The 115,343-nt window shown below is 34.2% G+C and carries 109 protein-coding genes, 2 tRNA genes and 1 other RNA gene (1 of these 112 running past the window's edge); 74 read left to right on the top strand and 38 right to left on the bottom strand.

The annotated features are described in order from the left end of the window. The 6 genes from KWG70_RS06215 to KWG70_RS06190 all read right to left on the bottom strand — a co-directional run. Positions 1–74: the beginning of a hypothetical protein gene (locus KWG70_RS06215; RefSeq protein WP_230935129.1), read on the bottom strand. It extends 124 nt beyond the left edge of the window; the window shows 74 of its 198 coding nt (coding positions 1–74); the start codon lies at positions 72–74; its stop codon lies beyond the left edge, outside the window. A gap of 3 nt (positions 75–77) precedes the next feature. Next, positions 78–869, bottom strand: coding sequence for a (Fe-S)-binding protein (locus KWG70_RS06210; protein ID WP_230935128.1), 792 nt, complete (start codon positions 867–869; stop codon positions 78–80). Between the two features lie 82 nt (positions 870–951). Further along, a complete protein-coding gene (locus KWG70_RS06205; protein ID WP_230935127.1) occupies positions 952–1,290 on the bottom strand; it encodes a hypothetical protein in 339 nt (112 codons plus the stop codon). A gap of 2 nt (positions 1,291–1,292) precedes the next feature. Then, the gene (locus tag KWG70_RS06200) at positions 1,293–2,600 is read right to left on the bottom strand and encodes a 4Fe-4S dicluster domain-containing protein (RefSeq protein ID WP_230935126.1); all 1,308 of its coding nucleotides are present in this window, start codon (positions 2,598–2,600) and stop codon (positions 1,293–1,295) included. 7 nt (positions 2,601–2,607) lie between these two features. Next, positions 2,608–3,549, bottom strand: coding sequence for an MlaD family protein (locus KWG70_RS06195; RefSeq protein ID WP_230935125.1), 942 nt, complete (start codon positions 3,547–3,549; stop codon positions 2,608–2,610). 71 nt (positions 3,550–3,620) lie between these two features. Further along, on the bottom strand, positions 3,621–4,739 hold the full coding sequence (locus tag KWG70_RS06190) for an N-acetylmuramoyl-L-alanine amidase family protein (RefSeq protein ID WP_230935124.1): 1,119 nt from the start codon (positions 4,737–4,739) through the stop codon (positions 3,621–3,623). A 123-nt stretch (positions 4,740–4,862) separates the two neighbouring features. On the opposite strand from KWG70_RS06190, the gene KWG70_RS06185 reads away from it, so the two are divergent. From KWG70_RS06185 to KWG70_RS06170, 4 genes are all read left to right on the top strand, one after another. Continuing rightward, a complete protein-coding gene (locus KWG70_RS06185) occupies positions 4,863–7,634 on the top strand; it encodes a putative LPS assembly protein LptD (protein ID WP_230935123.1) in 2,772 nt (923 codons plus the stop codon). Positions 7,635–7,651: 17 nt separating this feature from the next. Then, on the top strand, positions 7,652–8,032 hold the full coding sequence (locus tag KWG70_RS06180; protein ID WP_230935122.1) for a Rid family detoxifying hydrolase: 381 nt from the start codon (positions 7,652–7,654) through the stop codon (positions 8,030–8,032). A gap of 110 nt (positions 8,033–8,142) precedes the next feature. Beyond that, positions 8,143–8,781: a peptidylprolyl isomerase gene (locus KWG70_RS06175; protein WP_230935121.1), complete on the top strand. Its 639-nt coding sequence runs from the start codon at positions 8,143–8,145 to the stop codon at positions 8,779–8,781. Next, positions 8,781–9,488: a 16S rRNA (uracil(1498)-N(3))-methyltransferase gene (locus KWG70_RS06170; RefSeq protein WP_230935120.1), complete on the top strand. Its 708-nt coding sequence runs from the start codon at positions 8,781–8,783 to the stop codon at positions 9,486–9,488. Before KWG70_RS06175 ends, KWG70_RS06170 begins: the two co-directional genes overlap by 1 nt. On the opposite strand, the gene KWG70_RS06165 is transcribed toward KWG70_RS06170, so the two are convergent. Then, positions 9,483–10,211, bottom strand: coding sequence for a DUF1223 domain-containing protein (locus KWG70_RS06165; RefSeq protein ID WP_230935119.1), 729 nt, complete (start codon positions 10,209–10,211; stop codon positions 9,483–9,485). The two genes, KWG70_RS06170 and KWG70_RS06165, sit on opposite strands and share 6 nt — an antisense overlap. A 25-nt stretch (positions 10,212–10,236) precedes the next feature. Between KWG70_RS06165 and KWG70_RS06160 the strand changes: the two genes are divergently transcribed. The 5 genes from KWG70_RS06160 to KWG70_RS06140 are packed head-to-tail and all read left to right on the top strand — an operon-like array spanning position 10,237 to position 13,939. After that, positions 10,237–10,908: a DUF4159 domain-containing protein gene (locus tag KWG70_RS06160; protein WP_230935118.1), complete on the top strand. Its 672-nt coding sequence runs from the start codon at positions 10,237–10,239 to the stop codon at positions 10,906–10,908. Between the two features lie 6 nt (positions 10,909–10,914). Then, positions 10,915–11,109: a hypothetical protein gene (locus KWG70_RS06155; RefSeq protein WP_230935117.1), complete on the top strand. Its 195-nt coding sequence runs from the start codon at positions 10,915–10,917 to the stop codon at positions 11,107–11,109. 17 nt (positions 11,110–11,126) lie between these two features. Continuing rightward, positions 11,127–11,627: a TrmH family RNA methyltransferase gene (locus KWG70_RS06150; RefSeq protein WP_230935116.1), complete on the top strand. Its 501-nt coding sequence runs from the start codon at positions 11,127–11,129 to the stop codon at positions 11,625–11,627. A 34-nt stretch (positions 11,628–11,661) separates the two neighbouring features. Next, positions 11,662–12,750: an AI-2E family transporter gene (locus KWG70_RS06145; RefSeq protein ID WP_230935115.1), complete on the top strand. Its 1,089-nt coding sequence runs from the start codon at positions 11,662–11,664 to the stop codon at positions 12,748–12,750. A 7-nt stretch (positions 12,751–12,757) separates the two neighbouring features. Beyond that, positions 12,758–13,939, top strand: a complete 1,182-nt coding sequence (locus tag KWG70_RS06140) for a THUMP-like domain-containing protein (RefSeq protein WP_230935114.1) — start codon at positions 12,758–12,760, stop codon at positions 13,937–13,939. Here KWG70_RS06140 and KWG70_RS06135 read toward each other — a convergent pair. The 4 genes from KWG70_RS06135 to KWG70_RS06120 form a co-directional block, all read right to left on the bottom strand. Next, positions 13,936–14,358: a hypothetical protein gene (locus tag KWG70_RS06135; protein WP_230935113.1), complete on the bottom strand. Its 423-nt coding sequence runs from the start codon at positions 14,356–14,358 to the stop codon at positions 13,936–13,938. The two genes, KWG70_RS06140 and KWG70_RS06135, sit on opposite strands and share 4 nt — an antisense overlap. A gap of 270 nt (positions 14,359–14,628) precedes the next feature. Then, positions 14,629–14,880, bottom strand: a complete 252-nt coding sequence (locus tag KWG70_RS06130; protein WP_230935112.1) for a GIY-YIG nuclease family protein — start codon at positions 14,878–14,880, stop codon at positions 14,629–14,631. A gap of 54 nt (positions 14,881–14,934) precedes the next feature. Continuing rightward, positions 14,935–15,008: transfer RNA gene (locus KWG70_RS06125), tRNA-Arg, on the bottom strand. 9 nt (positions 15,009–15,017) lie between these two features. Beyond that, a tRNA-Pro gene (locus KWG70_RS06120) sits at positions 15,018–15,092 on the bottom strand. Between the two features lie 127 nt (positions 15,093–15,219). Between KWG70_RS06120 and KWG70_RS06115 the strand changes: the two genes are divergently transcribed. The 19 genes from KWG70_RS06115 to KWG70_RS06025 all read left to right on the top strand — a co-directional run bounded on the left by KWG70_RS06115 (position 15,220) and on the right by KWG70_RS06025 (position 33,128). Further along, a complete protein-coding gene (locus tag KWG70_RS06115) occupies positions 15,220–16,323 on the top strand; it encodes a PQQ-dependent sugar dehydrogenase (protein WP_230935111.1) in 1,104 nt (367 codons plus the stop codon). After that, positions 16,324–16,782 carry a c-type cytochrome gene (locus tag KWG70_RS06110; RefSeq protein WP_230935110.1) on the top strand — a complete coding sequence of 153 codons (459 nt, stop codon included), beginning with the start codon at positions 16,324–16,326 and terminating at the stop codon, positions 16,780–16,782. It abuts the gene before it with no gap. Positions 16,783–16,833: 51 nt separating this feature from the next. Continuing rightward, on the top strand, positions 16,834–17,442 hold the full coding sequence (udk, locus tag KWG70_RS06105; RefSeq protein ID WP_230935109.1) for a uridine kinase: 609 nt from the start codon (positions 16,834–16,836) through the stop codon (positions 17,440–17,442). Next, a complete protein-coding gene (locus tag KWG70_RS06100; RefSeq protein ID WP_230935108.1) occupies positions 17,442–17,747 on the top strand; it encodes an FtsB family cell division protein in 306 nt (101 codons plus the stop codon). Before udk ends, KWG70_RS06100 begins: the two co-directional genes overlap by 1 nt. Beyond that, positions 17,740–19,101 (top strand): methylmalonyl-CoA mutase subunit beta, encoded by a 1,362-nt coding sequence (locus tag KWG70_RS06095; protein WP_230935107.1) that lies wholly within the window; start codon positions 17,740–17,742, stop codon positions 19,099–19,101. The genes KWG70_RS06100 and KWG70_RS06095 overlap by 8 nt, the downstream gene beginning before the upstream one ends. Positions 19,102–19,112: 11 nt before the next feature. Further along, a complete protein-coding gene (locus KWG70_RS06090) occupies positions 19,113–19,760 on the top strand; it encodes a hypothetical protein (protein WP_230935106.1) in 648 nt (215 codons plus the stop codon). A 3-nt stretch (positions 19,761–19,763) separates the two neighbouring features. Beyond that, the gene (locus KWG70_RS06085; protein ID WP_230935105.1) at positions 19,764–20,366 is read left to right on the top strand and encodes a hypothetical protein; all 603 of its coding nucleotides are present in this window, start codon (positions 19,764–19,766) and stop codon (positions 20,364–20,366) included. After that, positions 20,363–22,483 carry a methylmalonyl-CoA mutase gene (scpA, locus tag KWG70_RS06080; protein WP_230935658.1) on the top strand — a complete coding sequence of 707 codons (2,121 nt, stop codon included), beginning with the start codon at positions 20,363–20,365 and terminating at the stop codon, positions 22,481–22,483. The genes KWG70_RS06085 and scpA overlap by 4 nt, the downstream gene beginning before the upstream one ends. 19 nt (positions 22,484–22,502) lie before the next feature. Beyond that, entirely contained in the window at positions 22,503–22,862 is a 360-nt protein-coding gene (locus KWG70_RS06075; protein WP_230935104.1) for an RDD family protein, read from the top strand. Beyond that, entirely contained in the window at positions 22,859–23,362 is a 504-nt protein-coding gene (locus tag KWG70_RS06070; protein ID WP_230935103.1) for a hypothetical protein, read from the top strand. Before KWG70_RS06075 ends, KWG70_RS06070 begins: the two co-directional genes overlap by 4 nt. A 26-nt stretch (positions 23,363–23,388) precedes the next feature. After that, positions 23,389–24,225 carry a hypothetical protein gene (locus KWG70_RS06065; RefSeq protein ID WP_230935102.1) on the top strand — a complete coding sequence of 279 codons (837 nt, stop codon included), beginning with the start codon at positions 23,389–23,391 and terminating at the stop codon, positions 24,223–24,225. 173 nt (positions 24,226–24,398) lie between these two features. Then, positions 24,399–27,248, top strand: coding sequence for a M16 family metallopeptidase (locus KWG70_RS06060; protein ID WP_230935101.1), 2,850 nt, complete (start codon positions 24,399–24,401; stop codon positions 27,246–27,248). Between the two features lie 200 nt (positions 27,249–27,448). Continuing rightward, complete coding sequence (locus tag KWG70_RS06055; RefSeq protein WP_230935100.1) at positions 27,449–28,213, top strand: ParA family protein; 765 nt, start codon at positions 27,449–27,451, stop codon at positions 28,211–28,213. Further along, positions 28,213–29,112, top strand: coding sequence for a ParB/RepB/Spo0J family partition protein (locus KWG70_RS06050; protein WP_230935099.1), 900 nt, complete (start codon positions 28,213–28,215; stop codon positions 29,110–29,112). Before KWG70_RS06055 ends, KWG70_RS06050 begins: the two co-directional genes overlap by 1 nt. After that, positions 29,102–29,698, top strand: coding sequence for a DUF5683 domain-containing protein (locus KWG70_RS06045; RefSeq protein ID WP_230935098.1), 597 nt, complete (start codon positions 29,102–29,104; stop codon positions 29,696–29,698). Before KWG70_RS06050 ends, KWG70_RS06045 begins: the two co-directional genes overlap by 11 nt. Before the next feature lie 3 nt (positions 29,699–29,701). Further along, on the top strand, positions 29,702–30,403 hold the full coding sequence (dapB, locus tag KWG70_RS06040; RefSeq protein WP_230935097.1) for a 4-hydroxy-tetrahydrodipicolinate reductase: 702 nt from the start codon (positions 29,702–29,704) through the stop codon (positions 30,401–30,403). Between the two features lie 60 nt (positions 30,404–30,463). Beyond that, positions 30,464–32,182 carry a signal peptidase I gene (lepB, locus tag KWG70_RS06035; RefSeq protein WP_230935096.1) on the top strand — a complete coding sequence of 573 codons (1,719 nt, stop codon included), beginning with the start codon at positions 30,464–30,466 and terminating at the stop codon, positions 32,180–32,182. A gap of 17 nt (positions 32,183–32,199) precedes the next feature. Next, complete coding sequence (locus tag KWG70_RS06030; protein WP_230935095.1) at positions 32,200–32,820, top strand: WbqC family protein; 621 nt, start codon at positions 32,200–32,202, stop codon at positions 32,818–32,820. Beyond that, a complete protein-coding gene (locus KWG70_RS06025; RefSeq protein ID WP_230935094.1) occupies positions 32,820–33,128 on the top strand; it encodes a DUF6122 family protein in 309 nt (102 codons plus the stop codon). Before KWG70_RS06030 ends, KWG70_RS06025 begins: the two co-directional genes overlap by 1 nt. On the opposite strand, the gene KWG70_RS06020 is transcribed toward KWG70_RS06025, so the two are convergent. The 8 genes from KWG70_RS06020 to KWG70_RS05985 all read right to left on the bottom strand — a co-directional run bounded on the left by KWG70_RS06020 (position 33,129) and on the right by KWG70_RS05985 (position 39,663). Further along, positions 33,129–34,148, bottom strand: a complete 1,020-nt coding sequence (locus tag KWG70_RS06020; protein WP_230935093.1) for an endonuclease/exonuclease/phosphatase family protein — start codon at positions 34,146–34,148, stop codon at positions 33,129–33,131. It lies immediately after the preceding gene. 5 nt (positions 34,149–34,153) lie between these two features. Next, a complete protein-coding gene (locus KWG70_RS06015; RefSeq protein WP_230935092.1) occupies positions 34,154–35,032 on the bottom strand; it encodes a rhomboid family intramembrane serine protease in 879 nt (292 codons plus the stop codon). Continuing rightward, positions 35,029–35,760: a rhomboid family intramembrane serine protease gene (locus KWG70_RS06010; RefSeq protein WP_230935091.1), complete on the bottom strand. Its 732-nt coding sequence runs from the start codon at positions 35,758–35,760 to the stop codon at positions 35,029–35,031. The genes KWG70_RS06015 and KWG70_RS06010 overlap by 4 nt, the downstream gene beginning before the upstream one ends. A 5-nt stretch (positions 35,761–35,765) precedes the next feature. Beyond that, positions 35,766–37,625 (bottom strand): DNA mismatch repair endonuclease MutL, encoded by a 1,860-nt coding sequence (mutL, locus tag KWG70_RS06005; protein ID WP_230935090.1) that lies wholly within the window; start codon positions 37,623–37,625, stop codon positions 35,766–35,768. Further along, entirely contained in the window at positions 37,625–37,930 is a 306-nt protein-coding gene (locus KWG70_RS06000) for a hypothetical protein (protein WP_230935089.1), read from the bottom strand. The genes mutL and KWG70_RS06000 overlap by 1 nt, the downstream gene beginning before the upstream one ends. 7 nt (positions 37,931–37,937) lie before the next feature. After that, positions 37,938–38,165: a hypothetical protein gene (locus tag KWG70_RS05995; RefSeq protein ID WP_230935088.1), complete on the bottom strand. Its 228-nt coding sequence runs from the start codon at positions 38,163–38,165 to the stop codon at positions 37,938–37,940. Positions 38,166–38,401: 236 nt separating this feature from the next. Further along, a complete protein-coding gene (gene ribH / locus KWG70_RS05990) occupies positions 38,402–38,884 on the bottom strand; it encodes a 6,7-dimethyl-8-ribityllumazine synthase (protein WP_230935087.1) in 483 nt (160 codons plus the stop codon). Between the two features lie 2 nt (positions 38,885–38,886). Further along, positions 38,887–39,663 carry a tetratricopeptide repeat protein gene (locus tag KWG70_RS05985; RefSeq protein WP_230935086.1) on the bottom strand — a complete coding sequence of 259 codons (777 nt, stop codon included), beginning with the start codon at positions 39,661–39,663 and terminating at the stop codon, positions 38,887–38,889. 121 nt (positions 39,664–39,784) lie between these two features. Here KWG70_RS05985 and recF point away from each other — a divergent pair, with 121 nt between their 5' ends. The 14 genes from recF (at position 39,785) to KWG70_RS05915 (ending at position 52,886) form a co-directional block, all read left to right on the top strand. Next, positions 39,785–40,864 (top strand): DNA replication/repair protein RecF, encoded by a 1,080-nt coding sequence (recF, locus tag KWG70_RS05980; protein WP_230935085.1) that lies wholly within the window; start codon positions 39,785–39,787, stop codon positions 40,862–40,864. Further along, positions 40,861–41,280, top strand: coding sequence for a hypothetical protein (locus KWG70_RS05975; RefSeq protein WP_230935084.1), 420 nt, complete (start codon positions 40,861–40,863; stop codon positions 41,278–41,280). The genes recF and KWG70_RS05975 overlap by 4 nt, the downstream gene beginning before the upstream one ends. Beyond that, entirely contained in the window at positions 41,280–41,576 is a 297-nt protein-coding gene (locus KWG70_RS05970) for a DUF721 domain-containing protein (protein ID WP_230935083.1), read from the top strand. The genes KWG70_RS05975 and KWG70_RS05970 overlap by 1 nt, the downstream gene beginning before the upstream one ends. Before the next feature lie 73 nt (positions 41,577–41,649). After that, positions 41,650–44,070, top strand: a complete 2,421-nt coding sequence (locus KWG70_RS05965; protein WP_230935082.1) for a penicillin acylase family protein — start codon at positions 41,650–41,652, stop codon at positions 44,068–44,070. Next, complete coding sequence (locus KWG70_RS05960; RefSeq protein ID WP_230935081.1) at positions 44,063–44,419, top strand: hypothetical protein; 357 nt, start codon at positions 44,063–44,065, stop codon at positions 44,417–44,419. The genes KWG70_RS05965 and KWG70_RS05960 overlap by 8 nt, the downstream gene beginning before the upstream one ends. A gap of 30 nt (positions 44,420–44,449) precedes the next feature. After that, positions 44,450–46,678: a SulP family inorganic anion transporter gene (locus tag KWG70_RS05955; protein WP_230935080.1), complete on the top strand. Its 2,229-nt coding sequence runs from the start codon at positions 44,450–44,452 to the stop codon at positions 46,676–46,678. 271 nt (positions 46,679–46,949) lie between these two features. Beyond that, positions 46,950–48,029, top strand: coding sequence for a hypothetical protein (locus tag KWG70_RS05950; protein ID WP_230935079.1), 1,080 nt, complete (start codon positions 46,950–46,952; stop codon positions 48,027–48,029). Between the two features lie 157 nt (positions 48,030–48,186). Continuing rightward, positions 48,187–48,615, top strand: a complete 429-nt coding sequence (locus tag KWG70_RS05945) for a hypothetical protein (RefSeq protein WP_230935078.1) — start codon at positions 48,187–48,189, stop codon at positions 48,613–48,615. Between the two features lie 105 nt (positions 48,616–48,720). Continuing rightward, on the top strand, positions 48,721–49,383 hold the full coding sequence (locus tag KWG70_RS05940; RefSeq protein WP_230935077.1) for a hypothetical protein: 663 nt from the start codon (positions 48,721–48,723) through the stop codon (positions 49,381–49,383). A gap of 24 nt (positions 49,384–49,407) precedes the next feature. Then, a complete protein-coding gene (locus tag KWG70_RS05935; protein ID WP_230935076.1) occupies positions 49,408–50,061 on the top strand; it encodes a hypothetical protein in 654 nt (217 codons plus the stop codon). Between the two features lie 67 nt (positions 50,062–50,128). Continuing rightward, a complete protein-coding gene (locus tag KWG70_RS05930) occupies positions 50,129–51,205 on the top strand; it encodes a DUF418 domain-containing protein (protein WP_230935075.1) in 1,077 nt (358 codons plus the stop codon). A gap of 281 nt (positions 51,206–51,486) precedes the next feature. Further along, on the top strand, positions 51,487–51,681 hold the full coding sequence (locus KWG70_RS05925) for a cold-shock protein (RefSeq protein ID WP_230935074.1): 195 nt from the start codon (positions 51,487–51,489) through the stop codon (positions 51,679–51,681). 106 nt (positions 51,682–51,787) lie between these two features. Further along, positions 51,788–52,327, top strand: a complete 540-nt coding sequence (locus tag KWG70_RS05920) for a YcxB family protein (protein ID WP_230935073.1) — start codon at positions 51,788–51,790, stop codon at positions 52,325–52,327. Beyond that, complete coding sequence (locus KWG70_RS05915) at positions 52,302–52,886, top strand: DUF4269 domain-containing protein (protein WP_230935072.1); 585 nt, start codon at positions 52,302–52,304, stop codon at positions 52,884–52,886. The genes KWG70_RS05920 and KWG70_RS05915 overlap by 26 nt, the downstream gene beginning before the upstream one ends. On the opposite strand, the gene KWG70_RS05910 is transcribed toward KWG70_RS05915, so the two are convergent. Both KWG70_RS05910 and KWG70_RS05905 read right to left on the bottom strand, forming a co-directional pair. Continuing rightward, on the bottom strand, positions 52,887–53,645 hold the full coding sequence (locus tag KWG70_RS05910) for a DUF481 domain-containing protein (protein WP_230935071.1): 759 nt from the start codon (positions 53,643–53,645) through the stop codon (positions 52,887–52,889). Positions 53,646–53,739: 94 nt separating this feature from the next. Beyond that, a complete protein-coding gene (locus KWG70_RS05905) occupies positions 53,740–54,159 on the bottom strand; it encodes a nucleoside-diphosphate kinase (protein ID WP_230935070.1) in 420 nt (139 codons plus the stop codon). Positions 54,160–54,248: 89 nt separating this feature from the next. Here KWG70_RS05905 and KWG70_RS05900 point away from each other — a divergent pair, with 89 nt between their 5' ends. From KWG70_RS05900 to KWG70_RS05890, 3 genes are read left to right on the top strand one after another with little or no spacing between them, the layout of a single operon-like run. After that, on the top strand, positions 54,249–55,265 hold the full coding sequence (locus KWG70_RS05900) for a DHH family phosphoesterase (protein ID WP_230935069.1): 1,017 nt from the start codon (positions 54,249–54,251) through the stop codon (positions 55,263–55,265). After that, positions 55,265–55,804, top strand: a complete 540-nt coding sequence (gene gldI, locus KWG70_RS05895; protein ID WP_230935068.1) for a gliding motility-associated peptidyl-prolyl isomerase GldI — start codon at positions 55,265–55,267, stop codon at positions 55,802–55,804. The genes KWG70_RS05900 and gldI overlap by 1 nt, the downstream gene beginning before the upstream one ends. Before the next feature lie 16 nt (positions 55,805–55,820). Beyond that, positions 55,821–57,047, top strand: coding sequence for a peptidylprolyl isomerase (locus KWG70_RS05890; RefSeq protein WP_230935067.1), 1,227 nt, complete (start codon positions 55,821–55,823; stop codon positions 57,045–57,047). Between the two features lie 74 nt (positions 57,048–57,121). On the opposite strand, the gene KWG70_RS05885 is transcribed toward KWG70_RS05890, so the two are convergent. After that, the gene (locus KWG70_RS05885) at positions 57,122–58,588 is read right to left on the bottom strand and encodes an aminoacyl-histidine dipeptidase (protein WP_230935066.1); all 1,467 of its coding nucleotides are present in this window, start codon (positions 58,586–58,588) and stop codon (positions 57,122–57,124) included. 52 nt (positions 58,589–58,640) lie between these two features. Between KWG70_RS05885 and KWG70_RS05880 the strand changes: the two genes are divergently transcribed. From KWG70_RS05880 to KWG70_RS05870, 3 genes are all read left to right on the top strand, one after another. Next, entirely contained in the window at positions 58,641–59,726 is a 1,086-nt protein-coding gene (locus KWG70_RS05880; protein ID WP_230935065.1) for a DUF3810 domain-containing protein, read from the top strand. A gap of 66 nt (positions 59,727–59,792) precedes the next feature. Next, positions 59,793–62,771 (top strand): amidohydrolase family protein, encoded by a 2,979-nt coding sequence (locus tag KWG70_RS05875; protein ID WP_230935064.1) that lies wholly within the window; start codon positions 59,793–59,795, stop codon positions 62,769–62,771. A gap of 10 nt (positions 62,772–62,781) precedes the next feature. Continuing rightward, positions 62,782–64,092 carry an amidohydrolase family protein gene (locus tag KWG70_RS05870; RefSeq protein WP_230935063.1) on the top strand — a complete coding sequence of 437 codons (1,311 nt, stop codon included), beginning with the start codon at positions 62,782–62,784 and terminating at the stop codon, positions 64,090–64,092. A gap of 71 nt (positions 64,093–64,163) precedes the next feature. Here the strand turns inward: KWG70_RS05870 and KWG70_RS05865 are convergent, their stop codons facing one another. Continuing rightward, a complete protein-coding gene (locus KWG70_RS05865) occupies positions 64,164–64,967 on the bottom strand; it encodes a DUF6503 family protein (protein ID WP_230935062.1) in 804 nt (267 codons plus the stop codon). A gap of 110 nt (positions 64,968–65,077) precedes the next feature. Further along, complete coding sequence (locus KWG70_RS05860) at positions 65,078–69,193, bottom strand: T9SS type A sorting domain-containing protein (RefSeq protein WP_230935061.1); 4,116 nt, start codon at positions 69,191–69,193, stop codon at positions 65,078–65,080. A 185-nt stretch (positions 69,194–69,378) separates the two neighbouring features. Between KWG70_RS05860 and KWG70_RS05855 the strand changes: the two genes are divergently transcribed. The 15 genes from KWG70_RS05855 to KWG70_RS05785 all read left to right on the top strand — a co-directional run bounded on the left by KWG70_RS05855 (position 69,379) and on the right by KWG70_RS05785 (position 86,887). Further along, positions 69,379–70,179: a TrmH family RNA methyltransferase gene (locus tag KWG70_RS05855; protein ID WP_230935060.1), complete on the top strand. Its 801-nt coding sequence runs from the start codon at positions 69,379–69,381 to the stop codon at positions 70,177–70,179. A 3-nt stretch (positions 70,180–70,182) separates the two neighbouring features. Beyond that, positions 70,183–71,421 (top strand): M48 family metallopeptidase, encoded by a 1,239-nt coding sequence (locus KWG70_RS05850; RefSeq protein ID WP_230935059.1) that lies wholly within the window; start codon positions 70,183–70,185, stop codon positions 71,419–71,421. Positions 71,422–71,545: 124 nt separating this feature from the next. Then, positions 71,546–73,750 (top strand): RelA/SpoT family protein, encoded by a 2,205-nt coding sequence (locus KWG70_RS05845; protein WP_230935058.1) that lies wholly within the window; start codon positions 71,546–71,548, stop codon positions 73,748–73,750. Positions 73,751–73,776: 26 nt separating this feature from the next. Beyond that, a complete protein-coding gene (locus KWG70_RS05840) occupies positions 73,777–74,232 on the top strand; it encodes a Fur family transcriptional regulator (RefSeq protein WP_230935057.1) in 456 nt (151 codons plus the stop codon). 7 nt (positions 74,233–74,239) lie between these two features. After that, the gene (locus KWG70_RS05835) at positions 74,240–75,511 is read left to right on the top strand and encodes an adenylosuccinate synthase (protein ID WP_230935056.1); all 1,272 of its coding nucleotides are present in this window, start codon (positions 74,240–74,242) and stop codon (positions 75,509–75,511) included. Positions 75,512–75,581: 70 nt separating this feature from the next. Further along, the gene (locus KWG70_RS05830) at positions 75,582–77,372 is read left to right on the top strand and encodes an OstA-like protein (RefSeq protein WP_262910612.1); all 1,791 of its coding nucleotides are present in this window, start codon (positions 75,582–75,584) and stop codon (positions 77,370–77,372) included. After that, positions 77,372–78,553 (top strand): aspartate aminotransferase family protein, encoded by a 1,182-nt coding sequence (locus KWG70_RS05825; RefSeq protein WP_230935055.1) that lies wholly within the window; start codon positions 77,372–77,374, stop codon positions 78,551–78,553. The genes KWG70_RS05830 and KWG70_RS05825 overlap by 1 nt, the downstream gene beginning before the upstream one ends. 168 nt (positions 78,554–78,721) lie before the next feature. Further along, positions 78,722–80,125, top strand: coding sequence for a tetratricopeptide repeat protein (locus KWG70_RS05820; protein WP_230935054.1), 1,404 nt, complete (start codon positions 78,722–78,724; stop codon positions 80,123–80,125). A gap of 98 nt (positions 80,126–80,223) precedes the next feature. Beyond that, positions 80,224–81,192 carry a DUF368 domain-containing protein gene (locus KWG70_RS05815; RefSeq protein ID WP_230935053.1) on the top strand — a complete coding sequence of 323 codons (969 nt, stop codon included), beginning with the start codon at positions 80,224–80,226 and terminating at the stop codon, positions 81,190–81,192. After that, the gene (locus tag KWG70_RS05810; RefSeq protein WP_230935052.1) at positions 81,192–82,211 is read left to right on the top strand and encodes a DUF368 domain-containing protein; all 1,020 of its coding nucleotides are present in this window, start codon (positions 81,192–81,194) and stop codon (positions 82,209–82,211) included. Before KWG70_RS05815 ends, KWG70_RS05810 begins: the two co-directional genes overlap by 1 nt. Next, the gene (locus KWG70_RS05805; protein ID WP_230935051.1) at positions 82,204–82,944 is read left to right on the top strand and encodes a shikimate dehydrogenase family protein; all 741 of its coding nucleotides are present in this window, start codon (positions 82,204–82,206) and stop codon (positions 82,942–82,944) included. Before KWG70_RS05810 ends, KWG70_RS05805 begins: the two co-directional genes overlap by 8 nt. 82 nt (positions 82,945–83,026) lie before the next feature. After that, positions 83,027–85,081 (top strand): DUF349 domain-containing protein, encoded by a 2,055-nt coding sequence (locus KWG70_RS05800; RefSeq protein ID WP_230935050.1) that lies wholly within the window; start codon positions 83,027–83,029, stop codon positions 85,079–85,081. Between the two features lie 146 nt (positions 85,082–85,227). Continuing rightward, complete coding sequence (locus KWG70_RS05795) at positions 85,228–85,692, top strand: nuclear transport factor 2 family protein (protein ID WP_230935049.1); 465 nt, start codon at positions 85,228–85,230, stop codon at positions 85,690–85,692. Positions 85,693–85,854: 162 nt separating this feature from the next. Then, the gene (locus KWG70_RS05790) at positions 85,855–86,268 is read left to right on the top strand and encodes a DUF3052 domain-containing protein (RefSeq protein ID WP_230935048.1); all 414 of its coding nucleotides are present in this window, start codon (positions 85,855–85,857) and stop codon (positions 86,266–86,268) included. Positions 86,269–86,281: 13 nt separating this feature from the next. Then, a complete protein-coding gene (locus KWG70_RS05785) occupies positions 86,282–86,887 on the top strand; it encodes a peroxidase-related enzyme (protein ID WP_230935047.1) in 606 nt (201 codons plus the stop codon). 4 nt (positions 86,888–86,891) lie between these two features. On the opposite strand, the gene KWG70_RS05780 is transcribed toward KWG70_RS05785, so the two are convergent. The 6 genes from KWG70_RS05780 to KWG70_RS05755 form a co-directional block, all read right to left on the bottom strand. Further along, positions 86,892–87,440 (bottom strand): 1-acyl-sn-glycerol-3-phosphate acyltransferase, encoded by a 549-nt coding sequence (locus KWG70_RS05780; protein WP_230935046.1) that lies wholly within the window; start codon positions 87,438–87,440, stop codon positions 86,892–86,894. A 1-nt stretch (position 87,441) separates the two neighbouring features. Then, positions 87,442–88,524, bottom strand: a complete 1,083-nt coding sequence (locus KWG70_RS05775) for an iron-containing alcohol dehydrogenase family protein (protein ID WP_230935045.1) — start codon at positions 88,522–88,524, stop codon at positions 87,442–87,444. A gap of 47 nt (positions 88,525–88,571) precedes the next feature. Next, on the bottom strand, positions 88,572–89,192 hold the full coding sequence (locus KWG70_RS05770; protein WP_230935044.1) for a CatA-like O-acetyltransferase: 621 nt from the start codon (positions 89,190–89,192) through the stop codon (positions 88,572–88,574). Further along, a complete protein-coding gene (locus tag KWG70_RS05765) occupies positions 89,192–89,896 on the bottom strand; it encodes an HAD family hydrolase (protein WP_230935043.1) in 705 nt (234 codons plus the stop codon). The genes KWG70_RS05770 and KWG70_RS05765 overlap by 1 nt, the downstream gene beginning before the upstream one ends. Next, positions 89,893–90,624, bottom strand: coding sequence for a 3-deoxy-manno-octulosonate cytidylyltransferase (gene kdsB / locus KWG70_RS05760; protein WP_230935042.1), 732 nt, complete (start codon positions 90,622–90,624; stop codon positions 89,893–89,895). Before kdsB ends, KWG70_RS05765 begins: the two co-directional genes overlap by 4 nt. A gap of 134 nt (positions 90,625–90,758) precedes the next feature. Further along, positions 90,759–92,186: an ATP-dependent DNA helicase gene (locus KWG70_RS05755; protein WP_230935041.1), complete on the bottom strand. Its 1,428-nt coding sequence runs from the start codon at positions 92,184–92,186 to the stop codon at positions 90,759–90,761. A gap of 204 nt (positions 92,187–92,390) precedes the next feature. Between KWG70_RS05755 and KWG70_RS05750 the strand changes: the two genes are divergently transcribed. The 5 genes from KWG70_RS05750 (at position 92,391) to KWG70_RS05730 (ending at position 96,009) form a co-directional block, all read left to right on the top strand. Next, entirely contained in the window at positions 92,391–93,134 is a 744-nt protein-coding gene (locus tag KWG70_RS05750; protein ID WP_230935040.1) for a hypothetical protein, read from the top strand. A 1-nt stretch (position 93,135) separates the two neighbouring features. After that, positions 93,136–93,942, top strand: a complete 807-nt coding sequence (locus KWG70_RS05745; protein WP_230935039.1) for a DUF3822 family protein — start codon at positions 93,136–93,138, stop codon at positions 93,940–93,942. Then, positions 93,942–94,475: a 16S rRNA (guanine(966)-N(2))-methyltransferase RsmD gene (gene rsmD / locus KWG70_RS05740; protein ID WP_230935038.1), complete on the top strand. Its 534-nt coding sequence runs from the start codon at positions 93,942–93,944 to the stop codon at positions 94,473–94,475. Before KWG70_RS05745 ends, rsmD begins: the two co-directional genes overlap by 1 nt. 233 nt (positions 94,476–94,708) lie before the next feature. Beyond that, complete coding sequence (locus KWG70_RS05735; protein WP_230935037.1) at positions 94,709–95,464, top strand: hypothetical protein; 756 nt, start codon at positions 94,709–94,711, stop codon at positions 95,462–95,464. Positions 95,465–95,481: 17 nt separating this feature from the next. After that, positions 95,482–96,009 carry a nuclear transport factor 2 family protein gene (locus tag KWG70_RS05730; RefSeq protein ID WP_230935036.1) on the top strand — a complete coding sequence of 176 codons (528 nt, stop codon included), beginning with the start codon at positions 95,482–95,484 and terminating at the stop codon, positions 96,007–96,009. 121 nt (positions 96,010–96,130) lie between these two features. Here KWG70_RS05730 and KWG70_RS05725 read toward each other — a convergent pair whose 3' ends face one another. From KWG70_RS05725 to rnpB, 4 genes are all read right to left on the bottom strand, one after another. Beyond that, positions 96,131–97,708, bottom strand: a complete 1,578-nt coding sequence (locus KWG70_RS05725; protein WP_230935035.1) for a T9SS type A sorting domain-containing protein — start codon at positions 97,706–97,708, stop codon at positions 96,131–96,133. A 34-nt stretch (positions 97,709–97,742) separates the two neighbouring features. Then, positions 97,743–98,747, bottom strand: coding sequence for a T9SS type A sorting domain-containing protein (locus KWG70_RS05720; RefSeq protein ID WP_230935034.1), 1,005 nt, complete (start codon positions 98,745–98,747; stop codon positions 97,743–97,745). Positions 98,748–98,833: 86 nt separating this feature from the next. Then, positions 98,834–100,462: a tetratricopeptide repeat protein gene (locus KWG70_RS05715; RefSeq protein WP_230935033.1), complete on the bottom strand. Its 1,629-nt coding sequence runs from the start codon at positions 100,460–100,462 to the stop codon at positions 98,834–98,836. A gap of 77 nt (positions 100,463–100,539) precedes the next feature. Beyond that, an RNA gene (rnpB, locus tag KWG70_RS05710) (RNase P RNA component class A) lies at positions 100,540–100,881 on the bottom strand. 102 nt (positions 100,882–100,983) lie between these two features. Here rnpB and dnaX point away from each other — a divergent pair. The 4 genes from dnaX to KWG70_RS05690 are packed head-to-tail and all read left to right on the top strand — an operon-like array spanning position 100,984 to position 105,424. Continuing rightward, the gene (dnaX, locus tag KWG70_RS05705; RefSeq protein WP_230935032.1) at positions 100,984–102,702 is read left to right on the top strand and encodes a DNA polymerase III subunit gamma/tau; all 1,719 of its coding nucleotides are present in this window, start codon (positions 100,984–100,986) and stop codon (positions 102,700–102,702) included. 10 nt (positions 102,703–102,712) lie between these two features. After that, positions 102,713–103,276: a hypothetical protein gene (locus KWG70_RS05700; RefSeq protein ID WP_230935031.1), complete on the top strand. Its 564-nt coding sequence runs from the start codon at positions 102,713–102,715 to the stop codon at positions 103,274–103,276. Between the two features lie 2 nt (positions 103,277–103,278). Then, positions 103,279–103,860 (top strand): tRNA-(ms[2]io[6]A)-hydroxylase, encoded by a 582-nt coding sequence (miaE, locus tag KWG70_RS05695; protein ID WP_230935030.1) that lies wholly within the window; start codon positions 103,279–103,281, stop codon positions 103,858–103,860. A gap of 37 nt (positions 103,861–103,897) precedes the next feature. After that, the gene (locus tag KWG70_RS05690) at positions 103,898–105,424 is read left to right on the top strand and encodes a T9SS type A sorting domain-containing protein (RefSeq protein ID WP_230935029.1); all 1,527 of its coding nucleotides are present in this window, start codon (positions 103,898–103,900) and stop codon (positions 105,422–105,424) included. Between the two features lie 73 nt (positions 105,425–105,497). On the opposite strand, the gene KWG70_RS05685 is transcribed toward KWG70_RS05690, so the two are convergent. From KWG70_RS05685 to KWG70_RS05670, 4 genes are all read right to left on the bottom strand, one after another. Continuing rightward, complete coding sequence (locus tag KWG70_RS05685; RefSeq protein WP_230935028.1) at positions 105,498–106,037, bottom strand: porin family protein; 540 nt, start codon at positions 106,035–106,037, stop codon at positions 105,498–105,500. A 154-nt stretch (positions 106,038–106,191) separates the two neighbouring features. Then, complete coding sequence (locus KWG70_RS05680) at positions 106,192–107,097, bottom strand: Ppx/GppA phosphatase family protein (protein ID WP_230935027.1); 906 nt, start codon at positions 107,095–107,097, stop codon at positions 106,192–106,194. A gap of 1 nt (position 107,098) precedes the next feature. Then, the gene (ppk1, locus tag KWG70_RS05675; RefSeq protein ID WP_230935026.1) at positions 107,099–109,150 is read right to left on the bottom strand and encodes a polyphosphate kinase 1; all 2,052 of its coding nucleotides are present in this window, start codon (positions 109,148–109,150) and stop codon (positions 107,099–107,101) included. After that, entirely contained in the window at positions 109,150–109,635 is a 486-nt protein-coding gene (locus tag KWG70_RS05670; RefSeq protein ID WP_230935025.1) for a SixA phosphatase family protein, read from the bottom strand. The genes ppk1 and KWG70_RS05670 overlap by 1 nt, the downstream gene beginning before the upstream one ends. 312 nt (positions 109,636–109,947) lie before the next feature. Here KWG70_RS05670 and KWG70_RS05665 point away from each other — a divergent pair, with 312 nt between their 5' ends. Both KWG70_RS05665 and KWG70_RS05660 read left to right on the top strand, forming a co-directional pair. Then, a complete protein-coding gene (locus tag KWG70_RS05665; RefSeq protein WP_230935024.1) occupies positions 109,948–110,400 on the top strand; it encodes a hypothetical protein in 453 nt (150 codons plus the stop codon). Between the two features lie 37 nt (positions 110,401–110,437). Then, positions 110,438–115,343 (top strand): beta strand repeat-containing protein (locus tag KWG70_RS05660; RefSeq protein WP_230935023.1); only part of this gene is annotated, 4,906 nt, incomplete at its 3' end.

Here is a 115,343-nt window from a genome sequence, read left to right as displayed (position 1 = left end):
GTTACAATTCCGCAAAATACGAGTCCGCCAATTAATGCAGCAACAACAACGCGTTTTTTATTTATTTCTGCCATAGGTTATAGGTCTTGAGCATTAGCGATAAGTTCTGCGATATCCATAACAGCAATATCATTTTCTTTTTCTTTATTCTTTACGCCATCGGTCATCATCGTATTACAAAATGGACAACCAGCAGCAATAATCTGAGGTTTTGTTTCTAAAGCTTGCTCAGTTCTTTCGATGTTCACGTCTTTATTTCCTTTTTCAGGCTCTTTAAACATCTGCGCACCTCCTGCTCCACAACATAAACCTCTTGATTTGCAACTTTTCATTTCTACAAGCTCCGCATCTAATTTACGTATTAAATCACGTGGCGCTTCATAAACTTGATTGGCACGACCTAAGTAACATGGATCATGAAATGTAATGCGCTTCCCTTTATATTGTCCGCCTTCTATCGTTAAACGACCTTCGGCGAGGAGCGATTTTAAAAACTGGGTATGATGCATTACTTCATAATTACCACCTAATTCTGGGTATTCATTTTTAATTGTATTAAAACAATGCGGACATGCAGTAACAATTTTCTTTATTTCATAAGCATTCATCACCTCAATATTGGTCACGGCCTGCATTTGAAACAAAAACTCATTACCAGAACGTTTAGCAGGATCTCCTGTACAACTTTCCTCTGTTCCTAAAACTGCAAATTCAACATTTGCTTTATTGAGTAGTTTTACAAATGCCTTTGTGATCTTTTTTGCTCTATCGTCAAAGCTCCCAGCGCATCCAACCCAAAATAATACTTCAGGTTGTTTTCCAGCTGCCATAAATTCTGCCATTGTTGGCACTTTGAGTAATTCGCTCATATACTTATATTTTTGAAAACTGATGACTATTATCTATATAAGCCTATAGTCACTTTTACTAAATCTGTAAAACCAGTTCTACTTAATGTTCTTTAATTTCAGCAAAATCTTTTTTTGCTATTCTTATATAAATGGCCAATTTTTTTTGACCTTCTTTTAATCTATTTTTCGGATCTAAACGTTCGAGATATGCTCTGCGTTTTGCTTCCTCTCCAATAATTTGCTTTTGATAATCTGTACAATAATCACACAATACTTTTAAAAGCTTAATTTCTTTAACTTCATTATTTCGGTATTCAATAAGTGTATACGATTTAATTTGTAATGAGTCTTTAGCATAAGATTGCGCACTAAGTAGTGCACTATAAAAACAAAGTATAGCTGTAAGAATGTATTTATATTTCCACAGAAAAACACTCATGTTTATTCATCTTTCCAGTTTAAACGATCCATTTGATTGTATGGCCAAGGCGCTCCGTTATTCTCTATATTGGTCATCATATTGTTGAGTTCCATTGGCGCAGCACTTTGCTCCATTACTAGATATTGACGCATTTGCATAATGATGTTCAAGGGGTCGATACTTACTGGACAAGCTTCAACACAAGCATTACAACTGGTACACGCCCAAAGCTCTTCGTTGGTAATATAATCACCGAGTAATTGCTTACCATCATCTTTAAATTCTCCTTTGTTTGCATCTATGTTTTTCCCTACTTCCTCAAGACGATCACGCGTATCCATCATAATTTTACGAGGTGATAATTTCTTACCTGTTTGGTTGGCAGGGCACTCACTAGTACAACGTCCGCATTCTGTACACGTATAAGCATTAAGTAAATTAACCCAGCTGAGATCCTTAACATCACTTGCTCCAAATTTAGCAGGAACAGCAGCTTCTGCGTCTTCAGGTGGTGCCGCAAATGGATCAACATTTGGATCCATCATCATTTTTACTTCTTTAGTCACAGCTTCATTATTCTCAAATTGTCCTTTTGGTGTTAATTTTCCGTAGTAGGTATTTGGGAATGCTAAAAGAATATGCAAATGCTTAGAAAAGTATAAGTAATTTAAAAATATAAGAATTCCTAGTATATGCAGCCACCAAGCAGTTCTTTCGATAAGATGAATGCTGTGTCCTGAAAAATTGCTAAACCAAGGTGTTATGTGCTGACTGATAATATTTCCAGAATCCATCGCTTGAAATTTCAAATCGGTGGCATTCATAACCAAAAATAAGGTCATTAATACCATTTCAAAATAAAGAATCATATTACCATCGCTCTTAGGCCAACCTTTCATTTCAGAACTTAAAAATCGCTTAAGTTTGATGACATTTCGGCGTAGCCAGAATACAATAACAGATACAAAAACCAATACAGCCAGAATCTCAAAAGTCCCAATAAGGAATCCATAAATAGCTCCAGCAGATGAAAATATACGGTGTTTACCTGTTAATCCGTCAATAATAATTTCTAGAACTTCAATATTGATTACTACAAAACCAACATAAACGATGACATGAAGTAATCCTGCAATTGGGCGTTTTACCATTTTACTTTGTCCAAGGGCGATCATGGTCATGTTCTTCCAGCGCTGTGACTTATTATCACTAACATCAACATCGCGACCAAGTTTTATGTTTCGCATCAGTTTTTTAACATTTCTTGCAAAATATCCTATGCCAGCGACAAGTGCTATAGCAAATAATATTTGTGGTAAGTAGTCCATATTATGGTTAGTTTTTTTGGTCTTCGCTAGGCGGTGTGTATGGTATTTCTTTTTTCGACAGAATACGTCTGTAACGTGCAGGATGCAATTTAATATCTCTTAAGAGTTCTTCCATTTCTTTAGATGCTGCCTCGAGATTATCATACAAGCCTTCATCTTTTAATAACTTGCCTATGGTGCCATCTCCATTTTGAATACTTGTCATTAGCGTATTAACCGAAGATAAAGTCTCATCCAATTTGGCAACAGTTTCTGAAAACTTGACGTTTTTTAAGTCGGACGTAATAACAGACAAACTTTTAGTTATAGAATCAAAATTTGTCAATACAGCAGCGATCTTATCATCATTTTTATCGACTAAGACACTTATAGAATAAGCTACCGATTTAAACGATTTCATGGTAGCATTAAGTTCTTTTATAGCATTTTTGATACCATCCTCAGATTCGTCTTCAACAAGATTATTTAGGCTTACTAGTAGTGTATCTGCCGATTTCAACGTAGAACCAAGGCTTCCGCTTACACCTTCAAAATTATCTGTTAGATTTTGAACCAAGCCTTCTTTAATTTCAGATTGAAGGAAATCTCCAGGTTTAGCAACTTCTCCTTCCTGGCTGATAATAACCGCTAGTGCATTACCTCCCATAATTCCGGTTTGATACAATCTAATTTTACTTTGCTTAGAGAATGTTAATTTATCGTCTACTGTAAATGCAACTCTGGTTTTACCTGTATCAAAATCATAAGAGATTTTTTTAATTTTACCTACAGTATTACCTCTCACAGTCACTGGAGATGATGTACTTAATGCATTATAGTCAAACTCTGTATAATAGGTGTTAGGAGATTCAAAAAGATTTTCACCTTTAAGATAATTGAATAAAAATATCAATAATATAATACCCGAAAGCACGAGTACAGCTGTTTTTACTTCTCTTGAAATTTTCAAAGTTTACAATTTTGGGTTAAAACAAAATTAGTGATAAATATATAAAGAATGTTTCTAATTAGATGCAGATTTTAATCCTTCGGATTAGATGCAGATTTTAATGCTTCGGTAACATCTATTTTATTTCCATCTTGGTAAGCGACAACAAAACAGTCGTCATATCCTTTTGCTTTGGCTTCAGATTGAAATTGCTTTATCTTACTATAATCTGAAGTATATCCATAAAAATACTTGTAAATATTACCTACTTTCTCTCTAGAGATTTCTGGCAATCCTTTAAAATTGTAAGACTTTGGTGCTAATTCTTTAGAGCTTGCTGCAATTTGAACTTTAAACACCACATTGTCGATAATTTGCGGCTCTACCTCTGTAATCGTTGTGCCAGTGTCTTGATATATATTTTCGCCTACATTAAGATCTAGTTGCTTTTTATAATCCAAAATAGCATCTGTAATAGACTTAGACATTTTTGACTGTCCGTTCTTAGAGTTCAAATACGATCCTTCTTTTTTATAAGTTAAAAACCCTGTCTCTACTAAAACACTTGGCATATACGTATTGTGCAATACCCAAAACCCAGCTTGCTTTACACCTCTACTCTTACGTTTTTGTTGCGATTTGAAATTGTCTTCGATATATCTAGCCAATCTAATACTTTGATCTAAATAGTCTTCTTGTAAAAGACTTAAGGTGATAAACGATTCTGGCGAATTAGGATCAAATCCTTCATAGTGCTGTTCATAATCTGCTTCTAAGAAAATTACTTCATTCTCCTTTTTTGCAATTTCAAAATTACGCTGATTCGCATGGAGTCCTAAAACAAATGTTTCGGTTCCATTGGCAGAAGAATTATGCGCATTACAATGCACTGATACAAATAAATCGGCATCTGCATCATTGGCTATCTTTGCGCGACCTCTCAAGGTCACGAAAACATCCTTCTTTCTTGTATAGATAACTTTAATGTCATCATTCTTTTCTAAAGCTTTACCTATTTGAAGAATAATCTTTAAGGCGATATCCTTTTCCTTGTAACCACTACCCAAGTTTCCAGAATCATGACCGCCGTGACCTGCATCTAAAACGACCACAAATTTATCTGGATCTTTCTGTAATGCATGAGCAGATGTTAAAATACTGGTAAATAAAAAGGCTACCAATACGAATATATAATGTGTTATCGTTTTCATACGTGTTTAACGTTTAATCAACTCGGTTTATTTTAAGTCTTCAAATACCTAGGTTTGATAAGCTTTGAATACTTTTGATAAATTAATTGAATTATAAATTAATCATAAAAAATATATGTAATTTTGGCAATTCAAAAACCGAGCCATACTTTAGCAAAAATACATTTAAAAGCATTGCGTACAAAAAGCTTACACATACTTTTTACCCTAAGTTTTACCATGTTTATTAACATGTTTTGCTTTGCACAAGAGTTGCCAAATACGAAGGACCCTATAAAACCAAAAACTGAAAAAGACACAGTTACGGTTTCTGTAGATACTTTATTGCCAAAACCACTTAATATTAAGGAACAGGATAGCGTAAAAAATGATTCGGTTCCAAAGAAAAAAGAAGTCCTTACTGGCATCGTAAATTATAAAGCCAAAGACTACGTAAGACTTAATCAAAGAGAAAATAGAACCACCCTTTATAACGAAGCCGAAGTAAACTACACAGACATGAATATCAAAGCTGGTATTATTGTCATTGATCATGGAAAAAATTTGGTTTATGCAGGACGATTAAAAGATTCTGCTGGTGTATATACCCAAGCGCCTGTGTTCACACAAGGTCAAAGTGTTGTAGAGCCCGATTCTATTATATTTCATACAGTCACGAAAAAGGCCATTATATTTAATTCTAAGACTGAATATGGCGAAGGCGTCATCATGGCCGAAAAAACGAAAAGGGAGAATGATTCAATACTCTTTATAAAAAATGGAAAATTTACGACCTCAGAAAATTTAGACGATCCAGAATACTATTTCTTGATGCGAACTGCAAAAGTTGTTCCTGGTGTAAAAGTAGTCACTGGTGTGACCAATTTATTTATCTATGATGTCCCTACTCCAATTGGATTGCCTTTTGCGTATTTCCCAATGACAAAAAAACAAACGTCTGGTGTCATCATGCCAACTCCTGGTCAAGACCTTGGTAATGACAGAGGTTATTTTTTGCAAAATGGTGGTTACTATTTTGCTATAAGTGATTATCTAGATCTAGCTGTTTTGGGAGATTATTATACTAATGGTAGTTATGGTTTGCGTTTAGAAAGCAATTACGCCTTGCGTTATAAATTTAGAGGAACTCTAAGTTTTAGATTTGAAAACCTAATCAATAGTGAACGTGGGTTTCCAGATTTTGCAAAATCTACCATTTATAACATCAGATGGTCTCACAATCAAGATGCAAAAGCAAATCCCAACTCGCGTTTTTCGGCATCGGTAAACCTAGGTAGTAGTCAGTATTACAGACAATCCATTAATCAGCTTAATTTATCAAACACTCAAAATAACACTTTAGCATCATCGATTTCATATTCAAAAACGTTTTCAGGAGAGCCTCAAGTGAACATGAACGTTACTGCAACACATTCTCAAAACACCAACACAGAGCAAATTAATATGACTTTGCCAACAATTCAGGCTAGTGTTGGTCGTGTGTTTCCTTTTGCACCAAAAGCAGGCACAAAAAAGGGAATTATCCAAAATATAAATTTGCAATATAATGTGCGAGGCGAAAACAGAATACAAACAACAGATTCATTATTCTTTAAATCTGAAATGTTCGATGATGCACGTGTAGGCGCTGTACATTCTATACCTGTATCGACCAACTTTAAAGTGTTTAAGTATTTCAGCATGAGTGCAAATGCTAATTTTGAAGAAAACTGGACACTTAATACGATTAATCGATTCTATGACCAAGAGAATGACGAGATTGTAACTGAAGATCTCAAGCAGTTTGATCGTTTTCTAACCTATAATTTTAGCGCGAGTATCGGAACTACTTTATATGGAATGTTTGGGAAAGAAGGCAGTACATCAAAAATTCAACAGGTTAGACATGTCATTCGCCCTTCGATTAGTTATAATATCAATCCGGCTTTTGACGAGTATTATGACACTTTCGAGATTGTAGATGCCGATGGCACTACAGCTGGAGAAGTACAAAGAGAACAATTCACAAGATTTGAAGGTGCTTTATTTGGTGTGCCTAACAGAACCTTTTCTAGTTCTATGGGAATTTCGATAGGTAATAACTTTGAAGCTAAAGTAAGAGATCGTGATAGCACAGCAACAGAACCTAAAAAGATCAAGTTGCTTAATAATCTTAATTTTTCTACATCTTATAATTTTGCAGGAGATTCGTTGCAATGGAGTCCATTAAGAGTTTCTGGTGGAACAACCATCTTAAAGGATAAGATGAATATTAACTTTGGAATGGTATTAGATCCATATGCTTTGGATAATAACAATCGAAAAATTGATAAATTCAATATTGATAATGGTGGGAGCTTATTCCGTTTAACATCAGCCAACCTTAACATTAGCTACTCGCTTTCTAGCAAACAATTTGAAGATGAAGGTAGCAGTGAAGATGATCGTGCTATTCAAGAATCTTTGCGTAGTGGTGGACGAGCAGATGATTTATTTGGTAAACCTCAAGATTTTGCCGATCAGCGCTTAACAGATGTAGATCGTTCAGACAAAAAGAAGGAACCTTCAGAATTTTACAATTATAAGATCCCTTGGAGTCTCCGCTTGGCTTACGCTGTTAATTATACCAATTCGGCTAGGCAAAATAGGATTTCAAACAACTCTCTGATGTTCTCAGGTGATATCGAACTATCTCCACGTTGGGCAGTTGGCGCATCCTCAGGTTATGATTTTGTAAACAAAGGGTTTACTCAAACACAATTACGCTTTGAGCGTGATCTATTAAGTTGGCGAATGAACTTCACTTGGGTTCCATTCGGACAATACAACTCATGGAATTTCTTTATAGGTATACGATCGAATCTGCTTAAAGATCTTAAATACGATAAACGTAGACAACGAGATCAACAATTATAACATAAAACCAACGTATTATGAAAACTATAATAAATACACCAAATGCTCCAGCGCCAATTGGGCCTTATAATCAAGCTGTTTTAACAGGGAACACCTTATATACTTCAGGTCAAATCGCTATTGATGTGACTACTGGTGAATTGGTTTTAGATTCTATCTCTGCAGAAACAGAACAAGTGATGCAAAATTTAAAAGCAGTGTTAGATGCAGCAGAAATGACTTTTGACAATGTCATAAAAACTTCAATATTTATAAGTGACATGCATAATTTTTCTCAAATCAATGAAGTCTACGCCAAATATTTTGATGCCAATACTGCACCTGCTCGTGAAACTGTAGAAGTGGCTAATTTGCCTAAGTTTGTTAATGTTGAAATTAGCATGATCGCAGTCAGATAAACTGTTTTAAGAGTTATAAACAATCATTTCTTAAAAACTTCAATACGAAAGTGTTTAACAATGTCTTCATCCTTTTAAATTTGAAGCATTAAATAATACATCCTATAACTATGTTTAAATTTTTACTATCTACTTTAATTTTCCTATCGGTTTCAATTGTCTTTGCTCAAGATAATTTCGAAAAATCTTTAGATTCTGTTCAAACATTAGATGATGTCACGATATTTTTTGAGAAGAATAAGAAAGCTAAAGGAAAAGTGATTGTTTTTAATAAAGTGAAGCACCATACACGTATGGCCGAAGCCATATTTGGAATGCGCGTTGGCGCTAAAAAATCGTTCTCAGATGCGCCTCAAAAAACATACTATAAAGTGATTGAGAAGTATAAAATACCCTATTACAAAGTAAGCGTGGTGTTTTTAGACGGAAACAAAAAATCTATTGATGAGATTAACGCGATACGAAAAAAAGTGATGGCTAAATATCGTGAAGGTTATATGTTTACTGACTTAGCGTCACAATATTCTATGGATGAAACTGCTAAACGCGGTGGTGACATGGGCTGGTTTAAGGAAGGGGATCTACATCCGGAATTTGAAAAGCCAATCGTTAATGGGAATTATGTAGCAGACGATATATTCACCATTGATATTCCAGAGATTAAGGCCTATTATGTTGTTGTTATGACGCAAGAGCAACAGCTTATCGATGAAGTAAAAGTCTTAAAAGTTACCGAACCAAGAAAATAATGCAGCTCTTTTACAATCAAGATTTATCTCATGACGATTCTGAAATACGTTTTTCTAAGGAAGAAAGTAGACATATTGTAAAAGTATTGCGCAAATCTGTAGGCGACACATTACATATTACCAATGGCAAAGGCTATTTGTTTACTGCAGAAATTAGTCTTTCCGATATTAAGAATTGTATTGCCCTGATTCGATCTTGTGAGTTGCAACCAAAAAAGAAATACACGCTACATCTTGCTGTTGCGCCTACCAAAATGAACGATCGTTACGAGTGGTTTTTAGAAAAAGCTACTGAAATTGGTATAGACAGCATCACTCCTGTTTTTTGTGATAATAGTGAACGTCGTGTTATAAAACCAGAGCGTTTTGAAAAAATAATACAGTCTGCAATGAAGCAATCTTTAAGTTGCTATGCACCAAAACTTCATGATGCTATTTCGTTTAAAGAGTTTATCGTTAAAGATTTTGAAGGACAACGGTTTATTGCGCATTGCGAGGATACAGATAGAACAGCTTTGAAACATGTGCTAAAAACTAATGAACATGTAACTATTTTAATTGGTCCTGAAGGTGATTTTAGCGCAAATGAAATTGAGCTTGCTTTTCAAAACAAATTCACCCCTGTTACACTTGGCTCTACAAGGCTACGTACAGAAACAGCAGCTATAGTTGCTTGTCATTCGGTTGCATTTTATAATGAACTATAAGTTGACCTGACTTGCTCCAAGAATATCTAAATCAGTATTTTGCATGATAAAAACAAGTTTTAAATTGTCGTTTTTATTCACAAGTTTTGGAATGGTTAATTGATGAGTTCCGGTTGCTCTTTTTAAATTTAATTTGTCCTCCAATATGACGATATTTGAATTTTTAAGTGTTCTATTTCTGTTTTCGCCACGAGCAATTTTTGTAATGCGTTCTTCAATAACCAAAGCCACACGTAATACCTTATTTTTAATACTTCCACCAATGCTATACTCAAAACTTATATTGCCTTGTGAGTTAACTACAGATGTAACATCTATTTTGTTTTTTGACGCAATTGAAGCATAGCCCTTTAATTTGTTTTTCATCACAACTTCATTAGAACCAACAAAATGCTCCTTGCCGTTCACCACGACTTGAGGCGTATAAATAGTGCTACTATTAAATTTCCGGCTATACGAACGCTGTTTATCACTAAAAGATGCTTTACTAAACGGATCTTTCCAACCTATATAATTCCAATAATCGACATGGTATGACAAGGCAATCACGCTATTCTTATCATCTCTATCTTGAATTGCTGTTAAGAGTTTATCTGCTGGCGGACAACTAGAACAGCCTTGAGATGTAAATAATTCTAATACAGTTATAGGTGGATAAGTTTCTACCTTTTCTGTAGAAAAAAGCAATGGTATCATAAATAACGTTAAAAGGATATGTTTCATAGCGCTTATTTTTTATTTTTGAGATATGAAGTTTAGTTCGCAACATTTAAGAAATCTTACAGTGCTATTGACACTTGTGATAAGTTTAACAGCTTTTACAGCTATTGCACAAGATTTAGCCATAGTTAAGTATAAAGGTGGAGGAGATTGGTATAGCAACCCTACAGCATTACCAAATTTAATCGAATTCTGTAATGATAATATCAAAACACAGATGAATGAAAAGCCGCAAGTTGTTGAGGTTGGAAGTGTTGATATTTTTCAGTTCCCACTATTACATATGACTGGTCATGGCAATATATTCTTTACAGATGAAGATGCTGAAAATTTGAATAAGTATTTGGTTTCTGGAGGTTTTCTTCATATTGATGATAATTACGGTATGGAACCTTATATCAAAAAAGAACTTAAAAAGGTGTTTCCAAATCAGGAACTTATCGAATTACCAAAAGATCATGAGATATTTAATATTGTCTATAAATTCCCTGAAGGCTTACCAAAAATCCATGAGCATGATGGCAAACGACCACAAGCTTTAGGACTTTTTCATAAAAGCAGACTAGTATTACTGTTTACATTTGAAAGTGATCTTGGTGATGGATGGGAAGATCCCGAAGTACACAACGATCCCGAAGATGTTAGAGAAAAAGCACTTAAAATGGGTGCCAACATTGTAAAATATGCTTTTGAAAACTAATCAATCATGAAAAGTATCATATTTAAAGGGTTTGCAGCATTACTAATTATAGTTCTTTTAAGAATACCTTTAGCTGAAATTAATAATCATACATATACCGTCGGAGTTTCAAACACATATGGATTTACTGGATGCATAAATTATGACGATCTAATTACTCCTGTCAATTTCAAAGAGATAAAGGATTCTAACCTAAATTAGATTTATTAAAAGCACAAATGCAACTCGACCACAACTCTACTCATTTTGTAAAACGCACATTTCCCATTACTCTAGTTTGCGAGCAGGTTACAAATGCACCAAATATTGGTAGCTTATTTAGAACAGCAGATGCCTTCGGTATTGAGCAGATAATTTTTTGTGGTGAACATATCCCATTAGGTCGAAAAATGATGAAAACGTCCAGAGCGACTGAGAAATCGGTTAAATATGAGATAGAAACAAATGCTTCAGATGTAGTTTCAGTATTAAAAAGTGATGGCTATTTTATCGTTGCGCTTGAGATTACTACAAACAGCAAAGCTTTGGTAGATTATATATTTCCGAAAGATACGCCTATTGCATTGGTTATAGGAGATGAAAACTTTGGCGTTTCGGACGCTATTTTGAATACTTGTGATGCGACAATTCACATAGATATGTATGGTCAAAATAGCAGTATGAATGTTGTACAAGCAACTAGCATCACTTTGTATGAAATTACAAGGCAACTTAAATAAAGTCTTTATATATTTATAAAGTAAAATCAATCAAATGAATTCTAGAACTATTGCAAATGGCATCCTAAGAGCAGTTGGCATCATAGTGGCTGTTGCGCTTGTACTTTACTTCCTGTACAAAATTCAATCAGTAATCGTATACATTCTCATTGCAGCCGTTATTTCACTTATAGGAAGACCAATCGTTATTTTTTTAAGACGACGATTAAAGTTTAGAAATACAATTGCTGTTATTGTAACTATGCTTTTTCTTGTTGGGATTTTTGTGGGTATTATCGGACTTTTAATTCCGCTTCTAGTTGAGCAAGGACAAAACTTGTCCTTACTTGATATTACTGCTTTACAAGAAAACATAGAAGAACTCTATAGATCTGGAATTGCATATTTAGAACTCAATCACATTGACGCCGAACAAGCTATAAAAGAATCCAAGGTGTTATCCAATTTAGATTATAGCGTCATTCCAAATTTTTTAAACAGTATTGTCTCTGGCTTAGGAAGTTTTAGCATTGGTTTGATGTCTGTTTTATTTATTGCATTTTTCTTTTTGAAGGATAGTAACTTATTTCAAAAAGGCATTTTAACATTTGTGCCCAATCAAAAGGAATCAAAAACTAAGCGTTCATTTACAAAAATCTCAGATTTATTGTCGCGTTATTTTGTTGGACTCTTTTTTCAAATTTTAATACTGTTTGTAATTTATACTATTGGACTATTAATTATAGGTGTTAAGAATGCTGTAGTCATTGCGTTTTTGTGCGCTCTCATCAACTTAATTCCATATCTGGGCCCTTTAATTGGAGCCATTTTAATGTTGTTTTTAGTAATGACCAATAACTTAGGTGACAGTTTTAATGATATCATTTTACCAAAGATTATTTACACAATGATTATTATTGCGATTGCTCAACTAGTAGATAATTTCTTCAGTCAGCCTTATATTTTTTCAAAAAGTGTAAAATCACACCCTCTAGAAATATTCTTGATTATCATTATTGCTGGTTTACTTTTTGGTGTTGTAGGCATGATTGTGGCAGTACCATCATACACAGCCATTAAGGTTATTTTAAAAGAGTTTTTATCAGATAATAAAATGGTAAAAAAATTAACTCAAGGTTTATAATTAACAGTTGAATATTGAAATTTTAAATACTGAAATTCAAGATTTTATCACCAAAAATCTAACAACCGAAACAACTAAGATTCTTTTAAAGGGTACTGATTTTGAACAGGTTACCACTCTTGAAATTATTGAGCAAATTCAAGCCAAGGTGAAGTGCAAAAAAAAACTACCCACTTGGTTTTCTAAGAAAGGAATTTATTTCCCCAACAAACTCAATATCGAACAAACATCTTCAGAAATTACTGCACTGCATAAGTCACAGTTGTTTTCTGGACAATCAATTATAGACATTACTGGCGGATTTGGTGTGGATTGTTATTACTTTTCGAAGCGGTTTAAGAACGTTGTGCACTGTGAGATAGATGAGTCATTGTCGAGTATTGTTGCGCATAACTATAGGCAATTAGGCGTTACGAATATAACTACAGTGGCATTAGATGGCTTGGAGTATTTGAAAGCTAACTCATTTGATTATGATTGGATATATGTTGATCCGTCACGCAGACATGACAGTAAAGGCAAAGTGTTTTTTCTGAAGGATTGCTTACCAAATGTTCCTGAGCATTTAGACACACTATTTGGATATAGCAATGCTATTGCGATTAAGACATCTCCTTTATTAGATATTTCAGTAGGGATAAATGAGCTTAAACATGTCAGAGATATTCATGTTGTGGCAGTAAAAAATGAAGTAAAAGAGTTAATATGGATACTAGAAAACGGTTTTAATAGTCCAATAACTATCAAAACCGTAAATATAATAGAAGGACATAAAGATACCTTTTCGTTTAAACTAAATAACGAATCACAAGCCAATATTGCTTATGAACTACCATTAAAGTATCTTTTTGAGCCTAATTCGTCAATTTTAAAATCTGGAGGTTTTAACAGTTTAGCAGAACGTCTAAAAGTTTCAAAGCTTCATCAGCATTCCCATTTGTATACCAGTAATGATTTGATTCAATTTCCTGGACGTTCCTTTAAAGTTGAAAGCGTAATCGATTACAGCAAAAAAAGACTAAAATCGTTAAAAATCTCGCAGGCAAATATTACTACTAGAAATTTCCCAGAAACAGTACAACAACTCCGTAAAAAATATCGCATCAAAGATGGTGGTAACACCTATCTGTTTTTTACTACGAATTATCTGAACGAAAAAATTGTAATTGTTTGCTCAAAAATATACTAAAGGTTTTGCGGTGTGCTACTTGTAAGATAATTATCCACATCAACTTCCATATCAAAGCTCATGCACTGATCCATAGTATACACAACTTTTTCATCACTAATTCCAGTAGTGTTTTTTGATACATTAAAAATAATATCGTCTGCAGAGAAAGTTAAATATCCAGAAGCATCACCTGGAGCTAGATTAGAAACTGTATGCAATAAAGTTCCATCTATATTAGCAATTTGTAAAGTAATAGAGACTGTACCGTTGTTAGTTATCCTCGCTTGAGGATCTTGATCTGAACAAGGATCTTGAGTATTTTGATTCTCTAGAATAGAGTTATCAAACTGGTCACTTTCAATTGATTCTACAGAACAATTAAAGCATGTGGTCATAACAATTGCACATGCAATTGCATTTTTAAGTAGGTTTTTCATCGATTTGGGGTTTAATGAAATATAAGACAAAGGTAATTTTAAAATCCACAAAACCAAACTATTTTATCGTTTAAATGATAAAAATAATCGACTAAGTGCGTTTTTAGAGATGAAATATCGACGAACGACATACCAAATTAAGCTATAATTGCACATAAAAAAGACATTATATAAATCTATAAAACAAGAAATCCCTTCCAAATTAATGAAAGGGATTCTGTTCCCGATGAATCGGGAGTACCTTCGACCGTTCCGCTTTAGCGGAATACTCTATCTATTTGCAATGAGATTTTCTATATAAGTTCTTGATTTTTTACTTTTAATAGCTCTTTCACGAGCATATGCCTCGCTCCTACTGCTATAATTTTCTAAGTAAACAATTTTCCAGTCATTCGTTCTTCCTGTAAAACCATTATGGTTTGTGTTATGCTTTCTCAATCGCTCTGACATGACATCACAAGTGTAGCCGATATAATAACGATCAATTAATTTTGAATATAAAATGTAGGTGCAACAACACATAACAATAACAATGTAAAACAAGAAATCCCTTCCAAACTAATGAAAGGGATTCTGTGAGCCCTGAAGGATTCGAACCTTCGACCGCCTCCTTAGAAGGGAGGTGCTCTATCCAGCTGAGCTAAGAGCCCTAATAAAAGTCGGGGTGGCAGGATTCGAACCTGCGACCTCCGCGTCCCAAACGCGGCGCGATAACCGGGCTACGCTACACCCCGAAAACGGTTATCAACTTTTTGAAGCTTTAAATTAATAATTTCTCCAAAAATTCGAGGTGCAAATATATATCTTTTCTTTAAAAATTGATAACTTTTATTATTAAATTTAAGCATAAAATTTAATTTAATGAAATTTGTAAGACAATCTCTATTCTTTATTAGTTTTCTAAGTCTTTATGCTTGTGCTCAAGACAAAAACCCTGTCAATACTGAACATTCTTATGAACTTGTTGTTTCTGAACTAAATAACCCTTGGGGATTCACTTTTTTACCAGATGGTTCAATGTTAATTAATGAAAAAGCTGGTCAAATTATTCATTTCAAAAATGGAAAGAAAACAACTATCAAAAATGTACCTCAAGTTTATAATCGAGGTCAAGGCGGTTTATTAGACATTAAATTACATCCTAAATATGAAAGCAATGGTTGGATTTATATTACATATGCTTCTTCCGAAGGTACTGATAGAGGTGGTAACACTGCACTTATGCGTGCGCAACTTAAAGACAATGCTTTAATAAACAAAGAGGTTCTCTACAAAGCATCTCCTAATACGACTAGAGGTCAGCATTTTGGATCCAGAATTGTTTTTGATGATAGTGGTTATATATATTTTACCATAGGTGAGCGTGGTAATAGAGATGTAAACCCACAGGATATTACTCGTGATGGAGGTAAAGTATATCGCTTGCATGATGATGGCTCTATACCAGATGACAATCCTTTTATTAACCATCAAAATGCGAAAACTGCTATTTATTCTTACGGACACCGAAATCCGCAAGGTATGGTGATTCATCCAGAAACAAGAGAAATCTGGACACATGAACATGGACCTAAAGGTGGTGATGAAATAAATATTGTGCATGCAGGTAAAAACTATGGTTGGCCAGTAATTACCTATGGTGTTAATTATTCAGGCACAAGAATTACGAAAGAAACAGAACGAAAAGGCATGGAACAGCCTTTACATTATTGGACACCATCTATTGCTCCAAGCGGTATGGAGTTTATCTCAAGTGATAAATATAAGGGCTGGAAAGGGAATCTATTGGTAGGCTCATTAAAGTTTCAGTATTTAGATAATTGCTATATCAAAGATGGTAAAGTTATTAAAGAAGAGCGCCTTTTAGATGGTTTAGGTAGAGTTCGTTCAATTAATCAAGGACCAGATGGTTATATATATGTAGGAATAGAAAACTTAGGAATTGTAAAACTTAAAAAAGAATAAATGAAAAGAATCTCGGCAATCACATTAATGCTTCTACTTGCTTTTGTTGCATGCAATTCTTCAGAAAAAAAAGAAGAAGTCACAAAGAAAAAAAGCGTAAAAGAAGTTAAGGAAAAGCAAAACCCTGAACTTGTAGCAAGTATGAAACGCGGAAAGGATGTATATACCAATTTTTGCGTTAGTTGTCATTTACCAAATGGCAAGGGCGTGATCAACACCTTCCCTCCTCTTGCTAAATCAGATTATTTAATGAATAATCGCATAGAGAGCATCAAATCTATTAAGTATGGACAATCAGGAGAGATTACTGTGAATGGCGTAAAATACAATGGTGTTATGACTCCCTTAGGACTTGAAGACAATGAAATAGCCGATGTTATGAATTATATTACTAACAGTTGGGGAAATACAAATGACGAGTTGATAACTGAAAAAGAAGTTTCAGAAATTGAGCAATGATTTTCTATCATAATTGTTAAATTTGTCCAACAAAAAAATCAGTTATTATTTATGCTCATTATAGGAATTGCAGGAGGAACAGGATGTGGAAAAACAACTGTTGTAAATCAAATACTTAACGAATTACCTGAAGGAGAAGTTGGTGTTATTTCTCAAGACTCTTATTATAAAGACACATCTCATTTGAGTTATGAGGAACGTGTGAAAATTAATTTTGATCACCCGCGTTCTATAGATTTCGAATTATTGGAAGTACATTTAAAACAATTGAGAGAGGGACAAGCTATAGACCAGCCTGTATATTCTTTTGTAAAGCATAACAGAACAGGAGATGTTATTAAAACTAATCCGCGTAAAGTAATGATTGTAGAAGGCATTTTAATTCTTACAAATCCCGAATTACGTGATATGTTTGACATTAAGATTTTTGTGCATGCCGATAGTGATGAGCGCCTAATACGACGATTAAAACGTGATATTTCAGAACGAGGTCGAGATATCGATGAAGTGCTTAGTAGATATCAAACAACACTTAAACCTATGCATCAACAGTTTATAGAACCAATGAAAGAATATGCAGATATTATCATACCAAACAACAAATACAATACAGTTGCAGTTGATATAGTGAAAACTATTATCAACGAAAAATTAAATTAATGCTAAAATATCTTAAAAATATATATGCCGTTGTCTTTATCGTTTTTGCGATATGGATGTTGTTTATTGATTCTAATTCTTTAATCATTCATAGAGAACTAAATAAAGACATGAATGATTTAAATGATGAAAAGGAATATTATAAAAGTGGAATAGAAAAAGACAATAAAGCCATTAAAGAGTTAAGTACAGAGGAAGGTGTAGAAAAACTAGCTCGTGAAAAATACTATATGAAGAAAGAAAATGAAGATATCTACATCATTGAATATGAAGACAGCCTAAAACTCGAGAAGAACGATGAGTAAAACATTATTTAGTAATTTTTCTGAAGTTTCTTCAAAACAGTGGAAACAAAAAATTCAAGCCGATTTAAAAGGAGCAGATTATAACGAGACTTTAATTTGGCACACCAACGAAGGTATAGATGTTAAACCCTTTTATCACGCAGATGAATTCGATAAGTTGCCTTTGCTGTCTGATGCTAAAGCCAGCGAATTTAAGATTGGGCAGTCTATTTTTGTTGCACATACTGAAAAATCAAACACTAAAGCGGTTGATGCTATTTCAAGAGGCGCAGAAGCTATTGAATTTGTCATTCCTTCCGAAGACACGTCTATTCCTAACCTTTTAAAAGATATTGATTCTTCTTCTACTCCAATAACGATTACACCTCAATTTTTATCCTCAGAATTTATAGCGAAAATACCTTCAGTAGAATATAGTGATATTCAAGTTGACATTATTGGTCATCTTGCGAAAACGGGAAATTGGTATCATAACCTGAAAGAAGATCACAACCATTTTGAAACGGTAGTAAAACAAACAAATACAATTAGCATTAATGTTGACCTCTACCAAAATGCTGGCGCTAATATGACTCAACAATTAGCTTATGCAATGGCTCATATAAATGAGTATTTTAATCATTTTGACAACAAATTAAATACAACTCAAAAGCAATCGTTAAAAGTAATTTTTAATGTATCTGTTGGTACAAATTATTTTTTTGAAATTGCAAAATTGAGAGCATTGCGTACATTATATAGTGCCTTAGCGCAAGAGTATACTATAAATCAAGACTGTGTGATTAAAGCAACACCTACAAAGCGGAATAAGACTATTTATGATTACAATACTAATATGCTACGCACGACAACTGAATGCATGAGTGCTGTTATAGGTGGCGCAAATATTATTACCAATTTACCATATGATGCAATTTATCACAAAAACAATGAATTTGGCGATCGTATCTCACGTAATCAATTATTGGTTTTAAAGCATGAAAGCTATTTTGACAAGGTCGATAATCCTGCTGATGGTACTTATTATATTGAAAGTTTAACTACTCAATTAAGTGACAAGGCTTTGGCGTTGTTCAAAGATATTGAGGCAAATGGCGGATTCCTAAACCAGCTCAAAGAAGGCACTATTCAAAAGAAAATTAAAGAAAGTGCCTCTAAAGAGCAAAACCTATTTGATGCTGGAGATCATGTGTTATTAGGAACTAATAAACATCCAAATCCGCATGATACAATGAAAAACGACTTAGAGTTATATCCATTTGTAAAAACCAACCCTGTGAAAACGTTGATCGAACCAATTATTGAGAAACGTCTCGCGGAAACCATAGAACAAGAACGACTTAAAACCGAATAAAAATCAAAAACATGAAGTTAAGATTAACACTATTGGCAATATGCTTTTGCCTGTTCAACTGTAAAGAAGAAACATCAAAAAAAGTAGACTTTGAATACAAATACCCAAGCGTTGAAAACATAATAGATTGTGACAATGTGGATACCGATTTATTAAGAGAAGCTTTTTATTCTTTTGAAAATGATTTGGTCAACTTTTACACACCTGGCAGCCCTGTCTACTCTCGTGCCTATAGTATGTTTGTGAGTCAAGCATCTAATAATAAAGTTGACTATCATAAAATGACATCTGAACACTCCAAGAAAGTATTAGAAGCCTTAAAACAACAAGAAAGTTTATGGCGACCAGCAGTAGATGCTTTTGGTAGCAGAGTCAATTATGATCATCCCTTTATTGCATGTGTTGGAGATAACATAAAAGATGAACCTTTACAAAAAACATTTAGTGCTTTACTTCAAACCAACAGTATGAGCTTACGTATGGTAGGTGAAGAATTGAAGCGTAAGACGTTTGGAATGAAGGATGATAAATATTTAGCAACATATATCGCTTTAGAGTTTTTCTACGGAAAAATATATGACATTGATTTTAGTAAAGCGCCTCAAAAAGTAGAGAGTAATGCACAAGAACATTCTTCTCACGATGGTCATAATCACTAGTTGATGAAAATTAGACTAGCTTTTGTTATATGTATTTTTACTGTTTTATCATGTAAAGATGAAACCAACAAAAGAGTTGATATTCCTGGTGAATATTTTGAGTTAGAACATGATAATATTGACATCTATTTACCATCTTATTTTCAGGAATTTTCAGAAGACGCTTATGGTAAATTAATCGAAAGCTTTCCGGATTCTGAAGAAAAGAGAATAGAAAAAAGACGATTTGATTTTTTAAAATATTCAAAAGGAAATATCTATTATTTTAGAGATATCGCATCGTCAACATTAATTAGTGTGAAAGTGTCAGATTTTTTGCCTTTCACAAGAGAACAATCAGCGCAGTTAGCATCAATACTATCAAGGTCATGTAGTGATTATGCTGAGGCAGTAGGCTTGAATTGTGAGCGACTAGATGCTGGTTATTCAGGAAATGTAAAGACAAAAGTATTTAAATCTAGTTTTAGAATGAATGACGGACATGGACGTAGTAGCTATAATACCATCTATATCATTTCATCAAATTATAAAACATTTGCAATGAATATATATTCAACTACGAACAAAAACTATAATGCTTATATTGAAAAAATAGTTGTGAAATAATGCGTAAAAATCTTCAACATATTACAATAGATCGTAAAACAATTCATAGATCGGCTGCCGAAAGCACTTTTCAAACTGCTGAGGATATCGAGGTTAAATCCTCTTACTCTAAAGATGATATTGAAAACCTTGAGCATTTAAACTTCGTTGCTGGTTTAGCACCTAACTTACGTGGACCTTATTCGACGATGTATGTGCGCAGACCTTGGACCATTCGTCAATATGCTGGTTTTTCAACAGCTGAGGATAGTAATGCGTTCTATAGAAGAAACCTTGCCGCTGGTCAAAAAGGGCTATCGGTTGCATTTGATCTTGCTACACATCGAGGATATGATTCTGACCATGAACGTGTTGTTGGTGATGTTGGTAAAGCTGGTGTCGCTATAGATTCGGTTGAGGATATGAAAATTCTATTCAATCAAATTCCGCTCGATAAAATGTCGGTATCCATGACCATGAATGGTGCTGTACTACCAATAATGGCGTTTTATATTGTAGCTGCAGAAGAGCAAGGTGTTTCTCCAGAACAATTGGCTGGAACAATTCAAAATGATATTCTCAAAGAGTTCATGGTGCGTAATACCTATATCTATCCGCCTACACCTTCAATGAAGATCATTTCGGATATTTTTGAATTCACAAGTCAAAACATGCCCAAATTTAATAGTATTAGTATTTCTGGATATCATATGCAAGAAGCTGGAGCAACATGTGATATTGAGTTGGCTTACACATTAGCCGACGGATTAGAATACATTAAGAAAGGACTTGAAGCTGGAATGGATATAGACACTTTTGCACCTCGCTTGTCCTTCTTTTGGGCTATAGGAATGAATCACTTTATGGAGATTGCAAAGATGCGTGCCGCACGAATGCTTTGGGCAAAACTAGTGAGTCAATTCAATCCTAAAAACCAAAAATCTTTGGCTTTGCGAACACATTGCCAAACCTCAGGATGGAGTTTAACAGAACAAGATCCTTTTAATAATGTGGCTCGAACTACTATTGAAGCTGCTGCTGCTGCTTTTGGTGGTACGCAAAGTTTACATACCAATGCCTTAGATGAAGCCATTGCACTACCAACCGATTTTTCGGCGCGTATTGCAAGAAACACACAAATTTTTTTACAAGAGGAAACGGGAATCACTAAAACTGTCGACCCATGGGCTGGAAGTTATTACGTTGAAAAACTCACTCATGATATCGCTCAAAAAGCGTGGTCTTTAATTGAAGAGGTCGAAGAGCTTGGTGGAATGACTAAAGCTATTGAAGCTGGTATTCCTAAATTAAGAATTGAAGAAGCTGCCGCGCGTAAGCAAGCTCGTATCGATTCTGGACAAGATATTATTGTTGGAGTCAATAAATTCAGGTTGGAAGAAGAAGATCCAATTTCAACTTTAGAAGTTGACAATCAAACAGTTAGGAATGGACAAATTAAGCGTTTAGAGCAAATCAAATCAACAAGAAATACAGAAAAAGTACACCAAGCACTATCAAAATTAACCGAAGCCGCTCGCTCAGGCAAAGAGAATTTATTAGCTTTAGCAGTAGATGCAGCGAGAGAACGTGCTACATTGGGTGAAATTAGTGATGCTCTAGAAGCAGAATTTGGACGATATAAAGCACAAATAAAATCATTTTCAGGCGTGTATAGTAAAGAAATTAAAGACGACGAAAGTTTTAAAAAGGCTAGAGAATTAGCAGATACTTTTGCTGAACAAGACGGTCGAAGACCAAGAATAATGATTGCCAAAATGGGGCAAGATGGTCATGATCGTGGTGCCAAAGTTGTAGCCACTGGATATGCCGATGTTGGTTTTGATGTTGATATTGGTCCGCTGTTTCAAACACCAAAAGAAGCGGCTAAACAAGCAGTGGAAAATGACGTTCATATTTTAGGCGTATCTTCCTTAGCTGCAGGACATAAGACTTTAGTACCTCAAGTAATAGAAGAACTAAAGAACTATGGTCGTGAAGACATCATGGTTATCGTTGGAGGCGTGATTCCTAAGCAAGATTATCAATATTTATTCGATGCTGGCGCAGTAGCCGTATTTGGTCCAGGCACCAAAATTAGTGATGCAGCGATTAAGATATTAGACATTCTAATTGACTAAATTATCTGAAACATGATAAATGAAAAACATAGATAAAACCACACGACTTGCTAATTACATCATCGACATGCTAGTTGTTTATCTCTTGTTTTTTGTGTTTACAATATTCGAAAATAGCTACAGCATTAATTATGTCGTATTCTATAGTATCATGTTTGCCTATTATTTCTTGTTTGAATTGACGACACATCAAACCTTAGGTAAAATGATTACCAAAACTAGAGTTGTCCAAAATGATGGTACCAAACCATATGCTATTAGGATTTTAATTCGCTCGATATCTAGAGTACTGCCTTTTGATACACTTTCCTATATGTTTGGTTATGAATTAGGAATGCATGATCTATTCTCAAGCACTAAACTTATGAAAGCTAAATGAGAACAGGCAAAATTCAAATACGGGACAATGCAAAACTATCTAAGGCACTTAATAGAAACAACTACATCCTTTATATTGTCATTGTTATTTTTGCCATAATCAATATTGATTTGTTTAGTTCACAGCCACGATTTTTAGTCACAGAAGGGCTGTTTTGGAAAGGTGCATCCATCGTATTTCAAGTGCTCTTCATTTTGAGTTTAGTACAATGGGATGTAAAGAAGAAGAAGGTTATCAGCATTCTCTCTAATGGCATGATTGTTAAAGGCCAACTCATATACAGCGATGTTATAAAACCTAATAAAACATCTTCTTTTAATGTACATCTTTTTGAATATGAAGCTTCTGGTAAAATCTACGACATCGAATTTAAAAACAAAAGCAAACAGGTAAAATCAAGTTATATCATTTACAAAATTAACCAACCAGAGAAGGCTATTGTATATGAAGATTTAAAACCAAATATAAAACGAATGGTCCAACAGTATTCTAATCAATAATTTAATAAATTTCGCGTTAAGACTATATGAAATTTGAAAGACGACACTTACTCTTAAACTACGTATTTATCATATGTCTCATCATCTTAGTTCTTAATGATCATGTTTTTAAATGGGAGTTTTCAAACTGGTTTACAGGAAAACTGTCTGATATCGTAGGTATGATTATTCTTCCTGTTCTAATTACGTTTTTTAATCCGAAACATGTTAAATTCAATTTGTTCTTGTCTGCAGTTCTCTTCATGTTTTGGAAATCATCATGGTCTACAAGCGCTATAGATATTTATAACCAATACGCATTCATAAAAACCTCAAGAGTCGTAGATTATACCGATTATATTGCCTTATTAATGTTACCGTTGGCCCATGTGTTAATAAAGAACATACAAACCAAATCTGCATTTGTTATCCCCTTAAAATTAAATGCTTCTTTCATTCTTTTACCAACGCTATTTATTTTAATGTCTGAAACACCTCCCAGATATTTTTATTTAACAGCTAATAGCAGCAGTTTTATTTGTCATAATTGTGATGTTACTTTAAGAATGACGCAAAAACAGATTTTAGAAAAACTTCGCGCGTTTGACATCAAAAAGGATACAACTTTAACTTCAATGACTGGCTACTATAGAACTAAAGGTGATAGCCTCAATTATTATAAAATCGAAAAATTCATCATTGAAAACGACACCTTACATAATGTGCAACTGTCGATGATAAAAGCAAATAAAGGAAAAACGAGAGTGTATTTTAACGGCTTCGATTATCGCGATACGATTTCTAATGCTAAAATGGAACGCAAGTTACGACGCTACTTTAGAAAATCTGTTAAACGCTATCTCAAAGACTTGACACAAAATTAATTTTGACACACCTCCTATTCTACAGAGTTAAAACCTGTTAAACTTCTTTAAATCAATCGCTTGTTTTATATCTTCGGAAAATAATTAAGAATTTTAGTACAAGATTTAATAATTCAACTAAAAACTTAGTTATATTTATACATTCAAATTTTAAATCAATTAAACTCAAACACATGAATCTAAAACCATCAAAAAAAATCATGCTTAGCATGCTTATGGTATGTTTTATCTCAATGGTTTCTTTTGCACAGGAAACCACGATGGAGCAAAAAGAAATTTCCCCTTCAGATCCTATTCCAATGAATCCAGATGTAAAAACTGGTGTGCTTAGTAATGGCCTTACCTATTACATTCAAAACAATGGAAAACCTGAAGACAAAGTAGAATTACGTCTAGCTATAAAAGCTGGATCTATATTAGAAACGGAAGACCAAAGAGGACTAGCTCACTTTATGGAGCATATGAACTTCAACGGAACTACAAACTTTAAGAAAAATGAACTCGTTGATTACCTACAAAGCATTGGTGTAGAATTTGGAGCAGATCTAAATGCCTATACTGGTTTTGATCAAACGGTTTACATCTTACCTATTCCTAGTGATGATCCAGAAAAATTGGATAAAGGATTTCAAATATTGCAAGATTGGGCTGGAGGTGCTTTGCTTACTGCAGAAGACATCGACGAAGAGCGAGGTGTTGTGATTGAAGAATATCGTACACGATTAGGTGCCGCAACGAGAATGCAATCGAAATACTTAGACAAAATTGCATATAAATCTCAATATGCAGATCGTTTGCCTATTGGCACAAAAGAGAACCTAGAAAACTTTAAATATGAAAGCTTAAGAAACTTTCAAAAAGATTGGTATCGCCCAAACCTAATGGCAGTTATTGCTGTTGGAGACTTGGATGTAGAGACTCTTGAAAAAAAGATCAAAGCTAATTTTAGTGGTCTAGAAAACCCTAAAAACCCTAAGCCTAGACAAGAGTTTGGTTCTGAAAACCATGAAGGCACATTTGTCGCTATCGAATGGGACGAAGAGGCAACTGGAAGTCAGGTACAAATCTATTACAAAGATAAAGGTGATGTTAAAAAGACCAGAACTGTAAAGGATTACAGAGATAATATGGTTGAAGGCTTATTCACTCAAATGATTAATAACCGACTTAGAGAATACAGCAACAAACCTAATCCGCCATTTATTTTCGGATTTTCATTTCATGGTGGTATCATCGGAAATAAAGAAGCCTATCAATCTATCGCGCAGACTAACGAAACTGGTCAGTTAGAAGCCTTAAAAACCCTTTTAGAAGAAAATGAACGTGTAAAGCGTTTTGGGTTTAATGCATCAGAATTAGAGCGTGCTAAAAAGGATTACTTTGCTAGAACAGAGCGTTCTTATAAAGATAGAGATAAACAAGAGTCTGGGAGAATTGTAGGTCGCTATATTCAAAATTTCTTACAGGAAAGTCCAATGCCTGGTGCTGAATGGACATACAACTATGTAAAATCACAATTGCCTACAATAAAGCTTGAAGAAGTTAACGGATTGATTAAAGATTTCTTACATGACGATAATCGCTTAGTGGTACTTACTGGTCCGAAAAAAGATGGATTAACAAAAGTAACCGAAAAAGAAGTTATCGATTTATTAGATAGCGTTAAAAATGCAGAGCTAAAAGGATATGAAGACGAAGAAGTGCGTTCAGAATTAATGGCTAACAAACCTGCTAAAGGAAGTATTAGTAATGTTACAGTTAATAACAAAGGAAAATTAAATGAAACAACAACCATGACCTTGAGTAATGGTGCTAAAGTAACCTACAAGAAAACGGATTTTAAAAATGATGAAATCTTATTTGAGGCCTTTAGTTATGGTGGTACATCCTTATACTCTGATGATGTTTTAAAGCAAACAGCGAGTGCAAATGGAGGATTAACTGAAGCTGGTATTGACGGACTTTCAAAAAATGACATGACAAAAGTGATGTCTGGTAAAATTGCTAACGTTAGACCTTACATTGGAGGTTTAGACGAAGGAATGAGAGGTTCTACAACACCAAAAGATTTGGAAACCATGTTCCAGATGGTTCATTTATATTTTACAAAATTAGATAAAGATCCTGAAGCATTTGCATCATTTATTAGCAAGCAAAAAGCATTTTTAGGTAACATTCTATCTAATCCTAATGTATCATTTTCAATTGCTTTAGGTGAATTCTTAAATGAAGGAAATCCAAGATATACAGGGTTTCCAACTCCTGAACGACTAGACAAAGCCAATTATGATCTTGCCTATGAAAAGTATAAGGAACGTTTTGCAAATGCAGGTGATTTCAATTTTTATTTCGTTGGAAATATCGATGAAGCTAAAATTGCTGAGTTAGCCGAAACCTATATCGCATCACTGCCTGGGACTTCAGAAAGAGAAATGTATAACGTATCTTCTTTTAGACCAAAATCTGGAGCTCAAGAGTTCACATATAGAAAAGGTACAGAGCCAAAGAGTCAAGTTAATCTTGTCTTTAGAGGTGAAACTAAATATGATGTTAATGAAGCCAGAGCTATGAATGCTTTAGGCGAAATCTTGAGTATTAAGCTTATTGAAAAATTAAGAGAAGAAGAAGGTGGCGTTTATGGCGCTGGTGCTAGAGGAGCGATACGTAAAATTCCATACGGAAATTTCAACTTTAGTATCTCCTTCCCATGTGCTCCTGAAAATGCCGAAAAGCTCGCAGCAGCTTCTATAGCTGAACTTCAGAAAATTATTGATAACGGTCCTGAAGCCACAGATCTTGACAAAGTAAAGAAAGCTTTGTTACTAACAAGAAAAGAGCAATTAGAACAAAACCGTTTCTGGTTATCGGCTATTAAAAATGCAGATTACAACAAATCAGATTTAGATAATGTTGTAAATTATGAAGCTAATGTAAATGCCTTGACAACAGAAGATATTCATAATGTTGCTAAGAAATACTTACAAGATGGTTATTTGAAAGCGATTTTGTTACCAGAAGAATAATATCCCATCACTCTATAAAATAAAAAGCAGCCTATTCAGGCTGCTTTTTTTATAACCAATCAGCTTCATTTCTAAACAAATAGACACCTCTGCATATATTGCAATACTGTTAACAACTTCCATTTCCAAAACTCGTAAATAATCGTATTTTTACAGTTGAAGAAAGTATAAAAACTTCAGTAAATAAAACCAAATCATTAATGGGTAAAATCATTGCAATTGCCAATCAAAAAGGAGGCGTTGGAAAAACAACGACTTCTGTAAATTTAGCAGCATCATTAGGAGTTCTAGAAAAAAAAGTCTTGCTTATCGACGCAGATCCGCAGGCTAATGCTACTTCCGGACTTGGCATTGATGTAGAACAAGTTGAGATTGGAACCTACCAGTTATTAGAGCATACGGCATCGGCCGAAGAATGCATCATAGAAACCGATTCACCTAATGTAGATATCATACCTGCTCATATCGACTTAGTTGCTATTGAAATTGAGCTAGTAGATAAAGATGAACGGGAATATATGCTCAGAAAGGCTGTATCGCACTTAAAATCATCTTATGATTATATCTTAATCGACTGTGCTCCTTCTCTGGGATTATTAACTTTAAATGCGCTTACAGCATCCGATTCTGTTATTATTCCTATTCAGTGTGAATATTTTGCACTCGAAGGTTTAGGGAAATTATTGAATACTGTAAAAAGTGTTCAAAAAATTCATAATACCGAGTTAGATATTGAAGGAATGTTGCTTACAATGTTTGATCAACGATTACGTTTATCAAATCAGGTAGTAGAAGAAGTACAAAAGCATTTTAGTGATATGGTTTTTGAAACCATCATCCAAAGAAATGTAAGACTAGGCGAAGCACCAAGCTATGGAGAAAGTATCATTAAATATGATGTGAGTAGTAAAGGTGCTACAAATTATTTAAGTTTAGCAAAAGAAATAATAAACAAGAACTCATAATGGCGAAGGCAACAAAAAAACAAGCATTAGGTAGAGGTTTATCTGCATTGTTGAAAGATCCTTCTAATGATATAAAATCTGCAAATGATAAAAATGCAGATACTATTATTGGTAATATTGTAGAACTAGATATAGAGGCCATTGAAATTAATCCGTTTCAACCACGTACCAATTTCAATGAAGAAACCTTACGCGAATTAGCATCATCGATAAAAGAGTTGGGTGTTATACAGCCAATTACAGTTAGAAAATTGGAATTCAACAAATTTCAATTGGTATCTGGAGAACGTCGTTTTAGAGCTTCAAAATTAATTGGTTTAAAAACCATTCCTGCCTACATACGAATTGCCAATGACCAAGAGTCCTTAGAAATGGCGCTGGTGGAAAATATTCAACGCCAAGATTTAGATCCTATTGAAATTGCACTGTCCTATCAGCGATTAATTGATGAGATTGCTTTAACGCAAGAACAAATGAGTGAGCGTGTAGGAAAAAAGCGTTCTACTATTGCAAACTATTTACGATTGCTAAAATTAGATCCAATCATTCAAACTGGCATGCGCGACGGGTTTATTTCTATGGGTCATGGTCGTGCTATAATTAATATTGAGGATCAAAGTGTTCAGTTAGATATCTATGAAAAGATTATTACTGATAAATTATCTGTTAGAGCCACTGAAGCCCTAGTTAAAAATTACCACAACCCAACAGCCAAAAAACCTTCTGAAAGTCAAGAACTACCTAAATTTGTTAAAAAAGGCATAAAAGAATTTTCGGAATACTTTGGTCATAAAATTGGCGTTAAACTATCTAAGAATGGTAAAGGTCAAATAACAATTCCGTTTCATTCTGAAGAAGATTTCAATCGTATTAAAAAACTAGTGCAACGTGCTAAATAAATTAGTTTACAGCTTACTTTTTTCTCTTTTTTTCAGTGGTGTCATTTTCGCTCAAGAAAATAAAAAAACTGAAGACATTAATACTGATTTAGTAGTTGTCAAAGATTCTATTAAAACGAAAAGAGAGCCTCTTAATGTTTTAGCGCCTTCAAAAGCAGCGTTTTATTCTGCTATTCTTCCTGGTTTGGGACAAGCCTACAACAAAAAGTATTGGAAAATCCCAATAGCTTATGCTTTGATTGGTACACCATTGTATTTCTATATCAAAAACGATAAGGACTATAACTTATATCGTGATGCCTATAAAAGACGTTTGGCTGGTTTTGGTCAAGGCTCTGAAGGCGACCCTTTTCCAAATGTTTCCAATGACGGACTTATTAGAGCCCAACAACAGTTACGACGAAACAAAGAATTAGCCCTATTAATAACTATAGGAATGTATGCTTTAAATATTATCGACGCTAATGTTGATGCACATTTATTGCAATTTAATGTGGATGAAGACCTATCGTTACGACCACATTTTAAATACAACCAAATGGAAAATAATACGGATTTAGGTTTTACATTGAATTTCAAATTCTGACGTATGAATATCGGATTATTAGGTTACGGAAAAATGGGAAAAGCAATTGAAAAAATTGCCTTAGAACGTGGACATGATATCACTTTAAAAGTTTCAAGTTCTACTAAAGATTTCACATTAGATAGCATTGATGTCGCTATCGATTTTAGTCTACCATCTACTGCTGTTACTAACATCACCAAATGTTTTAATGCTAATGTACCTGTGATTTCTGGAACAACCGGATGGTTAGAGCAGTACGATGATATGATATCGCTTTGCTCTTCTAAAAATGGTACCTTTTTATACGCCTCAAATTTTAGTCTTGGTGTTAATATCTTCTTTGAGATCAATAAGACACTAGCTAAACTCATGCGAAGTTTACCAGACTATAAAACGAGTATAGAAGAAATTCATCATACACAAAAACTAGATGCTCCAAGTGGTACTGCTATTACGTTGGCAGATGACATTATTGAGCAAACTAACTATAAAAATTGGAGCTTAGATGCACCAAAACAAAATGAGATTGGTATTTTAGCAAAACGTATTGAAAATGTACCTGGCACACATGAGATTAATTATGATTCTGAAGTCGATAGTATACAAATAAAACATACGGCTCATAGTAGACAAGGCTTTGCTTTAGGCGCTGTTATTGCTGCAGAATATGTTCATGACAAAAAAGGAATATTTACAATGAAAGATGTATTAAATATAAGTTAACATAAGTATTTGATGTAACATTGTCTAATACAATTCAACTGACAACACAAACAAAAAACTATGACTATCACAGAGTGGTTAATATTTATTCTAGTAATTCAAGTTATACACGGACTTGGAACATGGAAATTGTATGTAAAAGCAGGACGCCAGGCTTGGGAAGCTTTTGTGCCTGTATATAATGCTGTAATTTTAATGAAGATTATAAAGCGTCCTTGGTGGTGGACGATTTTACTATTTGTACCCATAGTGAACTTGATTATGTTTATTATTGTTTGGGTAGAAACTGCGCGAAGCTTTGGGAAAAATCAGTATCTCGATACCTTTTTAGCCGTTATCACTTTGGGGTTTTATAACTATTACCTTAATTATGCTACAGATGTTACTTATGTACAAGATAGAGACATAAACCCAAAGTCTAGTTCTGGTGATTGGGTAAGCTCTATTTTATTTGCCATTGTGGCAGCCACCATTGTACACACCTATTTTGTGCAACCGTTTACTATACCAAGTTCATCTCTTGAAAAATCCTTATTAGTAGGTGATTTCCTGTTTGTTAGCAAAGTGCATTATGGAGCACGTATTCCAATGACTACCGTTGCCACTCCTATGGTACATGATACGATTCCTCTTGCAAAAGTTAAGTCATACCTATATAATGATAAACTAGAAGAGAACAAATCCTCATTAAAGAATAAGTTACAGCTGCCTTACATGAGAATTCCTGGTTTTGAAAGTATAGAACGCAATGATATTGTCGTTTTTAATCAGCCTGCTGATACATTAGTTAATATGAACGACTTTACTCCAGATCGGAATTATTATAAGCCTATTGACAAGCGAACGAATTTAGTCAAACGTTGTGTTGGTATTCCTGGTGATTCATTAGAAGTAAAAGGAGGTTATGTCTATATTAATGGTCAAAAAAATGAATTACCCGATCGTGCAAAATTGCAGCACTATTATACTTGGATATCCAAATCTAATATCACCCAAAATTTTGTTGATACTTATGAAATAGAGAATTTTTGGAGATTTTATAAAATAGAAAATCAATTGTGGGATGATCAGAGAGTAAAAGATTATTTAGCTGAGGAAGATAGATCATACTTAAAAGAATCATCAAGAGATTCACTTATGACTGAGGTTGTCGGTTACATTCAATACGATGACATGATAAAGTTAAGGATGAAGCCTATTGAGAATAAGTTTAATATAAACCTTACTGCTGAAAATGCTGCCAAAATTAAAAGCTCATCAAATACAGTATCACTAAATCAATTCTCTTATCAGCTAAGAAACCCAACTGTTTTTCCTCATAATCCACAATACAATTGGAATTATGATAATTTCGGACCAGTTTATATTCCAAAAAAGGGAGAAACTATTGAGTTAAACATGGAAGTTTTACCGCTTTATAAACGTTTAATCTCAGAATATGAAGGCAAAAAAGTAACAACACGTGGTAATCAAATTCTAATTGAAGGAGAACCAGCTACATCTTATACATTCGATCAAGACTACTATTGGATGATGGGAGATAATAGAAACAATTCCATCGATTCTCGTGGTTGGGGATATGTTCCTTTTGACCATGTCGTTGGTAAACCTGTATTTATATGGATGAGTTGGGATGGTATTAAAAATCCGCGTTGGGAACGCTGGTTTACAACTGTAGGAGGCTCAGGTAAACCTGTATCCTACTTAATTCCGTTTTTAGTGCTCTTAGCTGCTTGGATTGGATACAGTAAATGGCGTAAGAAGAAAAAAGCAAAATAAGGTTTTATTTGTAGCATATGGACGTAGTTTTACATCCAACATATTTTCCGAGTATAGCTCATTTTGCTGCCATGCTTCAAGCAGATCGTATCATTTTTGAAGTCTGCGATAATTACCAAAAACAAACATACAGAAATCGTGCATCTATTTTTGGTGCTAATGGTAAACTGGATCTTAATGTTCCTGTTGTGTATTCTCAAAAGAATAGACAGCTATCTAAAGATGTTGCTATTTTCAATTCTGAAAATTGGCAAACACAGCATCTTAAATCGCTTGAATCTGCTTACCGCACCTCTCCTTTCTTCGAATTCTATATTGATGATGTATTGCCTTTATTTCAAATGGAAAGCAAGACGATAATGGCGTTTAACTTTACATGTATTGAAGTCATTTTTGAGTGTTTACAATTGCCTTTTTCCTATAATACAACTCAGCAATTCGATCCAAAACTAAAGGGAGTCATTGATGCTAGAGGTTTAGTTAATAGCCGAAAAGAAATTCAGCAAAACCTCACACCTTATGCTCAGGTATTTGATTCCAAACATGGGTTTATTCCAAATCTCAGCATTCTAGATTTACTATTTAACGAAGGTCCTAACACAGAGCTTTACCTCGAATCGCAAACCTTAAATCTGTAATGTTACAGCCTTTTGTTCATTATGGGATTCATTTCCTATTGCCACTAATAATTGCCTTAGTGTTTTTTAGAAAGCAGTGGCTCATAGTATATGTCATTATGTTAGGTGCTTTTATAATTGATTTAGATCATGTGTTAGCCAATCCTATGTTTGACCCAAACAGATGCAGTATAAATTTTCATCCGCTTCACTCCTACTATGCTATTGGTGTATATGTACTCTTGACCATTTGGAAAAAGACCAGATGCATTGGATTGGGTTTAGTCATACACATCATTGCAGACCAAGCAGATTGTTGGATGATGTAGTTATTTGAGCTTAACCTTAGCCATAATTGGGTAATGATCGGAATATTGAACATCAAAGGTTTTAAAGGCATTAATTTCAAATCCGTCATCTACCAAAACAAAATCAATACGCACAGGAAAGAATTTAAAATCGAAGGTTCTTCCAAAACCATTCCCAGCTTGCTCAAAGGCATCTTTTAAATCACCTTTAATTTCTTTATACACATACGAATATGCTGTATTGTTAAAATCACCACAGATAATCATTTGATATTTGCATTTGGATTGATGCTTTAAAAATAATTCAGCCTGTGATTGCTGCATCTTAAACGTAGAACTCACACGGTTAAATAAGTTGCCAGAATCCTCTTTAGCTAAGCTTTCAACGTCGGAATTTATTCGCAACGATTCTAAGTGTAAATTATAAACTCGTATGGTGTCGCTTTTAACAATAACGTCTACGAATATGGCATTATTAGACGTGTTAGGAAACGCTATCGAACCTGAATTAATAATTGGATACTTAGTCAAAATGGCCTGACCACTCTTTACTTTATTACCTGTAATCTTTTCATATTTATGATAGCCATCAAAATGCATATCATCATCTCGCCTATATTCCTGCAAACACAAAATATCTGGTTGCTTTTCAGAAATAAAAGTCAAAATGTTCTCCTTTATATTCGGGCTATCGATCCAATCAAAAATATTGAATAATCGAACATTATAGTTCATTACCGAAAGATTTTGATGGTCATCAACATTCTTTGACGATGAAAATTTGTAGAGAGAGAATACATAACTATAACCAATTAAAAGCACAACCAAAGACACTAATAGTTGCCTCTTAACTTTGAGCAACCAATACACTAAAAATAGAATATTAATAATGATTAAAAATGGTACAGCTAGACTAAGAACCGATAAAAACGCAAACTTTTCTGGTTCGATATAAGGTAGAATGTAAGATAATAACAAAGCAAATGCCATCAACGAATTGACGACAAATATCAGCTTCTCATAACGTTTAAGTTTACGCATATGGTTTAATCCTTACCTGCTTTAAATAAAAATGCCTTTTCTTCTTTAGTTAAACTTTCGTAACCACTTTTACTGATTTTATCCAGAATGAGGTCTACTTTTTTCTGATTATTAAACTCATTAAACTCGTCTTTATTATGACCAGCAAAAGGTTTCTTCTTCTTTTTATGAACTGTCTTAAGTGGTGATTTTGGTTTGAACACATTAGCTATCTTATCCATGAATCGTCCAAATCCTTCACCAATATCTTTTCCTTTTAACAATTGGGTAGCATACAGATAACCTAATAAAACACCACCTAAATGTGCAACATTACCACCTTGATTGTTTCCAAACAGACCTATGGTATCAAATGCAACAAGGGCAACTCCAATATACCATAACTTAATTTTTACTGAAAAAAAACGAGCTTCACGATATGGCATATAGGCACAAATAAAAATCAATAAAGCACGTACACCAGCCGATGCACCTACAAGTGCTCCAGCATTAGCTAATACTAAACGCTCTGGCAAAATATTATAGATGGCTAAATAGGCCAAGCCTCCTGTTATAATCCCAAGGAAATAGATATTTAGTGATTGCTTACTTGGAAATATATTAACCATGGTTCTCGACACAAAATAGAGCACCAACATGTTAAAGAGGAGATGAAAAAAATCATAATGCGTGAATCCGTAAGTAATAATAGACCAAGGTCTAGTTAAGAACTCAAAGAAATCTTTCGGCAACTCAAGCCATGTCAACGTGTTTCCTCTTGGTACTCGTCTTATAAGCATTAGTACCCAACCCAAGAAAAAGATTCCAATGTTTACTGCTATAATCTTCTCAAAAACATTTAAGCGTTTAAGCTTGTCTTTAAAGTCGTAAGTTAAAGAAGTCATCGATCCCAACGGTTTTTGTTAAACTGTGTTTTCTTCCAATACCACATAATTAAGAAGCCCGTAATAGCACCTCCAACGTGAGCCATATAAGCTGTATTACTAGGACTAAAGAATGATTGATCAGTTAGTGCAGATATAATATCAAGGATAATAATTCCTGGAATAAAATATTTAGCTTTTATTGGAATTGGCAAAAAAATCAACATCAATTTGGCTTCAGGATTCATCATCCCAAAAGCAGCTAAAACTCCCATAATACATCCTGAAGCCCCTACCATTGGTAAAAAGAAAACTTCGGTTAGCTTATCTCCAACTGCAGTAAAAACCTTTCCTTCACTCAAAGTTTCTATTATATAACTATTGCTAACACCTCCATCTAGTAGAGCTTGTTTTAGTGGCAAATATTCAAAATAGTGATAGCCTAATTGAAAGAAAACTGCTCCAAGACCTGCAGATATGTATATAAATAAAAATTTCTTTGAACCCAATTGATGTTCAACAGCAGTTCCAAACATCCAAAGAGCAAACATATTAAAAAATATGTGCATCACATCTGCATGCATAAACATGTGCGTAAAAATTTGCCATGGCTGAAATAATGGATTCTCAGGAAAATACAGAGCAAACCACTGCATAAATAATTCTCCACCACCCAATGTCATTCTACCAATGAATACGACCACATTGATGATCAATAGATGTTTAACTGTATCAGTAATCTTCATCATAATCTTTACATAAATTTTTTATCAAAATCATCAACGCTCATCGTAATGAATGTGATTCTATTAGTTGGTGAAACTGATGGTTCTTTACAAGCAAACAAACTATTCACCAAATGCTCCTGCTCTAATCGTGTTAAGGACTGACCTGTTTTAATAGCCAAACTCTTCGACATCGATTTTGCCAATAAATCTGTAGCACTAAAATTGCTATCTGGAACCTCCTGCTCTACATCACTTATCAATTGTTCCAAAATAATAGACACCTCACTTTCAGGCACATTAATTGGTACACCTGTAATTTCTATAGCCTTGTCCTTAAACGATGAAAACACAAAACCAGTATGTTCTAGATCTTCTTTTAGCTGTCTTAATGATTCCATTTCCGTAGAAGTAAATTCCAAAGTCAATGGAAATAATAATTGCTGACTTACAGCTTCTTTAACCGTCAGGTGCTTCAAAAACCCTTCATAAAGTACACGTTGATGTGAACGATGCTGATCTAAAATTAGCATTCCAGACTTTATCGTACTAATGATATACTTGTTGTGAAGTTGATACGTAGTTTGCGTCGTTTCAACTAATTTATCTTCAGCAAATAACGATGCGTTTTCAGATTCACTTTCAAATTCGACTTCACTAAAATCATGCTCTACCTTGGTACCTTTAGACTCTAATCCAACATATAAACTTTCCCATTGAGCTGCCGGCTCTTTTCTATAAGACGTCGACACGCCACTAGACTTAGATACTGGTTTTTCATCTTGAAACGGATTAAACGAACGATCGACTTCAATCGTTGGTGTAGATGCATTTTTATCTTTATAATCGTAAGGTGTATCTAAGTTGTTATCACGATCGAAATCTAATACAGGTGCAATATTGAACTGACCCAAACTATGCTTTACCGAAGATCTCAAAATCGCATATAACGTATGCTCATCATCAAATTTGATCTCCGTTTTAGTTGGATGAATATTAATATCTATGGTCTTGGGATCAACCGTTAAATTCAAAAAATAACTCGGATAACTACCGTCTTTTACCAAACCTTCATATGCCGAGTTTATGGCATGATTTAAATAGGCACTTTTAATAAATCGATTATTGACAAAAAAGAACTGTTCACTCTTAGTGCGCTTAGCAAACTCGGGTTTCCCAACAAATCCTGAAATTTTTAGCACTTCAGTTTCTTCCTCAACAGGAACTAATTTTTCGTTGGTCTTTCCTCCAAAAATATTAACGATACGCTGTCTGTAATTGCTTTCTGGTAAATTAAAACTCTCACTACCATTGTGATACATAGCAAAAGTAATAGTTGGATGTGCTAAAGCAACACGATGAAACTCATCTATGATATGTCGTAACTCTACATTATTTGATTTTAGAAAATTTCGTCTTGCAGGAATATTAAAAAACAAATTCTTTACAGATAGTGATGTTCCTTTAGGTGTTACGGTAACCTCTTGACTCTTAATAGTACTTCCCTCAATTTCTATAAGCGTTCCTAACTCATCATCGTCTAACTTTGTTTTTAATTCGACATGAGCTATCGCAGCAATACTAGCTAAAGCCTCGCCTCGAAACCCCTTAGTATTTAAACTGAATAGGTCTTCAGCAGAACGTATTTTTGACGTGGCATGGCGTTCAAAACTTAATCGTGCATCTGTGGCACTCATCCCTTTGCCATTATCAATAACTTGAATAAGAGCCTTACCTGCGTCTTTTACAATAAGCTTTATAGAATTTGCGCCAGCATCTATGGCATTTTCTAATAATTCTTTAACCACCGAAGCTGGGCGTTGCACAACTTCTCCTGCTGCTATTTGATTCGCAACATGGTCTGGTAACAATTGAATAATGTCTGCCATTAGCGTTTAAGGGAGAAAATGGATAAATCGAAATCTATAATGTATAGAAACACTAAAACGAAGATTCCAATTAAAATTAGGATGGTTCTATTAAATTCAGAATTATTTCTGGTTCTGTTCTTTATTCTGTTTTCATGCCATTGGCCAGAAATATCATTTTTATTATAGGTGTCGGCATAGGCATCAATCTTAGTTGGGTATTGCGTGGTATCTGTATCTTCTTTACCATTATAATATCGCGGTGTATAGTTGAACCTTTTATTTCTAGGTAATCTTTTGATTAAAGTAAATTTTATTGGACCCATAGTACAATTATTTAATATATCTGTTAAGGATATAAATTAAAACAAAAAGCGCTACTAAAATTAGTATTAAAGCCGGTAGAGAGGTTAATATACTGCCTTTACGCCTTGTATGACCTCGCATGTCTTCCCACTTCGCTTTCAAGTCTTCTTTAGACTCTTCCCGATAACCTTCGGTATCAGAACCCTTCAAACGTGACTTATAACTAAAACGCCTATTTTTTCTTTGATTAAACAAGTTGACTGACTTAATTAAACCTGATATATCTCAAAAGTACAGAAATTACAAGGAAAAAACACTTAAGGATTCGCTAAAATTATTAACAAAAAGAATGCCAACTCCTTAAATGAATTCAAAATCTCAAAAACTAAATTTTGAAAGTGAAGCTATTTGACGGTGTACCAGAAGGACTGCAAAAGTGTCCAATTTGGCACAGCCCAATTTAACCTATGACATTAAAGATTAAAAATGTACTAGCGTCTAGAAAGTTCGGCCATTTTAATTGCCGCAATAGCAGCTTCAGTGCCTTTATTACCATGCTTACCTCCAGAACGATCAATCGATTGCTGCATCGTATTATCGGTAAGTACACAAAAGATGACAGGCGTATCAGACGTTAAATTCAACGCTTTGATACCATGTGTCACTCCTTCACAAACAAAATCAAAATGTTTGGTTTCACCTTGTATCACACAGCCAATGGCAATAACAGCATCAACGTTTTGGTCGAGCATTTTTTTGCTGCCATAGATCAGTTCAAAACTGCCAGGAACATCCCATTTGATAATGTTATCAGCTAATGCACCACAGTCTATTAAGGCGTCATAAGCACCTTGAAATAGACCATTTGTGATGGTATCATTCCATTCAGAAACAACAATCCCAAACCGAAAGTCTTTCGCGTTTGGGATTGTGTTTTTATCGTAGTTTGATAAATTATGATTTGCAGTTGCCATAATTATTTGCTTGCTTCTGCTCTACCAATAAACGTTTCTATATTCTTAGCCTGATCTGAATCTGAAAAATCAGATTTGATTCTCTTATAATAACCTAACGCCTTATCCGATTGTCCTAACGTCTGTGCTACATTTGCAGCTTTCAATAAGTACATAGGTGTTGTATAGTCATTCGTAGAGGCTTTGATTGCTTGTTCATAATAGTCTAAAGCTTCTGGTAATTGTTCTAATTGTACAAACGCATCTCCTATACCACCTTTAGCTAATGGCCCTAAAACAGCATCACTTGTTTTAAAATCACCTAAATATTTTACAGCATTCGTATAATCTTTTAAGTTTAAATAAGCCATACCAGCCTGATAGTTTGCTATATTTCCAGCCGATGTACTACCATATTGGTCTGCAATATCAGATAAACCTAACTTACCTTCAGCGCCATCTAGTGCAATTGTTAATAACGAATCTTTATTAGCTCCTGTTACAAATGCATCTTCAAAATGTTTCTGTGCAATATACATTTCATTCATAGCTTCTTTAGCCTTAGGACCAGCAATATATTTGTTGTATCCTAAATAAGCTAGTGCAATAACTGCTGCTAAACCTACAATAATGAAAATACCTTTTTGATTTCTCGCCACAAAGTCTTCAGCTTTATTAGCGCCTTCATCTAAAGTGTTAAATACTTCTGCCGTTGTAGACTCTTGTTCTAAAACTTCTATTTTTTCACCTTTTTCCTTTATCGGTTTCGGTTTGTATCCTCTTTTCTTATATGTTGCCATAATTCTGTATTTGTGCCCGCAAAAATAAAATTTTTATTGGGATTTAAAAGGTAAATTATTTGTTATTTTTACTTCCGCTTACAATAAAGCCAACCTTATTAAGAATATTCCTATTAGTTTTATGATTTTAAACACGTTAAGCTTAGTTAATTACAAGAATTTTGAAAGTCAGGATTTTGAATTTGATACTAAAATTAACTGTTTTGTTGGAGCCAATGGTGTCGGTAAAACCAATGCACTTGACGCTATTTACCATTTATCCTTCGGAAAAAGTTACTTCAACCCTGTTGCCACGCAAAATATTAAACACGATGAAGACTTTTTTGTTATAGATGGGATTTTCAGTAAAAATGATAAAACTGAAAAAATTGTGGTGTCCTTAAAGCGCGGACAAAAAAAAATGATTAAACGCAATGGGAAAGCGTATGAGAAGTTTAGCGATCATATTGGGTTTATTCCTTTGGTTATTATTTCACCTGCAGATCGCGATCTCATCATTGAAGGTAGTGATACACGACGTAAGTTTATTGATAGCGTCATATCGCAAAGTGACAAAAGCTACCTCAATAATTTGATTAACTACAATAAAGTATTGTCACAACGTAATGCTTTACTCAAATACTTTGCGCTTAATAACACGTTTAATGCACAAACATTAGAGGTATATAATGAGCAATTATCAATCTATGGCAGTGAGATTTTTAAAACGCGTGATGCCTTTCTAAAAACATTCATTCCAATATTTAAAGCGCGTTATGAAGCCATTAGCAATAAAAATGAAGCTGTGAATTTGAAGTATAAGAGCGATTTGTTTGATGGTGACTTGCAAACCTTATTAGCCAATAACATCAATAAAGATAAAGCCTTGCAATATACGAGCGTTGGAATTCATAAGGATGATCTCAACTTTCAGATTGACACCTATCCTATTAAAAAATTTGGAAGTCAAGGTCAGCAAAAATCTTTCCTAATTGCTCTAAAAATGGCGCAATTCGACTTTATAAAGCAACAAAGTGGTGTCACACCATTGTTATTATTGGATGATATTTTTGATAAGTTAGACGAAAACCGGGTGGCACAAATTATCAGTTTGGTGGATAATGATGATTTCGGACAATTATTCATAAGTGATACACATGCCGAGCGTACCGAAAATGTAGTGAAGCAAATCCATCAATCGTATAAAATTTTCAAATTATGAAAAAAATCCTACTCCTACTCTTTGTTAGTATCACATTGGGTTGCTCAAAAGATCCTGAAACCTTTATCATGCATCTAGAAGGCTATTGGGAAATCGACGAAGTCACACTTAGCGATGGTTCTAAAAGAGATTACAGATTTAACAATACGATAGATTATATCCAAGTTTCAGATAGTTTAACAGGTTCTCGCCGGAAACTAAAGCCCAATCTTTTAGGGAAATATGAAACATCAAAAAGTGTGGAGTCATTTCATATAAAACTAGAGAATGATAGTTTAAATATCTATTATAAAACACCTTATGCCAACTGGAAAGAAACCGTGCTAAATGCTACCGAAAATGAGTTGCTCATTATCAATAATACCAATAAAGATATGTATCTTTATAGACGTTATGAACCTCTAGATTTAGACTAATGGCCAAACGACAAAATGATCACTTACCTATAAGCGATATCCTCAAGGAATTTGTGGATACCAATAAGCTACAAGCTGGTTTGGACAAGGTTGATGTGCGTGAAGCTTGGTCTAAAATGATGGGGAATGGTGTGAATAACTACACGACCGATATCAAACTAGATAGAGATACTTTATATGTGTCATTAAGCTCAAGTGTACTTCGTGAAGAGTTAAGTTATGGCAAACAAAAGATTATTGATATGCTTAATGAATCTGTGGGTAAGGAAGTGATTAAAAAGTTGGTACTTAGGTAAGCCTTTAATTACTCATCCAAATAATTAATTTCAAAATATTTCAGTAAATTCATGCCTTAAAAGTTCCAACCGCATGAAATACATCAAACTCATTACAACTTTGGTGCTCACCTTAGTTGTTTTTTATTGTTTAAATACAAAGCTAGGTAGCATCCCTCCCATTGGAAAATTCCTCGATCCTGTAAGTGGTGTCTGGCAAAATGATACCAATGAGGTTATCGACGGAAATGTAACCATCAAAGGCTTATCGGCTCCAGTTACGATTCATTATGACGAACATTTAATTCCGCATGTCTTCGCACAAAACGACGCCGATCTATACAAAGCTCAAGGGTATATTACTGCAAAACACCGTTTGTGGCAAATGGAGTTTCAAACACATGCTGCAGCTGGACGCTTATCTGAAATTGTAGGGGAAAATGCCATAGATTATGATCGTCGTGAACGCAGACGTGGTATGGCGTATGGCGCAGAAAAAGCCTTAGAAAAAATGAAAGATGATCCTGAAGCTATAGCATTCTTAGAAGCCTATCGTGATGGTGTAAATGCTTATATCGAATCTTTGGACACGAAGAGCATTCCGGTAGAATTTAAATTATTGGATTACAAGCCAGAACCTTGGACTATCAAAAAAACAGCCTTGCTTTTGATGTATATGACCAAAATGTTAGCAGGTGGTGATGACGATCTCGAATACACCAACGTCTTACGTAAATTTGGTCAGGAACGCTTCGATTTGCTCTTCCCTGATTTCTTTGATGTGAACGATCCTGTAATTCCTAAAGAGACCGATTGGAGTTTTATTGATACCGAAAAAACAAAAACACCACGAAGTGAATTGCCTCTAGATACCATTAGAGAGACCATTGAAAAGCCACATCCTGATAATGGCAGTAACAACTGGGCAGTTTCAGGCGCTAAATCGGCAACAGGGAATCCAATACTCGCTAACGATCCGCATTTAAGTCTAAACATACCTTCTATTTGGTTTGTCATGCAATTAAGTACACCAAACCATAAAACTATGGGAGCAACACTACCAGGTGCTTTAGGTGTGATTTCAGGATTTAATGAACATATCGCTTGGGGCGAAACCAATGCAACACGCGATGTTTTAGATTGGTATAAAATCGAATTTAAAGACGACACAAGAACGCAGTACAAACATGACAAGCAATGGAAAAACACAAGTGTTCGTGTGGAAAGCATAAAAGTGCGAGGTGCGCAAACGGTTATCGATTCTGTGATCTACACACATCATGGTCCCGTGACTTACGATCATAATTTTAAAAGTGATAACGAACGTGCTGGCTATGCCATGAAATGGGTTGGTCATATTGGTGGCAATAACCAACGTCCGTTTTTAGCACTCAATAAGGCCAAGAATTACGACGATTATGTCGATGCTTTAAAAACATATACAGCACCTGCGCAAAATTTTGTATTCGCCTCTACCGAAGGTGATATTGCCTTGTGGATTCAAGGACTCTTTCCAAATAAGTGGGAAGGTCAAGGCAAATTCTTAATGGATGGTTCTAATCCGGATCACGATTGGCAAAGTTTTATTCCGCAAGCTTTTAATGCGCATGTCAAGAATCCCGAACGTGGTTTTGTGAGTTCTGCCAACCAGCATCCTGTGGATGAAAGTTATCCGTTCTACGTATTTAACGATGGCTACGAAACCTATCGCAATCGTGTGATTAATAGTTTCTTCAGCTCTAAGAAAAAATTCTCTGTAGACGACTTTAAAGCGCTTCACAATAACAACTATAATTTAAAAGCGGCCGAACTCTTGCCTCATATGTATGCGCATATGGAAGATTCTGGACTAACACCAGATGAAGAAAAGCTATTGGAGGAATTAAAAGGCTGGGACTTCTATAATGACATTGATAAGGTTGGGCCAAGCATTTGGCGTGCCTGGTGGCATGCACTATATCCAATGATTTGGGATGAGTTTGACAGTGAGGATGAAGCCTTAACCTCACCGTTTACCTATCAAGCCATTTATTTATTGAAACACCATCCTGAAGATCCCTTTATGGATATTCTGGACACACCCGAAAAAGAAACAGCTAATGACCTGTTCTTAAAATCCTTTAAAGAAGCAGCTACCTATCTCACCGAATGGAAAGCCAAGCATGGTGATTACAATTGGGGCGATTTTAAAGGCACATATGTCGGACACCTATTGCAAGGATTGCCTGCCTTTTCGCGCTTTGATTTGCCTATTGGTGGTGATGCCAATATTGTGAATGCCACTTCTAAAAACCATGGGCCATCATGGCGTATGATCGTAGAAATGAGTTCGCCTCCAAAAGCATTGGGAATTTATCCAGGCGGTCAGTCTGGAAACCCAGGAAGCACCTATTACGATAACTTTATAGACGATTGGGCTGCTGGGAACTATCACGAGCTCAATTTTATGCAAAGCGACACAGCAACAAGCGATATCATCTCTACACAAACCTTAACACCTTCTAGCAATGAGTAAGCCAAACATCATCAACTTTATCGTTACGATTATATTAGCCTTGATCTTATCTCAGTTTTTACCTTGGTGGTCGGTTATGGTGGCAGGTTTTGTCTCTGCGCTGTTTTTTAGTTTGAAAAAATCGGCAGTGTTCTTTGTCCCATTTTTTGCCATTCTCCTATTTTGGGTCGTTTATGCGGTTATGGTAAGTAGTGGCAATGACTTTACACTCGCCAAAAAGATCTCGGTACTACTCTATTTAGGTGGAAATCCATATCTCCTCATCCTCGTGACTGGAGTTGTAGGTGGCTTAGCTGCTGGTGTTTCGGCCTTATTAGGAAAACAATTAAGCATTTTAGGAGGACGTTAAAATATTTTATAAACACAGATAGTTAAATACATGGAAATTACACCAGAAAAAGGCTTTAAAGGTTTAATTCAAAATTGGCAAAGTGATTTAATTGCAGCAGTGAGTGTATCACTTATTGCACTACCTCTTTCATTAGGCATTGCTTTGGCAGCAGGTGCACCTGCAATGTCCGGTATCATCTCAGCAATTGTTGGCGGTGTTGTAACAACCCTTTATCGAGGTGGTCATATATCGGTCAACGGACCTGCCAAAGGAGTTATTGCTGTCATACTTTTGGGAATTGTATTGATGGATGATGGTTCTGGGCAAGCATTTAGTTATGTATTGGCAGCAGTGGTCGTTTCAGGTGCTATTCAAGTAGTATTGGGAGTATTGAAATTGGGTCGATTAGCGGATATATTCCATTCTTCTGTAATTCACGGTATTTTGGCAGCAATCGGAATTATCATCTTTGCAAAACAAATCCATGTTGCCTTAGGCACGCATTCAGATAGTCCGAGTATTATACAAAACCTTATTGATGCGGTTCTATACCTACCTCAAGCGAATCCTTTTGTGGTGATTATTGCTTTGGTAGGCTTACTTTTATTATTGTTTCATTCCAAAATCAGTAATCGATTTTTCCATATTTTGCCTACGCCAATGTGGGTCGTCGCTCTTTCCATTCCCTTTGTTTATGCTTTCAATTTCTTTGACCAACATACGCTTTCATTCTTTGGAAAGGCATACGAGGTAGGACCTAATCTGCTGTTGGATATTCCAGATAATATTATGGATTCAATAATGCATCCAAATTTTAGTAAAATCAATACCATTGAATTCTGGACAACCGTAGTATCTATTTTAATCATAACAAGTATTGAATCATTAGCCATTGCGAAAGCTGTTGACAAAATTGACCCTTATAAACGAAAGACGGATTTAAATAAAGATTTGACTGGCATTGGATTGAGTACGATGGTAGCTGGCCTAATTGGAGGTCTGCCAATTATTGCTGTCATTATTAGAAGTACAGTCAATATTCATAATGGTGCAAAGACAAAGTGGTCCAACATGTATCAAGGACTTTTATTGTTAGTTTTTATAGTGGTTTTGAGCCCAATAATGAGACAAGTCCCGCTATGTGCTTTTGCAATTTTACTTGTTTATACTGGGTTTAAATTAGCGTCTCCTGCCGTTTTTAAACAAATTTATAATCAAGGAATCGAGCAATTAATATTTTTTGTTGGCACCATGGTTTTAACACTTTACACCAATTTATTAATTGGTTTACTCGGTGGGTTATTATTGGCACTGGTCATTCACATGTTATTGGCAAGGGTATCCATTTCTCGGTTTTTTAAAATGGTTTATAAATCACGTACAAAATTAATAAAGCGATCAGATGGCAGTTTCGATTTAAAGATTAGAGGTATTGCGAATTTTTTAGGCATTATAAAAGTTGATAAACTAGTGGCTCAAATTCCTTCTGGAGCAGATGTCAATATTGATTTATCAGAAACAAGATTGGTAGGCATTACTTATATGGACTACCTAGTGGACTACCTAAACATACAGAGGGCTACAGGCGGTGAGGTCTTTATATCAGGATTAGATTCTCATGTTTCTTCATCTACCTATAATAGGGCTTTAAAAATTAATATCGCTGGTTCTGGAACTAAACTATCTCAAAGGCAAAAGCGATTACGAAATTTAGCAACTGAGAAAAATTATCAATACGCAAGTCAAGTTGATTGGAATACAGATTATTTAAAGAAGTTCCACTTTTTTGAAATTAGACCTATTGAAGGCAAATACAATTGTCTCAAAGGAACATTTAAAGATTTGGATGTGTCTTGGGAAATTGCAGATGTAACATTCAATGAAGGTCAGGCTTTTACAGCTGAGACGTTTAACACCACTCTAATGGTCTTAAAATTGAATAAAAAAATTCCCGTTTTTACCATGGAAAAAGAAGCTGTATTAGAAAAAATATTTGACAAGGTGATGGCATTTACTGGCTATAAGGACATTGATTTTGATATGTATCCTGATTTTTCTAAAAAATTCTTGCTTATGGGGAATAATGAATCTGAGATTAGGTCATTTTTTTCAGATGAAATCATTCGTTTTTTCGAAAGTCGTCAGATTTATCATTTAGAAAGTAATGGTGAGGCACTAGTTATTTTTGATAAAATCAAATTGGCAAGGACAGATGAAACCATTGCATTTATAGATTATGGTAAAGAATTAGCCACACTCATAGACATAATGGATTAGGATATAGAAATAGAATACAAAAACAAGAAGTAACCGAAAAAGTTTATACTTAAATTTTATAGTAGATGTAAAAGCTAACGAGAGTCTTTCTGATCAACTATTGAATTTAATGAATGTTTATGAATGGTATTGCAGACGGCTTAGCTGCTAGTGTTTTGGCCTTATTAGGAAAACAATTAAGCATTTTAGGAGGACGTTAAAAGATACGTAGAAGTACGTATAAATAGAAGCGTTGTTTTGGTTAACTTTCGGAAAGCATAAATAAACTAGTATGGATTACTTTTCAAATGACTCTGTAAACGAAGACGAAAGAAGAAACACGGCTTTTCAACTTGTTAATGCATTAAGAGAGGTGGTTAGTATTTCGAGAAAATTAAATCAACCTATTTCTTACGAACAGACTATAGATTTGGTTCAAGATTTGAATCCAGAAATTTATGATTCAATTACAGGTTTATTAGATAGAAAAAATGAAAGTGATTGGGTTAAATTTTACAAAGAATTAGCGGACGCTCAATCAACACCAGAAAATGAAGTCAATCCAGTTGATTTAATTGAGAAAGACTTAAAAGATTTAGATAATGTTGCATTGAATAAAGGAAATAAAAGATTTCTAAAGAAACGGATTAGAGATTATAAGAATGCCATTGAATATTTTCAACCACGTAAAATTTCTGAACATAAAATATTAAATCGAGATACTTATTTAGCTGAAAGAAAGGATCTCAAATTAAAGCATAAAATCTATGAGCGAGAAGAGTTTGTTGATTACAAATTAGATAGTGATAATGTTCTTCGTTTAAGACTTTTACATCCGGATAATGCAGAAAATATAATTGGAGCTGACTTAATTTATGAACATCTGGACACAAAAAGTGGACAGATACGTTTTCTACATATGCAATATAAAACTTGGAATAACAAAAGCCTAAATTTTAAAGCTGGTAGTTTAAGTGCTCAAATTGAAAAAATGAGTAAAAACCTTTGTCAAGCAGGATATTGCAATAATGACAAGGGAAAAAAGTCCATTAAAGGATATCGCCTTCCTTATTGTTGTGCATTTCTACGTCCAACAAGCAAACTACAAAATTCTGATAGTAAAATGGTAAGTACAGGACTTCATGTTCCAATATGCGAGGTAAAAAAAATAATGGAAACCGAAAAGTCGTTGAATAAGAAAAATGTAAAAGGTAGGAATGTGTCTTACAAAATATTCGATGAGCTTTTTAACGCAAGAATGATTGGTTCTAGGTGGCTTACCTATGAAGAACATACCAACTTCTATAAAGAAAGAAATTTGCTAGATGTAGATAATATAATTCGATTACACGCTCAAGAAATAATTGCATAAAAACTGTGGCTAACAACGTGTATAGTCAATTGCTCGTTCTTGCCTTGCCTACTTGGAAATTTCTTTGAAATTTCCTCTGGTTCGTTTTCTTTTGCTAACTTAGTTCTTGTCTACGCAACTAACCATACACGAACACGCTAGCAAAAATTTAAAGAAAGTGAAAAACTCATTTATTCTATTTTTATTTTTATTTTCATTAATTTCTTGTAAACCAAATACAAACCAATTAGAAGGAAACTGGTATTCATGTAATTCTAATGATGGATATTTAGAGTTGTACACTAAAAAAGATTCATTCAGAGTTGTAACAACCTCAGGAATACAAACAAGTTGGACTTACTATAAAATAGAATCTGATACCATGCATTATATTTTGCCAGGTGGATTCAAAACCGATTCAATAAAAGCTATTTTAGATTACAATATTGGAAAATCCTTATCAGTGGAATTTATTAATCGTAATGAGAAAATAGAGTTCAAGCCTTTAAATTTTGTTGTTGACAACACAGAAAATAACTTTTCATTCACTGAAATTAATAAACGTTCAAAAAGTGCAGAATGTAATGAAGAATTTGAAAAAAGATAAACAGAAACATTGCCTAGTAACGTGTATAATTAATCTCAGTCTGAATGCACTCATATTAGCAAAAACTAACAAGTTAAAAGTTCTATATAACTAAATTTTATTCAAATGATAAAGACATTTTTTCTAATACTTATGCTGTTCTTTTCGGCTCAATCTTTTTCTCAGGAAACACAGTGGTATGAATATAAGTTTGATTCGCTAATTTCGGTTCGAATGCCTAGTGAAAAAGTTTATGTGTTAGATAGTATTTTGAATGGAATCGATACACGTCAAATCTACACTTCTGTTGGCAACTCTACATATATGCTCCAAAGATTGTCTTTAAAAAACAACTCTACTGATGAAAATCTATCTAATTTGCCTCATGATAAAGAATCTTTAATGACGTATTATAAAGGGTATTCAAAAGGAATTAGTAATAGTAGAAACTCTATGCGCATTGAAGAAATTGAAATCCAGAAAGATAGTTTTGTTGGTATGAAACTTAAAGTGATAAGTTCTAATAATAAACAATCGAGTGAGACAGATGTTTTTATATTAAACAACAGTGTTTATTGTTTTAGTTATTTCGACGACGTGTCTTTTAATAATGAAACGAAAGATTATTTTTTTAATTCAGCACAAATAAATAAGGACAATAAAATAAGTCAGTTTAACGGTAAGTCGCAAGGTTATCGCCTTGGTTATATCATCGGAAGATATTCTCCCTATTTATTCATACTAGTTGGCTTCGTGTTTCTGATTATAAAACTTTCAAGAAAAAAATGATCTTATTAACTATAATAGGTAACCATGAGCAACAGCAAAATAATAGCAACATTATCCAGTCTTAAAAACGAATACGACACCAATTTTAATGCTATCCCTAATTTGGATAAGCTACTGTATCGTTTATATCAGGAATTAAAAGCCTATGATTTTGAAACCTATAAGCAACACTTAGAGGTTGAAATTGAGAAGAACCTGAACGAATGGTGGATAAATCCTGAAAAGGGCATTGTAAGAGACGAGGAGTTATTTGCCATCCTCTTCGAGTTTGATGGCTATTTTTTAATGGAAGGTGTAGATGCTGCAGCCTATGGCATTGGAACTTGGAAAGACTACGAAGTCCAAACAGAAGAATTTGACATGGGATACGACTATGACTTCGCCACCAAGTTTGATGCCTTACCAGGAATCACTATGAGTTTTATGGATCCCTTGGCCATACTAGATGATGAGAACTTACCTTCAGAGTATAAAGATGTGGATATTGATGAATTAGACGGACTTATAGAACTGTTTGAATTATACAAGTTTGAAGGCTTTATTGCGATTCATGAAACTTTAATGAAAATGGACTTTGAACAAAAGTTCGAAGGACTAAACTACAAAAATGACTTTATGTTTATTATTGATGAGCATGACTCTGGAGAGGTGTATCCGCTATTAATAAAAAACAAATAGCAAAGTACCAGCACCTCAGGCAACCATCATACAACATTTCACGTCTATTTAAATAGAAAAGAAAGACATGAAAAAAAGAATCATTGGAATTGATGTTGCACGAGCATTGGCTATTATCGGAATGATCATTGTCAATTTTAAAGTTGTTTTTGGGCAATCTGGTCCTAATTGGTTAAGGTCTATTGTTGGCATTTTTGATGGAAAAGCTGCTGCAACATTTGTAGTGCTAGCTGGTGTCGGGCTCGCTTTAATGACCAATTCTGCCATTCTAAATAATGATCAAGCCAAATTAAAAATTGCTCGCAACAGAATTGCAAAACGAGCTGTATTCCTCTTTGTTGTCGGCATCTCCTATATCACCATTTGGCCAGCAGACATTCTTCATTTTTATGGGATTTATATGGCTGTAACAATGTTGCTATTAACCAGCAAAGGAAAAACACTTATAGCTTCAGCAATCGCCATAATACTGGCTTTCCCGATACTTATGATCCTTTGGAATTATGAAACTGGTTGGGACTTTAAAACGCTTACCTATCAAGATTTTTGGACCTTTAATGGGTTTTTGAGGAATCTATTTTCCAACGGTTTTCACCCTGTAATTCCGTGGACTGCCTTTATGCTGTTTGGCTATTGGTTTGGAAAACAGGATTTGCACAATGATAAGTTCATAAAAAAGACCTTTTGGGTGAGTACACTTATTTTCTTATCTATTCAAGCCTTGTCCTATGTCTCTATTGTAGTCTTATCAGCAGGAAACCAAGACACTGCAAAAGAATTAGCTGAAATTATTGGAACCAATCCAATGCCACCACTGCCCATTTATATGTTCAACGGAATTGCAATAGCCTTCTCCATCATTTCAGCATGTATACTAATCGCCAAGCGCTATGAAAATAATATCATAATTACCGCTTTAAATAAAACTGGACAATTAGCGCTCACCTTTTATGTGGCGCATGTTATTATCGGCATGGGACTTATTGACGCGATAGACCCTTCAAAAATGGGTCAATATTCTGTTCAATTTTCAGTGGCTTATGCATTAGGCTTTAGTGTACTCTGCATTCTATTTGCTGTAGTGTGGCGGAAATATAAACAATCAGGACCATTGGAATGGATCATGAGAAAATTAACCAATTAAAAAGCTAGCGATGAAGATTTTTAAGTATTAGGACATATTCCAATATTTAATAGTCTATATTTGCACTGTTCAAGCAGAACACCTTTACAATTCTAGGGTATTATTTTATAATCAATTAAAGAGTTTAGCCCTTCTTTCCTTTTTTATTTCATCACTACTTTATTTTTTTAAGCGTTTGCAAAATCATGAATAGCTCATAACAAAGCTTATGATATACTCAAATTAGCGTCACAGGATATAATCTTGAACAAAACTTATTTTTAATTTTAAATTTAGTAAAGATGCAAGAAGGCACAGTAAAATTTTTTAACAGCTCAAAAGGATTTGGGTTTATCACATCAAAAGACTCAGGAGAGGATATTTTTGTACACAATTCAGGTTTGATTGATAACATCAAAGAAGATGACAAAGTTCAGTTTAGAACTGAACAAGGAAAAAAAGGATTAAATGCTATTAACGTTGAAGTCATTCATTAAATAGAAACAAATCTAACTATTTCTTATAGTTCAAAATTAAAGATTGTCTAGATAGGCAATCTTTTTTTTTTAACTTTCCTCCTTGTATTAACAAGCTTCAACACCAATGACATTACATTACACCTTAAACTTTGATGATTTTTTAGAATATCAACTTTATGCGTCTTCTAAATCCAAACAGCATAAAAAAAACAGAAACAAATCAAGACTAGTTATCCCAATAATTTATGTGATACTAGGATTAGTGATGTTCTTTTTGAAGAGGACAGAGCTTGCAATACTATTTATTCTTTTTGCACTACTCTGGTATATTTTTTATCCATTGTATTCCAAAGGGAGATATAAAAGACACTTTGAAAACCATATCAAAGAACATTATAAAAACAGAATAGGCAAGGAAAACGTGCTCACTTTTGGTGATGACACCGATTTTATTGAAACTTCCGATTTCGGATCACAAAGCAGAATACAAGATTCGGAGTTTGATAAATTGATCGAATTAAAAGAGCATTACTTTTTAAAACTTAAATCAGAATTATCTTTAATTATCCCAAAACGTGCTGTTACTGATCATGACAAATTCAAGAAACTATTTACTGATATCGATTTAGACTATGTCAATGAACTGGATTGGGAGTGGAAATAAAGTAAGTTGTCAGACAGAGAATTCAAAATGTCCAGAATTGACCAAAGACTTTAAACATATCGACTATCTCAAATCCGGAAATAACAGGCAAAAACGCGCTTACACTGTTATTAAGAAACTTAACATTCTGGAACTACTCAAAACCTATGATCCCATTCTAACAGGAACCATACCCATTGGTATCGATTTACCAGATAGTGATCTAGATATCATATGTCAATGTAATAATCACTGCGCATTTTCTGTACATATGACGAAGTTATTTGGGCATTACGACCATTTTAAAATCTATACGACAACATATCAAAATATAGAATCAACAATTGCCGAATTTAAGACAGAACAGTTTTCATTTGAGATTTTCGGACAAAACATTCCAACCAACCAGCAGAACGCCTATCAACATATGGTTATTGAAGATCGAATTTTGACAGAAAAAGGATCAAAATTCAGACAAGATATTATAGAATTGAAATCTAACGGCATGAAAACAGAACCTGCTTTCGCAAAGCTTTTAGGACTAAGTGGTGATCCTTATGTTGAATTGCTAAAGCTATAATTAATAGCTTTTTAAAGTAAATCCTAATGTTAAAAATTTGTCCTGACGCTTTTGACCTTCAATGACAATACTTTCAAAGGTATGTAGATAGTTGATTTTGAAATTTAAAAACTTCCAAACTGGGAGCTCTAACCCAAAATCGGCTCGCCACCTATAATTATTACTACGTTCTAGAGACGGTTGCACAAAACTCTCATGGGTTAAAATCAATTTGTTTTTGAATAGATGGTACTTTCCATTAACCCATATCGTACCTCTTAAGGTGTTGATCGATTTACTGCCATCATATTCCGAAATATTAAAGTCGGTTTCAGAAAAATTGGTTTGTTCGTATTCACCAGTAATTGAAAACTTAAGCCAATTTTTATTCTTGTTCAACACTTGATAAGTCACGCCTGCACCAAAGAGATAACGCACATCAATTTCTCGTCTAAAGTTGGTACTTACAAAACCTAAAACTAAAGGATAGAGTTTTCGTTCTGGATTAAAATATAAAAAGTTAAGACTCAAGATATCTTCATCGGCCTTTTCTTTTCCAAACTCTTGATATACATAAGAATTGTTGGTTTTGAATACCCATTTTTTCCAAGGTCTAAAACTCAAGTCTGATTTTGCCCTAAAAATCAAGGTCTCCACATTTCCAGCCTGCCAAAATCCTGTAAGTGACAAATTTGCTTTCAATTTAAGCGTATCACTTTCATTGATTTGAGCCGATAAAAGCATAGGAATAAAAACGAAACAATATAAGATCCTTTTCATATGATATCGTATAAAAACCACAAAAATAAATCAAAAAAGCACAACTCTATGAGTTGCGCTTTAACTATATAAATATTATAAACGTATGCGTTGCTTAAAACATTTCTCTACCTGAGAAATGGAAAGCACCTTCAATAGCTGCGTTCTCATCACTATCACTTCCGTGAACCGCATTTTCTCCCATAGAAGCTGCATATAATTTTCTAATGGTTCCTTCAGCTGCTTCAGCTGGATTTGTCGCACCAATTAAAGTTCTGAAATCTTCAACAGCATTATCTTTTTCTAAGATCGCTGCCACAACTGGTCCTCTTGTCATATACTCAACCAATTCTCCATAAAATGGTCTTTCACTGTGCACAGCATAAAATGCTTTAGCATCTTGAGTTGTCATATGTGTTAATTTCATCGCTACGATTCTAAAACCTGAAGCTGTAATCTTTTCTAAAATTGCACCAATATTCCCTTTTTCAACAGAATCTGGTTTAAGCATGGTAAATGTTCTATTTGTTGCCATTTGTATATTTTAAATTTGAGTGCAAAAATAACACAATTATTAGATTATTCAGTAAAAACCATTATTAAAAAATTGTATATTCGTCCTCTATGAATAAAGACGACATTAATAGCATCAAAGCGCTTTTAAGTTCACCTAAAGCCATTGTTATCATTCCGCATAAAAATCCAGATGGAGATGCCATTGGGTCTACTCTCGGATTATATCATTATCTCAAATCTCACAGTCATAAAGCCATCATTATTGCGCCTAATGACTATCCGGATTTCCTCAAGTGGATGCCTGGCGAGTCAACCATTCTGAAATATGAAAGCGATACTGCCGAAAGTGACGACTATATCAAAGATGCTGATATCATCTTTACTTTAGACTTTAATTCATTGAGTCGAATTGGTGATATGGAAACTGCAGTAGCAGCATCCAAAGGCATGAAAATCATGATCGATCATCATCAACAACCTGATAATTATGCCGCGTATATGTATTCTGACGTAAGCATGTCATCGACCTGTGAAATGGTTTATAATTTTATTGATATGCTCGGTGATTCTGATACAATTAATTCTGATATCGCTACGTGTTTGTATGTAGGGATTATGACAGATACTGGATCTTTCCGATTTCCATCTACAACGAGTGCAACCCATAAGATTATTGGAAACCTGATTGAAAAAGGTGCTAATAATTCTCAAATTCATAACAACTTATATGACACCAATAGTTACGAACGTTTGCAATTATTGGGACGTGCATTAAGCAACTTAAAAGTGATTCCCGAATATCGTACAGCTTACATTACACTATCCCAAGAAGAATTGAATACATTTAAATTTAAAAAGGGAGATACCGAAGGTTTCGTTAACTATGGCCTATCACTTAAAGGTGTGATTTTTGCAGCCATTTTTATTGAGAATCAACAAGAGAACATCATCAAGATTTCGCTGCGTAGTAAAGGCGATTTTTCGGTAAACGAATTGTCAAGGGAGCATTTTAGTGGTGGAGGTCATACCAATGCTGCTGGAGGAAAAAGTGATTTAAATTTAAACGACACCATTGATAAATTTATTAGTATCTTGCCTCAATATAAACAAGACCTCAACGCATAATGAAAACCATATATCCTTTACTCTTTTTAATATTATTGGCCATGAGTTGCAAAACTCCTGAGGCGCGTCAGCCTAAAGATGTTAAATCGGGATCATTCATTAAAGAATCTGCCGAACGTAACAAAAAGCTTAACGAACGTGAACAAAAACGTATTGAAGCTATAATGGCACAAAACCCTGAATATGATTATGTGGCTTCTGCTAATGGCTTTTGGTATTACTACCATACTAAAGTTGAAATAGATACGATTACAGCTAGTTTTGGAGATATCGTTAACTTCGATTATGATGTAAAGGATCTCAACGGAAATGTAATATATACCAAAGAAGAGTTAGGCACGCAAAATTATGCTATGGATCAGGAAGAAATATTTCAAGGACTTCGAGAAGGACTGAAATTAATGAAACCGACAGAATCGGTAACGTTCCTGTTTCCGTCACAAAAAGCCTATGGTTATTATGGCGATAATAATAGAATTGGAACTAATATTCCTTTAATGTGCAAAGTAACTGTAAACACTATAAAACAAAACCAATAAATTTAATATAATACCAATGCAATTGATTAGCAAAACACTCCAAATTTTAATGTTATGCCTTTTTGTAACATTAACCTCATGTAAAGAAGAATATCCAGATCTTGAAGACGGACTTTATGCCGAAATCATCACGTCAAAAGACACCATGATCGCCAAATTGTTTTATGACAAAGTACCGCTAACTGTGGCCAACTTTGTGGCTTTAGCCGAAGGGAATCACCCAATGGTAAGCGAAGAATTCAAAGGAAAAAAATACTATGATAGCTTGACGTTTCATAGAGTTATGGACCAGTTTATGATTCAAGGTGGTGACCACACTGGAACTGGTGGTGGAAACCCAGGATATAAATTCACATCTGAATTTGATGAAACCTTAAAACATGATAAAGGTGGTATTCTTTCTATGGCTAACTCTGGTGGAATTGGAACCAATGGAAGTCAGTTTTTTGTTACAGAAGTACCTTACCCAAGTTTGGATGCTTTTGATGCTAATGGAAATCTAAAACCATGTGACCGACCACGTGTAAGTTGTCACAGTGTCTTTGGTGAATTGGTAAAAGGAATTGAAGTTCAAGACGCTATTTCTAATGTACCTGTGGCTCCTGGAAGCAGCAAACCACTTGAGCCAGTATATATGACTAAAGTGACGATCATCAGAAAAGGATCTGATGCCAAATCGTTCAATGCTCCTAAAGTATTTGAAGATGAATTAGAGAATGCTCCTAAAAAATGGGAAGCGCTTAAAGAAATCGCAAAAGAAAAAGCAGAAGCAGAACGCATAGAGCGTGAAGAAAAAATTGCCGAAGTCGCTAAAGAAACAAAGCCCTTAATAGATGATTATAATGCAAAAGCAACAACATTGGCTTCAGGTTTAAAGAAACATGTCATCACTGAAGGTACTGGAGCTAAACCAAAAGAAGGAGAATTTGCAATGATCAAATACGAAGGTTATTTTACAGATGGTCGTTTATTTGATTCTAACCAAAAAGCTGTTGCCGAAAAATCGGGAATGTACGATCAAAGACGTGAAGATGCTGGAATGTATGGTGCTTCAAGAATGCAAATTCGCCCAGATGCGCAAATGATAGCTGGTTTTAAAGAAGCTATCGCGTCTATGAAAGTTGGTGAACGCGCCTTTTTCTATATACCATCTCACCTAGCCTATGGCGAGCGTGGTAGAGGCAGTATCCAACCAAATACAGACTTGACATTCATTTTAGAAATGACAGAAATAGTAAACTAATTACAACTACTTACCAACTAAAACAAAAAAGCCTTTCATTACGAAAGGCTTTTTTATTGATTACAACTTTTGTCTTAAGATGCTTTTGGTATGTTTTTTAAGATTTCCAATACGTAAGCCCAGTATTTTTGAGCTGAAGAAATTTGAGCACGCTCATCAGGAGAATGTGCACCTTTAATATTAGGACCAAAACTAATCATATCCATATCAGGATAGTTGGTGCCTAAGATTCCACATTCCAAACCTGCATGGCAAGCCGCCACATGTGGTTCTTCTCCATTGTTCAACGCTTTGTACAAAGGCACCATTACTTTTAAAATATCAGAATCCATATTTGGTGTCCAGCCTGGATAATTACCAGAAAACTCGACTTCGCATCCTGTTAATTCAAAAGTGGCACGTAGCATATTTGCTAAATCCCATTTAGAGCTTTCCACAGAACTACGCGTTAAACATCCTATTTTAATGTCACCTTCTTTAACAATCACTCGAGCAATATTGTTAGATGTTTCTACCAAATCGGGAATATCAGCACTCATTCGATATACGCCATTTAAAGCCGCATAAATCGCTCTAGTCACCCCTTCTTGAACACCAAGGTCCATAATATGACTAGGTGTGTCTATTTTAGACACTTCAATTATGAGGTCTGGCTCCATGGTTTTTAATTCAGTTTTTATATCCTTACTGATATCATTCATTTCAGAAATAAAAGCCTCTTCATGAATGGCATCAATAGCAACAATAGCGTTACTTTCTCTCGGAATAGCATTACGCAAACTTCCGCCGTCAATTTCAGAAATACGCAAACCAAAGTTCTCAAAACCATCAAATAATAAACGGTTCATAATCTTATTGGCATTTCCTAAACCTTCATGAATTTGCATTCCTGAGTGACCACCTTGCAATCCTTTAACCGAAACTTTAAATCCTATTTTAAATTCCGGAGTTTCTTCCTGCTCATACGTTCTAGTCGCTGTGACATCAACACCGCCAGCACAACCAACACCAATTTCATCATCTTCTTCTGTGTCCAGGTTTAAAAGAATTTCACCATCAAGCATACCTCCTTTTAATCCCATAGCTCCAGTCATTCCAGTTTCTTCATCAATAGTAAATAAAGCTTCGATAGCTGGATGCGGAATATCAGTACTTTCTAAAATAGCCATTATCGTCGCAACACCTAACCCATTATCGGCACCTAGCGTTGTTCCTTTAGCTCTTACCCAATCACCATCGATATACATTTCAATTCCTTGATTATCAAAGTCAAAAACTGTATCGTTATTTTTCTGGTGTACCATATCTAAATGTGATTGCATCACAATCGTTTTACGGTCTTCCATTCCAGTCGTTGCTGGTTTTTTTATAATGACATTTCCTACTTCATCCTCAATAGTTTCTAAACCTAGGTTGTTCCCAAAATCTTTCATGAATTGAATTACGCGCTCTTCCTTTTTTGAAGGTCTTGGTACTGCGTTCAAGTCGGCAAATTTATTCCAAAGTTGTTTGGGTTCTAGTTGTCTTATTTCTGAGCTCATGCTTTATTTTTTTAGTTTAACAAAGGTACATTCTTTTTAGTATTTTTGAATCATGCTGAAACACAAAAAACTCATCATTGCCTTATCAATTATTCCTCAGATTATTTTTCTGAATGTATTGGCAAACTTTCCGAATTTTGTAGAATCTGTTTATAGCCATGGCATTTATATTTGGATCTCTAAAGCGATGCGCTATGCATTTGGTTGGTTGCCTTTTTCCGTAGGTGATGTTTTATATACGCTTCTTGTTCTATATATTATAAGATGGTTCTATATCAATAGGAAGCGAATACTAAAAGATACAAAACAGTGGATTTTAGATGTGCTATCGGCAATTTCGGTTGGCTATTTTGCCTTTCACTTATTATGGGCATTTAATTATTATCGCTTGCCGCTTCACAAATCGTTGAACATTGAACACGAGTATACTACTGAAGAATTGCTAAGTCTAACCAAGCAATTAATTACTAAAACAAATAGTCTTCAATTGCGTTTAGCTGAACATGATTCGGCTAAAGTGGAGATGCCATATTCAAAAACTGAAGTTTTAAAAATGATTCCAGATGGTTATGACGAATTGTCTAAGGAGTTTCCATATTTGGACTATCACCCAAGAAGTATCAAGCGATCAATATATAGTGTGCCATTAACTTATATGGGGTTTTCAGGCTATTTAAACCCGTTCACTAACGAAGCACAAATCGATGGTTTGATTCCTACTTTTAAATTTCCAACAACTGGCAGTCATGAGGTTGCACATCAATTGGGTTATGCAGCAGAAAATGAAGCCAATTTTATAGGTAGTATGGCAGCTATGAGGCATCCAGATATCTATTTTAATTATTCCGGATTTGCATTTGCACTGCGTCATTGTTTACATGAAACATATAAACGTGACCAGAAACAATATAAAGAACTTCTTAAACAGGTGAACAAAGGTATACTCTACAACTATCGCGAAGTGCAAGAGTTTTGGGACGACTATAAAAACCCTACCGAACCCTTGTTTAAAGCCACGTATAATAATTTCCTCAAATCTAACAATCAAGCTGGTGGAATGGAAAGCTATAGCTATGTCGTTGCATTATTAGTGAATTACCACAAAAATAATCCTATAGATCAAACGTTAAAAAACTAATTTTTTCTTACGTCTTAGGTTCTTAATTTCTATCTTTAGAAGGAATTAAATAATCAACCCATTTATATGAATAAAATCAAGTTTGCAATTGCATTGTGCTTTTGCAGTTTTGCATTATTTGCACAAGACTATTTCCCCAAGAACAATGGTGTAAAAACGACCAACACCAATTACCAAGCTTTTACGAATGCTAAAATTTATGTCACGCCAACTCAAATCATAGAGAATGGTACTTTACTTATTAAAGATGGCAAAGTGGTAGCTTCTGGAAAGCAAGTAAGTATTCCTAAAAACACGACAGTTGTTAATCTAGAAGGCAAAAGTATCTATCCATCTTTTATAGATATGTACTCGACCTTTGGTGTTAAAAAACCAGAACGACCAAATAGCAATGCTAGAGGTCCGCAATATGGCCCAAGCCGAAGCGGTTACTATTGGAATGACCACGTTATGCCAGAAAATAAGGCTATGGAAAAGTTTAGATATGACTCTAAAAAAGCCAAAGAACTTATGAAAGCAGGCTTTGGTGTTGTAAATACACATATTGAAGACGGTATTATTAGAGGTAGTGGAACTTTAGTTGCTTTAAACCCAGATGCTGGTAATGAAGCTCGTGTATTAGATCCACACTCAGGTCAATATTTTTCATTTAGCAAGAGTGTAACCTCAAGACAATCGTATCCAGGTTCTATTATGGGAAGTATTGCATTACTGCGTCAAATGTATTTGGATGCCGATTGGTATGCAAAAGGATATAGTGATACCAAAGATTTATCTCTTGAAGCCTTGAATGCTAATAAGGGACTCGTTCAAATTTTTGGTGCTGGTAGTAGAGCAAATGCATTGAGAGCTGATAAGATTGGAGATCAATTTGGTGTACAATATATCATGTTAGGTGGTGGCGATGAATATGAACGCGTAAGCGATGTAAAAGCGACAAATGCTTCATATATTCTTCCAGTGAATTTTCAAGCTGCATATGATGTAGAAAATGCATTTTTAAGCAAATCATTATCCTTAAGTGATATGAGAGCTTGGAATCAAGAACCTTCAAACCCGAAAGTTTTAGCTGAAAATGGTATACGCTTTGCATTTACAACTCATGATCTGAAATCAACAAAATCCTTTAGATCTAATGTTATGAAAGCCATAGAGTACGGACTTTCAAAAGAAAAGGCTTTAGAAGCGCTTACAACGGTACCTGCACAACTATTAGGTAAATCATCACAAATAGGCTCTCTAAACAAAGGTACTTATGCTAACTTTTTAATTACATCTGGAGATATTTTTGATGCTAAGACCACACTATACGAAAATTGGGTTCAAGGGCAAAAAACAGTACTTGAAGATATGTCGGTTAAGGATATTAGAGGTGATTATGAATTCCGTTTAGCTGGTGAAGCTTACAAAATGACTTTAAAAGGATCTGTAAGTAAACTAAAATCTGAAATTACTAGTAATGGCAAAAAAAGAGGATCTAAAATTAGTTATGCAGATGACTGGGTGAATATTTCAATGACCACCAAAGATTCTACACAACAAGAGTTCATTAGATTGGTTGCAAATGTTTCATATGCAAACACATTAAATGGTAAGGCTATTTTCCCAGATGGTAACGAAATGACTTTCTATGCCAATAAAATGGAAAAAGACGAAAGCGCTTCTGATGATAAAAAGAAAATGGATGCTAAACCTCCAAAGGAAACGTTACCTGTGACCTATCCTAATATGGCCTATGGATTTACAGAACGACCTAAAGCTGAAACTTTGCTATTCAAGAATGCCACTGTATGGACAAATGAAAGTGATGGCATTTTACAGAATACAGATGTACTCATTAAAAATGGGAAGATTGCAAAAATTGGTCAAAATCTTTCAGGCGGAAATGCAACTGTGATTGACGCTACTGGAAAGCATTTAACTGCTGGAGTTATAGATGAACACTCACATATTGCTGCTGCTTCAATTAATGAAGGAGGTCATAACTCATCAGCTGAAGTGTCTATTGAAGATGTTATTGATGATGAAGATATAGACATTTACAGAAACCTTGCTGGAGGTGTTACCTCAATTCAAATTCTTCATGGATCTGCGAATCCTATTGGAGGGCGTTCGGCCATTATTAAATTAAAATGGGGAGAATCTGCAAATAATTTGATTTATGATAACAGTCCGAAATTTATAAAATTCGCTCTCGGTGAAAATGTCAAGCAATCTAATTGGCAAAGTTTTGCCCGATTCCCTCAAACCAGAATGGGTGTCGAACAACTATATATGGATTACTTCAATCGAGCAAAAGCTTATGATAAATTAAAGAAAAGCGGAAAGCCATATCGTAAAGACATTGAAATGGATGTCCTTGCTGAAATTCTAAATAAAGAACGTTTTATCTCTTGCCATTCTTATGTTCAAAGTGAAATCAATATGTTGATGAAAGTCGCTGAAAAGTTTGACTTCAATATTAACACCTTCACACATATTCTTGAAGGCTATAAAGTAGCAGATAAAATGGCTAAGCATGGCGTGGGTGGATCAACCTTTAGTGATTGGTGGGCTTACAAATATGAAGTTAATGATGCTATACCATACAATGCTGCTATTATGCACGATGCTGGTGTTGTTGTTGCTATTAACAGTGATGATGGTGAAATGTCTCGTCGATTAAACCAAGAGGCGGCAAAATCTGTTAAATATGGTGGTGTAAGTGAAGAAGATGCATGGAAATTCGTGACATTAAATCCTGCAAAATTATTGCATATAGACGATCGTGTAGGAAGTTTAAAAGTTGGAAAAGATGCCGATGTGGTATTATGGAGCGACCATCCAATGTCAGTCTACGCAAAAGCTGAAAAAACAATTATTGAAGGTGTGACCTATTTTGATTTGAAACGTGATGAACAAATGCGTTCACAAATTAAAAAGGAGAAAAGTGAGCTCATCAATATGATGATGCAAGCAAAAAATAAAGGTTTGAAAACACAACCAATTAAGAAGAAAGAAAAGGATCAAATGCATTGTGATTACTTAGACCATGAACAACACTAAAAAGATGACTATGAAAACAACACATATAAAAACTCTCGTTGTATTACTCCTAAGTTTTTCTTTAGGATATGCACAACAAACTCCTGCTCCCAAGCAAAGTAAAACAGTAGCTATTACAGGAGCCACGGCTCACATTGGTAATGGAAAAGTGATTACAAATAGCTTGATAATCTTCGAAGATGGAAAGCTATTGCAAGTTCTAGATGGCACTACTGTAAAAGTTGACATGTCAAAGATGGAAATTATTAATGCTAGTGGAAAGCATGTTTATCCAGGTTTTATTGTACCAAATTCTACTCTAGGATTAGTAGAAATTAGTGCAGTTAGAGCAACTGATGACGATTCTGAATTAGGAACTTGGAATCCACACATTCGAAGTTTAATCGCTTATAATGCCGAATCTAAAATAGTGGAATCTATGCGACCTAATGGTATTTTATTAGGGCAGATCACACCAAGAGGTGGACGGATTTCTGGTACTTCGTCTGTAGTACAATTTGACGCATGGAACTGGGAAGATGCTGTAATCAAAGAAGATGATGGTATTCATATGAACTGGCCAAGAAGTTTTTCTAGAGGCCGTTGGTGGTTAGGTGAAGATCCAGCAATGAAACCTAATAAAGATTATGACACACAGGTGACTGCCATTAGTGATTATTTTAATGGCACTAAGGCTTATATGCAAAGTGATAAATCTGTAAAAAATCTGCCTTATGAAGCGACTAATGGGTTGTTTGATGGTTCAAAGACGCTCTATATTCATGTCGATGATGAAAAAGGAATTACAGACGCCGTTAACTTTTCTAAAATGCATAATGTAAAATCTACCGTTATCGTTGGTGGTTATGAATCTCATAAAGTTGCAGATATGCTCAAGAAAAATAATATTTCAGTGTTATTACAACGTGTACATACAAGACCAAGTCAAACCGATGATGATTATGATATGCCATTTAAATTGGCAAAGCTATTAACTGATAAAGGTGTTACTGTGGCTTTAGAAACCAGTGGCCAAATGGAACGTATGAACTCTCGTAACTTACCATTTTATGCAGGTACTACGGTTGCACATGGGTTAACTAAAGAGCAAGCTTTGCAATTAATAACACTTAATCCTGCAAAGATTCTAGGTATTGATGATAACTATGGAAGTCTAGAGGCTGGGAAAAGTGCAACATTATTTATTAGTGAAGGTGACGCTCTCGATATGAGAACAAATATCATAACGCATGCCTTTATTGATGGCCGTATGATAAGTTTAGAAACACATCAAACTAAATTATGGAAACGTTATTCTAACAAGCTAAAGAGCGAGAAATAAAGCGTATTATTATAAAATTAAAAACCTGTCAGTATTATTGACAGGTTTTTTTATGCTTAGAATTATTTACTTTACTCTATAATGGTTGCACCTTTTGGCATTTTAAAAAGTGAATCGTCTTTTGTTTTATCAGTTACCATAACATTAGTAAACTCAACAGTGTTACGTTTTTCAGTTGGTACTCGATCTTCATAATTATACCAGTCGATACTTTTTGGTAATACCAGACCATTAATCGTCTGCCAATCATTATAGCGTATAAATCGGAAATTATCACTCTTTCCATCTTTTCCAAAGGTAACAGTATATGCTAGCCATTGCATTTGGCCAGTTTCTTCATCGTAATACACAATATATTGGTCATCTGGAGATACGCCTACTCCAGCTTCATAGGAAATTAAAATGCCAGGATATGTTTTGCCTTCAAACGTTAAAGGCGCTGCATCTTCATATATAATGCCATCATCTCCTACTATAAAAGGCATAGCATAAAAATACATCATCAAGCCTTTATAAAACTTTGCATTTCCTTTATATTCATTTCCATCTTTTTCAGAAACCCATAATTGGCTGCCATCATAACCAGACCTATATGTTGGTGTATCGATAAGCTCAGCTCGAGTTTTTAAATTGGTCGTTGTGACCTCTTTACCATTAGGTTTATCCATAGTAAATGATAAGGTGTTCATCTTATTCCAAACATCTATACCGCCATGCGCATCAAATACTTTAGTGATATTTTTTGGATACGTACTGGTTGTCACATCTAAATTTTCTTCAGAATAATCGATAGATTCAACAGTTTCGGTTTCTTTATTCTCTTTGCAAGATGCAAAAACAAGAAGTGCAATTAAAAGTAATGTTTTAAGTTTCATTCGTCGTAGTTATTATGGTTTCGTGCTTAGACGAAGTTAAGGAGAATAGTTTACAAAAAAAGCCTCAGAAAAATTCTGAGGCCTAAATTCAACTAAATAAAAGATTTGGACTATTCTATTATTAATTTCTTAACGATACTTTTTCTATCGGTATTTACTTTCACAAAGTACATGCCGCTTTGTAAATTTGATGTATCTATATCCATGCTATTCCCTTCGGAAATTTGTCCTTCTAAAATTTGCTTTCCTTGGATGTCTATAACATTAGCTGTTACATTTCCGTAGGCATTAGAATTCAACCTAATGGTCACTTTATCTTTCGCAGGATTAGGGAATAATTCAAAAGATGTCACCTCAACTTCAGAAACAGATAAGGCGAATTCAACGAACTCACTATCAAACCTATTGGTGATCACAGGTGCATTAAAATCAAAATAGATCGCAGCTGTATTTGGAATAATATCACCTATGGCATAACCTGGTTTTGGTTTGATCTTAAAGTATACAAATCCTCTGCTGCCATCTGCATCATCTTGTTCGGCAGGTAAATTAATAGCATCAAAAAACCACTCCAAATCCGTCTCTGTTCGTGTGACCACATAGTCATGACTTGAACGTAGCATTTGGAATGTAGTTGGATCTAATTGATCATCTAACATATCCTCTATTCTCACAAATGTAGCAGGAGCTGTTCCTAAATTTTGAAAACGAATGGTATAATACAAATACTCATCAGACGCTACAAAGTCATCAAATACAATTTCAGGACCATGAGATTCCATTTTATCATTTGGATCCCAAGATCCAACAACAATTTCGGATAATGTTGAATAATTGTTAACCGCAACTAAATCATTACTATCAGTGATATATGTCGCTGTATTGGTCACAATATCTCCTAATTCAACATTTGCTGGACATAATATTGAAATGCCTATACTTTCTACATCTCCTGGTTGAAGGTTTACAAAATCTACCGTGAACCCAGTGGCAGTAGCAGTAATTGTATACGCTGGATTAACATTGAAAGTGCCACTATATACCATTTGTGGATCTACTGTAAATTCTACAGTACCAGAGGCAATAGTAGTAAATCCTAAATTCTCCAAATATAGATAGTTACTATGTGTGAAACCTGGTCTTGGTGGTGTCCAATTATTAATAAGATAAACAGCTAAATCTTCACAACTTTGTTCTTCAACCACTGGAAAGTCTACTGTAACAGTATTTCCGTTTGCTACAGATATATTACTAAAACTTGCTGTAGTTACATCATAACAACCTGCGGATTCTTCATATAAATTAAAGGTGATTTCGTAAGTATCGGTTTCGTTAGCGCTAATGATTTGGAAGTTTCCTGTAGACGAGTTTACTGTATTAATAATTCCATCACCATTAACCTCATAGGTAAAATATCCGTTGGAAAAATTAAACTCATTAGTATCAAATACTGAATTAGTATTAGCATCTACAAAAGCATTCACTTGAATAAATCCAACCGAAGACGCACAGAACACGTCAAAATCAAATACTTCGGTACAGCATGTGCTACCCGATTGACAACTTACAGAGCCATCTGTATCAAATCGTACTGTGATACTACTACCAGAGGATGTATACGTTATTCCTGCAAAATCACCATCATTTCCATAAGGAAGTGTCGGATTTAAAATAGTTCCATCTGAATCTAATATTGAGATTTCATCAAAGTTTACTTCTGCTCCTCCTGCATTGAAGAATACAGTAAGAGGAAGTCCGTCGCTACTTTCAAAACCAAACTCACTTGTATCATTATTTCCGTAGCAATACGTCGTATTAACAGCTCCACCATCGCATTCTACAAGTTGGTTAGGATTTGCTCTTGTTGTAAAGCTATATTCATTGCATTCTTCTGCATCTCCATTATCATTATAAGGTACAATAGTTACATAATAAGTCACTTCATAATCTAAGGTTCCAATATCGTAGGTCAATACATTTCCAACGTCAACATTATCTACAACTTCAGTTCCTCCAGACGTAATTCCTACAGAAACTTTATAACCACTAACCAAACCAGTAGAAGCAGTCCAAGTCAGATCTGCATTTTCATTAACGTCTTCAGTTCCATTGTCTAATACCAGTTCAGAAGTACAGTTAGGTAGTGCATTAAGATCAATACAACTTACGGTATAATCTATAGGTGTATAATTTTGGTCTACGCAGGCAAAAACGTTATCAGAATTAACAAAAATAGTAATCGTATCTCCTGTAGACGCAAAGTATAATCCTGCGAGATCTCCGCCATTGCCATATGTTGTGGCTTCAGGGTTTAAGTTAGTCACGCCATCAGAATCTAATACGACCAATTCATCCCAGTTATTTTCTACTTCTCCAGCATTAAAAAACACTTGCAATGGCGAACCATCTGTACTTGTATATACATATGGTGTTGCATCATTAAGCTCATAACAGTACGTTGTGTTTATTGGTTCTTCACCACAAACCACATCAATAGGACATGTTTCGATTACCAAATTAAAATCTGATAATGCAAAGCAAGTATCATTAGTATTTTCGACTCTAACATAAATAGTTTGAGTCACTCCATTGCTAGTATAGGTTTCTGGAGCTGCTAAAGGATTTACATTAAAGAAAGCATCATTCACATTTTCAAAAAATCGAATGACATATGAGTTTTGATCGGCTCCTAATAAAATTTCAGGAATCGTAACAGTGAGATCAAAAATTTCGTTAGGATTACAACTGCTAAGATCTGCTGCATCACCTAAGGTTATAGAGTCTCCTTCAGTGATATCTATTGTAAGCGTATTTGATATGCATCCAGATATAGCATCAGTTACAGAAACCGTATATGTACCTCCAGTAAAAACAACTATTTCAGGAGTTGTATCTCCAGTACTCCATAAGTAATTATATACGCCATTTCCTCCAGTAACAAATGGTGTCAATACAACCTCTTGTCCACTACAAATCGTATATGGTCCATTGTAATCTACAATTGGCGCTAAATTTCCAGTCACTGTTAATGTCGTAATTGCTGAGTTACCAGTTGCGATTTCTTCTACATGCACATAAATGATAAGTGTACCAACAGGATATTGATATGACGTTGGATTAGATATTGGATTACTTTGATTTTCAGCATCAGCTTCAGTTAAATAATAGGAGAAATTAAACCCTGAGAGCTCTTGTCCGTTAACAATAGTTGCATTTTCCGAGGTGAGGTCAAAATCGACCTCTAAATTTGGATCATCTGAACAAAATTGAATTGCCGCAGGCGACACAAAAAGGCAGTCTGGGTCTACAATTAAGTCTAATGTTGTGGTCTGAGCGCAGTTACCAAAAATAGAACTCACTCTAACAAATACGGTTTGAAAATCTGTTACAATATTAGTATAAGGACTTGAAAGTGCTCCAACATTATTATCTGCATCTTGTTGCGTTTCATGATAAGTAACAACAAAATTTGGGTTTTGATTGCCACCAAGTATTTCATCATCTTTACTTACTAAATCGAAAAAACCAAATCCATCATCATCGTCATCACAATATACAAGAGGCGTTGGTGCATTGATTATTATTCCTTGTTCTACATTTAAATACAATGCAAAATTCGGATTTGCATAAGAGCAACCACTAGAGATATCTGTAACTCTTACATATAATGTTTGAAAATAAGCTATTGTATTAATATAAACGCTTGGGTTTGCTATTGCATTAGTTCCTAAATCGGCATTCTGGAAGGTTTCATAATATGATACCTCTAAATTTGGATTGCCTTGAGCAAACTCGGCATCAAAAATGGTCAAGTCAAATGTCGCAAAACCACCACCTTCATCACAGGCTACTACATCTTGGGCAAAATTAGTTATGGGTAAACTATTAACAATTAAATCAAACGTAAAGATCTCCAGGTTACCAGTAGCATTTTGAAAAGCGCTAACATGAATGGTTTGCGGATTTGAAGTATTGGTATAAGGTGACACCAATGGATTCGTTTGATTGGCAGCGTCTGCTTCGGTTAAATGGTAAGTAATATTGTAATCATTCGGACTAAAACTCCCCAGAATTTGAGGTGTTTGTGATTCAAGATCAAACTCTGTTGTTCCATCTGGAATACTATCGTCACAAACAACCATATCATTAGGTTGATTAAGTGTTTGTGAAAAAGTGGAAATTGAAAAAAGAAGGGCAAAAAGCGAAAACAGTAATTTTACTTTCATAGAAAAAATAGTTTGGTTAGTAGTTTTATCAACTATTTAGTTCGAAGCTAATAGTCAATGGATTGATGTCAGTACTATAACAAGCCAATTTAGAATTTTCCTACCTATTAATAAAATGCTATAACGTATTTGGCATTGTGGATGACTTATAAAAGCTTAAATTTGTAACCGTTTAAAGAGAATAAATGAGTCATAAAGCCATTACGAGTTTACAAAATCAATTGGTAAAACAAATTATTGTTTTAAAGGAAAAGTCTCGTGAACGAAAAAAAAATGGGCTTTTTATTATTGAAGGTCAACGAGAATTAAGTTTGGCTCTAAGTGCTAACTATCATATCAAGACAGTTTTGTTTTACTCTGAATTGATCTCTAAAGAAACAATAAAGTCCATAATTACTCCAGAAACTGAACTTATCGAAATCTCTAAAGAGGTCTTTCAGAAATTAGCACATCGCGATACTACAGAAGGTATAATCGCTATTGCTAAAATTAAGTCGCATAGCATTGAACATTTAAAATTTGACAAACAAAATCCGTTAGTACTCGTTGCCGAAGCACCAGAGAAACCAGGGAACATTGGCGCTCTACTTCGTACAGCAGATGCCGCTAATGTTGATGCTGTGATTATAGCAAATCCGAAAAGTGATTTGTACAATCCTAATATTATTAGATCTAGCGTAGGCTGTGTATTCACCAATCAAGTTGCAATAGATACAACAACTAATATTATAGCTTTCCTAAAGCAGGAAAACATTTCAATTTACTGCGCAGCTTTGCAGGCTTCTGTAGATTATCATACGCAAGATTTTTCGAAAGCAACTGCTATCGTCGTTGGTACTGAAGCTACTGGATTGAGCAATGATTGGTTGAATAATTCAACTCAAAATATTATTATTCCAATGCAAGGCGTAATTGATAGTATGAATGTTTCTGTGGCTGCAGGAATTCTCATTTTTGAGGCCAAACGACAACGAAAATTTAATTAGCATATGACAACAGATACGCTTTTCTATACTATTATTTCAATTATTATCATCAACTTTATTATTGATAAATATTTAGATGCGCTCAATGCAAAACATTACAGTGATCCAATACCAGATGAATTAAGTGATGTTTATGACGACAATGAATACAAAAAATCTCAAGCTTATAAAAAAACCAACTATAAATTTGGCATATGGAGTTCACTCTTTTCCCTAACTTTAACTCTTGGATTTTTATGGTTCGATGGCTTTGAATATGTTGATACTATTGCTAGAAATTTTAGTGAGCATCCAATTATAGTGGCACTGATTTTCTTCGGAATCATTATGCTTGGAAGCGATATTATATCTACACCTTTTAGTTATTATAAAACTTTTGTTATTGAAGAACAATTCGGTTTTAATAAAACCACAAAAAAAACATTTATACTTGATAAGATTAAAGGGTTGTTGATGATGGCTATTATTGGAGGTGGTATTTTAGCTCTAATTATTTGGTTTTATCAACAAACACAAGATTTGTTTTGGTTATATGCTTGGGGAATTGTGACTGTATTCACCGTTTTCATGAATATGTTTTACTCCAAACTTATTGTTCCTTTATTTAATAAACAAACACCTTTGGAGGATGGAAGCTTACGAGATAAAATTTCGGAATATGCTAAATCTGTAGGCTTTAATTTGGATAAGATATTTATTATCGATGGCTCTAAACGCAGCACCAAAGCCAATGCTTATTTTTCAGGGTTTGGTAGTGAAAAACGTGTGACACTTTATGACACATTGATTAAAGAACTTAATGAGGAAGAAATTGTTGCAGTGCTAGCTCACGAAGTTGGACATTACAAACGACAACATATTATATATAATCTGATAGCGTCCATCGCTTTAACTGGACTCACCTTTTTTATCCTCTCAATTTTTATATCTAACACTTTACTATCAAATGCGCTTGGTGTTGAAACACATAGTTTTCATGTTGGTTTAATTGCTTTCGGACTGCTCTACTCACCTATTTCAGAATTAACAAGCTTAGTCATGAATCACCTCTCGCGTAAGTTTGAATATCAGGCCGATGATTATGCTAAAGACACTTATAAAGCTGAACCATTAGTGACCTCATTAAAAAAACTCTCCAAAAATAGTTTGAGCAATTTAACACCGCATCCCTCATATGTATATGCACACTATTCACATCCTACGCTTTTAGATCGTGTAAAGAATTTGAGGAAAATGCAATAGTAAGAACACATCTCAAGACCGTTCAAAATTTTCTGCCAGACCATTTAATTAGTAAGAGTTAATTTACTTATAATAAACCCAAAAACCCGTTGCACATTAAAATTCTTATTCATACTTTAGTTCTATGACTGAAGTAGAGATTGAAAAAGAAAATGCTGAGATTGCCAAAGCCTACAAAGAGCTCCTAAAAGTAAGTTATCAAACCCTCTCCAAAGAGGATAAAAAACTAATAAGAGAAGCCTTTGAAGTTGCTGTAGATGCGCATAACGGACAACGAAGAAAATCGGGCGAAGCCTATATCTTTCATCCTATTGCTGTAGCGAAGATCGTTGCAAGTGAGATTGGATTGGACGCAACAAGTATTGCTGCTGCCCTACTTCATGATGTTGTTGAAGATAACCCAGATTATACAAAAGACGATATCGAACGCCTGTTTGGTGAAACTGTGGCGCGCATTGTCGATGGGTTAACCAAGATTTCTTCACTGAGTAAAGATGCAGATGTATCTACCCAAGCTGAAAATTTCCGGAAGATGTTATTAACGCTTAATGATGATGTTCGTGTAATCATTATTAAAATAGCCGATCGTCTTCACAATATGCAAACCATGGATTCCATGCGTAAGGATAAACAAGAGAAGATCGCTTCGGAAACCTTATACATCTATGCGCCTCTTGCTCATAGAATTGGACTCTATAATATAAAAACAGAACTTGAAGATCTCGGACTCAAATACACCGAGCCTGAAGTATACAATGATCTTCTAGAGAAAATACAAGATAGTAAAGCCGAACAGGATAGCTATATTAAAGATTTTTCTAAAGTCATAGTAGATTCATTAGATAAAGAAGGTCTTAACTACGAAATTAAAGGGCGACCAAAGTCGATTTACTCCATCAGAAAAAAGATCGTTAAACAAGGAGTTAATTTTGAGGAAGTCTATGATAAGTTTGCCGTAAGGATTATCTACAAATCCGATTTTAAAAATGAAAAATTCCTAGCCTGGAAAATTTATTCTATAGTGACAGATCATTTTAGACCTAATCCAACACGATTACGCGATTGGATTTCGTCACCAAAATCTACAGGTTATGAAGCCCTTCACATTACTGTAATGGGTCCAAAAAGTAGATGGGTTGAAGTTCAAATTCGAAGTGAACGTATGAATGAAATTGCCGAAAAAGGCTATGCTGCTCACTATAAGTATAAGCAAGGTAATGCCGAAGATGCTTTGGATACATGGATTGATAAGCTACAAGAGGCTTTAGAAAGCAATGAAACTAATGCCGTCGATTTTGTTGAACAGTTTAAACTTAATCTGTATTCAAAAGAAATATTCGTGTTCTCGCCTAAAGGTCAATTAAAATCATTACCAAAAGGTGCTACTCCTATCGATTTTGCATTTAGTATTCATACCGAAGTTGGCATGAAGACTAAAGGTGCAAAAGTAAACGGAAAACTGGTCCCTTTGAGTCATGAACTCAATAGTGGTGATCAAGTCGAAATTCTAACAGCCGAAAACATAAAACCAAACCGTAACTGGCTAGACTATGCAACTACAGCAAGAGCCAGAAGTAAAATTAAATCATCGCTCAAAGCAGAGAAAAAAGATGTCGCCGAAGAAGGAAAGGAAATTTTAAGACGAAAGCTTAAACAGCTTAAAATTCTACTCGATGAAAAATCGGTGAATGAAATGGTAAACCATTTCAAACTCAAAACAAGCTTAGATCTATTTTATAGAGTTGGTATTGGTACTATAGATAATAGCATGCTTAAAGACTATGCCTCTTCTCGTAGTAATATGTTTATGAGTTATATTAAAAATAGAATTCGTAAACCAACCGCTGCTCCAGATATTGATAAAGATGAGATTACCTCAAAATACGATCAACTAGTATTTGGCAAAGAGGAAGAAAAATTAGATTATAAGCTATCTACATGTTGTAATCCTATACCTGGTGATCCGGTATTTGGATTTCTAACCATAAATGATGGTATAAAAGTTCATAAAAAAAATTGTCCGAATGCACTTAGTATGCAATCCAATTATGCATATCGTATAATGCAAGCCAAATGGATCGATTCTACACAGCAAGAGTTTGCAACACAAATTAAGCTATCTGGTATTGATAATTTAGGCTTGGTTAATAACATTACAGAGGTTATTTCTTCTAACATGCATGTGAACATGAAAAGCATCAGTTTTGAGACAGATGATGGCGTGTTTAGTGGTAAGATTAATGTTGTAGTTAATAATATTAACATGCTAAAAAAACTAATTGATAATCTTAAAAAAATTAATGGAATAGATAAGGTGACTAGAGTCTAAAAAATGTGTAAATTTGTGCCTTGATTATGAGTGAAAATACAGAACAGACTAACCAAGAGATTGTAAAAAACGTTTTTACAAAGTTCTTAGAAGAAAAAGGCCACAGAAAAACACCTGAGCGCTACGCTATTCTTCAAGAAATTTATGATAGTGAAGAACATTTTGATATTGAATCTTTGTATATTAAAATGAAAAATAAAAACTATCGTGTAAGTCGTGCTACACTTTACAATACTATTGAAATATTAATGGAATGTGCTTTGGTAAGAAAGCATCAGTTTGGTCAAAACCAAGCCCACTATGAAAAATCATATTTCGATAAACAACATGATCATGTGATTATGACAGACACTGGCGAAGTCATCGAGTTCTGTGACCCTCGAATTCAATCAATTAAAAAAACAATCGAAGAGGTTTTTGATATTTCTATCTCTAACCACTCTCTCTACTTTTACGGAACAAAAAACAAACCAACTAACTAATTACACAATGGCAGTAGATTTACTACTAGGATTACAATGGGGCGACGAAGGCAAAGGAAAAATTGTTGATGTACTCACCTCCAAATACAATATTATTGCTCGTTTTCAAGGTGGACCAAATGCTGGACACACCTTAGAATTTGATGGTATCAAACATGTTCTAAGAACAATTCCGTCAGGGATTTTTCATGATGATTCTATCAACGTGATAGGAAATGGTGTTGTAATCGATCCTGTTGTTTTTGTGCAGGAATTAGATGGCTTAGATAAGTTTGATTTAGATTATAAATCAAAATTGATAATTTCAAGAAAAGCTCATGTAATTTTACCAACACATCGTTTATTAGATGCAGCTTCTGAAACGTCTAAAGGAAAAGCCAAAATTGGTTCTACTCTTAAAGGTATTGGGCCGACTTATATGGATAAAACTGGTCGGAACGGAATTAGAATTGGTGATCTTGAATTAGACAATTGGAAAGATAAGTATCGTTCTCTAGCTAACAAACATGAAGCAATGATCGGATTTTACAATGTAGACATCCAATATGATTTAAAAGAAATGGAAGATGAATTCTTTTCTGCAGTTGAACGTCTGAAAGAATTACAATTTATAGATAGTGAAGAGTATTTAAACCAAGCATTAAAAGCAGGAAAACCAATTTTAGCTGAAGGTGCTCAAGGATCATTACTAGATATCGACTTCGGAACCTATCCGTTTGTGACATCATCAAATACAACAGCATCTGGAGCCTGTACTGGTCTAGGAGTTGCACCAAATAGGATTGGCGAAGTATTCGGAATTTTTAAAGCCTATACCACTCGTGTTGGGTCAGGTCCATTTCCCACCGAATTATTTGATGAAACTGGAGCCGAAATGGCACGTATTGGTCATGAGTTTGGTGCCGTAACTGGTCGGCCTAGACGTTGCGGATGGCTAGATCTGGTTGCTCTTAAATATGCTTGTCAAGTAAATGGTGTTACTCAATTGAGTATGATGAAAGGTGATGTACTCTCAGGTTTTAAAACTTTAAAAGTATGTACAGCCTACAAATATAAAGGTGAAACAATCACGCACTTACCATTTAATATCGAGCAAGAGAATGTGACACCAATCTATACAGATTTCAAAGGTTGGAAAGAAGATCTAACCAAAATGAGAGACGTATCAGAGTTCCCTTCAGAATTAAACGAATACATCGCATTTTTGGAAAAAGAATTAGAAATTCCTATCACTATAGTGTCTGTTGGTCCAGATCGAACACAGACCATCAATCGCTAGGTATTAAAAATCTGTTAAGGCATACTATTCCGAAGAGATTATAGTTATTTTTGGAGCAAATCACATTGACTTGAATCTAATATTCAGATACATACTTATACTAGCAGGTTGTTTAACAACAGCATATTCCTATTCTCAAGAATCAAAGAAAATCTTTATAGAATACTCTGGTTTTACGGTTAGAGATTCACTTTCAGGTCCTAACGTTACAACATTTGTTCGTAGTGATCAAGGTCAAATTCATATTGTACATGAAGGTGTTGATATGTGGTGTGACAAAGCCATTTATTATCAAAACGAAGACTTTATTGAAGCTTTTAGTAATGTCGTTATCAAACAAGGTGATACCATTAACATGACCTCAAAATATGTGGAGTATAGCGGCATTACACAACTTGCCTTTGCTGCTGGTGATGTCGTATTAACAGAACCTCAATCGACGCTCACCACAGACACCTTATATTTTGATAGAACTAAGCAACAAGCCTATTACAAGAGCATGGGTAAGGTTGTTAGAGACTCATCGGGCACCATTACGAGTCAGATTGGTCGCTACTATCTCAATGAAAGCAAATATCGTTTTTATAAAGATGTTGTTCTTGTTAATCCAGAATATACCCTAAATACAAATCAGCTCGATTTTTATTCGGAAACTGGACACGCTTATATGTATGGACCATCAACAATCGTTGGGGAAACAAGTAAAGTATATTCTGAACGTGGATTTTACGATACCAATAACGATGTTGGTTATTTTATAAAGAATTCGAAGATCGACTATGACAATCGAAGAGTTGAAGGTGATAGTTTATATTTTGATAGGACTAACAGTTTTGCGTCTGCAACAAATAATATTACGGTTACAGATACCATTAATAAGAGTATCGTTAAAGGACATTATGCTGAAGTCTTTAGAGCCAAAGATTCCGTTTTTATAACCAAACGCGCACTAGCCATAACGGTTCAAGATCAAGATTCTATATATATACATGCCGATACCCTAATGGTGACTGGGAAACCTGAACATCGTATCACAAGAGCGTATTACAATGCTAAAATGTATAAAAGTGATATGAGTGGAAAAGCAGATTCTATTCATGCCGACCACAAAACTGGATTGACCCAATTAATAAATTTAAAACGCTATTCTACTGGTGATGAATTTTCTGTAAAACGAAGGCCTATACTCTGGAATCTCGGAAATCAAATGACAGGTGATTCCATTCATTTGATTTCAGATGTTGAAAAAGAAGAACTCGATTCTCTTAAAGTCTTCGATAATGCTTTTTTGATAAGCAAGGATACACTTGGTGATGGATTCAATCAAATAAAAGGTCAGAAATTAATAGGATTATTTAAAGATAATGAACTCTACAATGTTGATATTATAAAGAATGCTGAAATCATTTTTTATACTCGAGACGACAAAGACACCTTAATTGGTATCAATAAATCGAAATCTGGAAGTATTAATCTTCAATTTGACGGACCTTATAAGATTATCACCCTACTAAATCAAGTAGATGGTGATATATATCCGGAATCACAGTTTCCAGAGAACGCTCGAAAATTTAGAGGTTTTGATTGGAGAGGTGATGAACAACCCAAAAGCGTTGATGATTTATTTAGCGATGACCCTCCCTTGGTTTTACCAGTAATTAAAGGATTAGATCCTTATGTTGAAGATGAAGAGTTTTTTGATGATGCTCTTATGAAACGTGTAGATACAGCAAAGAAAAAAGACAAGAGCAAAGAAAATAAAGCCAATAGGCAGATTCCCAAAAAGGACAGACTTAAAAAACAGTCTAAACCCTTAAAAAACAAATTACCTGTATACTCTAAAGCAAAGAAAGATAATTGATGAAAGAAGATTTCTTCAAATATCAAGCGCAAACAACCCCTCATCCTTTGGCAATGTCCATATCACATGCCGAAGGCTCTTATATTTATGATACCAACCAAAAGGCGTATTTAGATTTTGTAGCTGGTGTTTCTGCGTGTAGTTTAGGTCATAAACATCCTAAAGTAGTTGAAGCTATAAAAGCACAACTAGATAAGTATCTACACGTGATGGTTTATGGTGAGTATATCCAAGAACCAGCAGTGGAACTCTCAAAGTTATTGGCAGCACACCTTCCGAAGAATTTAGAAAAAACCTATTTAACCAATTCTGGTACAGAAGCTATTGAAGGTGCGCTAAAATTAGCAAAACGTGTTACCGGACGCAGTGAAATTGTAGCTGCACATCATGCCTATCATGGAAATACTATGGGCTCTATGAGCGTGATGGGTTACGAAGAACGAAAACGTGTGTTCAGACCATTGGTTCCTGATGTACGTTTCATTCAATTTAATAATGAAGAGGAATTATCAAAAATTACGCATAAAACGGCTGCTGTCATTTTAGAAACGATTCAAGGTGGAGCAGGCTTTATTCTTCCTTTGGATAATTATTTAGAAAAAGTTCGTAAACGCTGTGATGATGTTGGTGCTTTATTAATATTAGATGAAATCCAACCTGGGTTTGGACGAACAGGAAAACTTTTCGGATTTGAACATTACAACTGTATACCAGATATATTAGTTACTGGAAAAGGTTTAGGAGGAGGCATGCCTATTGGTGCATTTACTTCTTCGACAACATTTATGAATGCATTACAAGATGCACCTAAACTTGGTCACATCACTACCTTTGGTGGTCATCCAGTCATAGCAGCTGCTGCACTAGCCACAGTAAAAGAGATTACAGAGAGCAATCTCATAAAAGAAACTTTGGAAAAAGAGCAATTAATTCGTGAACATTTGCAACATGAATTAATTACAGAAATACGCGGACAAGGATTAATGTTAGCTGCTATAACACCATCTGCTGATGTCACAAATGAAGTGATTTTGAAGTGCCAAGATGAAGGATTAATACTATTTTGGCTACTTTTTGAACCATGCGCCATCCGAATTACACCACCTTTAACCATTTCAAAAGCTGAAATTATTAAAGGATGTAAGATCATAACTCAAGTTTTAGATTCTATTTCGGCATAATTTATGCTACTTCTTTATTGTATTAAGTATTTGATTTTTAGAACCTAAAATCAACTAATCTTAACTACTACTCTACCTGTTAACTATTTTGTTGAAAACATTAAACCTAGATGTTAAAAATTTTAACTGATAAGAGTACTTTTATTTAACAAACAATGCTATTTGCTTATGGAGTTTGGTCTACCTCAAGACAACAACAATATTTCGCTTAATCGATTTGAATCAATGCTCAAGACTAATAATGTTTTGTTCTTTGATTCTGGAGAATTTGAAAACATTATACATCATTATCTGGAAACAGGTAAAATAGCTTTAGCAAAAAAAGCTGTAAAATTAGGCCTCGAACAACATCCCTCTTCCATAAATCTAAAATTATTTCAAACAGAACTATATGTCTTAGAGAACAAGTTTGATGAAGCAGACAAGTTACTTGATGAACTTCATATTTTAGAACCTTCTAATGAAGAAATATATATTCAAAAAGCCAATGTGCTTTCAAAACAAGATGAACACGAAAAAGCAGTTCAAACCTTATTAATTGCGCTTGACTTGTCTCAAGGTGATGAAGGCACTAGTGACCTTTACGCATTAATTGGTATGGAGTATTTATTTTTGGACCAATTTCATAATGCAAGAACATATTTCAAAAAATGTTTAGAATTAGATTTAGAGGACTACTCAGCCTTATATAATATTATTTATTGCTATGATTTTTTAGATGAAAACGAAGATGCCATTACGTTTTTGAATACCTATCTAGATAAAAACCCGTATTGCGAAGTGGCTTGGCACCAACTAGGGCGTCAGTATTTCACAATCAAAGATTATGACAAGGCATTAGCTGCTTTTGACTTTGCGATTATTTCAGATGACAGCTTTGTTGGAGCATATTTAGAAAAGGGAAAAGTCTTAGAAAAGAAAAAATTATACCATGAAGCCATTGATAATTATAAAATTACTCTGGCGCTAGATGAGCCAACTTCATTTGCTTTGCTACGAATTGGCTATTGTTATGAAAAACTTGGAAATGATGATCTTGCTGTGCAGTATTTTTATAAAACAGTTCATGAAGACCCACTACTCGACAAAGGATGGATTGCAATAACAAAGTTTTATAATAAGAAGCAGAATTATCTAAAAGCATTGTTTTACATCAATAAAGCCATAAATATAGATGGTGAAAATGTGGTATATTGGAAATTATACGCTCAAATTAACCAACGTCTTAATTTTCTTGAAGAAGCCGAGCGTGGTTATAAAAAGACACTAGATCTAGGTAATTACGAACTACAAACATGGTTATCTAGAGCAGATATCCTTATTGCTTTGGGTGAATATGAAGCGTCTATTATTAATTTGATTCAAGCTGCCGAATTCTATCCAGAGACTGCTGAACTCGAATTTAGGTTAGCTGGCTTAAATTTTACACTCAATCAAAACAGCAAAGGACATTATCATCTCAAAAATGCACTGCTGCTCAATCATGAGTATGAGTTCGTCTTAGAAGAATTATTTCCCAATGTTATGCACAGGCCTTCGGTAGTTGAAATGATTGCCAACGCCAAGAAATAAATAGCCTTATTTCTGTTAGAACAACTCAAATCATTTTAGTTTTTGTCTGAAATTACTCATAGCTATTTCATACCTTTACCCTAGCGATTAAAAACAACATGCAAAGACAATTCAAAGATTACTTTCTTATTACACTTAAAGGCATTGCAATGGGAGCAGCAGATGTTGTTCCAGGAGTTTCTGGTGGGACCATAGCTTTTATTTCTGGTATTTATGAAGAACTTATTGAAAGTATAGACAATATCAACTTGAGTGTTTTCAAAACTTGGAAACAACAAGGATTTAAGACTGCTTGGAATTCTATAAACGGAACATTTCTACTCGCCTTATTTTCTGGTGTCGCCATTAGTATTTTATCGTTGGCAAAACTCATTAAGTATTTATTACACAATGAACCCATACTATTGTGGTCATTTTTCTTTGGACTTGTTCTGGCAAGTATATTGTACATAGCAAAACAAATAAAAACATGGTCTCTACAGGTCATTATAGCTATTATTATAACATCAGTACTTTCGTATTTTATTACACTAGCCGAACCTTTTGCATCACCAGATAGTTCAATATACTTGTTGTTTTGTGGCTTTATAGCAATAATTGCCATGATCTTACCAGGAGTTTCAGGTGCGTTTATATTACTTATTCTTGGCGCTTATGAAACGGCAATAAATACAGTTAATAATCTTTTAGAAGGGTTGTCTACTGGAAATTTCGATCTGCTAAAAGATGCTTTGTTAAAATTCTTTTTACTAGGCGTTGGCGCTATTGTTGGACTAAAAGTATTTTCGAAGTTGCTCAACTGGATGTTTAAGCACAAAAAAAATCTGACCTTGGCTATCCTCACTGGATTTATGATTGGTTCGCTAAATAAAATATGGCCTTGGAAAGAAATTCTTAAAACACGTATTAATTCTGAAGGCCTAGAAGTAACTGTGTTAGATGAAAGCATTTTGCCTACCTCATACATAGGAGACAACCAAATTGTTCTTGCGTTAGTTTTAGTTATATTAGGATTTGCCTCCATTCTAATTCTTGAAAGTTTAGGACATAAAAAGCCAACTGTTTAATGGAAAGCACTAGAACGCTAAAAGATAAGATTTTCCTAGTTATTAAAGGGCTAGGTATGGGAGCAGCAAATAAAGTCCCTGGTGTTTCTGGTGGAGTTGTAGCCTTTGTCGCTGGCTTTTATGAAGAGTTTATTTATTCCCTACAACGCGTTAATAAAACAGCTTTTAAATTGTTATTTAATGGTCGATTTAATAGTTTTTATCGTTATATCAATGGAAAATTCTTAGGCTTATTGTTCTTTGGAATGATTGTTAGTTATTTCAGTGTTTCTAAAATCCTAGACTATTTCCTTCAAAATTATGAATTGTATGTCTGGAGTTTATTCTTCGGAATGATCGTAGGCTCTATATACTATATCAATAAGGATTTTAAGGATTGGAATTATAAAAGTATCCTTTCGCTTATTATTGGTATTGCACTTGGAGTCGCCATTAGCTTTTTAGATCCCGCAAAAGAAAATGATAATTTAATTTTTGTCTTTTTCTGTGGAATTATAAGTGTGTCTGGAATGACTCTTCCCGGATTTTCTGGTTCATTCATTCTTATTATATTAGGAAACTATGTCTTATTGCTTGTAGACTCTGTGAATGCACTTTACGATACCTTTGCCGAGCTAATTACTGGCGATTTTAGTTTTGTTGAAAATGCAATGCGTATTAGGTTACTCAAAGTATTAGGTATGTTTACCTTAGGATCTGTAACAGGCTTGGTCACTTTTTCTCATCTATTGAGTTATGTACTAAAACACTATAAAAGCATTACTACAGCATCTATTATTGGTTTTATAGTAGGATCACTAGGCGTGGTATGGCCATGGAAAAAAACCATATTCAAAACACAAGAAGATGGTAGTTTCTTATTAGATTCTAATGGCGGAAAGATTATTTCTAATTATGAACGCTTTTTACCAGATTTTAATACAGAAACCTATTTTGCCATTGGTTATATTATTTTAGGAATTTTAGTCGTGCTCGCTCTAGAATGGTACGGCCAACGTACAAATAAAGCGTATGTCTAGATTAGGATTATTAGGACGGCATATCTCATACTCATTTTCTCGAGAGTATTTTTCTCAGAAATTTGAAACCCTCCAATTGGCATTTACTTATGAGAATTTTGACTTAGAGCATATTTCCGAATTACCACAATTATTAAAACACAATTCTAATATTAAGGGACTCAACGTAACCATTCCTTACAAAGAAGAGGTTATTCCCTATTTAGATGCTCTAGGTAAAAAAGCAAAAAAAATAGGAGCGGTTAATACCATCACCATAAACTCCAAAGGAAAGCTAAAAGGCTATAATACAGATTGTTACGGCTTTAAAAAAACTATAAAACCTTTTCTTAAATCCCATCATAAAAAAGCACTAATACTTGGTACTGGAGGTGCTTCGAAAGCTATAGCATACACTTTCAAAAAGTTAAATATTAAGTATGATTATGTATCTCGATCAAAAAAAGATGGTGTTAAATTTACCTATGACAATTTAGATTTAGACACTATAAAAAACTACACAATCATTATTAATTGTACACCAATTGGAACACATCCAAATGTAAACTCATGTCCAGATATTCCATATGATGGGATTACCGCTAAACACCTACTCTACGATCTAATTTATAATCCTGAAGAAACCAAGTTTTTAAAAGCTGGTAAACTTCAAGGAGCACATACAGTTAATGGATATCAAATGCTAGTTTTTCAAGCTGAAAAAGCATGGAAAATATGGAAATCTACCTTTTAAAAAAAATATCATTAACAGACTTCTTTTTGTAAATCAGTCGCTTGGTTGTATATTAGCCTTCTAATACATAAAACATTGAAAAATGTCTGAGAATGATAACCTGCAAGAAGCAGATGGAAAAACTGAATTAAAAACTACTGAAGTACCTCAAACACCTGAAAAACAGCAACCTTCAGAGGAGCCTATTTCCGAAGACCAAAAAGAAGTGCCTAAAGCATCTACTGAAGAGGCTACTAAAGCAGAAGTTGGAGAAGCCGAAACGCCTTCAGAAATTAGCAAAGAATCAACTAGTGAAACTTCAAAAGAAACGACCGAAGTTGTTGTCGAAGATACGGCCAAAGCAGATGCACATGTAGAGGAAATTGAAGAGGCAAACGCTGAGGATGCTGAAGATGAAGAAAATGCTGAACGTCATGAGCTAGAATCTAAAGACTACCACTCAATGTCTATGGAGCAGCTCACTATAGAGTTTGAACATCTTATAGATAACCATAAAATTCAAAATATAAAAACCCAAGTTGATGAGATCAAATCAGAATTCAATTCTAAATTTGATGCATTGCTCGATGAGAAAAAAGAAGAGTTTATCAACGAAGGTGGAAATGAAATTGATTTCTACTACTCCTCTCCAGTAAAAAAACGTTTTAATAATGCGTTTAAAACGTATAGAAATAGTTTAAGTGCTTACTATAAAGAGCGTGAAAACAATTTAAAGGCAAATCTTGAAAGACGACTTGCTATTATAGAGGAAATTAAAGGCTTAGTAAACGCCGAGGAAAATATTAACACAACCTATAAGCATTTCAAAGATCTTCAGGAACAATGGCGCAATGCTGGACCTATTCCTAGAGATCGATATAATAATGCCTGGAACTCTTACCACCATCACGTAGAGATTTTTTATGACGTATTGCACCTCAATCGGGATTTACGCGATATGGACTTTAAGCATAATCTCGAACAAAAAACTAAAATTATTGAACGTGCTGAAGAATTAGCAAAAGACGATAATATCAACCGCTCGTTTAGAGAATTGCAAGTCCTTCATAAATTATGGAAAGAAGATTTAGGTCCTGTAGCAAGAGAACATCGTGATGAGATTTGGGAACGTTTTAGTAACGCAACCAAAACTATTCATGACAAACGTCAAGCTTATTATGCCGATTTAGATAAAGCACGAGAAAAAAATCTGGAACACAAGGAAGATATTATTTCAAAAATTGAAGAAGTTGCAGCAGATACAACTAGTTCTCATCAAGCTTGGCAGAAGAAAATAAAAGCTATCGAAGCGTTAAGAAAAGACTTTTTTAATGCAGGTAGAGTGCCTCAAAAAATGAATGAAGCCACTTGGTCAAAATTTAAAGGCGCAGTTAGAACATTTAATAGAAATAAAAATGCCTTCTACAAGAATCTTAAAAAAGATCAATACGAGAATCTAGAAAAAAAGAAAGCTTTAATTCAAATTGCGCTTGATAATAAGGACAATGAAGATTTTTCAGCCACGACACCTCTAATGAAAAAAATACAGAGCGACTGGAAAAAAATTGGACATGTACCGAGACGTGATAGCGACAAAATATGGAAAGAATTTAAAGCCGCTTGTAATTCTTATTTTGATAGATTAAATGCTGAACGTAATGAAGCTAATAAGGAATTAATGGTTGCTTATGAACAAAAATCGGCAATGCTAGAAGAACTTAAGATTCTTGAATTGTCTGGTAAACCAGAGAAAGATATACAAACGATTAAGGAGAAAATTGCGGCTTGGAAAGCTATCGGACACGTACCGTCAAACAAACGTTATATAGATGGAAAATTTAATAAAGCATTAGACGGATTATTTGGTAAACTAGATATGGACAAGGCAAAGCTGGAAATGATCAAATTTGAAAATAAATTAGAAAACCTTGCACAGCCAAACGATACACGATTACTCGATAATGAGCAGAATTTTATTAGAAAGAGAATTTCAGAAATAAAAGGAGAAATTAATCAACTGGAAAATAATATGCAGTTTTTCTCAAATGTAGATGAAACGAATCCTTTGGTAAAAGATGTGATTAAAAATATTGAAAAACATAAACAAGGGCTTTTGGTTTGGCAAGAGAAGCTAAAAAAGGTTAAGAGTATGTATTAACCTAATATAGCCTAAATTATAAGAGACCATTTGCTTAATTGTACAGATGGTCTTTTCTTTTTATAGATTTCTCCTCACTCTAACTTTTATATATACTCATCTCAATGAGTTTGGGTTTTATACATAATAATCACTAAATTTAAAACATGGACGCACTTATAGAAAAATTTTATAAAGCCTTTAACGAGTTAGATTCTGAAACCATGGTGTCATGCTATCATGACGATATTATTTTTGAAGACCCAGCATTTGGTGTTTTAAAAGGTGAACATGCAGGCAATATGTGGCGTATGCTTTGTACATCACAGCAAGGAAAGGAATTTAAAGTTACATTTTCTAATATTAATTCTGATAACGGAAAAGGTAGCGTCACATGGGAAGCTTTTTATAATTTTAGTAAAACTGGGCGTAAAGTTCACAATATTATTTTGGCAACTTTTGAGTTTAAAGACGGTAAAATTATTAAACATACCGATCAATTTAACTTGCATAGATGGGCCAAACAAGCTATGGGATTTAAAGGATTACTATTAGGCGGAACTGGTTTTTTTAGAAAAAAGCTAAACCAACAAACGAATCATTTATTAAGCAAGTTTGAGAAAAACCTATAAAAAACAAAAAAGCTATTTAAGATGGTCTTAAATAGCTTTTGTAATAATCAATATCTGTTTCTTTTTAGAGACTAATAGCTTACTTTATGTTTCAGTATTTGATTACACTTTATGAATTGCAAAATGTGTGCCAAAACTATAATATTTTTATAAATAATTAGCATGAATTCTGGATATTCAAAAACACCATTGGCAAAAAAATTGGGTATAAAATCTGGCTATTCATTTTTACTATATAATGCTCCAAATCACTACTTTAACTTATTTGAAGACTTACCTGATGACATCAACGAACTCACTGAAGCAAGCGAAAAATCTGCAGACTTCATTCATGTGTTTTGTACAACTCTTGAAGATTTAAATAAGGTCATTGACCACTACAAACCTGCATTAAAAACTAACGGCTTGTTTTGGGTAAGTTGGCCTAAAGGAAGTAGCAAAATAAAAACCGACCTAAAGCGCGAACCAATTAGAGATTTAATCTTGAATAAAGGTCTTGTCGATATAAAAGTTGCAGCGATTGATAATGATTGGAGTGGATTAAAATTTGTGTATAGATTAAAAGATAGAACCTAATATTAAATTAAACATGAGTTGGATAAAAGTTATTCCATTTGAAGATGCAACAGGCAAACTAAAATCAATTTATAATAAAATTAAAGGGCCAAACAATCAAATTGATAATGTACTAAGTATTCATAGTTTACGCCCTCATACACTCGTAGGACATATGAGTCTTTATAAAAATGTATTACATCATTCAAATAACACCTTTCCGAATTGGTTTTTAGAATTTTTAGGAACCTACACAAGTTTTATAAACAACTGTTATTATTGTTATAAACACCATTACGAAGGTATGAAGCGCTTTTTAAATGATTCTGAAAAAGCAAAGGAACTAAAGCTTCATGTTGAGAGTGATTCGCTTGATGACATTCTTAATTTAAAAGAACTATGCATCATTAATTATGCTAAAAAATTGACCTTAAAAGCGAATAGCATAACGATAAATGATATAGAGCAATTAAAGCATTATGGACTATCTGATGGTGAAATTTTAGAGATCAATCAAGTTGTTGCTTATTTCAATTATGCCAATAGGACAGTACTAGGTCTAGGGGTAAATACTGACAACGAAATTTTGGGTTTGTCACCAAAAAATAAAGACGATGAAAGTTCATGGAATCATACATAAAGACTTATGAGTATTCAGGCTTTTTTCCAACAACACCTTTATAAAAGGCTTTCATAAAGGCAAAATCTGCTTCTACATTATCTGTCGGATAAAACGGTTCTGAGATATGATTTTGCTTATTCTTAAAATCTAAGGTAAACATGATAATCGGCACTTTAGCTGCTTTAGCGATATAGTAAAACCCGGTCTTCCATTCGCTTACTTTTTTTCTTGTGCCTTCTGGAGCCAATGCTAATCTAAATTCGTCTTTATCATCAAAAAGTTTCGCTATAGCATCCACCTTGTTCTGTCCTGATGTTCGGTCTAATGCTGCGCCACCAACTGACCTAAAGTACCAACCAAACGGCCATTTAAATAATTCTTTTTTAGCTACAAAATTAGTTTTAACATTAGTTACTTTGCGAAGTAAAATACCAATAATGAAGTCGTACCAACTTGTATGTGGAACGGCTATTATCACTGCTTTTTTAATGGTATCTTTTGAAAAATTGGTATTGCCAGTGACTTTCCATCCCCAAATTTTAAAATAGATAAGTCGAGCTAGCCATCGCATATTACATTTTTTGATAAAGTGCTTTGAGTTTATTTCTGGTAATAACTTGTTTCCAATTTTTACCTATAGCGTTTTCCCAAAGTGGCTCTAAACTCAAGGCTACATCAATCATAATGTCAAATTCATCATCATGAAGGTCGGCACAAATTCCTTGAGGAATTTTTATGTTGTGCTTTTTTCTCATGGCTTTATACAAAGCGACACCTTCCGGATAATAGTCTTCTAAATGTTCAAAGACAATACAATTTCCAACACCATGTTTAATACCCAACAAATAGCCCAATCCATAACTCATTGCATGCGCTACACCAACTTGAGAATAGGCAATACTCATACCTCCATGCCATGACGCCATCATAAGCTTATCTGCAGATTCCTCTTCAGATAAGTTGTCTTCAATAAAAATTTCCTTACAGAGTTCTAAAGCTTTCTCGCCATAACTTTGACTAAATGCATTAAGATAGGTTCCATTTAAAGACTCAATACAATGCACAAAACAATCCATTCCTGTATAAAACCATTGATCTTTTGGAACATCTTTAGTTAGTTCTGGATCTAAAATAACTTGATCAAAAGGCGTATAATCACTATTAATACCAAGTTTTCGTTCAGGTCCAGTTAATATAGTGGTACGAGATACTTCTGCTCCTGTACCAGATATGGTTGGAATACCGACGTGATAGATAGCAGGATTCTTAACCAAGTCCCAACCTTGATAATTTTTAGCCTCACCTTCGTTAGTAAGCATAATTGCTACAGCTTTGGCAAGATCTAAAATCGTACCTCCACCAATACCAATAATACCTGAAGGCCTATCCTTATGAGTAAGGATGATGCTCTCAACCAATTCATCAACTTGAGATGTCTTGGGTTCCTGTTCAGCGGAAATATATAAAAGTTGGTCATCGTAGGCCAAAGGAATTCTAGACGTCAAATCGGAATTACCTTTGAATACATCATCGACCAAAAATATAAATGGTGCTTTTCTATTCAAGCGCTCAGGTGCTATAATATCACCTAACTGATTAAAACTGCCTCGTCCAAATACAACTCTGGACACCATTGGATAATTTTTATAATTCATTTATTCGTCTTCGTATAACAAAAATAAAAACATAGTTGGATTTATCTTTACTTATTTAAATAATGTTGGAATTTTTCAGAAAATAATCCAACATGATAACCATCTACTAAAGCGTGATTTACATGTATAGATACGTTCATCATAAGTTTTCCGTCCTGTTGATTCTCAATTTTACTAAAGGCTAATTTAGGAACAGACTCCATTGCACCAGACACAGGTTCTTTATGTCCTGAAAAATTCACCCAAGGCAATGCAGAACAATGTACACAGGACAAATCATTTCGCTCTGGAAATAACTCATTTGAATGCTCTATTCTTTTTTTCTCTTTATCTAAATTGATTAAAAAATCTTCTAATTTATTATCAAACTCAATATATGAGCATCCAAAGGTTTTATTGGTTCTCATAATCGTAGCAGATGCATTAATTATATCGTACTGAACAATATCATCGTTTTCAATCCTAAGTTTTAACTCGTCAACATCATTTATCGCTTTCATACAATCATGCAAATATTTTCCGAAGAAAGATATTCGATTTGATTTAGAAAACCGATAGGCTTGACTTACATCAAAAGGAATTATGACACCAAAATATGGATCCTTGAACCTACTAAAATGTTCATAATGTGCTTGGCGTTTCCAAGTATCTAGATCTATAATTTTCATTAATTTAAAATGGTTTTTAAATCTGATAAACTAGATATTGTTTTGTAGTCTTTCTGCTTTGTATCTTGATCGTTTACTTGTTCATGTAACCAAGTGGTATGAAAAGGCACATGAACAGCTTTTGCTTTTAAGTTTACGAGTGGTAAAATATCCGATTTCAATGAATTACCTACCATCAAGAATTCTGAAGGGTTTATATCCAAATGATTCAGCAATTTTGAATAATTGATTTCTTTTTTATCACTCAATACTTCAATATGGTGAAAATAAGAACTCAAATTTGATTTTTCAAGTTTACGTTCTTGATCGAGCAAATCACCTTTTGTAACTAGGATTAATCGATAGTCTAGAGACAGATTTTTTAACGTCTCTTCGACACCATCCAATAACTCTACTGGTTTGTTTAACATATCCTTACCAATAGCTAATATTTTTTCTATAGTATCATTTGACACTGAACCGTTAGATAACTCAATCGCAGATTCTACCATTGACAATACAAAGCCTTTAACACCATATCCATATAATGATAAGTTGTCCATTTCCTTTTTAAACAGTTCTTGATCAATTTTGTTAGCTGTTTCATAAGGCGCCATGAGTTTTGCAAATTCTAATTCGGCATCACGAAAATAGGTTTCATTTACCCATAATGTATCGTCTGCGTCAAATCCGATGACTTTAATATGTTGGTATTCTACGTTCAATTTTTCCAAAGTTTTTTTGCACGTTCTAAATCTTCAGGCGTATCTATTTCTACGCCTTCAACTGTGGTCTCAACCATTTTGATGCGCTTACCATACTCTAAATATCTAATACATTCAATCTTTTCAGTAGCTTCTATAAATTGCATTGGTAATGTATAGAAGTCCAATAAGGCATCTTTTCGAAATGCATAAATCCCTTTATGCTTGAAATAGCGAGCTCCCGCTTCCTTATCTCTCGGAAAAGGAATAGGGCTTCTTGAAAAGTAAAGCGCAAAATTATTTTGATCGACGATGACTTTAACTGTGTTAGGATTATTAATTTCATCCCAATCATGAATTTCAACCATAAGTGATGCTAAATCAATTTCTTTTTGGTGATCATCTTTAAATACGCCAAGCACTTTCTCTAAACTTTCACGCTCAGTAAAAGGTTCATCTCCTTGCACATTTACGACAATATCAACATCTAAATTCTCTACAGCTTCGGCAATACGATCACTACCAGATTCGTGTTCTTTTTGGCTCATGATGGCCTTTCCTCCGTTATTAACGATCTCATCATAAATAGTTTCGCTATCTGTAACCACATAAACATCATCAAATAAATCTGTAGCAACAGTGGCCTCATAAGTTCTTAAAATAACTGTCTTCCCTGCAAGATTTTGCATAAGTTTTCCTGGAAATCGAGATGCACTATAGCGTGCAGGTATCATAGATATTATCTTCATTTGACCGAAATAGGTTGAATATCAAAAATAAAACTTTTATGTGATTTTGGTCCTACTTCTTTTAATCTTTTTACAAACTAAAACAAGTTTCTCGTAAGCTCGTGATAAACTATGTCTTAACAATATTGAAATTTCTATGCCTCTTCAAAAAATTCATCTTTAAAACCAATGAGATAGAGTTTCTCTTTAGCTCTAGTCACAGCAGTATACAACCATCTCATATAATCCCTATCAATACCGTTTGGCAAATAGGGTTGCTCTACAAAAATAGTGTGCCATTGTCCTCCTTGAGATTTATGACAGGTAATCGCATACGAGAACTTAACCTGTAAGGCATTAAAGTGCTTATTGCCTTTTATCTTTAAAAATTTCTTATAGTTTGAAGTTTCATCTTCATAATCTTTTTGAACTTCTTGGTACAATCTATTACTATCTTCATAAGTGAGTGATGGTGTTTCGGCTTCAATGGTATCTAAAAGCAAAACGGTTTCAAACGGACGCATTTTTGGGTAGTCGACCATTTGTACTTTGACTTCAGCAAATCTAAAATCATAAAGTGTGGTAATTGAGAAGATCTCTAAAACTTGAATGATGTCACCATTAGCTATAAACCCAGCTTCGGTAGTCGGTTTAATCCAAAAGTAATTATTTTTAACAACCATTAAAAAATCACCAACAGTCAATTCATTTTCGTTAAACAAAATTCTATTTCTAATTTGCTGATTGTAAAGATTAGCACGCTTATTGCTTCTCACAATAATAGCAGTATCCTCATGGCCATGCTCACTATAAGAATCATTTATGGCATCCATGATTTCGTGTCCGTCAATTAACCTAACAATATCGGTAAATCCATTAAGATCAAACTTAAAAGACTCGTAAAACTCGTTTTCTAAAACCTCTCTGATACGTGTGGCGTTATTTAAGATTCCTGAATCTTGGTTTTGTCTAACTACTTCATCCAATTCAATAGAAGTTACTCTTTTGTTATAATTTAAATCGAGTTTATCTTGATTTAATGCTGGTGAAAGATCTGATTTTACTGGAGGCAATTGTGCTTTATCTCCTATCAATAAGAGTTTACACTTATGTCCAGAATACACATATTGAATAAGGTCATCTAGCAATGATGTGCTCTCAAAGTTTTTAGAATCTGCAGGTGTATCAGGAATCATTGAAGCTTCGTCAACAATAAAGATTGTATTTCGATGCTTGTTAGGCTGCATAACAAATTTCACACCTCCTCCTCTATCTTTCTTTGGGAAGTATATTTTTTTATGAATGGTGAATGCCTCTTTTTTTGAATAATTAGAGATTACTTTTGCTGCTCTACCAGTTGGAGCCATTAAAACTGCACTTTTCTTTGTTTCCCATAAATTGGAAACTAAAGCACCAATAATACTCGTTTTCCCAGTTCCAGCAAATCCTTTTAAAAGATATAAAGCATTGGGAGAATTATCAAAAACAAATTGTGATAATTGCTCTAACGCTACTGTTTGTTTCATAGTAGGCTCGAAAGGAAACTTGTGAATGAGTAATTTATAAAAATCTGATGCAGTCATCTATGTAATTGAAATCCAAATAAAAACGCAAGATATGATTTAAAACATAATAATTTTATGGGATTACATGGCAAAATTTGTTATATAATATGAAAGTAATTTTATATCTTTCACCTTTAATTGAATTTTCTCTACAATATTTTAACGAACAAAAAAAAATTGTAGATTTGCGTAACTCCTAAAAACAATATAAAAAAACTAACTATGTTAAAAGTAATTCTTGTAGTTGTAGGCCTTATTTTACTTACAATTGGTATCGTTTGGTTAATCGATAAATTTGTACCCAAAAAATTAAAACCTATATTAAATATAGTTCTTTGGGCGTTGATCGTCTTTTTAGGGTATCTTACTTTCATGTCGGTGTACGGCGAAATTAAGTTTAACAAACTCAAAGATGAGCGTTATAGATCAGTTATTGCAAAATTAATTGATATTAGAGATGCACAGTTAGCACATCGAACAGTGAATAAAAATTTTGCTGGAAACTTTGATGATTTAATTAGGTTTATTGATACTGCCAAATTTACAATTACGCAAAGACGAGATTCAACTATTATAGATGAAGAATTAACGCGTCGTTTTGGTGGTGTAGAAACAACTAGAGATATCGTAATTATTGATACATTAGATTTTGTATCAGTTAGAGATTCTCTTTTTGGTGATGATCCTCGCTATAAGACCATGATGAATCTTCCTGAAGGTGTTGGACCTGATGGCGCTAAGTTTAAGCTTGAAGCAGGAAAACTTGATGATTCTGGTATTGCGATTTTTGAGGCATCTGTATCAAAAGATGTTATTTTACATGACCAAGAAAAAAATCTAGTAGAAAAAGAAAAAGAAGTAATGTCTGTTGATGGCGTAAGAGGACCAAAATTAAAAGTAGGGTCTATGCAGGAAGATGTTACCAAAGGGAATTGGCCTAAAAACCTCATAACCAAAAAAGAGTAAATTGAAACAAATTAGTATAAAAGCACTGTCCATTCAAATTCGTTTGAGTGGACTTTCTTTTTGCATTCTAAATCGTTCAACTAATACTATTGAGTTATTAAAACATGTTCATTTAGAAAAAAAGGCTACACCTTTTGAGCTTCTTAACGATCTAAAAGTCATTATAGAATCCAACTCCGATTTTGAACAAGCTTTTGATTCTATAACTTGCATCTATCAAAATGAACTATCCTGCCTTGTGCCAGAAGCTATATTTGATGAAAAGAACTTAGCAGACTATCTGAAATTTAATGCCAAAATATTACAAACAGATTTCATAAGTTTTGATCGTTTACCAACCAATAAGAGCGTTAATATTTATGTGCCTTTAGTAAATATCAATAATTATATTTTTGATACATTTGGAAGCTTCATTTATAAGCATTCTTCTACGATACTTATAGAAACTTTACTTCAAATCGCCGAATCAAATGAAGAAAAGATGCATATCAATGTAAACCCTTCTACTTTTGAAATCATTTACATTAAAGATGGGAAGTTAGGGTTTTACAACACGTTTGAGTACCATACCAAAGAAGACTTTATTTATTATATTTTATTTAGTATTGAGCAGCTTAAACTCAACCCAGAAACGTTAAAAACAGTGATATCTGGTCAGATTGAAAATGGTGATGATTATTATAATATAGTGTATAAGTATATTAGATTCGTAGACTTTTTGAAACCACATCATAACTATATAAATGGTGTAAATATTGAGTCTGGCTCTGATCATAACAATCTAATCATTCTAAATAGTTTTAGCTAATGCGAATTATATCTGGTCAATATAAAGGACGTCGAATAACTGCTCCCAAAAAGCTGCCTGTAAGACCTACAACAGATATGGCAAAAGAATCGTTGTTCAACATCTTGAATAATCAGTTTTATTTTGATGAGATATCTGTATTGGATTTGTTTGCTGGAACAGGAAACATTAGCTACGAATTTGCGTCTCGAGGAACAGAGCGCATTACAGCCGTTGATGAGAATTATGGTTGTATCAAATTCATCAATGAGACTGCAGAAAGTTTCGAAATGAATATTTCTACAATTAAAAGTGATGTCTTCAAATTTTTAGAAAAAAGTCAGCAACAAAACACAATTATTTTTGCCGATCCTCCTTACAATTTTCCAATTGAAGCATTTGCAAATATCCCGCAGTTAGTTTTTCAAAATGACCTGTTAGAAGACGATGGTTTATTGATAGTTGAGCATTCAAAACATACCGATTTATCACACCTAGAGCATTACTCACACTCAAAAAGCTATGGAGGCAACATGTTTAGTTTTTTCGAGTAAATCTACCTGTTTTTATATTTAAGTAATTCTTCTCTAGTATATAAGTGCATTCTTACATTTCTTTGTAGTACAAATCCTAATAATATTTTTTAACTATATTATATACCTCACTTCTGAGCTAAGACTCGATTTCCTACTTACTTTATTGTCCTCCCGATTTACAGTTAAACTGCCGTGTTATGATTAATTAATGGCTATTAAGCATTCAACATATTAACTTAAATCAATTAATTATGAAAACTTTAAAAAGAGGACTAGTTATCCTAATTTCTGTAGTATTTGCAGTCAATTTTTCGCATTCACAAGATGCGCCTACCATGTTTGTAGTTCATACAGACAATGTGAAATTTGAAAAAATCCCCCAATACGAACAAGCCGCCAAAAGTCTCAAAGACAATTGTGAGAAACACGATATCAAAGGTGTGAATTGGACGACCATAAGTGTTGAGGATGGTCGCTATGTCTATGTTTCTCCTATTGAAAAGATGGCAGACTTAGATAAAAACCCAATGGAACCGCTTTTTGAAAAAATGGGAGATGCTGCAGGAAAGTTATTTGAGGCTATGGATCAATGCTATGATTCGCACAGTAATGCTATTGTGCATTATAGCCCTGAACTTTCTTATAACCCTGAGGGCTATAGTGTTGAAGGCAAAAATCATAGAGAGTATCACTTTTTATATTATCCGCCAAAAAATGCCAAAGCTATGAAAGAAGCAATGACCAAAGTAAAAGAACTGTTTAAATCTAAAGGTATCAAAAATGGTTATGATATTTATCACAGTGGTTTTGGAAGTGCTGAGAGTTACTACATGGTATCTATTGCAGGTAAAGACGATGTCGCAATAGCTTTAGGAGGCAAAGAAAATGATGAACTTTTTGGTGATGACAAAGGAGATACATTCTTTAATGTAATTAAACTTACCTCAAAGTATGATCAAGTTGAAGGTGATATTAGACCTGACCTGAGTTATAATCCTTCTAATTAATCCAAAACAATTCAATTATGAGATCTTTAAAAAATATAGCAGCTCTATTTACAGTAGCCTTATTATTTCCAATATACACTTATGCTCAAGACACTAAACCAAAGGTTACTTTAGAATTTGAAAATGCTGAAATAGCTAATAAGCTTATTCGAAATTACACAGATGCACTACAAGAAGGAAACGTTGACAAAATGAATGCTCAACTTCATGAAAAAGCCATGATATATGGACTTGGTGGTGGTCTAGATTCTTTAAATGTAGAACAGCACAAGACTTATTTTACCCAAAGTACAAACCAATTCAAACATTCTATAAGTGGTGATTTATATTTGCCTGTTAAAGTTGAAAATAACTGGAACGAAGGCGAATGGCTATTATCCTGGGGAACAAATACTGTAACCGACAAAAAAACGGGGAAAACAATTGCAATTCCGTATCACACGGTTTCGCTTATCGATAATGGTAAAATTGTTTTCATACGCTATTTTTACGACATGCTAAACATTCTAGAAAGTCAAGGCTTTACGATTACACCTCCTAAGTAGTAGTCGTTTTGAAATACATAAAAAAACCCTTTGCAACTTGTAAAGGGTTCTTTATTTAAGTTTGTAGCACATAAAGCCTCTATATAATCTTAAAAATAAACTTATTAACTATTACAACATACTATTGCTTAATAAGTTTAAGTGTCTTAGTAGCACTCTTGTTGTATAGCCTCATAAAGTATACACCTGCATTCAATTGATGCATATCTACGTTTTCAAAGCTGTTATATTTTGTAATCACTAGTCGACCATTAATATCTAATATATCTAATCTTTTTAATTCATTATTAGTTGCATTGATATTCAAAATATCTACAACTGGATTGGGATATACAGAAATAGTATTTAACTCAAAGGTGTTTGTACCTAACGTAGCAGCACAATCTTCAGAATATACAGTACCAGCATCTTTCATCCAACTTGAATAATTCCCTAAACCATTTGTAGCTGCTACTTCATTGTCAACTTCTACACACGATAAATTAGTATTGTTATCGGCTCTAAAAGTAGTCATGATACCATTATTCCCATTCTTAACATCTAAAGAGGTTAACGCATTATTGAAAGCTAATAAGCTAACTAAATCTGGATTGTTTGATACATCAAGACTTTCAATATCATTATTCTGACATTCTATTGTAATTAATTCTGGATTACTATTAACATCCAAGTTTAATATATTATTTCCACCGCAAAAGAGTCTTTCTAATAATGGAAAATTAGTTAAATCTATGGATGAAAAGTTATTCCCAGCGATTTGATAATATATTAATACGGTTGAATTTAATAAAAGTGTAGACAGATTATTTGAATCTACAATAAGAACCTCAAGACTTGTACTATTACTTAAATCTAACGTAACTAAGTTATTGCGAGTTGCTCTAAACGTAACTAAATTGATTAAATTGTCTAAATAAATGACCTCTAGGTTATTATCATTAACCTGCAAGGTTTCTAAAGCGACAAACTCGTTGATACCAATGGCATCTATAATGCCCAGGTTTCCTAGGTTAATTGAAGTTACTGTACTTATTAAACTCTTATCAACTCTATTGTCATTAGCAATTCCATTACCTAAACTGTTGGATTCTAAATACGCTTCAAAAGCATCATCTGGCACATAAGTTTCGTTTACGTCTAAAACACAATAAACAACACTAGATCCTGCCGAGTATGTTCCTGGTAAGTTTATATTATTGTTCCAATCATCTGCTATAGTTGGGTTATCTACTTCTACGCATGTTAAATTTGTATTAGAAGAGATGTTAAGATGATTGATGTTACTATTATTTCCATTGGCAATATTTAAACTCGTAAGTGAAGGACAAGCATAACTTCTTAATTCAAATAGTTGAAGATTATTAGACAGATCCAAATTAACTAGCGGATTACTATAACAGCGTAATCTTTGAAGGTTTAAATTCTGACTTAAATCTAGAGTCATAAGATTATTATCATTACATCTTAGCTGTTCTAGAGCCGTAAAATCTTGAATCCCATTGAGACTACTTATATTGTTATTTTCAACACTCAAGAATGTTAATGTATTTATATTACTGGTCGGTACTTGGCCGTCACCTGGAATATCATCATAGGGGGCTAAAGCAGTTTCAAAGTTAGCATCTGGAATAACTGTATATTGTGCGTTTGCTGCATATGTATATGCCAGTAGAACTAATAGTAAGTAAATATGTTTCATATAAAAGGGTTTGAGGTTAAATTAATTTATAGGTTTAGTTTTTAATAAATTTATGTTCAATAACTGTACTGTTTTCGGTTGTAAATTTTAATACATAAGTACCTGAAGAAAGATGAGTGACATCTATATTTTTATAGGTATTACTGGTATGTTTTTCAATAACTACCTTGCCGAGTATATCAACAACTTTATAGATTCCTGTCAATTCTCTATTAAAATTTAGAATTGTATGTGCTGGGTTTGGAAATACCTTAAAGTCCTGCTCATTTTCATCTTCTATAACTGTAAGTGTTTGTGCTGGTACAGATTTTATAATAATACTATAGTGTCTAACTGCATAATATCGAAAGTCATCAGCATAACGACCAGTGGTATCATCGAAACAATTATCTGCTAAAGACCAAATTGTAAACTCGTTAGAATTGGAAACAATAGACGAATAAATAGTCCATTGAAGACCCGATCCTACTCCAGTAGATTGTTCAAACTCAAGGTTGACTGTGTTTCCATGAGAATTAAAAACACTAAACTCTGGTTGTGTGCATTCACCTCCAAGTGAGTTACTTATTTCAAATCCATTTATTACAAAATCACCTGGCTCTTTATTTAAACTACCTAAATGCATAAATACAGGCTTTTGCCCAATGATGTTTTCAAAATCATTAAGTTTAGTATCATCTATAGTTTGCTCTACATTATTTAAAGTAAATACTGTATTTATACCTTTTGAAAAATTTAAATCTGCAACAAATTCGGTAGTGACATCACCTAAGTAGACTATGAAAACTTTAGTCTCAGAACTAGAATCATTTAAGCTATATACTGGCAAGCCATTAAAATTTTGTATATCAGAAATTTGAGCTGAGCTAGCATCGCTGATCACCATAATCAACGCCTTATTATTCCCTGTAGGTACAGTAATAGCAACTGGAGAGTCTGAAGGTACTAAACCACTTAATGCCGTATTATCTTGAGTGATTTGAGCATTAGTACTGTATGTTAGTAAACTAAAAAGTAACAGTAAGAAAGTAGGTTTCATCGATTAAGGGTTTGAAATTTCTGCTAAAATACATAGCTAAATGTTTCAAACCGACAAAAGACACGTGTCAAAACGTGTCAAAAGTCTTAATTGAGCGATTGAATAAAATCTTCTATACGTTGTGCTTTAGGAACTTGCATTTTCTTCCGAATACGACGACGCATAGATTTAACAGAGTCTTCAGAAACATTACGAATCGTCATAATTTCTTTTACACTCAAGTTTAAGCGCAATAAAGAAGCAACTTCTCGCTCCCCTTTTGTTAAGTCAGAGAAGCGTGTTTTCAAAATAGTATCGAATGATATATTCGTAGCGTCGATGGTATATTGCAAATTAGATAATTTACTTTCTGTTTCAATTTGAAGCCTTAAATCATTGGCGAGTTTTGAAATAAATTCTTTAGCATCTGCTGTCTCATTACCATTTCTAATGCGATCCAATAATTCCTTTTTAAAATCCAATCGCATCGTATTATCTGCAATAAGTTGTTTAACATTAACTTCTTTATTTTTAATTTCCTGATCTAAAGACAGTGTCTCGGCTTTATGATTTATACGTGCTAATTCAATTTTATTTCTATAATTTTTTCGTACTAATAAGGTGATCGTAATGGCCCCAATTAATGTTAGAATAAACAAAGCTAAATACAACCATTTTTTGGAGCGTTCATTTTCTGTAATCAATTTAGCTTCTTGCTGTTCTTTTTCAAAAGTATATTTCAGTTCTAATTCTTGAATTTGTGATACCGTTTCTATATTAAAAATAGAATCTGAATATTTTTTAAAACGCTTATAATCTCTATATGCTGCTCCATAATTCTCTAATTTATTCCATAATTGCGAACGCTTTTTATAGCCTTTTGCTATACGATGAATAAATTTTTCCTTCTTTGCTAATTTTATTGAGGAATCTACATATTTACCAGCCAGTTTATAGGCTTTAAGTTTTTCATAAACTAAAGCGGTATCATAGTAATTTCCGCACAAAGCCAATTGCTTTCCTTTACGCTTCGAATAATCGACGTTTTTTAAACTAAGATTCAAAGCCGCATCATAGTCTTGCTGCTTTCTATAAATCGCTACTAAATTGTCATTAACCTCTTGAAGTTGTTCGTCAGCATTAAGTGTATTAAAAATGGCTTTTGCCTTGTTATAACAAATCAATGCCGAATCTAATTGTTTAGTACTACTATAAGAGACTCCAAGCATTAGAGTCGCCTGTGCCACGCCGTGATTATTATCTAAAGCCTGATTAACTGCTATAGATTTTTTAAAATATTGAATTGATTTACGATACTCTTTTTGTGACCTGTAGACCATTGCGATGTTATGATACACATCTGCTATATTTTTATTGTCTTCGTCTACCTCAAATCGTTTTAAAGCTTGGAGGTAGCTATCTAAAGCCTCAACGTGTTTACCCAAACGTCTTTTAAGCACACCATATTGAACTAATACTAAAGCCTTTTCATGATTAGTGAATTTTGTAGGTGTTTTATTAATTAATTCAAATGCATCATTAATGATATACTTTGCTTTTGTAAAATTATGATCCAATTCAAGTTCTCCCAAAGCCAACATAGCCTTTAATTTTTGAGCATCTGAATTTGCTTCCTTTAAATTACTTTCTAAAATAACTCTAACACTATCTATTTCCTGAGATAAAACTGAAAGTGACAAGGAAAAAAATAGGATATATGATATAATACATTTCATGTTATAAAACTAATGATTATCAAAAATCAGAACAGAAGAAAACGACCATAACTAAAGTGTCAAAACGTGTCAAAAAAGAAAAAAGCAGATCTATAAGCCGAATTCTGTACATTTTCTTTTTTTGAGAAAATGAATTCTCAAAAAAAGAAAAGCCCTTATCATTTATCTACGTTTACTATTACTAGCAAACTTTAGCTGCCTACCCTCCAACAATCGCGCGTGCAGCACTCAAGCGTTGGTATACATGACATTGCACCACATAGAGTTTACCTGATTTCACTACAGCTTAACCTGTACATTCTTTCTGTTGCACTTTTCCTCACCTTACGATGGATGGCTGTTAACCACTATGATTGCACTATGGTGTTCGGACTTTCCTCAGAGACAATAAATGCCACTGCGATAAGGCGATCTGCTTGGTGCAAAAATACAATTAATTGTTAATAACTCCTCCTAAATTAAAGCGACATAATTCTTAATTTTAAACTGAATTTTTAACTTTGTTCTTCTAAGTTTTTTTCATGGAACACTTTGTAGTATCTGCACGTAAATACAGACCACAAACATTCAAGGATGTTGTTGGTCAACAAGCTATTACAAATACATTATTAAATGCCATTGAAAATAATCATTTAGCCCAAGCCTTGTTGTTTACTGGCCCAAGAGGTGTTGGAAAAACAACTTGCGCTCGTATTTTGGCCAAGATGATTAATAGTGACGGTTCAGAAACTGATGATGAAGATTTTGCTTTTAATATTTTCGAATTAGATGCCGCATCTAATAACTCGGTTGATGACATTCGAAGTCTTACAGATCAGGTTCGTATTCCGCCACAAGTTGGAAAATACAAGGTCTATATCATTGATGAGGTTCACATGCTTTCTCAAGCCGCTTTTAATGCCTTTCTAAAGACGTTAGAAGAACCACCTAAACATTGTATATTTATTTTAGCCACTACCGAAAAGCATAAGATTATTCCAACAATCTTATCGCGTTGTCAAATCTTCGATTTTAAACGTATTACAGTAAAAGATGCTAAAGAGTATTTGAAGTATATCGCCAAAGAGCAAGGTATAAATGCCGAAGATGATGCTTTGCACATCATAGCTCAAAAAGCTGATGGTGCCATGCGTGATGCCTTATCTATTTTTGATCGTGTGGTAAGCTTCTCTGGAAAAGAACTTACACGACAGGCCGTTACCGAAAATCTAAATGTTCTAGACTATGAAACATATTTCAATAGTACTAACCTCATTTTAGACAATAAAATACCAGAATTACTCATTCAGTTTAACCATACACTTTCTAAAGGTTTTGATGGCCATCACTTTATAGCTGGTCTAGCCTCGCATTTTAGAGATTTATTGGTTTGTCAAAATGAGCAGACCATCGAACTTCTTGAAGTTGGTGATGATACCAAAGCAAAATATCTAGAACAATCAAGAAAAGCGCCTCATGAGTTCCTCATAAAAGGCATAGAGCTTGCCAACGACTGTGATTTAAAATATAAAAGCAGTAAAAATCAACGCTTACTGGTTGAACTATGCTTAATGCAACTTGCCTCTATCACTTTTGATGGAGAAAAAAAAAATAGCAAACATTACATAATTCCGCCATCCTATTTTAAAGCTAAGGGCATCACTCCAATTCCGGTTAGCATTCCGAAGTCTAAGGAAACTTTAGTACCACAGGCAAAGACTGTAAAAGATGACAATCAAAATGTGATTGACAATCCTATTACAGCCGAACCTCCAAAACCAGTTTTAGAATTAAAGAAAGATCAGCGTACTTCTGGATTATCTCTAAAAAGTATTAGAGCCAAAAAAGAACATCAAATTAAGCAAATGGAGGTTGTTATTGATGTTGATGACTTACCAACTGAAGAGTTTACAGAAGAACAATTTCATGACGCCTGGAATGCCTATATTGCTCAATTGCATAAAAAAGGCGAGAAAATTATGGCTTCCATCTTAGAAATGGGCAAGCCAGGATTAAATGGAACAGATATACAGCTTGAATTTCCAAACGATACTTTGAGAGTTGAATTAGAAAGAGCACAATATCCTTTAATGGAATTTCTGCGTAAAACACTTCAGAATTTTAATTTAAAACTCGATATTAGTGTCAATGAAGAGATTTCAAAGAAATATGCTTTTACAACTCAAGAAAAATATGAGAAGTTAAAAGAGAAAAATCCGAGTATCGAGGTGCTTAGAAAAACATTTGGTTTAGACATTTAATACATATATCATGAAAAAGTTAATCCTATTAGTTCCATGTTTATTAGTGTTAGTTTTGATGTCTTGTGATAGAAGAACTAGTAAAAAAGAGCGATTAGAAAATGCTGTTTCAGATTTCAATAAAAACTTTAAAATTGAATCTTTAAAGTCCTATTATCCTGAAACATACACAGAAATAAAAACAGATTCAGTAATTTCAAATACGTTTCTTGTGAGCATAAAAAATTACACATCAATGGATAGCGAAATTCCTGTGCATTCTTTATCAAAAAACAGTACAGAACTTACAAAGTACCATCGTGTTTTTGAATCTGATATTCTAGTGGCTGTTTCTGATAAAATAATATACGAAAAGCATATTTCAGCAGAAGAATTTAGAGATTATTCAAATTCAGAATTTTGGAAAAATGCTACGCTCGAACATATTTGGATAGATCAAGACGCCTCAAATACAACTACATTAGCATTGGGTATCTCTTTTGTAAATCCGAATAACAAAGCCTATAAATTCTACGAAATGCTCATCGATAAAAATGGAAAAGAGCGTTTAACACTAATTGAAGATCACAGTTAATTATGCTTGGATTAAAACTACCAACAGATCCACGTTGGGTCAACATTGTTGAAAAGAACGTAGAAGACATCCTTACAGATCACGCGTATTGTGAGCAAAAGGCTGCCAGTACGGCTATTTCACTAATTGTAAGCTTCCCTGAATATACAGATTTGGTTAAAGAGATGACAGCGCTCGTTAAAGAAGAAATTAGTCATTTTAAAATGGTTCATGACCGAATCCTAGCAAATGGTTGGGTTCTTGGTCGTGATAGAAAAGATGAGTATGTCTTACAATTACTCAAGTTCTTTCCAAAAGGTGGCAGTAGAACGACGCAGTTAGTACATCGCTTATTGTATGCTGCTTTGATCGAAGCCAGGAGCTGTGAACGCTTCAGGTTACTTTCTGAAGAATTACAAGACAAAGACCTAGCTGAGTTTTACAGAAAACTAATGGTCAGCGAGGCCAATCACTACACCATGTTTTTAGGTTTTGCCAGACAATATGGAGATCGTACAGAAGTTGATGAGAAATGGCAACAATTGCTTGAATTTGAAGCCAATATCATGAAAGATTTAGGTAAAAGCGAGACCATTCATGGTTAAAATTCTTAACTTGTAAGAAAAATCAATCTTGCTTGTTATGAAAAAACTCTACTTTGTCCTTATATGCCTTTTTACTTCACCTATGGTAACAGCTCAAGATGAGCAATTGTTAGGCTTATGGTACTTACAGCACTTAAACATTGATGGTAATCAACTAGACAATTATTTTTTTGGATCATTTAACTTTGATTTTTCTAATATCAATACTTTATCTGACAATGATAATATGTTTGATTTTTCAGGTAGTGGCGGATGTTCAGGATTTGTGGGTCTATATACTTTACCAAACGAGAATAGTATTTCTTTTGATAATGATTATTTTGTTAATTTAGATTCTTGTGATGGAACAACAGCCCATTCTAGATATTATGATAAATTTCTCGAAATAATTGGATTCTACATTTTTCCTTATCAAGATTTAAGTTATACTATTACTGGTGATGGAGAGGACGAAATACTTACTATTACGAACAGTGATGATAATTTTTTAGTTTACAGAAGGCAAGCTCCTACAATAACTATTTTTAATAAAACATGGTATTTAGCGAATATTGAAACCGATACAGGTATCACCTATACACTACCCTCTATTTCTCCTTCAATAGAATTTTTAACTTATAGCACCTTAGGTCCGATTTTTGGGAATGACGCACCCACTTTTGATGGATGTAATGAAATAACTGGAACACATGGAATATATGGAGCAAATAATGAAGCTAATTTTAATTATGTCATATTTGATCAAACAACAAATTCATGTGACCCCGAGACTTATACTCCTTTGTATTCCTCTATCTTAAGTGATAGCGATAGTATGCCTTTAAGCTATGATCTTCAAAATAATGGAGAAACACTTGTACTAACTAATACGATTGGTGAAGTTCTAACTTTTGGCAGTTTAGAACCTCCAACTACTAATTTACTAGGAGAATGGTTTGTATATAACCTAGTAATAGACTCTAATCAAATATCTGTCCCTTTTGGAGCTGTTCCCTCCATTACTTTTGAAACAACACCAAACAGTATTGGCTATGTGGTACAAGGAAGCGGAGTATGTAATGGTTTTTACGGTGATTACTATCTTAATCCACAACAAAGCTTTAACACCGAAAATTTTTCGGTGACTTTAGCTTTTTGTGATACTGCTGAAGAAGAGCTTTTTGAAAATTATTATTTTACACAAGTATTAAGCAGTGGACCAGATAGCACGACAGAGCTACATTATGAGATTCAAGGAACAGGTGATGACGCTACTTTAGTTGTAACCAACCTTTCTAATGGAAATCAAGCTGTTTATGGAAGGGAAGCCTTGTCGGTTGATGATATTGAATTGAATTCATCTCAACTAAAGATTGATCAAAACCCAGTAACAAATACCATAGGTTTTTCGGAAGACTATACCAATGCAACATATGAAATCTATTCCATTTCTGGTAGACGCGTCATGACTGGTAACATTACATCAAACTCACTAGCTGTAACCCAATTGCAATCTGGATTGTACTTCTTAAAAGTCTATAATTCAAGTGTTCAATTTGAAATACTCAAATTTATCAAGCAATAGATATTTCAGTAAAAAACACAAAAAAAGCTTCAGTCAAACTGAAGCTTTTCTAGTATATCATTACATCCTGTTGTTAGATTCTAATTCCGAATCCAAACTGAAATGTCGTGTTTTGCGCTTCTAATCCGTTAGACGTGTCTTCATCCAAGATATTGCTTAATCCGTAGTGCACTCGAGCATCAACAAACAATTCGTCATTAATCATATATTCAATTCCACCTATACCAGAAAACGTAAAGGTCGAAAAGGCATCTTGATTTTTCCATGTTTTTAAACTTACCATTGGCCCGACACCTAAAGCAAACTTATCACCTAAAGAAAAACGCGCCATAATTGGCATTTGGATATAATCTGCTCTTATATCATCTGCTTTTCCGCCTTCTGCAGAATACTGAAGTTCTAATTGAACAGAAAAAGTCTCAGTAATCCCATAATCAACAAATCCGCCAAAGGCAAATCCGTTTCTATGCTGATTTACAAAGGTTGCATCAGGATCAAAATCTAAATTTGAAATATTAACACCTGCTCTAACACCATAGCTTACTTCTTGTGAGAAAGACAATGTAGACATGGCAACGAATACTAACGTAAGTACAATTGATTTTATTTGCATAACTATTTTATTTAGGGTTCTCGTTCTATTGAGAGGGTATCAAAATTATGCTAATACGTAGCAAAGATTTGAGTAGGCTAATATATAATGAAAATTAAACATACAAAATAAATATTGGGTGTTACGCCCAAAAAAACGCTAAACGAACTTAAATTTAAATGTTTACGCTAGAAACTGTATTGTAGTAAATACTCTTTATAATGCCATCGGACAGACCAATTTTTGGTACATAAATGTCTTTGGCTCCACTCCACTTCATAGCAGAAAGATAAATACGTGTAGCCGGAATAATAACATCAGCACGATCCTGATTTAGATCCAGTTCTGTGATGCGCTCTTCATAAGAATAGGTTTGTAACCTATTGTAATAAGACGTCAAGTAAAAATAGGTCAATGGTTTTCCCATTGACTTTCCAGAAATCTTGAATATTTTATTAATATTCCCTCCAGAACCAATGAGGTCTACCTTGTCATAGCCTTTAGTGTTTTGCTTAATCCAATCCTCTAAGTTTGACCATGTTTCTTTTTTTACAATATCATTCAGCAATCTCACTGTCCCAATCTTAAACGATTTAGATGCTACGGTGTTTCCGAGATGAATTACAGAGAACTCGGTACTTCCTCCTCCTACATCAACATACAAATAGGTTTTATCTTCTTTTATATACGAATGTAAATCTGTAGCCGCAATTATAGCCGCTTCCTCTTCACCATCAATAATATCGATGTCTATATTAGCTTGTTCTAAAATTAGTTTTGTTATCTCCCTCCCATTAGTAGCTTCTCGCATTGCTGATGTAGCGCAAGCTTTATATGTGACTACCTTATGTGATTTCATTAATAAATTAAATGCAGTCATCGTATCCAGCATACGCTTTTTATTGTCTTCGGAAATTTCGCCATTTAAAAACACATCAGAGCCAAGTCTAATAGGCACACGAACTAGCGAACTCTTCTTGAACTGTACAGGTCTTCCTTTTTGCTCAATTATATTAGAAATTAAAAGTCTTACAGCATTCGAACCTATATCTATTGCTGCATATTTTTTTATGGATAGCATATTAAGATTTCAGTTTATTTTCAAAATAATCATATAGTGCAAATTGAGCTCTAACTTTATTTTTCTCATTTCTAAGATATTTGTTGCTTTGGGTTTCATCAATCACTCTAGCTTTAACATTATCATTCCAACAAATATCAAAAACATCCAATAACTCTTGCTTAATATCGCTTTGATAAATAGGACAACTCACTTCTACTCTATTTTCTATATTACGTGTCATCCAATCTGCGGAAGAAATATAAACTTTTGGATCGCCATCATTACAAAACACATATAGTCTTGTATGCTCAAGAAACTTATCAATGATACTAATAACTTCAATATTTTCGCTCATACCTTTAACTCCAGGAATCAAACAACAAATACCTCTAACAATCATTTGAATCTTTACACCAGCACGACTAGCTTCATAGAGTTTATCTATCATTTTGTAACTCGAAATGCTGTTTAGTTTTAACTTAATAAAGGCTTGTTTACCTTGTTTCACGTTTTCAATTTCAGCATCTATAAGTGCAAATAGTTTAGATTTGGTGTAATGTGGTGAGGTAATGATGTGCTTATATCGATAAATACGGTAATTAGTTTCAAAAAAATTAAACACTTTGTTCACATCTTTAAGTACTTTTTGATTCGCTGTAAACAACGTGAAATCTGTATATATTTTTGCTGTAGACTCATTAAAGTTACCTGTGCTTATAAAACCATAACGCTTTACACCTTTTCCTTCTTCACGCTCAATAACACAAATCTTACTGTGTACTTTTAAACCAGAAACTCCAAAGAGCATATTAACGCCTTCATCCTGCATTTGCTCGGCATAATCGATATTGGCTTGTTCATCAAATCGCGCTCTTAATTCGATAACCACAGTTACTTTTTTACCATTCTTAGCCGCATTAATAAGAGAACTCGCGATATGTGAAATTTGTGCTAGTCTATATATGGTGATCTTTATCGTTTTTACTTTTGGATCTAATGCAGCTTCACGCAAAAATTTAACCACATATGAAAAGGCTTGGTAAGGTGTATGAAGCAGGTAATCCTTTTTGGTTATAGTGTTAAAAATACTTCGCTCTAGACTCAAGCCCTTGATTTGTAGCGGATTAATTTTTTGATATAACAAATCTGTTCTTCCTAAACTAGGAAAGCCCATATAATCGCGTCTGTTATGGTAGCGACCACCAGGAATTACACTATCCTTTGAGTCAATCCCCATTTTGGTCATTAAGTATTCAAGTGTTTCTTCATCAATGGTCTTATCATATACAAAACGTACAGGATCACCAATTTGTCTGTCTTTTACACTATCTGAAATTTTCTCAATAAAACTTTTACTCAAGTCACTGTCAAAGTCCAATTCACCATCACGAGTGATTTTAATCATATTCGCTGTGATATTATTATAACTGAATATGTTGAAAATATCATCTAGACAATACCTCAGCAAATCATCAAGAATCATGATATAGCATTTGTCATTTTTCTTTGGAAGAACAACAAAGCGATCCATAGACTTCGGAATTTCAATAAGAGCGAATTGCTTTTCTGTATTGGTCAATTCCATTTTAACAGCTAAATACGCAGCGCTATCCTTGAGATGCGGAAGGTCTACTGAATCGCTTAAAACAATGTTCACCAATGCTGGACTTATCTGCTGAATAAAGTAATTTTTTATAAATGAATGTTGTTCATCATCAACTTGAGTTTCATCTATAATATAGATACCTTCGTTTTCTAACTTCTTTTGGATATTACTCAAAATGTCCAAGCTCTTGCTTTGCTGTTTAATAACAACTTGAGTAATAATTTCTAATAAATCAGCCGCTTTAATTCCTAGCTCACTTTTTCCACCTTTTCCGGCTTCATCAATACGCTTAACTGTAGCATATCGCACTTTGAAGAATTCATCTAAATTATTGGAGAAAATACCTAAAAAACGAAAGCGTTCAATCAATGGAACACTTTCATCTGCTGCTTCTTGTAAAACGCGTTCATTAAACTGAAGCCAACTTAATTCTCTATTTATGTAACTGTTTTTATCTTTTGTCATTATTTTAAATCTCTGGGCAAAATCATAAATCGTGTTGTTCCATGGCTAATTTCCGACCATGAATTTACATCAAAATCTATAACAACTAAACCGCTTGTTGGAAGGTTATCAATAAATTTATCACCAAATATATTGCAAATAGATGTGAATGCATGATTATGTCCAAAAATCATAACTTTTTGATAATCTTCATCCAACTTTTTTATAAAATTAATCACATTTTCCCCTCCAAAATCATAGAGATCTGCATGAATTTTTAACAAATCCGTTTCAATTTTTAAAATTTTCATAAAAATCTTACAGGTGGATAAAGCACGATTAGCCGGACTTGAATACACAATGTCTGGAACTAACAGTCTTTCTGTGAAAGCATTAGCTACTAGGCTAGCATCATTTATTCCACGCTTTTTTAAGGGTCTTTCTTGGTCACTTACGTCGTATTCCCAAGAAGATTTTGCATGTCTGACCAGTATTATTGTTTTCATAGATATTCGATTAAGTGCATTTTTTACCGATAAAATGTTGTATATTTCCGTTTTAACGAGTATTTTGCTCCCTTTAACATTTAAATTTGTCAAAGGTACTCGTAATCAGTTCTTTTGTTTAGTTAAATTAAAGTTTAATGACCCCAAATCAAAAATATATTAATATATCCATTTACCAAACATTGGTTACCAATGTTCTTCCCTCAAAAAGAATAGAAAATTTGATTAAGGCCCGCAAAGTTCCTATCACTTCTATTTGTTTTTTTTAAACATCGCTTAGCGAAATATAACATATTGTTAATTAATTTAAACATGAAAAAAATTGTAATTACAGTTTTAATAGCATGCTTTGGCTTTCAATCATTTTTTGGTCAAGAGCAGCTGAGCTTATCCTTAAAGAAGGATTCAGACAAAACCGTCAATGAAACTGAGCATTTCTACTTAATGGAAATAACGAACAATGCAAATAAAAGCATAGAGTTTAGTATTTCCACTGAAAATGTGACATGTGAAAATGTTAGTGCTCAGAAACAAGTTGTGCTTAAGCAGAATACTTTAAACAAACAAAAAAGTAATATTGTCGAAAGCATGAGCATTGGAGCTGGTGAGACATTAGAGTTTTACGTTAAAATATCTAGACCAAAAAACACTAAACTTAACACGTGGAACTGTTCCGAAGTTAAAGCGATATCAAAAACAGGAAAATCCTTAAGCAATCCTATACTAATAAAATCATTAATTCCAGATCCCAAGAGTTTTAATTAGTACAATCTAATTAGGCCACAAATCAAAATTAGGACTTATGAAAAATGCTATTAATCATAACAAAATAAAAAACATACTTAGCGTGATTATGTTTGTATCTGGAATCTATGCGTCTGCACAGGTTTTAGATCCGTTCACTCCTCGTTTTAATGAAACGGTAAAAGGAGATGTAACCATGATCGCTAATAATATGTTATCCAGAACTGCGACTGGAAACTATAATGGTGGTGATGGAAATCACGATTTTACAAATAATGTGTATGTAGATATCGATAATGATGCCACTACATTTAACTCTAGTAGTGCTAATTTCATAAATCCTGAACCTCAACTATCATGCTTATCTGTCTACAAAGTTTATTTATACTGGGCTGCAGCAGATAGGGAACCTGATACGGATCCAAACTCAGAAAACCAACCAGATTGGAATTATAATGACATAAAACTTATGCTGCCTGGTCAAGCTTCATATACGACCTTAACGGCAGATGATATCATTTTTAGAGGTAGGAATACCCATGTTTATAATGATCCTTATATATGTGTTAAGGATATTACTAGCATGGTATCAGGCTTAAACGATCCTTTTGGAACATATCAAGTAGCAAATGTCGAAGCCAAGACTGGTAGTGTAATTGGTCATGATGGTGGAACCATTGGTACTTCTGGTGGATGGCAAATTGTATTTGTATATGAAAGTCCGAAGCTCCCATCAAAAAACATAGGTTTATTTGATGGATATGCTAATGTAACCGCAGCAACAAATAATTTTGACATCACTTTTGGTGGTTTTCAAACTGTACCTACTGGTGATGTTAATGCAAATGTTGTAATAGGTTCTTTAGAAGGTGATCAAGATTTAAGTGGTGATCAATTACAAATTAGAACACCTTTAAACACTTTTGTTCCTATTTCTGCACCGCAAAGATCAAGTAACAACTTTTTTAATAGCAGAATAACGCTTGGTAATTCAAATTTTACAGATAGAAACCCTGCTAGTTTGAATACATTGGGCTTTGATGCTGCTGTATTTGAACTTGATAATCCTTCTAATAGCATAATTACTAACAATCAAACGTCTGCAACTTTAAGATTAACATCTAATCAAGAAACTTATGGGTTATATTTGGTTGGACTTGCCGTCGATGTTTGGGCTCCGGATCTAGATCCTATTGAGGTTGTGATGGACTCAGGATCAAGTCCTTCTAATCCTGGAGACGTACTAGGTTTTAACTTTTCAGTTATAAATAAAGGAAATGACAATGCCGTAAATTTATCCATTTCGGCAACATTACCACCTCAAATAGAAAACATTACTCCAAACAATTTACCGTCTGGTATTACATATACATTTAATTCAAATACAGGAGAACTTGTGTTTGACTTTGAGAATGGAATGGTAGATGCAGGAGACCCAGAATTAACAATCGATTTTGATCTTATTATTAAGGACGAGTGCTATTTCTTAGAAGAGAACTGTGATTTATCATTTGATTTACAATTTGTTGCAAATTATAACGGTGTTCAAAATCCAAATAACCAATCAACTTTAAGTTCTTCAGCTTTAGGTGATTGTAATATAGGTAATAAGCTCCCTTTAACTATAAATATTATTCAACCTGTTGTTAATTGGGAAACCGCACCTGGTGAATTGGATAGAACTGTAGAATGTTCAGATATTGATGCCTTAGATGATGCACAAAATCTCGAACCTGAAACTGATAAATGTGATTTTACTATCACTAAAACGTCTGGTGCGTTTGTTGTAGACCCAGACTGCCCTTCTAATGGTACTTACACCAATACATGGACATTTACCGATGAATGTGGTGCAACTTTAGAATATGTGCAAAATATTATTGTAGAAGACTCTACTCCTCCTACATTAACAATACCTGATGATACAACCGTAGAATGTAACGATAGTACTGATCCTGCAAATACAGGAAATGCAACTGCTATTGATGACTGTGGAAGTGTTACTATTACATTTGCTGATACCTCAGTTGATGCTTGTGGAAACACTGAAACAATAACTAGAACTTGGACGGCTACCGACGATTGTGGAAATTCAGTTTCTGATACGCAAACTATTTCTATTGTTGATACAACAGCTCCTACTCTGACTATTCCTCAAAATAAAATTGTGGAATGTGGAGAAAGTACAGACCCTATTAATACTGGAAATGCTACGGCTACTGATACCTGTGGAAACGTAACCGTAAATTATACAGACACCACTGTTTCAGAATGTGGAAATACTGAAACAATAACTAGAACTTGGACGGCGACTGATGATTGTGGAAATACAGCTTCGGAAATACAAACTATTTCTGTAGAGGATAATACACCTCCAACATTAACAATACCAAACGACGTTTCTGTTGAATGTCCAGAAAGCATTGATCCTTCAGCTACTGGAAATGCTACAGCTACTGATACTTGCGGAAATGTTACTATAACATTTAACGATGCATCTGTAACTAGTTGTGGAAATACGCAAACGATTACTAGAACTTGGACTGCTACTGATGATTGTGGAAATGCAACATCTGATACACAAACTATTTCTGTAGTTGATACTACTGCTCCTACGCTAACGATTCCAGCAGATACTACTGTTGAATGTACTGAAAGTACAGATCCTGCTGCTACTGGAAATGCTACAGCTACTGATACTTGCGGAAATGTAACGGTTACGTTTAGCGATACATCTGTAACTGGTTGTGGAAATACGCAAACGATTACTAGAACTTGGACGGCTACTGACGATTGTGGAAATACAACATCTGATACGCAAACCATTTCTGTAGTAGACACTACTGCTCCTACGTTAACGATTCCTGCAGATACTACAGTTGAATGTACTGAAAGTACAAATCCTGCTGCTACTGGAAATGCAACTGCTACTGATTCTTGCGGAAATGTTACTATAACGTTTAACGATACATCTGTAACTGGTTGTGGAAATACGCAAACGATTACTAGAACTTGGACGGCTACTGATGACTGTGGAAATACAGCTTCAGATACACAAACAATAAACGTTCAGGATACTGTAGACCCTACGTTAACGATTCCAGCAGACACTACAGTTGAATGTACTGATAGTACAGATCCTGCTGCTACTGGAAATGCAACTGCTACTGATACTTGTGGAAATGTAACGGTTACGTTTAGCGATGCATCTGTAACTGGTTGTGGTAATACTGAAACGATTACTAGAACTTGGACTGCTACTGATGATTGTGGAAATGCAACATCTGATACACAAACTATTTCTGTAGTTGATACTACTGCTCCTACGCTAACGATTCCAGCAGATACTACTGTTGAATGTACTGAAAGTACAGATCCTGCTGCTACTGGAAATGCTACAGCTACTGATACTTGCGGAAATGTAACGGTTACGTTTAGCGATACATCTGTAACTGGTTGTGGAAATACACAAACGATTACTAGAACTTGGACAGCTACTGACGATTGTGGAAATACAACATCTGATACACAAACCATTTCTGTAGTAGATACTACAGCACCTACTTTAAATATACCAAGTGATGTCACTCAAGAATGTACTGAAAGTACTGATCCTTCAGCTACTGGGAATGCTACAGCTACCGATACTTGTGGAAATGCAACTGTAACTTTTAGCGATATTGTGATTAATGCTTGTGGTAGTACACAAACAATAACAAGAACTTGGACGGCGACTGACGATTGTGGTAATGCAACATCTGATACACAAACCATTTCTGTAGTAGATACTACTGCTCCTACGTTAACAATTCCTGCTGATATTACAGTTGAATGTACCGAAAGTACAGACCCAACTGCTACTGGAAATGCTACAGCTACTGATACTTGTGGAAATGTTACTATAACATTTAACGATACATCTGTAACTAGTTGTGGAAATACGCAAACGATTACTAGAACTTGGACGGCTACTGATGATTGTGGAAATACAACATCTGATACACAAACCATTTCTGTAGTAGATACTACTGCTCCTACGTTAACGATTCCTGCAGATACTACAGTTGAATGTACTGAAAGTACTGATCCTGCTGCTACCGGAAATGCCACAGCTACTGATACCTGTGGAAATACAACAGTAACATTTACTGATACATCTGTTGATGCTTGTGGAAACACTGAAACAATTACTAGAACTTGGACGGCTACTGATGACTGCGGTAATACTATATCTGAAACACAAACAATTACAGTGGTGGATACTATTGCGCCAGATGTTTCATCTTGTACTGTAGAAAATACCACATTAGAATGTTCAGACACTAATAACGAAACACTTGCCGATGCTTGGAATGCAGATAACATTGCTACACTTGAGGCTTGTGCTACAGATGCCTGTGATACTGATCTGACAGTAACTTCAGATTACGATTTTAATAACCTTAATACAACTTGTGGTCCTTGTGGAACACTAAATGTTACATATACTATTACTGACGATTGTGGAAATGTGTCTACTGTAATTGCTACATTAACCTTTGATGATGGAACCATTCCTGATTTGTCAAACTGTACTGTTACTGATGAGTCTATTGAGTGTTCTGGTAGTGATAACGAACAATTAGCCAACGATTGGAATGCAGCTAATATCGCTGCACTTGAAATTTGTGCCGATGATCTTGGTGTAACTGTAACATCAAACTATACGTATACCAATTTAGTATCTACTTGTGGTCAAGGCGGAACAATCGCTGTTGTCTATACCATTACTGATGACTGTGGTAACGCAACAACATTGAGTGCGACATTAACTCTTGAAGATACAACGCCTCCTAATCTTGATAACTGTTCTGTAACTGATCAGTCGATTGAGTGTTCTGGTGATGATAACGAACAATTAGCTAACGATTGGAATGCAGCCAATATCGCTGCCCTTGAAGCTTGTGCTGCTGATTCTTGTGATA

Origin of the sequence: Psychroserpens luteolus (assembly GCF_021032705.1) — a bacterium.
Classification (GTDB): Bacteria; Bacteroidota; Bacteroidia; order Flavobacteriales; family Flavobacteriaceae; genus Psychroserpens; species Psychroserpens luteolus.
Note: the sequence above shows the minus strand (reverse complement) of the source record. Positions and strands in the feature narration are given on the sequence as shown.

What these genes read in the sequence shown, in the direction of transcription:
- KWG70_RS05670 (WP_230935025.1), bottom strand. Translation starts at nt 109,635, where the DNA reads ATGAAAACAATAATACTGGTCAGACATGCAAAATCTTCTTGGGAATAC.
- KWG70_RS05860 (WP_230935061.1), bottom strand. Translation starts at nt 69,193, where the DNA reads ATGAAAGTAAAATTACTGTTTTCGCTTTTTGCCCTTCTTTTTTCAATT.
- KWG70_RS06095 (WP_230935107.1), top strand. Translation starts at nt 17,740, where the DNA reads ATGAGTAAAACATTATTTAGTAATTTTTCTGAAGTTTCTTCAAAACAG.
- KWG70_RS05735 (WP_230935037.1), top strand. Translation starts at nt 94,709, where the DNA reads ATGAAAACTTTAAAAAGAGGACTAGTTATCCTAATTTCTGTAGTATTT.
- KWG70_RS06020 (WP_230935093.1), bottom strand. Translation starts at nt 34,148, where the DNA reads ATGCGTAAACTTAAACGTTATGAGAAGCTGATATTTGTCGTCAATTCG.
- KWG70_RS05845 (WP_230935058.1), top strand. Translation starts at nt 71,546, where the DNA reads ATGACTGAAGTAGAGATTGAAAAAGAAAATGCTGAGATTGCCAAAGCC.
- KWG70_RS06055 (WP_230935100.1), top strand. Translation starts at nt 27,449, where the DNA reads ATGGGTAAAATCATTGCAATTGCCAATCAAAAAGGAGGCGTTGGAAAA.
- KWG70_RS06100 (WP_230935108.1), top strand. Translation starts at nt 17,442, where the DNA reads ATGCTAAAATATCTTAAAAATATATATGCCGTTGTCTTTATCGTTTTT.
- KWG70_RS05680 (WP_230935027.1), bottom strand. Translation starts at nt 107,097, where the DNA reads ATGCTATCCATAAAAAAATATGCAGCAATAGATATAGGTTCGAATGCT.
- KWG70_RS05770 (WP_230935044.1), bottom strand. Translation starts at nt 89,192, where the DNA reads ATGAAAATTATAGATCTAGATACTTGGAAACGCCAAGCACATTATGAA.
- KWG70_RS05875 (WP_230935064.1), top strand. Translation starts at nt 59,793, where the DNA reads ATGAATAAAATCAAGTTTGCAATTGCATTGTGCTTTTGCAGTTTTGCA.
- KWG70_RS05780 (WP_230935046.1), bottom strand. Translation starts at nt 87,440, where the DNA reads ATGCGATGGCTAGCTCGACTTATCTATTTTAAAATTTGGGGATGGAAA.
- KWG70_RS05940 (WP_230935077.1), top strand. Translation starts at nt 48,721, where the DNA reads ATGATAAAGACATTTTTTCTAATACTTATGCTGTTCTTTTCGGCTCAA.
- KWG70_RS06075 (WP_230935104.1), top strand. Translation starts at nt 22,503, where the DNA reads ATGAAAAACATAGATAAAACCACACGACTTGCTAATTACATCATCGAC.
- dapB (WP_230935097.1), top strand. Translation starts at nt 29,702, where the DNA reads ATGAATATCGGATTATTAGGTTACGGAAAAATGGGAAAAGCAATTGAA.
- KWG70_RS05720 (WP_230935034.1), bottom strand. Translation starts at nt 98,747, where the DNA reads ATGAAACCTACTTTCTTACTGTTACTTTTTAGTTTACTAACATACAGT.
- KWG70_RS05985 (WP_230935086.1), bottom strand. Translation starts at nt 39,663, where the DNA reads ATGGCAACATATAAGAAAAGAGGATACAAACCGAAACCGATAAAGGAA.
- KWG70_RS05935 (WP_230935076.1), top strand. Translation starts at nt 49,408, where the DNA reads ATGAGCAACAGCAAAATAATAGCAACATTATCCAGTCTTAAAAACGAA.
- miaE (WP_230935030.1), top strand. Translation starts at nt 103,279, where the DNA reads ATGCTTGGATTAAAACTACCAACAGATCCACGTTGGGTCAACATTGTT.
- KWG70_RS05925 (WP_230935074.1), top strand. Translation starts at nt 51,487, where the DNA reads ATGCAAGAAGGCACAGTAAAATTTTTTAACAGCTCAAAAGGATTTGGG.
- rsmD (WP_230935038.1), top strand. Translation starts at nt 93,942, where the DNA reads ATGCGAATTATATCTGGTCAATATAAAGGACGTCGAATAACTGCTCCC.
- ribH (WP_230935087.1), bottom strand. Translation starts at nt 38,884, where the DNA reads ATGGCAACTGCAAATCATAATTTATCAAACTACGATAAAAACACAATC.
- KWG70_RS05790 (WP_230935048.1), top strand. Translation starts at nt 85,855, where the DNA reads ATGAATTCTGGATATTCAAAAACACCATTGGCAAAAAAATTGGGTATA.
- KWG70_RS06050 (WP_230935099.1), top strand. Translation starts at nt 28,213, where the DNA reads ATGGCGAAGGCAACAAAAAAACAAGCATTAGGTAGAGGTTTATCTGCA.
- KWG70_RS05755 (WP_230935041.1), bottom strand. Translation starts at nt 92,186, where the DNA reads ATGACTGCATCAGATTTTTATAAATTACTCATTCACAAGTTTCCTTTC.
- KWG70_RS06210 (WP_230935128.1), bottom strand. Translation starts at nt 869, where the DNA reads ATGAGCGAATTACTCAAAGTGCCAACAATGGCAGAATTTATGGCAGCT.
- KWG70_RS05930 (WP_230935075.1), top strand. Translation starts at nt 50,129, where the DNA reads ATGAAAAAAAGAATCATTGGAATTGATGTTGCACGAGCATTGGCTATT.
- KWG70_RS05730 (WP_230935036.1), top strand. Translation starts at nt 95,482, where the DNA reads ATGAGATCTTTAAAAAATATAGCAGCTCTATTTACAGTAGCCTTATTA.
- KWG70_RS05825 (WP_230935055.1), top strand. Translation starts at nt 77,372, where the DNA reads ATGAAAGAAGATTTCTTCAAATATCAAGCGCAAACAACCCCTCATCCT.
- KWG70_RS06175 (WP_230935121.1), top strand. Translation starts at nt 8,143, where the DNA reads ATGTTTAAATTTTTACTATCTACTTTAATTTTCCTATCGGTTTCAATT.
- KWG70_RS05870 (WP_230935063.1), top strand. Translation starts at nt 62,782, where the DNA reads ATGAAAACAACACATATAAAAACTCTCGTTGTATTACTCCTAAGTTTT.
- KWG70_RS06110 (WP_230935110.1), top strand. Translation starts at nt 16,324, where the DNA reads ATGAAAAGAATCTCGGCAATCACATTAATGCTTCTACTTGCTTTTGTT.
- KWG70_RS06180 (WP_230935122.1), top strand. Translation starts at nt 7,652, where the DNA reads ATGAAAACTATAATAAATACACCAAATGCTCCAGCGCCAATTGGGCCT.
- KWG70_RS05975 (WP_230935084.1), top strand. Translation starts at nt 40,861, where the DNA reads ATGAAAAAAATCCTACTCCTACTCTTTGTTAGTATCACATTGGGTTGC.
- KWG70_RS05885 (WP_230935066.1), bottom strand. Translation starts at nt 58,588, where the DNA reads ATGAGCTCAGAAATAAGACAACTAGAACCCAAACAACTTTGGAATAAA.
- KWG70_RS05785 (WP_230935047.1), top strand. Translation starts at nt 86,282, where the DNA reads ATGAGTTGGATAAAAGTTATTCCATTTGAAGATGCAACAGGCAAACTA.
- KWG70_RS05865 (WP_230935062.1), bottom strand. Translation starts at nt 64,967, where the DNA reads ATGAAACTTAAAACATTACTTTTAATTGCACTTCTTGTTTTTGCATCT.
- KWG70_RS05775 (WP_230935045.1), bottom strand. Translation starts at nt 88,524, where the DNA reads ATGAATTATAAAAATTATCCAATGGTGTCCAGAGTTGTATTTGGACGA.
- KWG70_RS05850 (WP_230935059.1), top strand. Translation starts at nt 70,183, where the DNA reads ATGACAACAGATACGCTTTTCTATACTATTATTTCAATTATTATCATC.
- KWG70_RS06025 (WP_230935094.1), top strand. Translation starts at nt 32,820, where the DNA reads ATGTTACAGCCTTTTGTTCATTATGGGATTCATTTCCTATTGCCACTA.
- KWG70_RS06155 (WP_230935117.1), top strand. Translation starts at nt 10,915, where the DNA reads ATGAAAAGTATCATATTTAAAGGGTTTGCAGCATTACTAATTATAGTT.
- KWG70_RS06205 (WP_230935127.1), bottom strand. Translation starts at nt 1,290, where the DNA reads ATGAGTGTTTTTCTGTGGAAATATAAATACATTCTTACAGCTATACTT.
- KWG70_RS05665 (WP_230935024.1), top strand. Translation starts at nt 109,948, where the DNA reads ATGAAAAAAATTGTAATTACAGTTTTAATAGCATGCTTTGGCTTTCAA.
- KWG70_RS06130 (WP_230935112.1), bottom strand. Translation starts at nt 14,880, where the DNA reads ATGTGTTGTTGCACCTACATTTTATATTCAAAATTAATTGATCGTTAT.
- KWG70_RS05900 (WP_230935069.1), top strand. Translation starts at nt 54,249, where the DNA reads ATGAATAAAGACGACATTAATAGCATCAAAGCGCTTTTAAGTTCACCT.
- KWG70_RS05685 (WP_230935028.1), bottom strand. Translation starts at nt 106,037, where the DNA reads ATGCAAATAAAATCAATTGTACTTACGTTAGTATTCGTTGCCATGTCT.
- KWG70_RS06070 (WP_230935103.1), top strand. Translation starts at nt 22,859, where the DNA reads ATGAGAACAGGCAAAATTCAAATACGGGACAATGCAAAACTATCTAAG.
- gldI (WP_230935068.1), top strand. Translation starts at nt 55,265, where the DNA reads ATGAAAACCATATATCCTTTACTCTTTTTAATATTATTGGCCATGAGT.
- KWG70_RS05795 (WP_230935049.1), top strand. Translation starts at nt 85,228, where the DNA reads ATGGACGCACTTATAGAAAAATTTTATAAAGCCTTTAACGAGTTAGAT.
- KWG70_RS05890 (WP_230935067.1), top strand. Translation starts at nt 55,821, where the DNA reads ATGCAATTGATTAGCAAAACACTCCAAATTTTAATGTTATGCCTTTTT.
- lepB (WP_230935096.1), top strand. Translation starts at nt 30,464, where the DNA reads ATGACTATCACAGAGTGGTTAATATTTATTCTAGTAATTCAAGTTATA.
- udk (WP_230935109.1), top strand. Translation starts at nt 16,834, where the DNA reads ATGCTCATTATAGGAATTGCAGGAGGAACAGGATGTGGAAAAACAACT.
- KWG70_RS05835 (WP_230935056.1), top strand. Translation starts at nt 74,240, where the DNA reads ATGGCAGTAGATTTACTACTAGGATTACAATGGGGCGACGAAGGCAAA.
- KWG70_RS05725 (WP_230935035.1), bottom strand. Translation starts at nt 97,708, where the DNA reads ATGAAACATATTTACTTACTATTAGTTCTACTGGCATATACATATGCA.
- KWG70_RS06135 (WP_230935113.1), bottom strand. Translation starts at nt 14,358, where the DNA reads ATGAAAAACCTACTTAAAAATGCAATTGCATGTGCAATTGTTATGACC.
- KWG70_RS05800 (WP_230935050.1), top strand. Translation starts at nt 83,027, where the DNA reads ATGTCTGAGAATGATAACCTGCAAGAAGCAGATGGAAAAACTGAATTA.
- KWG70_RS06170 (WP_230935120.1), top strand. Translation starts at nt 8,781, where the DNA reads ATGCAGCTCTTTTACAATCAAGATTTATCTCATGACGATTCTGAAATA.
- ppk1 (WP_230935026.1), bottom strand. Translation starts at nt 109,150, where the DNA reads ATGACAAAAGATAAAAACAGTTACATAAATAGAGAATTAAGTTGGCTT.
- KWG70_RS06190 (WP_230935124.1), bottom strand. Translation starts at nt 4,739, where the DNA reads ATGAAAACGATAACACATTATATATTCGTATTGGTAGCCTTTTTATTT.
- KWG70_RS06085 (WP_230935105.1), top strand. Translation starts at nt 19,764, where the DNA reads ATGAAAATTAGACTAGCTTTTGTTATATGTATTTTTACTGTTTTATCA.
- KWG70_RS05820 (WP_230935054.1), top strand. Translation starts at nt 78,722, where the DNA reads ATGGAGTTTGGTCTACCTCAAGACAACAACAATATTTCGCTTAATCGA.
- KWG70_RS06015 (WP_230935092.1), bottom strand. Translation starts at nt 35,032, where the DNA reads ATGACTTCTTTAACTTACGACTTTAAAGACAAGCTTAAACGCTTAAAT.
- KWG70_RS06145 (WP_230935115.1), top strand. Translation starts at nt 11,662, where the DNA reads ATGAATTCTAGAACTATTGCAAATGGCATCCTAAGAGCAGTTGGCATC.
- KWG70_RS05950 (WP_230935079.1), top strand. Translation starts at nt 46,950, where the DNA reads ATGGATTACTTTTCAAATGACTCTGTAAACGAAGACGAAAGAAGAAAC.
- KWG70_RS05700 (WP_230935031.1), top strand. Translation starts at nt 102,713, where the DNA reads ATGAAAAAGTTAATCCTATTAGTTCCATGTTTATTAGTGTTAGTTTTG.
- KWG70_RS05960 (WP_230935081.1), top strand. Translation starts at nt 44,063, where the DNA reads ATGAGTAAGCCAAACATCATCAACTTTATCGTTACGATTATATTAGCC.
- KWG70_RS06060 (WP_230935101.1), top strand. Translation starts at nt 24,399, where the DNA reads ATGAATCTAAAACCATCAAAAAAAATCATGCTTAGCATGCTTATGGTA.
- KWG70_RS05690 (WP_230935029.1), top strand. Translation starts at nt 103,898, where the DNA reads ATGAAAAAACTCTACTTTGTCCTTATATGCCTTTTTACTTCACCTATG.
- KWG70_RS05880 (WP_230935065.1), top strand. Translation starts at nt 58,641, where the DNA reads ATGCTGAAACACAAAAAACTCATCATTGCCTTATCAATTATTCCTCAG.
- KWG70_RS05805 (WP_230935051.1), top strand. Translation starts at nt 82,204, where the DNA reads ATGTCTAGATTAGGATTATTAGGACGGCATATCTCATACTCATTTTCT.
- kdsB (WP_230935042.1), bottom strand. Translation starts at nt 90,624, where the DNA reads ATGAAGATAATATCTATGATACCTGCACGCTATAGTGCATCTCGATTT.
- KWG70_RS06030 (WP_230935095.1), top strand. Translation starts at nt 32,200, where the DNA reads ATGGACGTAGTTTTACATCCAACATATTTTCCGAGTATAGCTCATTTT.
- KWG70_RS05715 (WP_230935033.1), bottom strand. Translation starts at nt 100,462, where the DNA reads ATGAAATGTATTATATCATATATCCTATTTTTTTCCTTGTCACTTTCA.
- KWG70_RS06200 (WP_230935126.1), bottom strand. Translation starts at nt 2,600, where the DNA reads ATGGACTACTTACCACAAATATTATTTGCTATAGCACTTGTCGCTGGC.
- KWG70_RS06065 (WP_230935102.1), top strand. Translation starts at nt 23,389, where the DNA reads ATGAAATTTGAAAGACGACACTTACTCTTAAACTACGTATTTATCATA.
- KWG70_RS05920 (WP_230935073.1), top strand. Translation starts at nt 51,788, where the DNA reads ATGACATTACATTACACCTTAAACTTTGATGATTTTTTAGAATATCAA.
- dnaX (WP_230935032.1), top strand. Translation starts at nt 100,984, where the DNA reads ATGGAACACTTTGTAGTATCTGCACGTAAATACAGACCACAAACATTC.
- KWG70_RS05970 (WP_230935083.1), top strand. Translation starts at nt 41,280, where the DNA reads ATGGCCAAACGACAAAATGATCACTTACCTATAAGCGATATCCTCAAG.
- KWG70_RS05750 (WP_230935040.1), top strand. Translation starts at nt 92,391, where the DNA reads ATGTTAAAAGTAATTCTTGTAGTTGTAGGCCTTATTTTACTTACAATT.
- KWG70_RS06010 (WP_230935091.1), bottom strand. Translation starts at nt 35,760, where the DNA reads ATGATGAAGATTACTGATACAGTTAAACATCTATTGATCATCAATGTG.
- KWG70_RS05905 (WP_230935070.1), bottom strand. Translation starts at nt 54,159, where the DNA reads ATGGCAACAAATAGAACATTTACCATGCTTAAACCAGATTCTGTTGAA.
- KWG70_RS06150 (WP_230935116.1), top strand. Translation starts at nt 11,127, where the DNA reads ATGCAACTCGACCACAACTCTACTCATTTTGTAAAACGCACATTTCCC.
- KWG70_RS06000 (WP_230935089.1), bottom strand. Translation starts at nt 37,930, where the DNA reads ATGGGTCCAATAAAATTTACTTTAATCAAAAGATTACCTAGAAATAAA.
- KWG70_RS06160 (WP_230935118.1), top strand. Translation starts at nt 10,237, where the DNA reads ATGAAGTTTAGTTCGCAACATTTAAGAAATCTTACAGTGCTATTGACA.
- KWG70_RS06090 (WP_230935106.1), top strand. Translation starts at nt 19,113, where the DNA reads ATGAAGTTAAGATTAACACTATTGGCAATATGCTTTTGCCTGTTCAAC.
- KWG70_RS05955 (WP_230935080.1), top strand. Translation starts at nt 44,450, where the DNA reads ATGGAAATTACACCAGAAAAAGGCTTTAAAGGTTTAATTCAAAATTGG.
- KWG70_RS05915 (WP_230935072.1), top strand. Translation starts at nt 52,302, where the DNA reads ATGAACTGGATTGGGAGTGGAAATAAAGTAAGTTGTCAGACAGAGAAT.
- KWG70_RS05840 (WP_230935057.1), top strand. Translation starts at nt 73,777, where the DNA reads ATGAGTGAAAATACAGAACAGACTAACCAAGAGATTGTAAAAAACGTT.
- KWG70_RS05815 (WP_230935053.1), top strand. Translation starts at nt 80,224, where the DNA reads ATGCAAAGACAATTCAAAGATTACTTTCTTATTACACTTAAAGGCATT.
- KWG70_RS05810 (WP_230935052.1), top strand. Translation starts at nt 81,192, where the DNA reads ATGGAAAGCACTAGAACGCTAAAAGATAAGATTTTCCTAGTTATTAAA.
- recF (WP_230935085.1), top strand. Translation starts at nt 39,785, where the DNA reads ATGATTTTAAACACGTTAAGCTTAGTTAATTACAAGAATTTTGAAAGT.
- KWG70_RS06165 (WP_230935119.1), bottom strand. Translation starts at nt 10,211, where the DNA reads ATGAAACATATCCTTTTAACGTTATTTATGATACCATTGCTTTTTTCT.
- KWG70_RS05910 (WP_230935071.1), bottom strand. Translation starts at nt 53,645, where the DNA reads ATGAAAAGGATCTTATATTGTTTCGTTTTTATTCCTATGCTTTTATCG.
- KWG70_RS05965 (WP_230935082.1), top strand. Translation starts at nt 41,650, where the DNA reads ATGAAATACATCAAACTCATTACAACTTTGGTGCTCACCTTAGTTGTT.
- KWG70_RS06115 (WP_230935111.1), top strand. Translation starts at nt 15,220, where the DNA reads ATGAAATTTGTAAGACAATCTCTATTCTTTATTAGTTTTCTAAGTCTT.
- mutL (WP_230935090.1), bottom strand. Translation starts at nt 37,625, where the DNA reads ATGGCAGACATTATTCAATTGTTACCAGACCATGTTGCGAATCAAATA.
- KWG70_RS05855 (WP_230935060.1), top strand. Translation starts at nt 69,379, where the DNA reads ATGAGTCATAAAGCCATTACGAGTTTACAAAATCAATTGGTAAAACAA.